76 protein-coding genes (1 of these 76 only partly in view) are annotated in these 102,027 nt (G+C 56.2%); 39 read left to right on the forward strand and 37 right to left on the reverse strand.

Features of this window, described 5'->3' with window-relative positions; translation table 11 throughout:
* Both Poly51_RS27275 and Poly51_RS27280 read right to left on the reverse strand, forming a co-directional pair.
* Positions 1 to 738 carry the 5' portion of a tetratricopeptide repeat protein gene (locus tag Poly51_RS27275; protein ID WP_146462096.1) on the reverse strand. Its footprint begins 2,673 nt before the window's first position, so 738 of the gene's 3,411 nt are visible here — the first part of the coding sequence; its start codon is at positions 736 to 738; the stop codon falls past the left edge of the window.
* Positions 739 to 961: 223 nt separating this feature from the next.
* Positions 962 to 2,632, reverse strand: a complete 1,671-nt coding sequence (locus Poly51_RS27280) for an alpha/beta hydrolase (RefSeq protein WP_186775852.1) — start codon at positions 2,630 to 2,632, stop codon at positions 962 to 964.
* A 137-nt stretch (positions 2,633 to 2,769) separates the two neighbouring features.
* On the opposite strand from Poly51_RS27280, the gene Poly51_RS27285 reads away from it, so the two are divergent.
* Positions 2,770 to 3,474 carry a class I SAM-dependent methyltransferase gene (locus Poly51_RS27285; protein ID WP_146462100.1) on the forward strand — a complete coding sequence of 235 codons (705 nt, stop codon included), beginning with the start codon at positions 2,770 to 2,772 and terminating at the stop codon, positions 3,472 to 3,474.
* Positions 3,475 to 3,723: 249 nt separating this feature from the next.
* A complete protein-coding gene (locus Poly51_RS27290) occupies positions 3,724 to 4,248 on the forward strand; it encodes a hypothetical protein (protein WP_146462102.1) in 525 nt (174 codons plus the stop codon).
* Here the strand turns inward: Poly51_RS27290 and cmk are convergent.
* The 4 genes from cmk to Poly51_RS27310 are packed head-to-tail and all read right to left on the reverse strand — an operon-like array spanning position 4,220 to position 9,708.
* Complete coding sequence (gene cmk / locus Poly51_RS27295) at positions 4,220 to 4,906, reverse strand: (d)CMP kinase (protein ID WP_146462104.1); 687 nt, start codon at positions 4,904 to 4,906, stop codon at positions 4,220 to 4,222. The two genes, Poly51_RS27290 and cmk, sit on opposite strands and share 29 nt — an antisense overlap.
* The gene (locus tag Poly51_RS27300) at positions 4,903 to 7,449 is read right to left on the reverse strand and encodes a transglutaminase TgpA family protein (RefSeq protein WP_146462106.1); all 2,547 of its coding nucleotides are present in this window, start codon (positions 7,447 to 7,449) and stop codon (positions 4,903 to 4,905) included. The genes cmk and Poly51_RS27300 overlap by 4 nt, the downstream gene beginning before the upstream one ends.
* Positions 7,446 to 8,753, reverse strand: a complete 1,308-nt coding sequence (locus Poly51_RS27305) for a DUF58 domain-containing protein (RefSeq protein WP_146462108.1) — start codon at positions 8,751 to 8,753, stop codon at positions 7,446 to 7,448. The genes Poly51_RS27300 and Poly51_RS27305 overlap by 4 nt, the downstream gene beginning before the upstream one ends.
* A gap of 58 nt (positions 8,754 to 8,811) precedes the next feature.
* Entirely contained in the window at positions 8,812 to 9,708 is an 897-nt protein-coding gene (locus Poly51_RS27310; RefSeq protein WP_146462217.1) for an AAA family ATPase, read from the reverse strand.
* Between the two features lie 301 nt (positions 9,709 to 10,009).
* Here Poly51_RS27310 and Poly51_RS27315 point away from each other — a divergent pair, with 301 nt between their 5' ends.
* Both Poly51_RS27315 and Poly51_RS27320 read left to right on the forward strand, forming a co-directional pair.
* Positions 10,010 to 10,852: a DUF547 domain-containing protein gene (locus tag Poly51_RS27315; protein WP_146462110.1), complete on the forward strand. Its 843-nt coding sequence runs from the start codon at positions 10,010 to 10,012 to the stop codon at positions 10,850 to 10,852.
* Between the two features lie 297 nt (positions 10,853 to 11,149).
* On the forward strand, positions 11,150 to 12,322 hold the full coding sequence (locus Poly51_RS27320) for an agmatine deiminase family protein (RefSeq protein ID WP_246114812.1): 1,173 nt from the start codon (positions 11,150 to 11,152) through the stop codon (positions 12,320 to 12,322).
* A gap of 33 nt (positions 12,323 to 12,355) precedes the next feature.
* Here Poly51_RS27320 and Poly51_RS27325 read toward each other — a convergent pair whose 3' ends face one another.
* From Poly51_RS27325 to Poly51_RS27345, 5 genes are all read right to left on the reverse strand, one after another.
* Positions 12,356 to 12,832 carry a hypothetical protein gene (locus Poly51_RS27325; RefSeq protein ID WP_146462112.1) on the reverse strand — a complete coding sequence of 159 codons (477 nt, stop codon included), beginning with the start codon at positions 12,830 to 12,832 and terminating at the stop codon, positions 12,356 to 12,358.
* A gap of 82 nt (positions 12,833 to 12,914) precedes the next feature.
* A complete protein-coding gene (locus Poly51_RS27330; protein ID WP_146462114.1) occupies positions 12,915 to 13,652 on the reverse strand; it encodes a MotA/TolQ/ExbB proton channel family protein in 738 nt (245 codons plus the stop codon).
* Positions 13,652 to 15,517, reverse strand: a complete 1,866-nt coding sequence (locus Poly51_RS27335; RefSeq protein ID WP_246114813.1) for a hypothetical protein — start codon at positions 15,515 to 15,517, stop codon at positions 13,652 to 13,654. Before Poly51_RS27335 ends, Poly51_RS27330 begins: the two co-directional genes overlap by 1 nt.
* Positions 15,514 to 17,622: a hypothetical protein gene (locus tag Poly51_RS27340; protein WP_146462220.1), complete on the reverse strand. Its 2,109-nt coding sequence runs from the start codon at positions 17,620 to 17,622 to the stop codon at positions 15,514 to 15,516. The genes Poly51_RS27335 and Poly51_RS27340 overlap by 4 nt, the downstream gene beginning before the upstream one ends.
* A gap of 6 nt (positions 17,623 to 17,628) precedes the next feature.
* Positions 17,629 to 19,938, reverse strand: a complete 2,310-nt coding sequence (locus Poly51_RS27345; protein ID WP_222435934.1) for a serine/threonine-protein kinase — start codon at positions 19,936 to 19,938, stop codon at positions 17,629 to 17,631.
* 447 nt (positions 19,939 to 20,385) lie between these two features.
* Here Poly51_RS27345 and Poly51_RS27350 point away from each other — a divergent pair, with 447 nt between their 5' ends.
* The 9 genes from Poly51_RS27350 to Poly51_RS27390 all read left to right on the forward strand — a co-directional run bounded on the left by Poly51_RS27350 (position 20,386) and on the right by Poly51_RS27390 (position 33,931).
* Positions 20,386 to 21,330 carry a sugar phosphate isomerase/epimerase family protein gene (locus Poly51_RS27350; protein ID WP_146462118.1) on the forward strand — a complete coding sequence of 315 codons (945 nt, stop codon included), beginning with the start codon at positions 20,386 to 20,388 and terminating at the stop codon, positions 21,328 to 21,330.
* On the forward strand, positions 21,323 to 23,155 hold the full coding sequence (locus tag Poly51_RS27355; protein ID WP_146462121.1) for an alkaline phosphatase D family protein: 1,833 nt from the start codon (positions 21,323 to 21,325) through the stop codon (positions 23,153 to 23,155). Before Poly51_RS27350 ends, Poly51_RS27355 begins: the two co-directional genes overlap by 8 nt.
* Before the next feature lie 40 nt (positions 23,156 to 23,195).
* Entirely contained in the window at positions 23,196 to 23,774 is a 579-nt protein-coding gene (locus Poly51_RS27360) for a DJ-1/PfpI family protein (RefSeq protein ID WP_146462123.1), read from the forward strand.
* On the forward strand, positions 23,720 to 26,248 hold the full coding sequence (locus Poly51_RS27365; RefSeq protein ID WP_146462125.1) for a c-type cytochrome: 2,529 nt from the start codon (positions 23,720 to 23,722) through the stop codon (positions 26,246 to 26,248). Before Poly51_RS27360 ends, Poly51_RS27365 begins: the two co-directional genes overlap by 55 nt.
* A gap of 8 nt (positions 26,249 to 26,256) precedes the next feature.
* A complete protein-coding gene (locus Poly51_RS27370; protein ID WP_246114814.1) occupies positions 26,257 to 27,828 on the forward strand; it encodes a DUF7133 domain-containing protein in 1,572 nt (523 codons plus the stop codon).
* A gap of 291 nt (positions 27,829 to 28,119) precedes the next feature.
* Complete coding sequence (locus Poly51_RS27375; protein WP_146462221.1) at positions 28,120 to 30,177, forward strand: M3 family metallopeptidase; 2,058 nt, start codon at positions 28,120 to 28,122, stop codon at positions 30,175 to 30,177.
* Between the two features lie 82 nt (positions 30,178 to 30,259).
* On the forward strand, positions 30,260 to 31,159 hold the full coding sequence (locus tag Poly51_RS27380; RefSeq protein WP_146462129.1) for an alpha/beta hydrolase: 900 nt from the start codon (positions 30,260 to 30,262) through the stop codon (positions 31,157 to 31,159).
* Between the two features lie 128 nt (positions 31,160 to 31,287).
* A complete protein-coding gene (locus tag Poly51_RS27385) occupies positions 31,288 to 32,532 on the forward strand; it encodes an NAD(P)/FAD-dependent oxidoreductase (RefSeq protein WP_146462132.1) in 1,245 nt (414 codons plus the stop codon).
* 139 nt (positions 32,533 to 32,671) lie between these two features.
* Positions 32,672 to 33,931 carry a VWA domain-containing protein gene (locus Poly51_RS27390; RefSeq protein ID WP_146462134.1) on the forward strand — a complete coding sequence of 420 codons (1,260 nt, stop codon included), beginning with the start codon at positions 32,672 to 32,674 and terminating at the stop codon, positions 33,929 to 33,931.
* Positions 33,932 to 33,940: 9 nt separating this feature from the next.
* On the opposite strand, the gene Poly51_RS27395 is transcribed toward Poly51_RS27390, so the two are convergent.
* The gene (locus tag Poly51_RS27395) at positions 33,941 to 34,735 is read right to left on the reverse strand and encodes an alpha/beta hydrolase (protein ID WP_146462136.1); all 795 of its coding nucleotides are present in this window, start codon (positions 34,733 to 34,735) and stop codon (positions 33,941 to 33,943) included.
* Positions 34,736 to 35,005: 270 nt separating this feature from the next.
* Between Poly51_RS27395 and Poly51_RS27400 the strand changes: the two genes are divergently transcribed.
* From Poly51_RS27400 to Poly51_RS27410, 3 genes are all read left to right on the forward strand, one after another.
* Entirely contained in the window at positions 35,006 to 35,503 is a 498-nt protein-coding gene (locus tag Poly51_RS27400; RefSeq protein ID WP_146462138.1) for an FxsA family protein, read from the forward strand.
* 233 nt (positions 35,504 to 35,736) lie between these two features.
* Positions 35,737 to 37,182, forward strand: coding sequence for a putative bifunctional diguanylate cyclase/phosphodiesterase (locus Poly51_RS27405; protein WP_146462140.1), 1,446 nt, complete (start codon positions 35,737 to 35,739; stop codon positions 37,180 to 37,182).
* 3 nt (positions 37,183 to 37,185) lie between these two features.
* Positions 37,186 to 37,602, forward strand: coding sequence for a BLUF domain-containing protein (locus tag Poly51_RS27410; protein ID WP_146462142.1), 417 nt, complete (start codon positions 37,186 to 37,188; stop codon positions 37,600 to 37,602).
* A gap of 65 nt (positions 37,603 to 37,667) precedes the next feature.
* On the opposite strand, the gene Poly51_RS27415 is transcribed toward Poly51_RS27410, so the two are convergent.
* From Poly51_RS27415 to efp, 4 genes are all read right to left on the reverse strand, one after another.
* Positions 37,668 to 38,693 carry a zinc-binding alcohol dehydrogenase family protein gene (locus Poly51_RS27415; RefSeq protein ID WP_146462143.1) on the reverse strand — a complete coding sequence of 342 codons (1,026 nt, stop codon included), beginning with the start codon at positions 38,691 to 38,693 and terminating at the stop codon, positions 37,668 to 37,670.
* Between the two features lie 48 nt (positions 38,694 to 38,741).
* Positions 38,742 to 39,575: an amidohydrolase family protein gene (locus tag Poly51_RS27420; RefSeq protein ID WP_146462145.1), complete on the reverse strand. Its 834-nt coding sequence runs from the start codon at positions 39,573 to 39,575 to the stop codon at positions 38,742 to 38,744.
* 138 nt (positions 39,576 to 39,713) lie between these two features.
* A complete protein-coding gene (gene mgtE / locus Poly51_RS27425) occupies positions 39,714 to 41,063 on the reverse strand; it encodes a magnesium transporter (protein ID WP_146462146.1) in 1,350 nt (449 codons plus the stop codon).
* A gap of 132 nt (positions 41,064 to 41,195) precedes the next feature.
* On the reverse strand, positions 41,196 to 41,765 hold the full coding sequence (gene efp / locus Poly51_RS27430; protein WP_146462148.1) for an elongation factor P: 570 nt from the start codon (positions 41,763 to 41,765) through the stop codon (positions 41,196 to 41,198).
* Positions 41,766 to 41,864: 99 nt separating this feature from the next.
* Here efp and epmB point away from each other — a divergent pair, with 99 nt between their 5' ends.
* The 8 genes from epmB to Poly51_RS27470 all read left to right on the forward strand — a co-directional run bounded on the left by epmB (position 41,865) and on the right by Poly51_RS27470 (position 57,804).
* A complete protein-coding gene (gene epmB / locus Poly51_RS27435; protein WP_146462222.1) occupies positions 41,865 to 42,857 on the forward strand; it encodes an EF-P beta-lysylation protein EpmB in 993 nt (330 codons plus the stop codon).
* A 67-nt stretch (positions 42,858 to 42,924) separates the two neighbouring features.
* Complete coding sequence (locus Poly51_RS27440) at positions 42,925 to 44,562, forward strand: ABC transporter permease (protein WP_146462150.1); 1,638 nt, start codon at positions 42,925 to 42,927, stop codon at positions 44,560 to 44,562.
* 157 nt (positions 44,563 to 44,719) lie between these two features.
* Positions 44,720 to 45,403, forward strand: a complete 684-nt coding sequence (locus Poly51_RS27445) for a hypothetical protein (protein WP_146462152.1) — start codon at positions 44,720 to 44,722, stop codon at positions 45,401 to 45,403.
* A 100-nt stretch (positions 45,404 to 45,503) separates the two neighbouring features.
* Positions 45,504 to 46,421 (forward strand): DUF58 domain-containing protein, encoded by a 918-nt coding sequence (locus tag Poly51_RS27450; RefSeq protein WP_146462154.1) that lies wholly within the window; start codon positions 45,504 to 45,506, stop codon positions 46,419 to 46,421.
* On the forward strand, positions 46,418 to 48,718 hold the full coding sequence (locus tag Poly51_RS27455; protein ID WP_146462156.1) for a BatA domain-containing protein: 2,301 nt from the start codon (positions 46,418 to 46,420) through the stop codon (positions 48,716 to 48,718). Before Poly51_RS27450 ends, Poly51_RS27455 begins: the two co-directional genes overlap by 4 nt.
* On the forward strand, positions 48,715 to 51,045 hold the full coding sequence (locus Poly51_RS27460) for a VWA domain-containing protein (RefSeq protein ID WP_146462157.1): 2,331 nt from the start codon (positions 48,715 to 48,717) through the stop codon (positions 51,043 to 51,045). The genes Poly51_RS27455 and Poly51_RS27460 overlap by 4 nt, the downstream gene beginning before the upstream one ends.
* 5 nt (positions 51,046 to 51,050) lie before the next feature.
* Positions 51,051 to 56,684, forward strand: coding sequence for a hypothetical protein (locus Poly51_RS27465; RefSeq protein WP_146462158.1), 5,634 nt, complete (start codon positions 51,051 to 51,053; stop codon positions 56,682 to 56,684).
* 4 nt (positions 56,685 to 56,688) lie between these two features.
* Entirely contained in the window at positions 56,689 to 57,804 is a 1,116-nt protein-coding gene (locus Poly51_RS27470) for a hypothetical protein (RefSeq protein WP_246114816.1), read from the forward strand.
* 51 nt (positions 57,805 to 57,855) lie between these two features.
* Here the strand turns inward: Poly51_RS27470 and Poly51_RS27475 are convergent, their stop codons facing one another.
* The 5 genes from Poly51_RS27475 to Poly51_RS27495 all read right to left on the reverse strand — a co-directional run bounded on the left by Poly51_RS27475 (position 57,856) and on the right by Poly51_RS27495 (position 63,243).
* Positions 57,856 to 59,133, reverse strand: a complete 1,278-nt coding sequence (locus Poly51_RS27475; protein WP_146462159.1) for an NAD(P)/FAD-dependent oxidoreductase — start codon at positions 59,131 to 59,133, stop codon at positions 57,856 to 57,858.
* A 2-nt stretch (positions 59,134 to 59,135) separates the two neighbouring features.
* Positions 59,136 to 60,110: a proline racemase family protein gene (locus Poly51_RS27480; protein WP_146462160.1), complete on the reverse strand. Its 975-nt coding sequence runs from the start codon at positions 60,108 to 60,110 to the stop codon at positions 59,136 to 59,138.
* Positions 60,103 to 61,086: a dihydrodipicolinate synthase family protein gene (locus tag Poly51_RS27485; RefSeq protein ID WP_146462161.1), complete on the reverse strand. Its 984-nt coding sequence runs from the start codon at positions 61,084 to 61,086 to the stop codon at positions 60,103 to 60,105. Before Poly51_RS27485 ends, Poly51_RS27480 begins: the two co-directional genes overlap by 8 nt.
* A gap of 116 nt (positions 61,087 to 61,202) precedes the next feature.
* On the reverse strand, positions 61,203 to 62,522 hold the full coding sequence (locus Poly51_RS27490) for an esterase-like activity of phytase family protein (RefSeq protein ID WP_146462162.1): 1,320 nt from the start codon (positions 62,520 to 62,522) through the stop codon (positions 61,203 to 61,205).
* Positions 62,523 to 62,685: 163 nt separating this feature from the next.
* Positions 62,686 to 63,243, reverse strand: coding sequence for a phosphatidylglycerophosphatase and protein-tyrosine phosphatase 1 family protein (locus Poly51_RS27495; protein ID WP_146462163.1), 558 nt, complete (start codon positions 63,241 to 63,243; stop codon positions 62,686 to 62,688).
* Positions 63,244 to 63,405: 162 nt separating this feature from the next.
* Between Poly51_RS27495 and Poly51_RS27500 the strand changes: the two genes are divergently transcribed.
* Together Poly51_RS27500 and Poly51_RS27505 are read left to right on the forward strand one after the other, a co-directional pair.
* Positions 63,406 to 65,928 (forward strand): peptidase MA family metallohydrolase, encoded by a 2,523-nt coding sequence (locus Poly51_RS27500; RefSeq protein WP_246114817.1) that lies wholly within the window; start codon positions 63,406 to 63,408, stop codon positions 65,926 to 65,928.
* Complete coding sequence (locus Poly51_RS27505; RefSeq protein ID WP_146462164.1) at positions 65,925 to 66,779, forward strand: DUF4159 domain-containing protein; 855 nt, start codon at positions 65,925 to 65,927, stop codon at positions 66,777 to 66,779. The genes Poly51_RS27500 and Poly51_RS27505 overlap by 4 nt, the downstream gene beginning before the upstream one ends.
* A 91-nt stretch (positions 66,780 to 66,870) precedes the next feature.
* On the opposite strand, the gene Poly51_RS31490 is transcribed toward Poly51_RS27505, so the two are convergent.
* The 9 genes from Poly51_RS31490 to Poly51_RS27555 all read right to left on the reverse strand — a co-directional run bounded on the left by Poly51_RS31490 (position 66,871) and on the right by Poly51_RS27555 (position 76,372).
* Complete coding sequence (locus Poly51_RS31490; protein WP_246114818.1) at positions 66,871 to 67,734, reverse strand: hypothetical protein; 864 nt, start codon at positions 67,732 to 67,734, stop codon at positions 66,871 to 66,873.
* Positions 67,735 to 67,977: 243 nt separating this feature from the next.
* On the reverse strand, positions 67,978 to 68,901 hold the full coding sequence (locus tag Poly51_RS27520; protein ID WP_146462165.1) for a hypothetical protein: 924 nt from the start codon (positions 68,899 to 68,901) through the stop codon (positions 67,978 to 67,980).
* 510 nt (positions 68,902 to 69,411) lie between these two features.
* Positions 69,412 to 71,373, reverse strand: a complete 1,962-nt coding sequence (locus Poly51_RS27525) for an esterase/lipase family protein (RefSeq protein WP_186775858.1) — start codon at positions 71,371 to 71,373, stop codon at positions 69,412 to 69,414.
* A 372-nt stretch (positions 71,374 to 71,745) separates the two neighbouring features.
* Positions 71,746 to 72,369, reverse strand: coding sequence for a TadE/TadG family type IV pilus assembly protein (locus tag Poly51_RS27530; RefSeq protein WP_146462166.1), 624 nt, complete (start codon positions 72,367 to 72,369; stop codon positions 71,746 to 71,748).
* 39 nt (positions 72,370 to 72,408) lie between these two features.
* Positions 72,409 to 73,557: a vWA domain-containing protein gene (locus tag Poly51_RS27535; RefSeq protein ID WP_146462167.1), complete on the reverse strand. Its 1,149-nt coding sequence runs from the start codon at positions 73,555 to 73,557 to the stop codon at positions 72,409 to 72,411.
* 67 nt (positions 73,558 to 73,624) lie between these two features.
* On the reverse strand, positions 73,625 to 74,050 hold the full coding sequence (locus Poly51_RS27540; protein ID WP_146462168.1) for a TadE family protein: 426 nt from the start codon (positions 74,048 to 74,050) through the stop codon (positions 73,625 to 73,627).
* A gap of 139 nt (positions 74,051 to 74,189) precedes the next feature.
* Positions 74,190 to 74,996: an alpha/beta hydrolase family protein gene (locus Poly51_RS27545; RefSeq protein WP_146462169.1), complete on the reverse strand. Its 807-nt coding sequence runs from the start codon at positions 74,994 to 74,996 to the stop codon at positions 74,190 to 74,192.
* Between the two features lie 8 nt (positions 74,997 to 75,004).
* On the reverse strand, positions 75,005 to 76,009 hold the full coding sequence (gene floA, locus Poly51_RS27550) for a flotillin-like protein FloA (protein WP_146462170.1): 1,005 nt from the start codon (positions 76,007 to 76,009) through the stop codon (positions 75,005 to 75,007).
* Positions 76,010 to 76,102: 93 nt separating this feature from the next.
* Positions 76,103 to 76,372 carry a hypothetical protein gene (locus Poly51_RS27555; protein ID WP_246114819.1) on the reverse strand — a complete coding sequence of 90 codons (270 nt, stop codon included), beginning with the start codon at positions 76,370 to 76,372 and terminating at the stop codon, positions 76,103 to 76,105.
* A gap of 243 nt (positions 76,373 to 76,615) precedes the next feature.
* Here Poly51_RS27555 and aroH point away from each other — a divergent pair, with 243 nt between their 5' ends.
* The 6 genes from aroH to Poly51_RS27585 all read left to right on the forward strand — a co-directional run bounded on the left by aroH (position 76,616) and on the right by Poly51_RS27585 (position 83,270).
* Positions 76,616 to 77,038, forward strand: a complete 423-nt coding sequence (gene aroH / locus Poly51_RS27560; RefSeq protein WP_146462172.1) for a chorismate mutase — start codon at positions 76,616 to 76,618, stop codon at positions 77,036 to 77,038.
* A 5-nt stretch (positions 77,039 to 77,043) separates the two neighbouring features.
* A complete protein-coding gene (locus Poly51_RS27565; protein WP_146462173.1) occupies positions 77,044 to 77,958 on the forward strand; it encodes a hypothetical protein in 915 nt (304 codons plus the stop codon).
* A gap of 147 nt (positions 77,959 to 78,105) precedes the next feature.
* Positions 78,106 to 79,884, forward strand: coding sequence for an aspartate--tRNA ligase (gene aspS / locus Poly51_RS27570; RefSeq protein WP_146462174.1), 1,779 nt, complete (start codon positions 78,106 to 78,108; stop codon positions 79,882 to 79,884).
* A gap of 44 nt (positions 79,885 to 79,928) precedes the next feature.
* Positions 79,929 to 80,990: a phosphoribosylformylglycinamidine cyclo-ligase gene (purM, locus tag Poly51_RS27575; protein WP_146462175.1), complete on the forward strand. Its 1,062-nt coding sequence runs from the start codon at positions 79,929 to 79,931 to the stop codon at positions 80,988 to 80,990.
* A 98-nt stretch (positions 80,991 to 81,088) separates the two neighbouring features.
* A complete protein-coding gene (gene deoC / locus Poly51_RS27580; RefSeq protein ID WP_146462176.1) occupies positions 81,089 to 81,817 on the forward strand; it encodes a deoxyribose-phosphate aldolase in 729 nt (242 codons plus the stop codon).
* A gap of 208 nt (positions 81,818 to 82,025) precedes the next feature.
* On the forward strand, positions 82,026 to 83,270 hold the full coding sequence (locus Poly51_RS27585) for a carboxypeptidase-like regulatory domain-containing protein (protein WP_146462177.1): 1,245 nt from the start codon (positions 82,026 to 82,028) through the stop codon (positions 83,268 to 83,270).
* A gap of 24 nt (positions 83,271 to 83,294) precedes the next feature.
* Here the strand turns inward: Poly51_RS27585 and hisS are convergent, their stop codons facing one another.
* Positions 83,295 to 84,629, reverse strand: a complete 1,335-nt coding sequence (hisS, locus tag Poly51_RS27590) for a histidine--tRNA ligase (RefSeq protein WP_146462225.1) — start codon at positions 84,627 to 84,629, stop codon at positions 83,295 to 83,297.
* 90 nt (positions 84,630 to 84,719) lie between these two features.
* Positions 84,720 to 85,184, reverse strand: a complete 465-nt coding sequence (locus Poly51_RS27595) for a YkgJ family cysteine cluster protein (protein WP_146462178.1) — start codon at positions 85,182 to 85,184, stop codon at positions 84,720 to 84,722.
* A gap of 165 nt (positions 85,185 to 85,349) precedes the next feature.
* On the opposite strand from Poly51_RS27595, the gene Poly51_RS27600 reads away from it, so the two are divergent.
* The 3 genes from Poly51_RS27600 (at position 85,350) to Poly51_RS27610 (ending at position 91,480) form a co-directional block, all read left to right on the forward strand.
* Positions 85,350 to 86,222: a formyltransferase family protein gene (locus tag Poly51_RS27600; RefSeq protein ID WP_146462179.1), complete on the forward strand. Its 873-nt coding sequence runs from the start codon at positions 85,350 to 85,352 to the stop codon at positions 86,220 to 86,222.
* Positions 86,223 to 86,468: 246 nt separating this feature from the next.
* Positions 86,469 to 89,237 (forward strand): hypothetical protein, encoded by a 2,769-nt coding sequence (locus tag Poly51_RS27605; RefSeq protein ID WP_146462180.1) that lies wholly within the window; start codon positions 86,469 to 86,471, stop codon positions 89,235 to 89,237.
* A complete protein-coding gene (locus tag Poly51_RS27610; RefSeq protein ID WP_146462181.1) occupies positions 89,234 to 91,480 on the forward strand; it encodes a hypothetical protein in 2,247 nt (748 codons plus the stop codon). Before Poly51_RS27605 ends, Poly51_RS27610 begins: the two co-directional genes overlap by 4 nt.
* 67 nt (positions 91,481 to 91,547) lie before the next feature.
* Here Poly51_RS27610 and tsaB read toward each other — a convergent pair whose 3' ends face one another.
* Positions 91,548 to 92,327, reverse strand: coding sequence for a tRNA (adenosine(37)-N6)-threonylcarbamoyltransferase complex dimerization subunit type 1 TsaB (gene tsaB, locus Poly51_RS27615; protein ID WP_146462182.1), 780 nt, complete (start codon positions 92,325 to 92,327; stop codon positions 91,548 to 91,550).
* Between the two features lie 73 nt (positions 92,328 to 92,400).
* Between tsaB and Poly51_RS27620 the strand changes: the two genes are divergently transcribed.
* Both Poly51_RS27620 and Poly51_RS27625 read left to right on the forward strand, forming a co-directional pair.
* Positions 92,401 to 93,159 carry a metallophosphoesterase family protein gene (locus Poly51_RS27620; protein ID WP_146462183.1) on the forward strand — a complete coding sequence of 253 codons (759 nt, stop codon included), beginning with the start codon at positions 92,401 to 92,403 and terminating at the stop codon, positions 93,157 to 93,159.
* A 50-nt stretch (positions 93,160 to 93,209) separates the two neighbouring features.
* Positions 93,210 to 93,968: a metallophosphoesterase family protein gene (locus Poly51_RS27625; protein ID WP_146462184.1), complete on the forward strand. Its 759-nt coding sequence runs from the start codon at positions 93,210 to 93,212 to the stop codon at positions 93,966 to 93,968.
* 21 nt (positions 93,969 to 93,989) lie between these two features.
* Here Poly51_RS27625 and Poly51_RS27630 read toward each other — a convergent pair whose 3' ends face one another.
* The 3 genes from Poly51_RS27630 to rtcR all read right to left on the reverse strand — a co-directional run bounded on the left by Poly51_RS27630 (position 93,990) and on the right by rtcR (position 98,068).
* Entirely contained in the window at positions 93,990 to 94,904 is a 915-nt protein-coding gene (locus tag Poly51_RS27630) for a leucine-rich repeat domain-containing protein (RefSeq protein ID WP_246114820.1), read from the reverse strand.
* Between the two features lie 174 nt (positions 94,905 to 95,078).
* Complete coding sequence (locus Poly51_RS27635) at positions 95,079 to 95,987, reverse strand: sigma-70 family RNA polymerase sigma factor (protein WP_146462186.1); 909 nt, start codon at positions 95,985 to 95,987, stop codon at positions 95,079 to 95,081.
* A 449-nt stretch (positions 95,988 to 96,436) separates the two neighbouring features.
* On the reverse strand, positions 96,437 to 98,068 hold the full coding sequence (rtcR, locus tag Poly51_RS27640) for an RNA repair transcriptional activator RtcR (protein ID WP_146462187.1): 1,632 nt from the start codon (positions 98,066 to 98,068) through the stop codon (positions 96,437 to 96,439).
* 221 nt (positions 98,069 to 98,289) lie between these two features.
* On the opposite strand from rtcR, the gene Poly51_RS27645 reads away from it, so the two are divergent.
* Together Poly51_RS27645 and rtcA are read left to right on the forward strand one after the other, a co-directional pair.
* The gene (locus tag Poly51_RS27645; protein WP_146462188.1) at positions 98,290 to 99,801 is read left to right on the forward strand and encodes an RtcB family protein; all 1,512 of its coding nucleotides are present in this window, start codon (positions 98,290 to 98,292) and stop codon (positions 99,799 to 99,801) included.
* A complete protein-coding gene (rtcA, locus tag Poly51_RS27650; protein WP_146462189.1) occupies positions 99,801 to 100,838 on the forward strand; it encodes an RNA 3'-terminal phosphate cyclase in 1,038 nt (345 codons plus the stop codon). Before Poly51_RS27645 ends, rtcA begins: the two co-directional genes overlap by 1 nt.
* Before the next feature lie 41 nt (positions 100,839 to 100,879).
* On the opposite strand, the gene Poly51_RS27655 is transcribed toward rtcA, so the two are convergent.
* Positions 100,880 to 101,596 carry an FHA domain-containing protein gene (locus tag Poly51_RS27655; RefSeq protein ID WP_146462190.1) on the reverse strand — a complete coding sequence of 239 codons (717 nt, stop codon included), beginning with the start codon at positions 101,594 to 101,596 and terminating at the stop codon, positions 100,880 to 100,882.
* Positions 101,597 to 102,027: the final 431 nt, after the last annotated feature.

Genomic DNA, 102,027 nt, shown 5'->3' on the forward strand with positions numbered 1-102,027 from the left:
CTTTGCGAAGGCTTGTTCTTCGGCACCGTCATCAAACAAGCGGTTCGCTCCTTCGATGCGGTCCATGATCTCGTTAAATCCGCTGGATAGTTTCTCGGATCCGGAAATAAACGATGCGTATTCGTCCGACGTTCTCCGGCCGTCATCAAGCGATTGCCAGTCATAAACTTGCCACCGTCCATCGACGTTGACAAGAAACCACTGTTGAGACTCCGGCAGATTGTTTGCCGAATAGAACATCAGGTCGACTGATACCAATCGAGGTTCCGTGTCAGATGAAGCGACCGATAAGCCCGTTGCGGGACGTATTGCCAGGATTCGGTAGTGGTTGTCGAAGCCGTTGGGGATGGGCCGGTAGTCTTCGAAACCGTTTTGAATCGAGACGCGATCCAGCCAATTGAGGCTACCCGAACCGTCGGGGCTTGCTTCGACTGCATCAAGAAACATTTCCTCGTGCATCGGAATGTGTTCACCGTTGCGATCCGCCTGAACGCATTGCTCGACAAAATCAACGACACTCTGATCGAAACGGGCTCCGGTACTCTCGTCGTCACTGTCCCACCGCGCGAGCGTCCATCGGTTCAGGGATTCGTTGAACGCATCGGCGTCGGCTTGAAATGAATCCTGGCGAGAATCCGGTCGCGCCGGAACTGGCAAAGGTCCACGTGGAACGTCCAACGAAAAATAGAATGCCGTCAACATGCCGCCGCACAGCACGATTCCAAAAAGGAACAGCATGCCGAGTATCAAAGCGGTGCGGTACGGTGATCCACCGGTCGGGGCCGGTCGTGGCGACGGAACTTGGGTCGGGGCAGCGTGTTCAGAAAATGGATCGTGGTTCAATGGTCGATGCCGTGCGATGGGTCGATGGGGATTCCGGCCCCGATTGTACCGTGACCGACGTCACATCCCAGATCACGGCTGTTTTCGCTTCCGATGACCTAATTTGGCATATCTATCTCTAGCGCCGCACTTCCATGGGCATCTGAGCTTGAACATCGGTGCCCAGTTGCCAATAGATTAAGTTTCCAGTGCGGCGGGTGATCAGCGACGCGCGTTGTGGCGCCGATTTCCGTTCTCGGACAACACCATACAGTTCCCTCAACATCGCTTCGTTGTCGCCATAGTAGCTGTGCCCAAGGATGCTCAAATCGATCCCGCTGACATCAACGGTTTCAATACCGGGGACGACAACGATGTCGACGCCGCTGTCGCCCGCCCGCGGGTAACCATGGACCTGTTTCGACGCGACCAACGCTTGATCGTCGGATGACGCGTAAAGCGTGACGTGATTTGCGATGGCGGCTAGCGGTGATGCAAAATCGCGGACGAACCGATCGGCGTCAACATCCGGCGCAGCCATCACCAATCGGTCGAACGGACGTGCGGCACTGGGATCGGCTTGCGATTGGATCTGGCTCATCGCAGCGACCATGGCACGATTGCCCATACTGTGTGCGATCACGTTGATGGACGAAGCACCACTGTCGCGAGCCAATTCCAACAAGAACTCTCGTAAGTGAGTGATCGTCCATTCCGAGTTATTTTCATCGATCGTGTAACCAAGAAGCGACCCTTGGCTCGGCCACGTATAGCAGATCGGCACTCCTTCGAATGGCAAATCGACGGACACTTGAGCGGTACGCTGAATCGCTGACTCGAAGTCAACGTTGTATCCGTGAATGAACACCAAGGCGTCTTGTTGGGGTGATCCAGCGATCCGATGGGCCAATCGACTCGAGAAGTCGCTTTGCGTTAGCTCAACCGCGGACGTCATGACGATGTGTTTGTCTTGGTTCTCGCGAAATTCGAATCGAAACAGATTCGGCCGCTCGACAACACCCTTTGCGTGTGACCGAGGCACCGTGACTTCGCAGATCCCGCGAGAAAGGATGCCACGGTCGCTGGTGTACGTGACGCCGTGCTTTTCGATGTTCGCTTGTCCCGACATCAAGATGGCCGCCGCACCACAACCCGTCGCAAGTCCGGTAAAGATGGCAAAGACCGTTTGTTTCGAATTGCCACGCAACCAACATGCAAGCGCTCCCATCAAGATTAAGACGGAAGCGAAGCTGAAGACGACAAACATTTGTTTCTGGCCGGTGACTTCATAAGCCGACAGAGGCATCGCACCGCGCGCACGATCGGTGGCGTAGAACACTTCGACCGTCGTGTAGGACGCATCGCGACTGTCATCAATGGCCGGGGGCATATCGGGAATCTGCTGGGACTCCCGCTGCATCGGAAGTGTTTCGGTCACGGGCCCGTTGTTGGTTTTCTGCATCGCGGTTGTGCGCGCAGGCGACAACATCGTGGTTGGCGGAGCTGTGATGGCGTCTTCGTGAAAGACTTCGAACGAAGGATCGGTTGACCGTTGCGAGGGCGGTTGTTGGCTGACAGAACTGTCCAACCGCGGCGTGGATGCGTCGTGGTGGAAATTCTCGTTCGGTGCGGCGACTGCGTCACCGGGTGCAATTTGGGTACTCGCTTCCTGATGCTGTGCACGGCCGCATCCGACCTGGAGAACCACGGACACACCCAAAAGCAAGAGAACGTACGTGCGTCCACGGTCGGGCGCAGTCCGCCCATGCTGGTCGATCTCTCGGTCTTGCGTGGTACGTTGAGTCGACATGGGTACACTTTGGCGGATGGGGTACATTCAAATTACCGATGAAGCGACGTTCGGTAACTGATTGTCCGTATCAGAACTTTCGACCAAAATCGATGTTGATTCTTATTTCCTTGATGCAGCTGGTGAAAAACGAAACGATGAAACGAATCTCTTTTTGCTTAGTTTTGATGTTTTTGGCTACGTTCGAATGCTCTGCGCAGACCGAGCCCGGTGGCAGCCTTAAGGCGGGAATCAACGCTCCTTTCCTGGACCCCGATTTGAATGTCAGCGAGTGGGTAGAGAAATTCGAAGTGGAAAGTCGCGAAATCTTTTCTTGCCGAGAAGAAATCGTTCGGAAAATGAACTTGGTTACGGGCGAGCGGATTGCCGACGTGGGAACAGGAACCGGGATATTCGTTGAACCGTTTTCGGATGCTGTGGGACCGCGCGGCTGGGTCTTTGCTCTGGATATTGTGACGAAATTTGTTGAGCGAGTGGAGCGGATTGCCGAACTGAAGTCGCTCGGAAACGTGACGGCAATGCTGTCGGGACAGGATGATGTTCGGTTGCCGCCGGATTCGATCGACGTTGCATTCGTGTGCGACGTTTACCACCACTTTGAATTCCCCGTCGAGTCGCTGCGTTCCATCAAGCGGGCACTGCGTCCGGGCGGCCGACTCTATGTCATCGATTTCGAGCGAATTGAGGGCGTTTCACGTCCCTGGACGATGGGGCACGTCCGTGCCGGAAAGCCCGAATTCAAATCAGAGATTGAAGCGGCGGGGTTCCAGTTTGTCGAAGAAATCGCTGTGGAAGGCTTCAAAGAAAACTACTTTTTGTCCTTTGTGCGGCCTAAATCGTAGCTGTTTCGTTTGAAACGATGACGCTCTGACCCTACGAGCGGGCGAAGTCGAACAATCGTTGCAGAGTGACGAAAAACCTTTGCGAAAACGGGGAAACCTTTCTGATCGAGTAAAGTTTCCGACCTAGAGGGCGATCGTCGGGTATCTTTCAGTTGCAGGTCACATCTCGGGGGATAGGTGGCCAGCACTGCGACTCTTTTCTTTGCATCTACGCCCATCCGCCTCTATCGTTAGCGGAGTCTCTAAACGATGAATCACGCCCCCGAAGCGACGAAGGAAACCGATACCGGTTTCTTCCGTTGCCCCGTCTCGTCCGAACAAGGTCAAGCGATTGTTCGCGTTGGCCGACGCAATTTTCCGGCGCAAGTCCAAGAGACTTCGATCGACGGCTTCACCATTTTGGTTTCCGCCAAGCACGCATCTAAGCTGAAAGTCGGTCGACCCTGGGTGCTTCAACACGACGGTACTCGCGTCGAAGTCCATCCCCAGTGGATGTTCAATTCGCCCGATGGAACCGTACAACTTGGGCTGCGACGGCTTCGCGATCTGACTCGACCGACTCCGACGAAAAAGTCGCTGCTTTCATCCATTGGCGGACGCCGGTACGAAGACCCGACCTATTCCGCAGTTGCGTTTGGCGGTTTCGTCTTGTTCCTGTTTTCGCTCATGTCGCTGCCCGGACTTGGTGATCGATTGGGAACGTCGGATCGTATTCAAGGAACGTTCAAATGGATCGTCAGCGAAGTTAGCGTAACGTTGAATCAGTTCTTCTGATCTGGGCGGTTTCCGTCGTCGCGCGGATGATCTCAATCGCGCGACGCAAAACTTCGTCGGGCGACATTCCGTCGCTGTGCAGCAAAATCGCGTCGTCGGCAGCTCGCAGGGCGCCGACTGGGCGATTTTCGTCTTCAAAGTCACGTCGCTTCTGTGCTGCGACGACATCTTCGATCGCCATGTGACGCCCTGCCTCGGCAAGTTGTTGATGACGGCGAATAGCTCGCTCCGTCGGCGAAGCGGTTAGAAAAATCTTGCATTCGGCGTCTGGGAAGACTTCCGATCCTTGGTCACGTCCCTCGGTCACGATATCACGGCCTTCCGCGATTTTCCGTTGCTGCATCGACAACAGCGATCGGATTTCGGCGATGTCGGCGATGCGCCCAATCGCGGCCGTCACTGTCGGAGTTCGAATGTCATCGGTCACATCGACGTCGTCGAGATAAACGCGACATTCTTCCCACCGCAATCTCGCTAGCCGAGCATATTGAATCAAGCCGTCGATATCGTCGAACTCGATCTGGCGACGAATTGCACCCAGGGTGATTGCGCGGTACATCGCGCCGGTGTCTAGGAATTCGAACCCGAGTTCGTCCGCAACTTGCCGGGCAATGCTGCTTTTGCCAGCACCAGCGGGGCCGTCGATCGTTACTATCACGCTTTCCGCTCCGCGGCGTTCTGGCCGATGATCATGAGGTCTACACTTTGCGTCAGTTGATGAAGAGCGTCTTGGACGTCTTGTCCCGCGTCACTTTGATCATGCCCCGATTTGGTTGCGATTTCAAGGTCTGGGATCTGGCCAAACCGGTGCCGATAGAAAGCCTCGGTCAGCACGGCCAGGGGACCACCAATCGATGGCACCTGCGGATGCTGGAGCCGTGTCGTCGCGTCGCTGGCTAATTCGGATGGCGTTTGGGATGCCACGCGACGAATTCCCGTTCGCGATAATTGCGAGAGTGTTTGGCTGTAAAACGCTATTTTCGGTTCGGCGACGTCATCTGAAGTCTGTTCTGAGCGTTCACCGCGTAGCCAGACGGGCGTAGGCATTCGGAACAGGACAACAGCCAGCAGCGTCAGCCCAACGCCCAACACCGCCGCAGGCCAAGAAAAGAGGCTTCGTCCGGCCAAAGAGCCGCCGCCGAGTTCACCGGCCCGGACACGACGAACGATGTTGCCTAGCTTCTCGACAAATTTAACGTACGAACGGTGCATCGGATTGATACCGCTGTTTCCTAGGAACGCCTTTTCTTGCCGTGTGCCGTCCATATCGACGACGTAGTCGTCCCACATGTTTTGCGCCAGATCGAAAACCTCGCCGACTCCGCCGGCCCGCTCGTCCATCCGCCCCGTACCCGGCGTTGGATCGAGCCGCAACCAATACGCGCCGGCCTCGGGTTGTCCGTAGACGTTTCGATTGCGATCGAGTTGGTCACGATTGATCAGCGCCTCGACCCAAGCGTGTGCATGCAATTGACGGGCGACGTAATTGTTACCGATTTCGTTGTACTCGTCGGTGTGGTAACCGACAACGATTCGCGAGGGGATGCCTTGACTGCGCAACATCATGACCAGCGCCGACGCGAAGAACTGGCAATGGCCTTTTTTGTCGATCAACACGAACTGCTCGGTCGGGTCCATACCCGGATAACGATCCGCATCTAGTTTTAGCGTGTAACCAAACTCGCCCGATGACGCCAAATGCGATTCCATTGCCTTTGCAATTTGATAGTCGTTTTTGCGTCGCCCAGAAACAGAGTCGGCAAGCATTTCGGCTAACCTTGCGGTCTCCGCCATGGCGTCGCGGTCAAACTTTAACAGTGCCTTGACGTAGTTTTCGTGACGGCGTTCTTCATCCGTGCGCAGACGCAACGCATCGCCATAGGACGCAATTACTTCGCTGGACAATCGCTGTTTCGATCGATTTTCGGATCGATCGAACGCGTCGGGATTAACACGCACACTTGAAACCTGGGCAACCAAATCAGACTGGGTGCCACGACGAAACGCGTGCGTACCCCATTCATAAGAAATTCGGGGATGGTTCCAGCTAGTCTTCGCCAAGCGGCCGATGGTCCATCGATCAGAACAATGTTCAATTTCGGGCTCGGACCGCACACGGTGATAGGGTGGAATCGCGAACAGTGCATCGCTGCGAGATGCCTCGCTGACGATTTTGGCTTCCACCACATCGTAGAAGTTATCATCGGTGCTGCGACGAGGCACGAATTCCAGCGGCAGATCTTTTTGGTGGTTCACCGTCGCTTCATTGAGGTTGTGCCAGACCGCAGTATCCTTTTGAGGAGCGTATCGCTCGAGCACGCGTCCCCTTAAATAGAGTCCGTCGTCAACGATGTAGGGCCCGCCGGTAGCACGATTCGTCAGCCAAACACGCAACGCTATTTGACTGCTTTGCATCATTTCGCCGATCTGTTCCAGCCGCAATTCATCGCTGAAGCCCACCAGAGCTTGGCCCGGATTGTTTCCTCGCGCGGCTTCGGTCGTTCGCGGCAGCGCGTAGAAGAAGATCGTACCGACCAGCAACACCGCCGGAGCCACCGTCATGATCGTAAACCGAGGCAAGCGAAGCGATGTCTTTGCCAACGCGCCCGACGATTGAGATGCAACAATCGAAATCACAGACGTCGAATCATCGCGACTTCGCGGGCGGTGACCGTCATCATCTTCGATGCCGATCCCCGACAGCACACCTTCCGAAGCGGAAAGCGCCGCCAACGAAGTTAGCGCCCAGGCACCGATGATGCTAATGGGAACAAGGATCAATCCAAAGTTGATCGCGTTGTTGAAAACGGCCGCGACAATCAACTGCAGCAGACAAAAGACGCCTAACTGCTCAAGGATACGCCTCGTCTTGCGCTGCATCATCAATATGCCCTGCACAAAGACCAGCAACTGAGCAACCGCTACCATTTGGTGGTTCCCCGGTGCGTCAAGGTCAACGAAGTCGCTAACGCAATACAGCGCAGCCAAACCCATCGCCGCGTAGGCAGCGATCGGCGGCAACGCAAACAGTCCCAACCAATCAACGAAAACGTAACCGAAGGCGGCAAAGAAGATGGCCAAATACGAAATCGATTCCACCGACGTGCCCGAAGTCAAAACGAGTCCGCCCAAGCATGACAATAAAGCAAAATAGAGTTTGAGCCGAGATCCGATTCGTTGTGCGTCTGCGTTCGGGATCATGACGACGCCTCCATTTCCAAAGTCGCAGTTTCGCGAACTTGATTTGCTTCGACCGCTGCTTGATCGGCTGGATGGTTCGCATCGACGCTTGACGATTCTTTGCGGATGGCCCAACGCTGTATTTCTCGGTCGCGCGTGTTGATCCAGCGGAACGCATTACGCCGAGTCCAGGGTGCGATCGTTTCGTTCAACAATGGGTCGGCGATTCTCGCATCCGCTAGCGACCGCGAGCTGATCACGACCAAGTCTTGCGCGGCACCCGCAATTCGCAAGGCACGATTCGCGGCTTCTCGTAGGTCGGGTTGTCGCGTCGCTTGGACATCGGCCAACAGTTCCAACATCTTACGTTTCCCCACAACGGACCCGGCGCCGATGATTGCTTCGGATGTTTTCGATGCGATCGCAAGGACGACACGGTTGGACGGTGTACCGACCAAATGAATCATAAGCGTTGCCGCAAAGCTGATCGCGAACTCGAAAGCGTCGGTTTCGGAATCAGGTGACGCGAGCGGAAGCCGTTCGTCAGTGCTTGATCGGAAGGCGTCCAGCATGATGCAAGTGTCGAAGCGGCGTTGTTGTTCAAACTGACGCACGGCGGGTTCGTTCATCCGCGCCGTCGTCCGCCAATGGATCCACTTGGGACTATCGCCCGTTTGCCATTCTCGCAGACCAAAAAAATCACCCTCGCTGGGGCCGCTCCGACGACCGGTCGTCGACATGCCGCCCGATTTGCTGATCAGCAGCCGCCGCCAATCCGTTCGCAAGGTGAGTATCTCTGGGAAGACATGGAACTCTTCACGATCGTCAACAATTTGCTGCGAACAAAACAGCGAAAAAGGAAAAGTGGTCATCAGCGTGATAGGACCAACGCGATATCGACCCCGGCGTGAAATCAGCAAGTCACAGTGCGGCCCCACGGTCTGTTTGGCCGAGATAACGGGGGCGGCACAAATCGCTACGGCAACCGACGAATGATCGACCGATTCCACTCGATCTTCCACCCGCATCATCCAAACCGGCATCAAACGACTGTGATTGCGAAGCATGTAACGGACGCGAAACGGTTTGCCAACAAACGCTTCTTCCGGTGATCGCCTGGTAACCGAGACGGCCTCGACGGATCGCTTGGACCATCGCCACTGCATGATCAGGGTGCCGACCAACAGCCCCGCTAAGACCAACAAGAGATTGAATCCCCGCAGTGCGCCGCCGAGCATCGCGAAGGAACCGACGAACAGGAAATGGAATCCCAAACGAGTCAGTCTGTGTTTACGGCGGGGCTCGATGCTGCGATGCGTTTTCACGTGATGCGATTCCTAGTGACGGACATTCCGCTGCGTCAGATCCTCGATTGCCGCCGTCTCACATCGGAACGGGCACTTGCTGAAGCAGGTCGGCAAGTTGGGTTTCCACTGCCTGGCGGCTAGCGCCCTGAAAAACGCCTTCGGGAAGAACGCGGTGAGACAGCGACGGAACGGCTAATGCTTTGACATCATCGGGCGTAACGTAGTCTCGTTGTTCGGTGACGGCACGCGCCTGACATCCGCGGTAAAAGCTGAGTGCACCACGCGTCGACACGCCAACTTGGAATCCGTCGTGATCGCGCGTCGCTTCGACGATGTCCAACAAGTAATCGACTAACGACTCGTCGAACCGTACATTGCGGACTTCGTTCTGAGCACGCGCGATCCCATCGACTCCCACCACAGAGTCGAGTGTATCAACGGGCTCGCCCATGCGGTGCGTCAACATCACTTGCTGCTCGACCGATCGCGCCGGATACCCGATCGATGTTCGCAACAGGAACCGGTCGAGTTGACTCTCGGGCAACGAATAGGTTCCTTCGAACTCGAAGGGGTTTTGCGTTGCAACAACGATGAACGGCTTTGGCAGCGGGTGAGTTTTCCCGTCGATGGAAACTTGTCCCTCGCTCATCGCTTCCAACAGCGCAGATTGGGTGCGAGGGGGAGCACGATTGATCTCATCGGCCAAAATCACGTTCGCAAAGATCGGTCCCGGGCTGAACTCGAACTCGCGTGTATCGGATCGATAGATCATGCTGCCAGTGATATCGCTGGGCAGAAGATCCGGCGTGAATTGAAGCCGCGAAAAACTGCCTTGGATACTATGGGCCAGCGCCTTCGCGGCCAGGGTCTTGCCCACGCCGGGGACGTCTTCTAGCAAAACGTGTTCGCCCGCCAGCATCGCGATGACCAACATTTGAACGACGTCGGGTTTCCCCAGCACGACGCGTTCGATGTTTTGACGTAGCAAACCAGAAATCTCGAACGCTTCCTGCAACATTGGCGGTAGGCTCTGAGTCGGGGGTGATTAGGTTTTCGAAGGCTTCTGAAAGTCGGTGTCGAATCTTTCCCGCAAAAATGAAGCATCAAAACAAGGCTTCATCTTATCGGGCATTGGCCCGTCATTCTATCGGGCACACAATTCGCAATTGGAACGCGACTTCGACGAAAGTGGATCGGCGGATCTGGCGCCGGAACGGGCATTTTCAGCCCTCGCCCGACAACGACTTGAATTTAGGCTCTCGCGAACAATGGAAATGCTAAACCGAAACAGACCATTGACCACCGTCATGTTGCCGCTGCTGGCCGCTGTTGCGTTTTCGATCGGGACCGACGCATCCGCGCGGGCAGGGGCAAAAGTATATGTGGGCCAAAAGGTCGATTCCTCGATCTCGATGGATGCCGTGGATCATTCCGCTTGGACGAGTTTGTTAAAGAAATTCGTGAATCCACTCGGGCGGGTGGACTACCGTGGTTGGAAATCCAGTGCCGGCGACATCCGCTCACTTGACGCTTATCTGGCAACATTGTCGACAGCATCATTGACGCAGAAGTCATCCAAGAACGCGACGTTGGCTTTCTGGATCAACGCTTACAACGCGGTCACCGTTCGTGGGATCCTTCGCGAGTACCCGACGACGAGTATCCGAAATCACACGGCGAAGTTGTTTGGCTACAACATTTGGAAAGATCTGTTGTTGCACGTCGGCGGATCGACAGTCTCCCTAGACGCGATCGAACACCAGAAACTTCGGCCAATGGGCGACCCCCGGATCCACTTCGCAATCGTTTGTGCATCGATCGGTTGCCCGCGACTGTTGGACGAAGCTTACGAGGCGGATCGCCTTGATGGTCAACTTGATGAGGCGGCGCGTGGATTTTTTTCGCTTTCCATGAATTTGCGCTATGACGATCGGTCAAACGCGTTCGAGCTGTCGTCGATCATGGATTGGTTCGGGCAAGACTTTGGCGACGGAGACTCGGCGGTCCTCAAACGTATCGCTCCGTGGATTCCGAGCGGGCCGGCGAAAGATTCAGCGACGCGAGGGACGTCGTCAATTCGATACATGAACTACGATTGGTCGCTCAACGAACAGTAGCCATTGAGCCAAAAGAATCTGGATCGGCAACGTTTCCCCCATCAACTCCACGTTCCAACGATTGGGGTTGTGCCGGTTGGGCCGTATTTGCGGTGATTTGTGACGGCGAACGTCACGAGTTTGCGGAAACCGTTGGATGTCGAAAAGTACGCGATTGCGAAGTCACTTTCGGCTTCGTTGATTTACAATTGCGTCAACGCGATCATTTTCGCGAAATCGATTGGAACCCGTTACCGGCCAAGGTGATTCTTGACGCGTCGTCCGTTCATGCGATCCGAGATTGCATTTTGTATTTCGATGTTTTTCGCCGTGTTCGGGTGCGTTGGTGCTTTGGCGGACGATTCGATCACCATGGTGTTGGATTCGTTTGGTGGGGCGCGAGCAACACGAGCGCATGCGTCGCCCTATCCCCGGCTTGCTGCGGAATTTGAGCCAACGCGCGCGTTGCTGTTAGGGGTCGCCGATTGGCAACCGCACCATCGTGAAATCCTGATTGAGATCGCGGACAAGACGGCGGGTCACGTCAACGTGATGGTGCTTTGCAATGACACCTGGCAAATCAAAGGCACGACCGAATGGTTGCTGGAGAGCGACGCCAAGGACAAGTCGCATGTATATTTCTGTGAAGTCCCTTTAAACACCGTTTGGCTTCGCGACTTCGGTCCGATCTTTTCGCAAACGGCGGACGGAGCGTCCGTGCTGGATTTCTACTACGAAGGTACTCGACCCAAAGACGATTCGCTGCCAAGCATCTGGTCCAAACGCAGTGGAGCCGAGTACGTCGAAGTGCCATGGACGGTCCAAGGCGGAAACTTGATCAGCAACGGTCAGGGTCTAGCGTTGGCGACGAATCGCATTTTCGAAGACAACCACATCACGTTTCCACGTCCGTTGCCCGGTGCGAATCCTGAAATCGAGCGCCGAAAGATGGTGGTGGATCAGTTCGTCAAGTTCTGCAACCTGTCGCAATTCGTTGTGCTAGAACCGTTGACGTCGGAGTCCACCAAACACGTTGATATGTTCACGACGTTTTTGACTGCTGAAGACGTGCTGGTAGCGAGTCTTGACCCAAGCCGCGATCCGGTCAACGCTGCGATCTTGAATCGAAACGCCCAGCGGCTCGCCGAAGTGAACGTTGGTGGTCGTCCCTTGCGCGTCCATCGCGTGCAAATTCCCGTTCGCGAGAACATGTCCTGGTCCGCGTACACGAATGTGATCATTGCCGGCGATCTAGTGCTGATGCCGATCTTCGCGACTGATCCGCCGGACATGGTGGCCGCGGCCATGGCGGCTTACCGCCTCCTGATGCCCGGGTACACCGTGGATACGGTGGACATGACCAGCATGAAACAGCTGCAAGGTGAACTACATTGTTTGTCGTTGCATGTCCCCTCATTCGCACCGATGCCAGATCGGATCTACCCGTTCGTGAATTCGGTGAAAGCCTATTTTCCGGATCAATCGAATTAGGCTGCGGATGTCGCGATACGCATCGGATCTGCGTTAGAGATTCGTCACGTTCACGGTATCAATTTTCGCTGGCACGCCGCGAACCTTTGTGTACCCGGATATAGCCACGATCACTGCAGCCAAAATGACCAGAACGGTCAGCCACTTCTTACGTGCATTGCGGATTCCGGCCAGCTTTTCACTGCGTCCGACCAACGCAGCAGCAAGGAAGAAAACAAACAAGGCCAGCACCATCTTGATTCCGATCAACATGTGGTAGGTGCCGTCGCCCTTGTGCAACGGAATCGCGCGAACAAAGTTGTACAGGCCGCTGACCAAAAACAGAGTCACGCCGATATGAACAAACTTTTTCCAACGGCCAGCAATCGCTGCAGCCAGTTTTTTGTGCGGTTCCTCGCCCAATTCACTCGCAGATGGCAACAGCACCATTAGCGTAAATAAGCTGCCACCGACCAATGCGATCGCGGTCGATACGTGAACGATGCGGGACAGAACGTCGATCCAAAACATGAGTTTTCCTAGTTCGTTTGAAAACGGACGACGCGTCTCGTATCGATGCGCGATCCGATGAACGGTCGCCGTTTTCGTGAAGTTACGCCGTTGGGGGCGGTTGTTTGGGCGGACGGCTCGGGGCCGTCGGTTGAGCAGATGGTGGTTTCGCGGGAGCAGGATTGCCAGTCGCCGGATTGGTCGCGGGACGAGTTCGCGAGGCGGGGCGTCGCTTGATCGGTGACAATGCGAGTTGACTTTGATAGGCGACGTCGGCAATCAGCGAATCCACACGGTTACGACACACTGCGTAAACGGCAAGCGACGGAATCGCAACGACCAGACCGCCAACCGTCGTCACCAGCGCTTGATAGATGCCCTCTGCCAAGTCGCCGGCGCCGGCGCCACCGCGAGTCGTTGCGACTTGTTGGAAAGCAAAGATCATGCCCGTCACAGTGCCGAGCAGGCCGACCATCGGTGCGATATTGCCGATCACCGACAAGTACTCGATGCGCCGCATCAACCGCGATGCCTGACTGGCCAATGAATCTTCCACCGCTTTTTCGACCTCGTTCCAACCGAATTCGTATTCCGATAAGCCTGATAGCAACACAACGCTCAAGACGCTCGGGGCACGACGACAAGCCGCATCGGCTTCTGCGATGCGTCCGGTCAACAAAGATTGCCGAACCGCGTCGCTAACACCTTCGGGCAGCACCTCGCTGCGTCGTAACGTCATCACTTGGTCAAACACCAAGTAGGCCGCTGCGACCGAAAGTGCAAACAAGACCAGCAGAATGATGACACCGACAACGCCACCGCTGAGCAGAATTTCAACCATTAGGTCATCTCCGTTTCTGCGGCCCCAGCCGAAAGCAAAAACTCGGCGTCCGAAAGCAACGGTTCGTCCCAACGCAAACGCAGAACGCCATCGTTTTGCAATTGTTCGATCGTCGAGTGGTGGCTTTCACGGATGCGAGCCTCCGCCGCGCGGACACGACCCCGGCTCTGCGAAACAGAAATCACGATCATTGCAAACAACGCCGTCGGCAGGACGGACAAAATCAAGCTGGTCAACATCATGGCCAAGTCAGGCCGCGGGAACGCATCGATGTCACCGCCAAGATCACGCAGTGTGACCAGGCTGGCGTCGAAATAGCTGCGGTAAAGCGCGACGACCGGTCCAGCCATCAAGAACCAAAAAATTGCAGTTCCGATCAATCCGCATAACATCGCCATGGTTGATGTGATGGAGACGCGATCGACTTCGGAATCAAAGATTTGTTGCGATCGTTCTTGTAACGTATCAATGCCCGATAGATACGCGACCTGGCCCCGCGATTCTGTATCGGTTAGCGAAGGTGTCGAGTGGCGTTTTCCGTCACGAAGTGCGGCAACTTCGTCACGAAATCGGACGGCCAGCGGCCCCAGTCGATCGGCGACGGCTGCATCGCTTCGCCTGCGAAGACCGTCGCGCAGGTCTGACTGGGCGTCACGATCAGACGTCAAATTCTTTGTCGTTGTCCACATGGCGCTTATTAGCGAGGGCAGCGACCCGGACAACGACATCAGCACGCGATCCCAAGCGCCGTGCGTCAGATTTAGAATCGCAAGTTGAGTCCGATAGGGAAACCAGAACGCTGCGGTCTCGTTCAACAGCGACAGCCGCAGTCGCGACCGCACGGCCGCCTGCAGCGAACTGCCGCTGCCGACCAACGACTCGGCGACCTGCAACGGCAATTTGCGAGCTTCTTCGTTGAGCCGTCGGACTGCCGCGGTCAGATCTGGCAGGCGATCCCTCAGTATCGAATGCAATGCTGCTCGGAACCGCGAGTCCAACGCTGACAAACGGGTGCTGCGACGTCGATCGCCTTCCCACACTTCGCCGATTTCTGAATTCAATCGTTCCGCAATCGTTTCGGCAGCCGCGGCGCCGACATCGTTCTCGCTGCGATCGCCGACGTCAAAGTCTTCCACGATCACGGGTGCGACCACGCGGCTGGTCGGTGCTGCTTTTCGCATTCGTGCGATGAACGCGTCGATGTCGGTATCAAGTGAATCGTCGCGGCGGACGGCGTTGACCACTGGGATCACGATCGTTCCCTCACTCGCCTCGGTCAGCAGCGCCACCGTTTCGCTGCGCAGTTGATCGCGGCGAACCACTAACAACAAAACGGACGCCATCGACAGCGCGCGTTTGGCGACGGCCGCGATCGCCGGCCGTGCATCCGTCGCCCCCGGTGCATCGACCAACAGATAAGGCGTTCCAATGGTTTGCATGTTCGCCGCGGGACAGTGAATGAACTGTTCGCTACGCGAATCCAAGTCGGCCGGCGGCGAAGGGCCGATCCAAACCAGTTTCTCGGTGGCTTCATCCAAGTTGTTGCCACTTCGCACCAAGCCGGCCGCAGACGAGCTGCGAATCAATTGGCGAATCAACCATGACTTGCCCTGCCCGGTGGCGCCGACGATCGCAATGACGGTATTGCCCTGGCTACGGTCCTCCAGAATCATCCGGCGAGCTTGGCTATGTTGCTCGCACAGCTCCAGCACTTCTCGGCCCGTGGGGCTGTCACCCAGAACATGGGTCGTCGCCCTTCGAACACGACGCAGGAAATCTTCGCCGGGGCGGCCAAGATGATCTTCCAAAATGGCGTCTGAAGAACCGCCACCGACGGATCGAGATTCTAAGGATGGGCTATTCACTTGGCCGATGTCCCGCCTCGAGGTAATACTTTTTTTAATTCTTGTCGAAATTCGTCACGAACGTGGTACATCGGCAAAGCGGGACCGATGGCTTCACGAACAATGATTTTCGAAGCGACCAACTTTTCGTTTGCGCCGCCAACGCGAATCGACGGTAACTTTTTCAGTCGCGCAACGCCAAAGGTATCGCAAAGAACTGCGTGGAAGTCCGATAGCTGTTGCCGAGCCGCTTGCCGACCGACGCTTCGCGTACTTTGTGCACCTGCCCACATCGTTGCATAAGCCCCCAAGCCCAATGCCGCGAACAACTCGGGAATCGATGCCGATGCGATGACGGTGCTGCCGAAGTCAAGGGGAATCATCAACACGCCCGCAAACGCGGCAAGTGTCGCTGCCAAAGGCGTCAACCCGGCGGCCAGCTTCTTGTGCGTCGGAACTTCGCTCCACATTTGCGAGACGGCTTCATCCAAACGACGAGGATCGAGCGACGTGAAGTCGTCTCGTTCGAAACGCAAGATTGCCGCTTCCGCAGCTTCTTCCCAGTGCTTTCGGTCCGACTTGTCCGTCATCGCCGGCCAATGCTTCAGTGAAGTTTCGCCGCCAAATCGATCGATCGCTTGCAGCAATCGTTCGGGCGTCATCAAGCCGCCGTATTCGCCGCGACGAAACTTGTCTTTGATTTCGCCCGCCGCGCGTTCGGCAACGGCCGACGGTGTCAATTGACGAATGAAGTCACCGGCACCGCCGAATACACTTCGCATTTTTGCGTTCAAGCGAACGCCCCATCGCGCGTACCACGGTGCGGTGATGGCAAACGATTCCGAAAGCTGACGAATGATGCGTTCGCTTTGGTGCAGTCGTAATTCGGTCACTTCGCCACCAAGGGTTCGGTGTGCGAAGAATTCGAGCGACGCTTTCAGCAAACAGTCTTGCGCCTTCGCCGTGACCACAATCGAGTCGTCGGCATCGCGATCGATCATCGCAAAACCGTCTTCCCAAACGGCGGTCCTCAGTCCATTTTGCAGTGCCAAGCGAAATTTTTCGAAAAGGACGCCACGATCCAGCCGCATCGGCAAGGCCGACAGCAAACGTTCGCCATCGATCGACGCGGGCGGATTATCGTCGGCGTCTTCACGAACTGAGAAAAAGACGGGGCTTAGGTCGGCATCGGGTTCGAACGCCGCAGCAACCGTAGGGTCAGTCGCGGGAATGTAGGGACGGCTCGCCGGAATTTCAAAATCGTACGCCGCGTAGATCGTTTCGATCCCGTGGGCGCGGGCGAGTGGTTTGAATGTGTCGTAAACCAGGTCGGGTGTTTGTTTCGGCCGAACTTTATTCACTGCCAATAACCGTGGCACGCCGGGCATCAAGTCGGCAGCGATTCGAAGCAAGTCACCCAATGTCGCATCACGGGATGATTCGGCACTGGTGACGACCAGAAAAGCCGAGCATAACGTTGCGGCCCTTCCGAGGAGTTCCCGACGTTGGGTCGGCGATCCGAGTTGCAGGTCGGCATCGGAAACGATATCAGGGCAATCCAACAGTCCGATTCCCGTTGCGTCGAGCGCCGGATCCGTTGCAACCAGGGGCACATTCAACGCCAAACCGTCTCCGTCGCGATTGTTGTACTGGCCGTGAGCGGTGGCGACGTCTTCGCTTAACATTTCTGGCGGGTTGCCGACCGCATCGCCGATCCGCCCCATCAGCAAACCCCACAACTCGGCGTCATCTCGCCAAGCTGACGGTAACCACAACACGAACCGGTGCGTGCCTTCGCGGTTGCTGCTGCCGCGAAGCGTTCGGGCTCGACCGGGTTCGCTTAAGAACGTCGCCACCAACGAAGTCTTGCCGCTGTTGAGCATGCCCGCGACCGCGACGGTTGGCCACTGAGCCAATTTGGCGGCCGTTTGCAATTTGCGGCCCGCTGACAACACGTTGGCAAGTGTATCGCTGTCCAAACGGCGCAGTGCCGACAAGTAGCTGTCGCGACCTTCGCCCGGGTAAGCCCTTTCGACGGCCGCGCGCCGATCATCATCTTCCAGCAGCGCAAGCACACTGGTCCAATCGATCGGTTCGTCGTCCTGGCCTCGAAAAGTTCCAAACATATTCATCTAGTGCGCCGTAACGCTTGCGTCTCCCTCGCTTGGCGAAGTGGCCCCGTCGTCGGTGGTGGCATCACCCCGGTTCGCCCTATCGTCGATGAACGCGCCATTAAGAACAAGGGACCACCAATTCTTGGCATCGACATCGTCCCACTTCCCCGCGTCACAGCATTGATGCAAGCTCGTCGCTAAGTCTTCGATCGAACTTGGCCGAAACTTGGGATCTTTGCTCAAGCAACTCATCAAAACGTTTTGCAGATCGTCTGGCAACGGGACTCCGATGCGATCACTGGGCCGGATCGGATCTTCTCGCAATTGTTTCAAACAGATGTCAACCGATGCATCGCCTTCGAACATCGGTTTTCCGACCAGCAGCGTGTAGCCGACGCCACCGACGGCATAGATGTCACTGCGATGGTTCGATGTGGTCGCGTCACGGACCGTTTCGGGCGCCATGTACATGGGCGTTCCGGTGATCCCATCAGCCGTTGTCAGCGAAAGATCGCCTCGGTTGGGATCGACGTCTTTGACCAATCCAAAGTCCAGCACTTTCAAGGTGTCCTGGCTGCCGATCTCGGTCGAGATCATCAGATTCGCAGGTTTGATGTCGCGATGGATGATGCCTTGCGCGTGCGCTTCCGAAAGTGAGCCGCAAATTTGCAGCAGCAAGTGGATCACGCGTGCCGGCGGTTGATGGCCAAACCGATTGACCAAACTCTGCAGCGTGATCCCCTCCACGTACTCCATCACATAAAAGTAGTCGCCCCGATCGGTTTGGCCGAAATCAAAGAGGCTGATCGTGTTGGGGTGTCGAAGTCCTGCCGTCATCTGTGCTTCGCGTTCGAATCGCGAGACCGCGACGCTGCTCTGCGATTCTTTGTCAAGAACTTTGATCGCGACGATACGCTTAAGGAGATCGTGTTCGGCCCGAAAAACGGCGCCCATGCCACCACGCCCCAGCGATTCGCCCAATCGATAGTGACCAATGCGTCGCTGCGCGTCATCGCCGGCGGCAATTCGACGGTACGCTCGACGCAGCACGATCGCTAACGTGACCAAGATCGCGCCCATCAACGTCGCCAACGCCAGCATCCCGATCACCAGGCGGCCCAACATTCTTATTGGCACATAGGCTTCGGCTGCATCCATCTCCGATGCAATCCCCATTTCGTATTGGGGTAACCAAGTCCAAGCACCGACCACATCAACGCCTCGATAATCTGGGTAGCCGGTAACGTTATCACCGGTTCCTCCACGTGTCGCTTGATCCGCCATCAAAGTCAACGCAGCATGCGGAATCGGTTTGGTCGATTGATCCGCAGCTGCTGGGGAGCCCGTCGCATCGCGAACCGTTTCAACGCCCGGGACGCACACGGCGATTCGATTCGCACTGGTCACATTGGGTTCCGACGCCAACCGGCCCGCGGCTCGCAATTGATGCTCGAACCGACTGCGTGTCAGCATGGTTGCATTCCGATCGAACAAATAGGTCTCGCCGCTCGTTCCCAGTCGCGCGACCGCGAGAAGCTTGCTGACAGCGCCCGCCGGGTCGACCAAAACAGCCATCGTTCCGACCATCTTGCCGTCTGATTCCACTTTGCCGAGTGCCGCCATCATGGGCCAATCGGGAACCGACATCGGACCATCGCCGCGAATCCCAACCGAACACTGGAAAGGTAAACAGATCGTCGATCCGCCGGAAATGACTCTTTGCTTCGCTGATTCCGGAATGGGCAGTCGTCGTCCCACCAATGCCGTCGCTGAAGCCGCGATCACCTGGTCGTCGCGATCCAGCAAAGCCCAACCAACGGTATTGGACGAGTCGATCGAACGGTCGATTGAATCCAGAGCGCTGGTCGGCGGCAGATCCGCGATCGTCCATTCGAATCGGCCCGAGGATGCAGAAATCAGTTCCGTCGCCGTTTCCGCGATCGCCGGATCATTGGCGATCCGATCAACCTCGCGACGGCGTTCGGCAAAGTAACCATTCAGTGCAGCCACATTGGCGGACAGATTCGACCGCAGCGAATCGCGAACCAATTGCCGAGTGGATTCGCGCAGCACGTATCCGACGAGTATCGCCGCGGCAACCAATCCGATCGCCATCAACATCACCACCCACGGCGCGATGCGGCGAATCAATCGTGCGGTCGGATGATCCGTCACCGTCAGGCTGCGAAGCATATCCGCCAGCGACGCCGGTCCCGTTGAAGACGCGGTTCCAGACGATGGAGTCACCATCGGCGCATGGTTTGCCGTCGGCGGCCCCGTCAAAAGGTTCACCAACGCCGTTTCGATTTTCTTGACCAGAAAGCGCATCAACCTACTATCGTCCAATCGCGTGCCGGCGGTAAGTCCTCGCAAGGTCCAGAAATCGTCAAACTTCCGACCGAAAAGGGGCCAATCGGAAGCAGCCAGAACCGAAAGGGAAAGTCCGTCCATCGCACGAAATTGTCGAGAGTTCCTGTTAGTATTCGAAGGGCTGAATCCGGTCTGTGCCGCGATTCGAGGGCAGCCCAAAATCCGTCTGGACCGGTAACTGACGGGCTTGGGCCAATTCGCCTTCCGCCATGCTCCCATCGTGACGGGTGCTCGCGCCGAAGTGTTATGCCCAAGCGACAATCGTGGCCGCGGCGGCGAAGTGTATCGATGAAGTCGTCACGCCGCCGTTGGAAATACGGTTCGGTCTCGATCACCAACGTTACGCTTTGGTAAACTTTGACTTCACTGACCGCGAATCACCACTGCGTTTTGGCTGCCGATTTCATGAATCGACTTTTTTCCTCGAGTGCCCAAGCCATCCGTCGACGCGAGTTCAACGCGATGGCTGCGGCTTCCTTGGCTGGATCCGTCTGTAAGGCGGACGGCATCGCGTCAAAAAACGACTTCCGCTTGAACTACTCGCTTGCCAGTTGCCTGTACGGCTATACGGACTTGTCCGTGATACTGCCGGAAGTCGCCAAAACGGGAGCGACCAGCATCGATATTTGGCCGATGGTTCACGGCAATCAGCGAGAGCAGATCGACAGAATGGGTGAAGATACGTTTGCCGGGCTGTTGCGAAAACACAACGTCACGTTGGGCTGTTTGACACAATACAGACTCGGGCCGTTTGGCTTGGGCAAAGAACTTTCCTTCGCCAAACGACTCGGATGCCCACTGGTCGTGACCGGAGGAAAGGGTCCCAAAGACTTGAGCGGCAACGAGCTGAAAAAGGCAGTTGCGAAGTTCGCCCAGCAGATGAAACCACACCTCGATCAAGCCGCCGAGTGCGACGTCACGATTGCGATCGAAAACCATGGAAACAACTTGATCGATAGCCCCGATTCGTTGAAATGGCTGGTCGAACTTTGCGACCATCCAAAATTGGGCATCGCGTTGGCTCCGTACCATCTTACTCAAGAACCAACAGCGATCGCCGAACTGATTCGCGACCTCGGTCCGCGTTTGAGCGTCTTCTATGCATGGCAACACGGAATGGGATCGACCGAAAAACTTCCGAAAGAACAAGAACTGTTGCAAATGCCCGGACGAGGCGATTTTGATTTCACGCCCTTGGTGGATGCGCTTCGCACGATCCACTTCACCGGTCCCACCGAGATCTTCATGCACCCCGTTCCGCGCGGCGTCGCGATTTTGGAAACACCCGAAGCCGTGACAGCCGAAGTCAACCGAGCCCGTGCGTATTTGGAAGGTTGCTTGAATGCGTAGAGTCATCCCGAAGGCAATGTTCGCTTTCGCACTCGCTTCCCTCCACGTATCCGTCGACGCCCAAACGTCACGTTGGCCGGACCCGATTGCGAGCGACGTGTTGCCCTATGGGGCTAGCGGCCTAAGCCACGGTCCACTGCTGGGCAATCCGACTTCTCAATCGGTTCGAATTTGGGTCCGCACCCACGAACCCGGATCCTTTCGGGTGCGATACGGAAAATCGCTGCCGCCGGACGATCGCTGGAAAACGGTCCAAGGCCGAACCCGCGACGATCACGACCGAACCGGTGTCGTGCAAATCGAATCGTTAGATGCGAATACAGCTTACTTTTACTTGGTGGAAGTCAATGGGAAGGTCGCGGATCTGCGGAGCGATTTCGCTGATCCTTGGCCTTCGTTTCGGACGCTGCCCGACGCGTCGACCTGTGCCGATCCGGCAAACAACCCCCACGGGTTATTCAACTTGACGTACGCGATCGGTCACTGCGCGTCTCAAGCTCCAAACAACAGCGGCGGCCAATACGAAAACACACCGGCTTACGATTCCATACGCCATCGTCACGCCGACGAGGTGTCGTTCGGAATCGTCAATGGTGATGTCATCTATGAAGAGATGCGCGACGGAACGATTGGCGGTGTACGAGACAACTACAAATTGTATTTTAGCCGCGGTCGTTCTTTTGCGAATCTGTTCCGACGTCTGCCGGCAATGTTCACGTTCGACGATCACGACGTCGGTTGGGACATCCATGGCTGCGGACAAGTCGGTCTAGGCGAAGGGCGACATTTGATTCGCGACATTGGCCTCAAGGCTTACGAAGACTACTTGGGCTGGGCGAATCCCAACGGACGACAGCGAGGAAACATCCGACTGGGACGCGGCGAAGTCAAACGTGGCGACAACGTTCTGCACGATGCCGACGCGAACTTCACGAGTCTGTCGCCGGCGCAGGTCAGCACAATTCACTTGGGCAACTATACCCGCGGCGAAAAGATCGTGCCGCGTCGTGACGACGCACCAAAGAATGCGGGCGTCTACGGATTGAAGCGAATCATTGACGCGACGCATTTGGAATTCACGCCGCCGGCGAAAGCCAGCGAACAACTCGATTACAGTATCGGTACGCACCACTATTACGATTGGCGGGTTGGCAACAGTCACTTTTTCGCGTTGGATACGCGCGGCGAGCGATCGGATCGAAACGCCAAGGATCGTAGTGATCCGAATCTATTCATCTTGGGCGATACCCAGAAAAAGTGGTTGCTCGATGGTATTGATAACACCGACGCGGACTTCGTGTTCCTGATTTCTCCCGACCCGTGGACGATCTATCACACTGCGGCGCACGTCGGTGGCGACGATACAGACGACAAAGGTGACGGGTTTCCGTCGTTCTTGCATCAGCGCCAAGAACTGTTGGACCGACTCGATGCAGTCGAACAAACTGTGATCATCTTCACCGGCGATGTCCACGCGTCGGCGTCGGTCAAGATTTCTGACAACGTTTGGGAAATGATGTGCGGCCCGCTCGGGTCCACGGGGCATCCGATCGGTACGCTTGGCAATCCGCCCAACGGAGGAAATTGGCGCAGTATGGATCGCGAAGTCGAAATCCGATGGCTCTCAGAATTCCCCAACAATATGCCCTACCAAGAAATTCGCAACACTTATTATGGCATCGTGCAGATCAACAACATATTGCAAACCGGATCGCCCGGCGGTGGATATCAGTTCGTCGCCTACGACCGCCCTCACGTCATCATTCGATGGCATGACGGATACACCGGTCGGCTCGTTTACAGTGAAACTATCCACGCCCGCTAACCCATGCGGCCAATCCCCTTTCTGATCAAGGAATCGACTGTTGGAAAAAGTACTGATTGTCATCGGCGACGCAACCGAACTGCTCGACACAATGTATCCCTATTATCGATTGCAAGAAGCCGGGTTCCAACCCGTCGTGATTGCCCCCGAAAAGCGACGGTACCAACTGGTTTTGCACGAAATCAAACCGGGCTGGACGATCACCAAGGAATGGGAGGGCTACACGCTTGACTGCGATGTGCCGTTTTCCGAAGTGAACGAATTGGACTACGCCGGTATCTTCTTTTCCGGCGGACGGGCACCGGAATACATCCGCTATGACGAAAATTTAGTTCGGATCACGAAACACTTTTTTGAAACGGGAAAACCGATCGCGAGCGTGTGTCACGGCGTGGAGATTCCAGCCTACGCGGGATGCGTCGACGGACGTCGCATGGCAACGGTTGCCAAGTGTCAGTTCGATCTGGAAGTCTGTGGCGGCATCTATGTTGACGAAGCTTGTGTGATCGATGGCAACTTGGTCAGCGGTCGGACGTATCGCGACAACGGCTACTACATTGGTCCATGGATCGACTTGCTGCTGAAGGCCGGGGCGGACAAGCAAGCGATCAACGCATGAGTCGGATGGCTGATCTCCGGTTTCGGGTTGGGTTCGCGATCGCCTTCGCAGTCGCTTTTGCGACGTCGGATAGTATGTGCATTTCCGACGAAGTTGCTTTCGTCCCGGCGCTTGAGCGATTTGCGCGTCACAACCAAGTCGACTCTTTCGACGTCGGACGTTTGCTGATCACCGAACTCGGTTGTACCCACTGCCACCTCAGCGATGCAGAGATGCTGGCCCCCAAAGCCGCGCCTTCGTTGTCGGGCGTCGGGCTTCGGCTGAACGCGTCTTGGGTTCGCGATTACGTCGCCCGTCCTCATGACGTGCATCCCGGCACGACGATGCCCGACATGCTTGGCGAATTGAATGCGCAGCAGCGTGAGAACATCGCCAACGACATCGCCGCGTTTTTGGCGACACAGCGGCAAGACTTTCCAGAAATCAAAGCATCGGGCACGACGCCGGTGGTGTTCGAGTTTTGGAAGCGAGGTCGGATCCCCGAGGGGCAATCGCTTTATCACACGGTCGGCTGCATTGCCTGTCACGAGCCAGACGCAAACTTCAGGGTCTCCGGATCGCCTCGTTCCTCGATCGATGAGATCATCGACCAGCTAGACGATGACGAACTAGAAGATCTGGGCTTGGCCGACGCCGCACGGCCTTACCCATCGGTGCCGCATTCGAACTTGGCCGCCAAATACACCTTGCAAGGGCTGACGTTTTTTCTGTTGGAACCCGATCGCTATCACCCGGGCAGTCGCATGCCCAATTTGAAATTGACGCCCGAGGAAGCAGCGGATTTGGCCAGCTATCTGATCGACAGCCACAAGGATCGTGAGAAGGGTGATGCTGAGAGTCGAAACAACTCTGTTTCCGCCGATGTCGCATCTGGGCGCCAGGCGATGCAGCAGTTTCGCTGCCTCGCGTGTCATCGCGTCGGCGGTCTAAGATTGGAGCATGCTGCATCGGAACTGCCGCGACTCGACCAACTGCGTCACGACGAACCTGCGGGCTGTTTGCACGTTGGGAATGCTGAGGGCGTTTCCTATTCGCTCGACGATTTTCAATGTGACGCGATCGTCTCGGCGATTGCTTCAACCGACACGAATCTAGACATGACGAGGGCCGACCATTTGCAGCATCGTTTGATGCAACTGAACTGTTTCGCATGTCACGTTCGCGACGAGCTCGGCGGCATTGGTCGTGGTCGCAAAGACTTTTTCCATTCAGTTGGCGATATCGACTTGGGCGACGAGGGAAGACTACCGCCGCCATTAACGGGCGCGGGTCGGAAAATCAAACCGGGCTGGTTGACCAAAGTTCTGACCGGAAACAAGGCCGACATCCGACCTCACATGAGGATCCGAATGCCAAGGTTTCATTCGGATCTGGTCAGCGATCTGACGCAGTGGCTGGTCGAGGTCGATGGCCCTCGAGAGTTGCCGCTCACGGTTGCGGATGATTCCAAACCCGCAAAACGTGAAGTCATCGAAGCGGGCCGAGAACTGATGGACATCGGTTGCATCCAATGCCACTCGTTCGACGGCTTTGCCATGCCTGGCGTGGTTGGCGTTGATTTGGTGGGTATCGCGGACCGCGTGAACCGAGATTGGTTTATGGCGTTCTTACGCGATCCGGCATCGTTAAAACAGCGAACGCGGATGCCCAACTTTTTTGCCGCCGGTAAAACTCAAAACTCTGAATTACTGGGTGGCAACCCCGATCGTCAGATCGCTGCGATGTGGGCGTACTTGCAAGACGTCCCCAAGCATTCGTTGCCACAAAAGTTGCAAGAATCTCGATCGCAATCGTATGAGTTGGTCCCCGACGATCGGCCGATCCTGCTGCGCACGTTCATGGACACCGCCGGCACTCATGCGATCGCGGTGGGAAATCCCCAAGGCATCCACTATGCCTTTGACGCCGAACAAGTACGTTTGTCGACGGCTTGGAGAGGCAAGTTTCTGGATGCTCAAGGCACATGGTTCGTTCGCTTCGCACCACCAGCGGTTCCGCTGGGATCGCAATTGATCGACTTCCCTATCGGCAATGTCTTCGCCGCCATGGATGACGGTGTCGAAATTGGACACGATGTCTTCGCCGTATCAGCCCAACAACCTCGTTTCGACGGCTATCGGTTGGATGCCGACGGAATTCCGACGTTCTTGTACCGCGTCGGCGAAATTTCGGTCGAAGACCGAACCGTGGCTGCAAAGGACGACGCATCTTTGCAACGCACTTGGCGACTGTCGGTGCCCAAGCATACGTCTCGTCGCATCGCCTTTTCGCCGCTAGCTGGCGTGAACGTCGAAGACATCGGCGACGATCGGTTTGTCAACGAAGCTGGCCTGCAAGCGAAGATTCACGGCCTGTCCGCCGTCGACGCGACAATCACTTCAGGCCCGATTCCGGCGGCCGATGATCACCAGCGGGTTCACTTCCTGATTCAAGTCACGTCGCCCATGACGTTGCGGGTGGACTATTCATGGTGAAGACATTCATGCTGAAACGAACGCAACTTTTCGTGATGACGTCAGTGCTGGCTACGATGATGGTGTCGGTCGTCGCGGCCGAGGAAGAACCGGATTACTACCGAATCGTTTCGGTAGCCACCAGCCAAACGAACTCGGATTCACGAGCCGCGAACTGGCGTCCTGGTGACGACGGTCCTGCTTTAGAAATCAGTGGGATCGCGCCGTACGATGACGATCGTATCGCGGTGGCGATTCGCAAGGGCGAGGTCTGGATTCTGAGTGGCATTTATGACGATCCGCCCGCGCAAATGAAGTATCACCGCTTCGCTTCGGCGCTGCATGAACCGCTGGGCTTGCTTCGTCGCGATGGCGATCTATTGACGGTCCAGCGAAGCGAACTGACGCGACTGCGTGATACGAACGCAGACGACGTTGCCGACGAATACTTGACGGTCACCAAAGGCTGGGGCGTGACGGGACACTATCACGAATACGCTTACGGACCAAAGGTCGATGGCGATGGCAATCTCTGGTTGACTCTGAATATTGGGATGGGTTTGAAAGGCAACTTGCTCAATCGAACGCGCAAATCGACGCTGGGCTATCAACAGGGTTTGTGGCGTGGTTGGGGGATGAAAGTTGGCAAGGCCGACGAACTGATTCCCGTTTGCGCCGGCATGCGATCGCCCAGCGGCTTGGGGGCCAACGCAGACGGCGACATGTTCTACACCGATCAACAAGGCAACTGGGTCGCAACCGGATCGCTGCATCACATGCGCGAGGGAGCATTTTTCCATCATCCCGAATCCCTCGCATCGATGGATGCAGTCGGTTCGACCATTCACGATGTCACGGAAATTCCTGATGCGATGCCGTTGCCCGAAGCGCTCGCACGGTTTCCCCAAATGAAGCCGCCCGCCGTGTGGTTTCCCTACAAAAAAATGGGCCAGTCGACGACCGACATCATGCTGGACGCCAGCGACGGCAAGTTTGGTCCATTCGCCGGACAATTGTTCATTGGCGAATTCACGCAAGCCGGTATCAACCGCGTGTTTTTGGAAAAGGTGGATGGCGAGTACCAGGGCGCATGTTTTCCGTTCCGATCCGGATTGGCAAGCGCGGTGTTGCGATTGATGCAAGGCAAAGATGGCAGCGTTTTTGCGGGACTGACCAATCGCGGCTGGAGCAGTCTGGGGACCGCGTCATATGGCCTGCAACGATTGATATGGACGGGCAAGATGCCGTTCGAGATTCAAACGATGCGAGTTCGGCCGAACGGATTCGATCTCACATTCACACGCCAGGTCGATACCCTGTCGGCATCCGATCCGACGTCGTACCAATTTCAACGATACACGTATAACTATCATTCAACGTACGGAAGCGACGAAATACAACGGCGTGATTTGACCGTTCGATCGGCGACGGTCCAAGCCGACGGTGTCACTGTTCGATTGGTCGTCGACGGGCTGACGCCACACTTCGTCCACGAACTCAATGCTTCCGGGGTTCGCGATCAAGCGGGGAAATCGCTGCTTCATTCGCATGCCTACTATACGCTCAACCGACTTCCGACCCTGCAAACGGGAAAGAAGTAGTCCGTGCAGTGTCTGGCGAAATATCCATCCAGTGCGGCCATCGATGCACGGCCAGCCGATCGATTCGCCTAAGACCGGGATCGCCTGCGACATGTTTGATCGCTGCAATTGCTGTAAACTTCGGGCTCGTGTGAACGACCGTTACCATTTCACCAGGAAGCCGACACCGTGATTCCACGCTCATATTCCTTATCGAACACGTTTGCTCTGCTGACGACGTTTGTGTTTGCTCCGATTGCTGTTGCGTCTTTTGTCCTTGCCCAAGAAGATAAACCGAAAGAGTTACCGACCATGGATGTTGAATCGCCGCTTTTGAAACCTTGGACGGGTCCCTACGGCGGCGTCCCTCCGTGGACGTTGGTTCGGACGGAAGAATTCGTCCCCGCATTTGACGTCGCAATCACCCGTGCCCAGCAAGAAATCGACGCGATTGCGGCGAATCCCGCGTCTGCCACGTTCGACAATACGATCCTGGCGATGCAGAACGCGGGCGACGATCTGCGACGCTTAGAAGCGATCTTCGGCGTCCACGCTTCCAACTTGAATGTGGGACCGATTCCTGATATCGAGAAAACCGTTGTTCCGAAACTGTCCCAGCACGGCGACAGCATCTATCAAAACAAGCCGCTGTTCGATCGTATCAGTAAGATCTACGACAGCCCCAGTATGAAAGACGGCACGTTCACGGTCGCCCAAACTCGCATCGTCGACGATTTGTACAAGACATTCATTCGCCAAGGCGCGCGACTGGATGAAACCCAGAAAGCGAAACTGTCGCAAATCAACACGCGTTTGGCGCGACTGTTCACGGACTTTAGCCAAAACGTGCTCGAGGACGAAAAGGGCTATGTGACCTGGATCGATGACGAAGCACGTTTGGCCGGATTGCCGCAAAGCGTCGTCGATGCGATGGCGTCAGCCGCAAAGGAACGTGCCAACTCAGGTGGCAAATGGGCAGTAACGAATACGCGTTCGTCGATGGACCCGGTGTTGACGTATGCCGACGATCGGGCGCTTCGCGAAGTCGTGTGGCGGAACTATTACAACCGTGGCGACAATGGTGACAAGCATGACAACAACGCGATCATTTCAGAAATCTTGAAGCTACGAGCCGCGCGGGCCAAGTTGCTTGGCTATCCGACGCACGCCCACTGGCGGATGGAACCCACCATGGCAAAGGAACCTCAAGCCGCGATGGATCTGATGATGAAAGTGTGGCCCAAAGCCGTCGCTCGCGTCATAGAAGAGGTCGCCGATATGCAAGCGATCGCCGATGCCGAGAACGCAGATCTGAAGATTGAGCCTTGGGACTATCGATACTATGCCGAGAAAGTCCGTAAGGAAAAGTACGACCTGGATTTGAACGAAGTTACGCCGTACATGCAGTTGGACAAACTGCGCGAAGCAATGATGTGGGCGGCGGGACGACTGTATGGGCTGACGTTCAAACAGATCAGCGGCATCCCGATTTTCCATCCCGACGTGACGGTTTGGGAAGTCAGCAAGGCCGACGGATCTTTCGCCGGCTTGTGGTACTTGGACCCGTTCGCCCGTGAAGGGAAACGCAGCGGCGCGTGGATGACCGATTACCGGGAACAGCAAAACGTAACGTCAGAGATTCGACCGATCGTTTCCAACAATTCAAACTTCGTCAAATCCGGCGACGGAGCCACGTTGATCTCATGGGATGACGCGGTGACTTTGTTCCACGAATTCGGCCACGCGCTGCACAGTTTGCTGTCGAACGTGAAGTATCGTTCGCAAGCGGGAACGAATGTTGCCCGCGACTACGTCGAGTTTCCTTCGCAGGTCAATGAACACTGGCTCGATACGCCCGAGGTGTTGAATCAATTTGCCGTTCATCATGAAACGGGCGAAGCATTGCCACAGTCGTTGCTGGACAAGATCAAGAAAGCGTCGACGTTCAACAAGGGTTTCGATACCGTCGAGTACCTGGCCAGTGCGTTGATCGACATGAAGTTGCACCTGGCCGGCGATGCCGATATCGATCCCGATACTTTCGAGCGAGAAACATTGGCTGCGATCGGAATGCCTGCGGAAATTCCGATGCGTCACCGGACTCCGCAATTTGCGCACATCTTCAGCAGCGATGCGTACTCGGCTGGCTATTACAGCTACCTCTGGTCCGATGCGTTGACGGCCGATGCGGCTGAGCGGTTCGTCGAAGCGGGAAGCTTTTACGATCCAACGGTTGCCAAGAGTTTGTATGAAAACGTGATGAGCGTCGGTGACACGATCGATCCGGCCGAAGGTTTTCGTCGCTTCCGCGGACGTGACGTCGATACCGGCGCGTTGCTGCGGAAACGAGGCTTCCCCGTCGACGAATAAACCGCGAAGTGCGGGCATTCGCAAGAATGCGATAGCGACGACTTGGGTTCCACTTCAAAACGTTCTTCTGGGAGATGCTTCGATGTTTCGTATCGGTTTGTCGATAGCGATGGTATTCGTTGGTTTGGCGTGCATGAATTTGCGATGCATGGCGGATCATCCCGATGCCTCGATTGCTTCAACGGAAAATCCCGTCGAAGTGGAACACGACATTGTCTACGGGACCGGTGGTGGAATCGATTTGCAATTGGACCTTGCAAGGCCGATCGATCGATCGGTGCCGTCGCCGTGCATCGTCGTCATTCACGGCGGCGCATGGCGAATGGGTGACAAATCCAACCACCGTCCCGACATCACCGCCTTGGCCGAACAGGGATACGTTGCGGCCACCATCCAATATCGGTTCTGTCCCGAACATCAGTTTCCGGCACAGGTCGAAGATGTGAAATGTGCCGTTCGGTACTTGAGGGCTCACGCGGAAGAGTACGGCATCGACCCGACGCGGTTGGGCGCGGTCGGCTATTCCGCAGGTGCCCACTTGTCGATGATGCTGGGCACACTCGATCGCCAGTGGGAAGGCGATGGCGGATGGCCGGACCAATCCAGCGAAGTCCAGGCAGTGGTGTCGTACTTCGGTCCGACGTTCTTCGAAGAACAAGGGCTCAATGCACAAACCAAGCCGCTGATATCAGATTTTTTGGGTGGATCGGCGGCCGAGAAACCGGAAACCTATCTGCAGGCGTCGCCCTTGACCCATGTCAGCCCCGGCGACGCACCCATGCTGCTTTTCCAGGGGACCGATGACGCATTGGTGCCCTACCAGCAAGCTATTCTGATGGTGGAAGCGATGACAAAGGCCGATATCGCCGGACGGGTTGAGTTTCTGATCGATGCAAAGCACGGCTGGGGCGGCGAAACTCGCGATCGGACGAACCGTGAAACACACGACTTCTTTGACCAACATCTCCGAACGGGTGGCTAGCGCGCCGCGAGTATCGGGATCTCGGAATTCGGGGTTTACGACGAAGTAGAATACCAAGGTGGAAGTTGAAGTGATCCAGTCGAAGTCTGGATAGAGGTGACTGGGACGACAAAGAAGGACAATCGTAGATGAAAACGAAGTACGACGTTGTGGTGATTGGTGGCGGACCTGCGGGCGGGTCGGCTGCATCGACGGTGGCCGCGGGGGGATTGGATACCCTTTTGGTCGAGCGCGATTCCATGCCTCGGTTTCATGTCGGTGAGTCGTTGATGCCGGAAACGTATTGGCCCCTGCAGCGTTTAGGTTTGACCGACCGTATCAAGGCGGCCGGTTGGCAGGTCAAGAAGAGCGTTCAGTTCGTCACGCACAACGGTCGTGAATCCGAGCCATTCTTTTTCCGCCAACACGACGACCGAGATTGCAGCAACACGTGGCAGGTTGAACGCAGTGAGTTCGATAAGATGCTGTTCGATCGCGCCGCTGAACTGGGCGCCGATTGCGTCGACCAAACTCGATTGGTTGATGTCAAATTTGACGAAAACGGGAAGGCTACGGGAGTCGTTCTGAAAGACCGAAACGGCAATCTGCACGACGTTGAATGCCGTGTCGTGATTGACGGCACCGGACAACAATCTTTCATTGCAAACAAACGGGGATTGAAAACGATCAACCCGGATCTGAAAAAGGCTGCGATTTGGACCTACTATCGTGACGCCATTCGTGGCGAAGGCGATAACGAAGGCGCGACAATCATCATGCAGACCGAAACGCGCGACGCATGGTTTTGGTTCATCCCGCTCTCACGCGGGATCACTAGCATCGGTTGCGTTGCCGACAACGACTATCTGTTGAAGGGACGCGGCAAACCAGAACAGGTCTACCAGGAAGAACTCGCAAGATGCCCCGGACTGCGACCGCGATTGGAAAACGCGACCCAACTTGGTGACGTCCGCACCGCGAAGGAGTTTTCGTACATGACGTCGCAAAGCGCCGGCGACGGTTGGGTGCTCGTTGGTGATGCATTTGGCTTCATCGATCCCGTGTACTCATCGGGCGTGTACTTCGCCTTGGAGATGGGAATCCGAGCAGGCGATGCCATCATAGAAGGTTTCAAGAAGAATGATCTTAGCGGCGAACAACTTGGGCAATGGACAGAGTCGTTCCGTGAGGGCTCGAAATGGGTGCGGAAACTGGTTCATGCGTTCTATACGAAAGAATTCAGCATCGGCCGCTTCATGAAGGAGCATCCTGAACACCGCGGAAATGTGACGGACTTGTTGATCGGCCGCGTGTTCCACGAAAATGCGGGGAACATGTTCGACGATCTAGACGCATCCATCGCTCGTGCGAAAACGGAAGCGATGGCCGTTTAATCGCTGGAATGCTTGAGTTTGCTCTGGTCTGATTTGCTTTGCTTTGGGCCTTGAGTGCGAAAAAGCATTTTGACGAACTTCGGATGTCCGGTAAGATTCAGACCGTCCGAACGAAGCCGTTTTGCTTGCGGAAACCCTGATGCGTCCGTTCCATTTTCGAATCAATCACAGCTTTGCTGTTTCGCTGACTTGCTGGTTTGCGTTCGCTGGGGCAGTTGTGGCTGATGATACGGATCGCCAAACAAGGGTCTTGGTCCGTCAATTAACCGGGCGCAGCGAGAGTGTCCGTCAAAACGCAATCTCTCGTTTGGTGGCCCAACCGAAATTGGCGTATGAGTTTTTGCCCGCGCTGACCAGCGCCGCAATAGAGCAAACGGGCCAGACCCAACCGGGGCAGCTGGTTCGTCCCAGCACGGTTCGCCTTCTCTACTTGATCGGATCCATCGATCATACCGATGCGGAAAGCGTTTTGGTCGATCTGCTTGACGATGATCACACCGGGATCGTCATGATCGCGGCGGATTCGCTAGGCAAGAACAAACACTATGGCTCGATTGAGTTTCTGAAACGGCAAGTCGATCGACCCGAGTTTGATTCGCATTACGGATTTCGATTCAACCTGGTCCGTGCATTGGCTCAGATGGAGCATCCCGATGCCGTCGAGTTTTTGGGTGACTTGGAATCGAAGCTCGACGGACAGCTTCATTTCGAAGTTGCAAAGTTGCTCACCGAAGTCAACGAGTCGCATTTTCTTGGCGACCAGGCTAGGTTTGAGCGGTGGCAGGCATCGAAACCACCGAAGATCGTTTTTCAAAAGGCAAGCTTTGATTCTCAATCCGGAAACGGTCGCATCCGTATGGGTGCATCGCAAAAATACTATGACATCGACATTCATGCGAAGCGGTTGATGTTTGTCATCGACCGATCGGGAAGCATGAAGGATTACGACGGCGGGATGACGCGACTGGAACGCGCCAAGTTCGAGCTGATCAAAGCGATCAAGGAATTGCCTGCGGATTCAGAATTTGGGATCACGTTCTTTGAAACGTCGGTCCGCCAGTGGCGAGAAAAATTGTTGATCGCGAGCGAAGAGAACAAGCGAGACGCAATTGTGTTCGTCGAGCGACTTGGATACGGCGACCGGACCAATACTTACCAAGCGCTGCGCGAGACACTCGATTTCGATGAGCAACTTGAAGTCGTGTTTTTGATTTCTGATGGTAAACCGACTTTTGGGGAACTGACCAATCCATCACTGATCGTCGCTGACATCATGCACCGAAATCGGTTTCGCAACGTCAACTTCAATACGATTGGGATCGCTGTGACCGGGCCAGCGGAATCGTTCTTGAAAACACTGGCCGAGCAATCGGCGGGCGAGTATCGGTCGGCGAACTGAGTGGTGAGTTCAATTTTTGGCTGATACCGAATCGAGCCACCGAGTCAACTCTTCGATCGCAGTGTCCCGTTCGACGTCGTGAAAAATCGCGTGCCGTGTGTGCGGCAGCCGAATCATGGTCGCGGGCTTGCCAATGCGAATCGCCAGATGGTCGCATGCGTCGCGGTCAATCATGGAATCTTCCTTCCCGTACATCACCAAGGTCGGAATTCGAATATCACGCGCGTGATCAATGGCCCATCGCCCCTGCGACACCAACTGGGTGGCGAGGTACATCGATATTTTGCCGTGCGTTTTTGGATCCCGTCGAATCTGGTCCGCTTCATCGGCGTCCTGTGTCAGTAAGTCCGGATCGACTTTGCGATCGAATCGAAACCATGGGAACAGACGCCCAGTAAGCCAAGCCGCGAAGATGATCGGACGGGGCATCAATTGCGGCGGCATCAGCATCGGTGCGCATAGCGCCAGTCCAGCCAGCGGCGGTGAATCCGTGTCAATTGTCAGCATTCGCAGTGCATAGTTGGCTGCAAAGTTGCCGCCCATGCTGTGGCCAAGCAACACCTGTGGTAAGCCGGGACAATATTCCGCGACGGTCCGACGCACTTCGCAAATGTCTTCCAAAACGGAATCGAACGATTGAATCGTTCCTGGCTTCCCAGGCGAATCCCCGTGCCCCGGCAAGTCAAACGCGAACAGGGACCAACCAGCCTCGTTGACGGTTCTGGCCAGATGCTCGAATCGCCCCAAATGGTCACCCAAGCCATGGACGACCAAAATCACGCCTCGCGGCGCCAATTTCGACATCCACAAGCGACCGCACAATCGACCTTCACGCCCTGTTTTCAATGAACTGGCCCGTCAATGAAAAGCGGTGTCGCAGCTTGCATCGGCTGTAACCCATTGAAAAAACGTCGTGATACTTGGTGCCTCATCGCGCGAACCGGCAAATTAGAGGGGAATGACGCGTTTTACCATCCTCGAGCGGCCATTTTGTGATCGCAAATCGGGTTTCGGCATGGAAGGTGCGTTAGAGTCACTTTGTTGTCCTTGTCTGCCACGCTGACGGAGCCACTCATGCTCATCCGACTTTTTGCCGCTTTTGTGATCGTTCCGCTGGTCGAATTGTACCTGTTGTTACAGTTGGCTGAAGCGACGTCATTGGCAACGACGCTAATGATTGTTGTGGTCACCGGCATCATGGGTTCGATGCTCGCTCGGCGCGAAGGTACCGTGGCTTGGCATCGTTTTAAATTGGCGATGGCCGAAGGACGCATGCCCAGCCGCGAGATCCAAGACGGGCTGATGATCGTGTTCGCAGCAGCCTTGTTGTTGACGCCAGGAATTCTGACGGACGCATTGGGGTTCACGCTACTTTTGCCAGCCGGCCGAAGCGTGTTTCGTCGCCTGTTTTTGGCGAAGTATGCCGGTTCGTTCCAGGTTCACGTCAACGGTCAGCCCGTTTCCGGTTCGCCCGACGAAGCCGATGGTCCGGTGGCCCCAGGGCCAGAACCGTTGCATCGGCCATCGCGTGGTTACACGATCGACGCGACGGCCGTGAAGCATCGTACGTAGTCCACCAAGACAGATTTCCTGACACGAATCAGAAATCGATCGAGGGTCCGATTCTTGGCCACCCTCCCGCCTTGGTGTTGACTGGCAACCGGGTTTCCCAACGCTTCCGGTTTTAGGGATTGTACGGCCGGGTTTGTCGACATCGATCGCGGGCGGCGGAAATCGCGTGCTAGCCACAAAAATTTCCGGCCCTGCTTCGCATCGGGGCGTAGAGATGTTTACGTTGTAAACCCATGCCAATGTTCTCGGATATCGATTCAATGTCGAGTGTCGATTCCTTTGAACCGCAGATCGAAGCGGTTGAAATCGATGCGCTGCAGCGACTTGATCGCGTCGTGGATCAACTTCGAATCGAGCAACAGAGGCTGGAAACAATCACTCGCGAGGACGCGTTAACGGGGCTGCTCAACCGAACCGCGATGATAAACGACTTGAACGCTGAAATCGCATCGCTTGCCGAGGGAGCCGAGATCGCGCTGCTGTACTTTGATCTGGACAACTTTAAACCGGTCAACGACACGCTGGGCCATCCGGCGGGGGATCGAGTCTTGCAGACTGCGGCGCGACGTTTGATTGAATCGATTCGCGACGGTGACCGCGTCGCCCGAATGGGCGGTGATGAGTTCGCGATTTTGCAAATCAACTGTCCTCAGCCGTCGAGTTCGCGTGCGCTTGCCAAGCGAGTGATTCAGCGGTTGAACGAAGCAATCGTCTTCGACGAACAGCACGTGCATATCGGCGTCAGCGTCGGTGTCGCGATAGGGCCGTTTGACGGCGATACGTCGAACGAATTGCTCAAGAACGCCGATCTTGCGATGTACCGTGCCAAGCAGGATGGTCGTGGCGTGCTGCGATATTTTGAAACTGAGATGGACGCGCGGATGCAAGCTCGCCGTAAGCTCGAAAACGAACTTCGGCTTGCGATCAAGAATCAAGAATTTGAACTCCATTTTCAACCGGTACTCGATCTGACGTCTGAAAAGATTGTGCTGTGTGAAGCCCTCGTTCGTTGGAACCATCCCCAGCTCGGCCGCGTCGCGCCGGACCAATTCATTCCATTGTCTGAAAAAACCGGATTGATCGGGCCGCTCGGCGCTTGGGTTCTTCGGCGGGCTTGCCAGGAAGCAGTTACCTGGGGCGACGACATCTGCGTTTCCGTAAACGTCTCGCCCATCCAATTGCGTGACCGAACGTTGGTGCAGACGGTTGATAACATCCTGGACGAAACCGGGTTGAAGGCCAACCGACTTGAGCTTGAGATTACCGAGCGGTCGCTGATGTCCAACACGGATCTGACGGTCGGATTGCTGCACCAATTGCGCAAGCTAGGTGTCCGAATATCGATGGACGACTTTGGGACGGGGTATTCATCGATCAGCTACTTGCGGAAGTTTCCGTTCGACAAAATCAAGATTGACCGCTCCTTCGTTACGGGCAGCGACACCTCGGACGACTCGGCGGCATTGGTGAAGATGATTGCTTCGCTGGGTGCAAGTCTGGGGGTCAAAACGACTGCCGAAGGCGTCGAGACGTGTGCGGAAATGAAATCAGTCCGCGATGCGGGCTGCACCGAAATCCAACGCTACCTGCTCAGCCGTCCGATCTCTTCAGACTCCATTCGGGAATTGCTACACGACCGGCAAACGAATGGCAACGCCGTGACCTGCGAGGCCAACTAGCGGATGTTCAAGCGAATTCTCTACACCAGCCGCGCGGCCGAAGGCATCACGATGCGAGATGTCTACGATATCCTTCGTGTCGCACACAACCGCAACAGTGAAAGCGGCTTAACCGGCGGGCTGTTGTTGATCGACGGATACTTTCTGCAAGTGCTCGAAGGCGCGCCGTACTCGGTTGATGAACGCTACAAACGCATCGTCGCCGATCAGCGGCATCATGATGTGGTGCTACGGCTGGCCGAGTCAAATTCGGAATTGCTGTTCCCGTCCGAGTGGATGGCGCTGCAGGATGGCCACGATGTCGATCCCGATCTACTGGCCGAGCATGCCTACCAAATCGGCATGCCAGAGAAAACATTCAGCGGGCAACAAGTGCTCGCTTTCCTGACTGATTGCTTCGCCCGATCGACGGTCGAGTGAGCAAAACGTGAAATCTGCTCGAACGCAATTTCCATCATTGCCAATTCACGTTCGCGCCAAGGCAACTACGCGACTTCGATGATGGCTTTGATCACCCCGGTTTCTGGTTTGGTGAATGACTCGAAATCGTCAAGGACGCCGTCGAAACTGGTGCGGTGCGTGATCCAGGGGTCGGTGTTGATGGTTCCGTCTTCGATCAAGCTGATGATTCGGGTGAAGTCGCCTGGCATAGCGTTACGGGATGCCTTGATCGTCGCTTCGGGGCGGTGCATGACGGGATGGCGGAACGTGAGTTCCTCGGTCGTGATCCCGACGTAAACCAACGAACCGGTTGGCGCCAAGTACTGGAACGCACCCGACATCGAATGCTTGTTGCCCGTGGCGTCCGTGATGACTTGGTACATGTCACCGCCGGTCAATTGTTTCATGCGATCGATTTCGCTGCCGTCGCCTTTGAACAGTACCGTGTTTTTGATGCCGTAATTCTTTTCGACGAATTCCAAACGCGCTGGATTCATGTCCATGACACTGACTTCCGCATCCGTCAGCCGGGCAAACTCAAGCGTCGACAGTCCGATCGGTCCCATGCCGATGATCAGCGTGTGATCGCCGCCGGTGGGAGCGCCGCGATCGTTGGCGTGGCAGCCAATCGCCAAAGTTTCGACGAGTGCCAATTGATCAAACGTCAACTTCGATGACGGGTGCAGTTTGTCGGCGCGGACCAAGAACGATTCGCACAGACCGCCGTCGCACATCACTCCGATGACTTTCAAGTTCTGGCAACAATTGATCGCGCCGCGACGGCAGGGGTAGCATTCGCCGCAGTTCATATAGGGTTCGATACTGCAGGCGTCGCCGGCTTTCACATTCTTGACGCCGTCGCCAACCGACACCACCTCCACACCCAATTCGTGACCGGGGATTCGGGGAAAGTCGAAGAACGGGAATTTTCCCAAATAGCAACTGACATCGGTTCCGCAAACACCCATGCGGTGTGTCTTGACCAACGCCATTCCGGGACCCGGTGCTGACGGGGGATCGATGTCGATGGCTTTAAGCGTTTTGACTTCTGAAATTTGAATGGCGCGCATGGAAATTCCGAACGAAGGAAGAAGCAGTTTGAAATGAGGTGTAAGGCATCACGCCAGGCGATAAGCCCGAATGGCATTTCCGGCAAAGAACGCTTGTTGTTCGCTGGGGGATAGTTCGCTGGCGAGTTCTCGAACGACGTCGATCCATTGGTGATAACCAGTCTTGAGGAGGCAGACGGGCCAATCGCTGCCGAACATCAATCGAGCGGGCGTGAAGGCTTCGAGCGCGACGTCCCAGTGGCGACGGATGGTTTCAATGTTCCAAGTCGCGTCGCAGACTTCCGTTGCCACGCCCGAGAACTTGCACATCACGTTCTCGCGACGAGCCAACTCGCGTACATTGTTTTCCCAATTCTGGTCGAAAGCGCCTGATTGAATCGTCGGCTTGGCGATGTGATCGAGAACCATGTTCAGCGTCGGATGTCGATCGACAAATTCGATACTTGCGGGCAATTGTTTGGCGAAGATCAGAATGTCGTAAATCAAATCACGAGTCGCCAGTTGGTTGACACCGCGGTTGAAATCGGCACCCAAAATGAAGCGGTCGTCGGCCTCGTCTTGAACGACATGGCGAACTCCCTTCAGCCGTGGGTTATCCGCGAATTCGTCCAAAACGTCGGCGACGTTCTGATCCGCCAACGGGACCCAGCCGACGACGCCACGGATCAGCGGTTCGGTTGTAGCTAGTTCGAGAAGCTCTTTCGTTTCAGCAACCGTTTGTCTCGCTTGCACCGTCACGAAACCGTCGACATGGTTGGCCGCGGCCAATTCACGCAGTTCTTTCGCTAAAAAGTCTTTGCGAATCACCGACATGGATTCGTCGATCCAGCCGTACTCGGCAGTTGAGTATTTCCATAGGTGGTGGTGTGAATCGATCAGCATGGTGGGCTAAGAATCAATGAGAGGGGTGGCGGGCGGTCCAACAGGCGAATCCATAGGTTATCCGCGAGTCGGGCGTGTCACAATCAAACGAAGCCTAGGCACGGACCTTGGCATCCGGGCATCGGATCCGATGCGTCATCATCGGATGATCAAACGGGCAATGTTGATGTAGATCACGATACCCAAAATGTCGACGATTCCCGCGACAAACGGGTTGCTCATCATTGCGGGGTCAAGCCCGAGTCGTTTGAACAGAATCGGCAGGGTCGCACCGCACAGGCACCCGCAAACAATGACCGATAAAAGAGTGAACGGGATGACAAGTGCGTCATTGGTGGACGGAGCGATGAATAGGGCGACGCTAAACCCGATCAACGACAAAAAACTGCCCAATCCCAGCGACACAATGACTTCACGGCGCAGCACTAGCGGCCAATCTTTGAACCGAACTTCTCCGCTGGTCATAGCCGTGATGACCAGGGTTGCCGACTGGCTGCCCGAGTTACCGCCCGCACTGATGATCAATGGAATAAACCATACCAGCCACGCGAACCGTTCCAAGTCGGTTTCATAGTGACGCAGCGCGAACGCCGTCAGCAGGGCCGCGAAGAAAAGGATCGTTAGCCACAGCCCTCTTTTCCAGCAAAGCGTCCACAAGCCGACTCGCAAGAAGTTATCTTCCAGCGGTTCGACGGCCGCGATCCGCTGGGCGTCTTCGGCAAGTTCTTCGCGGACAACATCGATCACGTCATCGTGCGTGATGATGCCCAAAAGTTGCCGGCCGCTATCGACGACTGGTATCGCCAACAAATTAAATCGCTCGACCTTCTCGGCAACCGATTCTTGATCCTCCGAAACCAAAACCGCGACGACATCCGATTCCATGATGTCGCCGAGCGTCAGGCTGGGGTGCTTGAGCGACGATACCAGTTGACGTGTTGAAACGATCCCGCGAAGCAGATTATTTTCATCGACGACGTACAGGTAGTAGATCGTTTCGAGTTCGCTGGATTGGCGCCCGAGCTCATCAAGGGCGTCCTTGACCGTCATGTGCTCTTCCAGCATCGCAACTTCGCTGGTCATCAGCGCGCCCGCGGTTCCGTCGCTGTACGATTGCAGGCGTTGGATGTCCCGGCGATCGGCGATCGGCAGCAGCGGCAGAATCTGCTGCGCCCGCTCGGCGGATAATTCCTGGATCAGGTCGACTCGGTCGTCGGCCGGCATTTCCTCGACCAACGCCGCGACTTCGCTCGCGTCGTGGGTTTCCACCATCGCGAGTTGCCGCTCGTGATCGAAATAGCTGAAGATCTCGGCGCGACGATTTGCCGGCGCGTACTGAAGCACTTCCCAGACTTCGTCATTGAAGAGCCCTTCCATAAACTCGGCGGTCCGCCCCGCGTTTAGCGTTTGGCAGAACTCTTCCAATTCAACGCGATTCGCAGCTGCCAACATCTCTCGAAGTTCGGGTAGGAAGAGAGTGTTGAACATCGGCGAAATTTCAGTACTGCGATTTCGTGCTTAGGAATGAACGGAAAATAAGCGTCCGACCCTTTTTGTGCGAAGCACCCGAAGGGCCGGTTCCCGGCAAAAGGGGTCGGACACTTTTTTCTCGCATGGCCCTTAGTTGCTGACGCGTTCGACGTACTCGCCGGTGCGAGTGTCAACCTTGATGACGTTTCCTTCCTTGATGAATCCAGGTACCTGGAATTCGGCGCCGGTTTCGACTTTCGCCGGTTTGGTCACGTTGGTTGCCGTATCGCCCTTGGTGCCGGGCTGAGTCTCGGTGACTTTCAGTTCGATTTGGTTGGGTGGCTCGACCACGATCGCTTGACCATTGTAAAGCGTCATCGAACAGACCATGCCGTCAAGCAGATACTTCCAAATGTCGCCGGCAACGTCAGACGTAACTTCGTACTGTTCGAAACTCTCTTGGTTCATGAACACATAGTCTTCACCCTGACGATACAGAAACGAAACCGACGTCGTTTCAACGTCGGCCGATTCCAACGAGTCGCCGCCCTTGTAGGTTCGGTCCAGCGAGTTGCCGCGAACCAAGTTCTTCAAGCGGCATTTGTACATCGCGTTCCCCTTGCCCGGTTTGACGAAGGTCATTTCCGTCATCAAGTACGGTTCGCCGTCAATTTGGACCTTCAGGCCCTTTCGAAAGTCACTTGTGTTATAAGTAGCCATGATATTTTGCTGGCTCCGACGGGCGGAGTCGAAGAGAGGAAAAGGGGTGGGGATAACCAATTGGTCGAAATTCTAGCGGCAACATCGGATCTTGTCCCGATGGGTTCGACGGCAAGCTCACCAGTGAGTTGGCAGACGGCGATGAAACGCGCCATTCGATCCTCGGTGACGTTGCGTCAGATGCTAGGCCTGGACGCCGAAACTGCGCCAGGGGCAGAGCGAGATTTCCCAACTTTCGTTCCGCTTGAGTATTTCAGCCGCATTCGGCCCCGTGATCCCGACGATCCGCTGCTGAAACAGGTGTTGCCCATCGCGGCGGAAGACAAAGTTCAAACGGACGGTTTTTCGTCCGATCCGGTCGGCGACATGGGTTCGCTGGTCGCCGGCGGTTTGCTGCACAAGTACCACGGCCGCGCCCTGGTGGTAACAACGGGTGCCTGTGGCGTGCATTGTCGCTACTGCTTTCGTCGCCAATTTCCGTACCACGACGTGGGTTCGCAAAGCGACGACTACCGCCCGGCGATCGACTATCTGCGGTCGGCCACGGAACTGGACGAAGTCATCCTCAGCGGCGGCGATCCATTGACCTTGGTCGACCAAAAAATTGACCGGTTGATGTCGGAACTCGAAGCGATCCCACATCTTCGGCGAGTGAGATTCCACACCCGGATGCCGATCGTCATTCCCCAGCGGATCACCGACCAACTGATCGACCGGCTTCGCCAAAGCCGGCTGACGACGTGGTTCGTGGTCCACGCCAACCATGCGGCGGAATTGGACGATGCGGTACTGAGCCGACTTGCCATGCTGATCGATGCCGGAATCCCTGTACTCAACCAAGCCGTCTTGCTGCGCGGCGTCAACGATGATGCTGAAATACTGGCGTCGCTTTGCACGCGTTTGGTCAATCACCGTGTCATGCCGTACTACCTGCATCAACTCGATCGAGTTACCGGGGCGGCTCACTTCGAAGTCGACGAAGCGGTCGGTCGCGCTTTGATTGCGGAGTTACAGAAACGGTTGCCGGGTTACGCGGTGCCGACTTACGTCGTTGAACAGGCGGGCGAAGCGTCGAAGACTCGGATACGCTAGTGGACCATGGCGCGCCGAAGCAAAGGCGCCGCGACTTTCAGTACGACATGATTCGTTCGGAACCCTGATGTACGTTTTCGAAAATCCCGTTCTTCAGCGAGAGTTGTTGGTCAATCTGCGGACCAATCGCGCGTTCCTGCTGTTGGCGTTCTATCAGTTGTTGCTGGCTGGCGTTGTTTTGTTGGCATGGCCCACCGACGAACGTCTGGATCTGACGACGAATCCGCCGAGCGCAAAGAAGCTGGTCAATATTTTCTTCCTCGGCCAGTACGTGATCGCATCTTTGATGGCGCCCAGTTTTGCGGCGGGCACGATCACGGGCGAAAAAGAACGCCGCACCTACGAGATGCTGCTGGCCAGTCCGCTCAGACCCGGGGCGATCGTTTTCGGAAAAATGGTCGCATCTTTGACCCACCTGGGAATGCTGATTCTCGCATCGCTTCCGATCATCGTTTTGTGTTTGCCGCTCGGCGGCGTCAGCCTTTATGAGGTCTTGGCGGCGTACCTGGGGCTGATCGTTTCGGTAATCCTGTTCGGCGCGATTGGCGTCTTTTGCAGCAGCTATTTTTCGCGAACCAGCAGTTCGTTGGTGGTCAGCTATCTGTTGATTCTGCCGTTGGTGATGGGCGCGGTCCTGTTTTGGTGGTCGTTGGAGGGTGACGGTGAACTGCGATTGAAGTTGGCCGTGTTGGTGATCCCGGCGTTCGTGTTGTCAGCGGTGATCTTGATGTGTTCGGCCGCGGCCGGCCGCATGCTGTATCCGCCGGATGTGGGTAGCGAAGGCAAAGACGTGATCGACTTAGAAAAAGAGTCGGAAGAAGCAGTCGGTTTGGTCATCCAGCCGGACCAATTCCCCGATCGCCTGTTCGCTCCGCCGAAGAAACAGGAGTTGATGGCGGACGGCACCAATCCGGTCTACGACAAGGAAATGCACAGCGAGATTTTCAGCCAGGGCACGTTGATGCTGCGGTTGGTGATCCAGATCAGCATGCTGTTGGCGATTCCGTTGATGGGCGTGTTTCTGTTTTGGATGATGGACAAGTGTGCGTGGTTCAGCGTTTATGTGATCGTCTTCAACATGTTGGTCGGTCCCGTCTTTCTGGCCGGCAGCATGACCAGCGAGCGTGAACGGGAAACGCTAGATCTGTTGTTAACGACGACGCTAACACCATGGCAAATTTTGTGGGGCAAGTTCGTCGTCGGTTTCCGGATCTCGGCCGTGTTGACGGGTTTCCTGTTGTGGCCGCTACTCTTAGGAACGGCAATGAACACCAGTTTCTGGACCAATTGGTTGGCGGTGGTCATGATGTTCGCGATCGTCTTGGTCGTGTGCTTGGTGAATGCCGTCGTTGCGTTGACTTCTTCGCTATTCAACAAGAAAACGTCGATCGCATTGCTAAGCACCTATATTGTGCTGCTCTTGCTTTACGTCGCGCCGCCGACGGCCATATCCTTGATGCAGATCCTTGACTTCGCGCCCGGGTCCATCGCATCGGCCGAATGGGCAGGTGTGACGAGTCCATTTTCGGCACTATTTTCGATCCCCTTGGATGCAAACTTGAAACGCAATCCCGATGAAGACTTTGCGAATATCGGGAACTGGAGCATCGTGGCAGGTTATTTCGTTTTCAGCGCCGCGTTGATCGCGGTCACATCGGCCGCGATGATCGCCCGACTCAGGGCTCGGCGCGGATTGTCCGAGTGATAGAACGAACGGGAAGCATTTGCAAAAGTACGTTCGGTTTTCCAGCCTGACATGCGGCGATTGTTTCCGATCGGTCACCCTTGGTCAGATACAATGCCATTTCGAGTCCGCCAAACGGTCCGCTCGTTCTCCGTTCAAAACGCAAGAAGCTTGTGCCATGTCGATTCGTCGTATTCAGTGTCCCGGTTGCGATGCAACGTTGAACGTTGCTGCGACCATGACGAACGTCAAGTGTCCGACCTGTGCGACGGTCTGGAATGTCGGCAACCCAAGTGCTGCTCAGATCAGCGTCACCGCGAAGCAAATGCGCCAGGCCGCTGAACCCGAACCGGTCAAGGACAAGGCCAGCACTCAGAACATGGCAATCGTGGCCGGACTTGTCGGTGGTGCGATGGTGCTGCTGGCGTTCATCGGCTTAACAGTCATGATGTTGGGGCAGAGCCCTCCCCCGTCCGCGGCATCGACCGAACCCGAGGAAACGATCAAGCCTCGGCAACCCCAGCCCTACCGCGTGGTGAAGTTGCCCGAAGAACAACGGATGCGCATCTATGCCGACTATCGAACGGTCGCTCGGACGACGGTTGAAACGCCGCTGATCCTTCCACAAGGAACCAGGGCACGTAAGAGCTTGGAAGTCATGTTGGAGAAAACGTACGACCGTGAATTGGTGGCCTTTGCGGCGCTCCACGACATCGAAGTCGACGACGTGCAGGAGATCATCAAGGAAGGCGATGCCAAAGTTTGGGACGATCGACCGCGCAGTAACGCCGTTCGTGACGGCAAAAGGGTCTATAGCAAGGAAATGAGCGAAGGTTGGGAGAAAAACCCCAACGTAAAGTAGGCACCGACGAGGGCGGAACTCGCTAGACCACTTCGGCTCAGATACAATGGTGCTGACGCCGCCCGCCTTCTGCCCCCCCTCGCTCGGACCCCCGCCTGCCATGCGAATTCTTGACCTTGTCACGCCGAAAGAACTTTCGCGCGTTGCCAGGCTACAGTTGCTCGCCCGACAGGTCGTCGAAGGATTCTGTTCCGGTCGTCACCGCTCGCCCCACAAGGGGTTCAGCGTCGAGTTCAAAGAGCATCGTCCGTACGTCCGCGGCGACGAGTTGCGAAACATTGACTGGAAAGTTTTTGGCAAGAGCGACCGGCTCTACATCCGGGAGTACGAAGAAGAGACGAACCTTCGTTGCACGCTGTTGGTCGATCGCAGCGGATCGATGCGATACGGCGGCCAGCGGGCCGGCGGGAACAGCCCCGAAGTCAAAACAAAGTACGATTACGCCCAACAGTTGGCGGCAGCGCTTTCCTACTTGATGTTGGCTCAACAGGACGCGGTCGGACTGATCACATTTGATGATGAACCCCGCGACCAGATCCCGACGCGCAGCCGACCATCGCACCTGAAGGCCGTAATGAAGGCGCTCGCAGCGGATGCGACGCGTCGCGAAACCGACTTGGGTGGCGTCTTTCAAAGAATCGCGTCCAAGCTGGGCCGACGGGGTTTGGTGATTGTCATCTCGGACGGAATGGGCGACGTGGCAAGTATTGCTCGATCGTTGACACAGTTTCGATCAAAGAACCACGAGGTGCTTTTTTTCCAGGTGCTCGACCCCGACGAAATGGATTTTCCTTTTTCGGGTCGGATTCAATTTCGCGATCTTGAAAATGAATCGAACCAGCACGTTGTCGATTCGCAATCGATTCGAGAAGCGTATCTGCAACGGTTAGCCGAACATCAAGCCGAATTGCAGAACGCGTGCCGACGCAATCGAGTCGACTTTTTTCCGATCACAACCGATCGACCGTTCGACGATGCGTTGCACGAATACTTTGCGATGCGGAGACGGATTCGGTGACGCTGCTAAACGGGCTACTCGCACTGGGCGCTCTCGCGTTCACGATCCCGCTTGCGATTCACTTGCTGTTTCGCAGCCGGTTTCGTACGGTCGATTGGGGCGCGATGCACCTACTGGGAAATGTGGTGCGAGTGAATCGTCGGCGGATGGAGCTGATGAATCTGTTGCTGCTGTTGCTGCGCTGCGCGATCCCCATCTTGCTTGCGTTTTGTTTAGCGAGGCCCGTGCTTACCGGATTCCAGTCGCTTCCGGGTGACGCGCCCCGCAGCGTCGTGATTGCGATCGATGACAGTCGCAGCATGTCCGCGCGGATGCCCGACGGACGGCGACGGATCACTCACGTCAGCGAACAACTCGAATCCATTTTCGAAACGCTATCCCGACGCGACGAAGTGATGTTGCTTCGATCCAGTACCGTCGACGCCGTCGTTGGTTCAATGGGCGCGTCCGACGCGATGTCGGCCTGTCGAAACCTATCCGCCGTGGGCGGACCCATTGATTTGGGACGACTTATACGACGGGCCGTCGAAGTAGCCGGCGAAGCAAATCATATCGAGCGCCAAATCATTGTGGTTTCGGACTTCCAAAGCCATATGATCGACGATACCGCGATCGAATCACTGAAACGCCTCGCACGTTCGTTGGACGAAGCGGAATATCGACCGACGATTTGCTTCATGAACGTCGGCGCGGATTCCAGCGAGCTTTCCAACGTGGTTGTTGAATCCATTGAGTCCGAATCGCCGGCCATCATTGCGGGTCGCTCGGCGAAGTTTGTGGCAAGAATACGCAACGGCAGCGACACGCCCATCAATGATCTACGATTTGCGTGGACGGTAGCGGGCAACGCCTTGCCGTCGCATACGACCAGCATCGCCGCTCGCTCGTCGGCATCGGTCCGCTTGACTCACAAGTTCGACGAAGTGGGTGTTCAAGCCATTGCTGTTTCTGTTGAGCATTCCGACGCATTGCCGGAGGACAATCAACGCCTGATCGGCGTCGATGTGATTCGCCAAGTCGATGTGATTTTGGTGGACGGACAGCCCAGCAAAAAGCCGCTCGGCGGCGAAGCCGATTTCCTTGCTGTCGCGCTGAGTCCCTTCGCCTTCGGTGGACAGGACCAACCCGATGCCGTGCGAACAATCGTCACGAGCGAAAACAAAATGGTGCAAGAACTCGACCGTCAATCGCCCGCAATTGTCGTGCTTGCCAATGTGGGTCGCCTGAACGATGCCTCACGCGGGCGTCTGGCTCGGTTTGTCAACGAGGGTGGCGCGTTGGTCGTTTTTGACGGTGATCAAGTCGATCCAGAAATCTACAATCAGACGTGGTCCGATGCTGATCACTCGATCTCGATGCCGGCACGCATGGGCGAGGTTATTGGCCAACCCTATCGTGATGATGCCGAGGCAGTGAGATTTCCGATTGGACAATTGAACACCCAATACGCCGCATGGTCGTTGATTGGTCCCAGTACAGGTGACGATCCGGCGTCCAGTGCGGTATGCGACGTGGATGTTACGTCGCATCGTGTGTTGACCATCGACGATGTGGCCCCGGATGCGGATACGTCGCCAACCGTGACGCTGTTGGCGTTCGAGTCAGGTAAGCCATTGGTGGTCCGACGCGCGGAAGGCAGAGGCCAAATCATGCAGTTCGCCATTGGTTGCGACGCCGATTGGTCGAACTTACCGATGCGGTTGGTTTTCTTGCCGATGATGCAGCAGATGGTTCTTGATCTAGCGGGCACACAGAAACAAACCACCGTCGACGTCGGATCCACCATCATGGTCGCCACCGACGAACTGGAGTCGTTGTTCACCACCGACATCAAACGCGATTCTCGAAAGCCACCAACCTATTCAGTTCGGCAGCCGATCGGCGAAGAGTTGACATTGGAACCGTCGGGACAAACGCCATCGGTGTTGTCACTTGCCAACGCGGCTTCAGCCGGTGTTTATCAGTTTCGAGAAACCCAATGGACCGCGGATGGCAAACCCTTCTCGACACAAACGATCCGCGTTGCTGAAGTGCCCTCGATCGAGTCTCAATTGCGTGAAGCGGATGCGAGTCGAATGTCGCGGGCCGCGGAATTGATCGAAGCGACGATTCACGTCGACGCACGCTCGATCGCCTCCGACGACCAAACACGACGATTCGGTAGGGAGATTTGGCGTTGGCTGCTGGTCGGACTCCTGATTGCTTTGATCGGCGAATTGTTTCTGCAGCAGCGTTCTCGGTCGTCTAAGAAACAGCCCATCGCCAAGGCGACTGGCGTGATGGGTGGTGCCTCATGATTTGGGGAAGCCTTCGATTCGCCGGTGACTTATCCCCCTGGATCGTTTTCACGGTCGCGGTTGCCGCTGCCGTGCTGGTGGCGTTGTTGTACCTACGAGAGACGCGGCACATCGATTCGCCGCTGAACTTTGTCCTGCCCGCGCTTCGCGCGGCGACCGTGGCGATGATCATCTTGATATTGGCGGGCCCGGTTTGGCACCGCCGAATCACCGTCGGTACGCTCGGACGAATCGTATTCGCCGTCGATGCCACGCAAAGCATGTCGGTCACCGATACGCAATCCGACGATGCGCAAACCAGTCGCGTCGCTCGGGCGATGCGAATGTTGGCTGGCGACAGTGAGAACGAAGGATGGATCGAGTCGCTTCGTGCAACGCACGACATTGACGTTGTTGCTTTCAGTGCGGGCGAGCCCGTTACCGTATGGACAAGTGGTGATGCCGGCGATCAAGAAACGGATCGCACCGATTCACTTTTGATCCAACCGGATGGCAAGCGAACGGAACTCGCATCGGCCGTTACCGCACTCGCATTCCAAAGCGAAGATGACGCGGACGCGACGCCCGTCCAATCGGCACTGGTTGTCATATCGGATGGACGCGACAACGTCGGAGGCAGCGCGATCGATATGGCTGGCACCCTTCGTGCATCGGGTGCAATGGTTCATACGATCGGCATGGGGAGCGAAGACGAACCGGCCGACGTGTCCATTGCGGAAGTCAGTCGGCCCGACTCGGTTGCGGCCGACGCCGTGCTGGGTGGATCGATCGCGATCAATCAGTTCGGATTCGATGGCCGCGACCTAAACGTGCGAATCGAATCGGCCGAGACTGGCAAAACGGTGTGGCAAACGTCCGTTGCCGCGACCGGTACGTTCCAATCGGTCCCGTTCGAATTGGACGTCGAAACGGTGATCGACCAAACGGCTGCAACCGATCCTCGTGGCGTTCGCCGCAGCACGATCGTGATGGACCTTCGAGCGGTCGTCGAACCGATCGATGGAGAATCGATTTCAACCAACAACACGATGGCTTTTCGTGTCGCCGCTTCGACACGCGATCGACGTCTGTTGATCATGGACGGTTCGAGTCGGTGGGAGACGCGATACGTCCGCAATCTATTCGAGCGCGATCCCGCATGGACGGTCGATACGATTCTGTTTGGGCCTGGGACCGATACGTTGCGGCTAGAACGAGGGGATGATGACGGTGAATTCCCCCGGTCGCGTGAATCGCTTGCAAAGTATGACGTGATCATCCTCGGGGAAGTCCCGCCCGATCAGTTCGAAATCACCGACGCGAATTTGATTCGCGAATTTGTAACGCGCGGCGGCGGGCTGGTCGTGGTCGACGGTCGCTATGATCGGATTAAAAAGATCGCCCAAAGTTCGCTTAGAGACTTAATACCCGTCGAGTTTGGAAACGATCGGCTGTTGGCGGCCAGTTCGATGATTCCGACGCGATTGGGGATGGAGAACCCGATGCTGAATTTGGGTGGCGAAAAAACGGATCTCCAAAATTTCTGGTCGCAATTACCAGCACCTCAGTCTTTCGTTCGTGTCGACCGACAGGAGGGCGCCGAAGCCTGGGTGGACGCCGTCGACGCCGATGGCGAACGGTCGCCTTGGTTGGTCACCCGATTGTTTGGTTCGGGGCGTGTTTTCTATTTGTCGTCAGATCAAACTTGGCGTTGGCGATATAAAGTTGCTGACCGATTTCACGCTCGGTTTTGGAATCAATTGCTGGCAGCCTCGATGCAACCACCCTATTCGGCAAACGACGAATACGTCGCAATCGGTACCGACAAGATCGAATACCGCGACGGCGAAGCCGCCATCATTCGCGTTCGACTACAGGATACCGGTGGCAAGCCCGTTGGCGACGCAACGGTCGATGCCTTGGTGGTTTCGGAGAATCAGATCATTGCGTCGGTGCCGATGTCGGTCGATGACCCGGCAAGAGGAACATATACTGGGCTCTCGCCAAAATTGAATTCGGGAGCCTATGAAGTCCGAGTGCGGGCCAGTGGTTTCGATTCGACGGCGTTGCAAGCTTCGACGCCCATTTGGGTTGGTGATCGTCACTCCGTCGAAATGAACCGCGTCAGCCTCGATCGCGGGGCAATGGAGCAGTTGGCCGCGGCCGGTGGCGGCGTCTACGTTCATGAGTCCTCGGCCTCGAAGATCCTGGATTCGCTGCGTCCGCTTTCGTCGGGCACGATCGTCGAGTCGGACGTCGTTGTTTGGCAGTCGTTCTATTGGTTTTGGGCCGTGATCATTTTGTTGGCGGCCGAGTGGGTGTTGCGAAAACGAGCAGGATTGGTGTAGCGATCATGTCGACAGCAAGAACTTTCGCGGACGATCTGGGACTGAACCCTGAAACGGTTTCGGCGCTACAACAATTCATGCAGCGGCGACGATTGCTTTTGTTGCTACGTGCCGTTGCGGCGGCGGTGGTCGTCGGACTGATTTGCATGTTTGTGATCGCAATCATCGATTTCGTTTGGCTGGCGCCGGATGCAATTCGGTGGGGGCTTAGCATCCTCGCGTATGTCTGTTCGTTCGCTGCTGCGTGGTGGTTTGGATTTCGTCATTTCCGCCAATCGGATCCACGGATGGTCGCTCGTCAGTTGGAATCGGCCGACCCTCGCTTTCGCGAAGACCTGTTGTCGGCGGTCGAATTGGCGGATCCTCAGTCCGCCAACGGTTCCCTCTCGTTTCGCCGTCGTCTTCAACAGAGCATCGGGCGACGGACTGCGATGATCAATGTTTCGACATTGCTTCCCTATGCGATGATCAAGCGTTGGTTGATTGCGATGGCGGTTTTTGTCGCCATATGTGCGATCTTGATGCTGATTCCCCGTGCCCAATTCGCTCGCCGGTTCGCGCGTGCGATGCTGCCCGGTCTTGCCATCGAGCGTGCTTCGTTGACGATCCTGTCCATCGAAGCTCCCGATCCTCCGACCAGGTTTGTCGCCGAAGGTGACGCCGTTGCGGTGATTGTTTCTATGGATGGGATCGCTGCGGACGAAGTGACACTGCAATGGCGGATGGCCGACGGGACCGGTGGCGAGTCGGCGATGACGCCACGCGTTGCGCGATCGCAAGATGATTCGCAGGAACCGCCGTCGATCCGAGTCAGTAACCTGTTCGCAGCGAACGTCTTGGTCGGAAACGATCCCGTCGACTATCGCGTCATCGCCGGCGACGCGATCACATTGTGGCATACGCTTACGCCGCTTCCCCGACCACGAGTGGTATCGTTCGAAAAACAGCTTCAGTTTCCCAGCTACGCGAAACTCGAGGATCGTGTCGAGTCCGCCGAGCACGGTGACCTGGAGGCGTTGGTCGGAACGCGAGCGAACGTGACGATCCGGTTCGATGAACCGGTCGCTGATGCGACGGTTCGATTTGGACTGCGCGGACCCGTTTACCAGCTTGAACCTGTTGACGGATCCAGCGAAGTGTTTCAGACCATGATTCCCATCAAAACGCCGAACCAGTACCAGGTCGATGCGACCAGTCAACGGTCGGGTCTGAACAATCCGTTCAGCCCCCAGAACACCGTCACGCCAATTCCGGATTTGCCGCCGACCGCTCGATGGTCCTCCAACCAACCAACGACAATGTTGGTATCGCCGTTGGAAGTGGTGGCGTGTGCCGGAATCATGACCGACGACCTGCCAATGGATCGTGTTTTTCAAGAATTCCAGGTCAACAATCGACCCATCCAACAGCGCGATATACCGATGGTTGAATCATCGAAGGAAATTCGTGCGACGTGGGATTGGGATTTGTTGAAGGATCGAGCGGCGTCGGCAGAAACCTCCGTTAGCGAACCGACCAAGTTAGCCGGTGGTGATATTGTTCGCACACGGTTGGTCGCGATCGATCGACTTGGCCAACGCGGCGAATCGCCGTTTATCGAATTGCTGGTAGCCGATGATGGTTTTGATTCTGATCGTCATCGCCATCTTGGCGAGATGAACAAGATGGCGACGTTGGTTTTGGAATGGACGACACGTGCACAGTCCATCCTGGACGCCGTTCGCGAACCACTCGAGAAGTCAGATGCCAATGAGGTTAAGGCTCAAACGGAGGCTGCCGAGGAACTGACGGCCCTGACCGACGGTTTGATGAAGTTGATCCGGTACCAGAGCAGTGTTTCACGCAGCCTGGCAGAATCCCGGACCATCGAATTGATCGGACGTTCGGTATTGAATGCCGATCTCGGTTTGCGGCGTTTGAGTCAGTCCGCCGAAGCCGCCTTACAAGAGAGTCCGCCAGCGTGGGACGGAATCCGTGATCGTGAAATGCGACAACTTGCGTCGCGATCTCGAAGTTTGGGGCAACAAGCATCGCGAATCGATCAACTGATGCGAGCCGAATTCGGTCAGCAGTATTCGTTGGCAGTTGCAGCCGATGTCGTATCGGTTCAACGCAGCCTGCGACCGCTCGTTGGCGATGGGAAAGAGCATGCAGCCATTCCAATCGATCGGTTTGGACGATACTTGACGGTCGTTTCTGGACGAATGGAAGCGATCGACGAGTTTATCCTTTTGCACCAAGAAAATTTGCCCGAGTCAACGTTTCGACATTTTCAACAGCAATGGACCCAATGGTCCGATTCTTGGACGTCTCGCATCGACGATGCGATCGCCGGCGAATTGCCTGAAGAGCAACTACGAAATCTTGTTCGCCAGCTCGCAACGGAAACGGTGGGCAAATCAACGCACGCAATGAACGAAGGACGTTTGTCATCGACGATGCAAGCGATGACGCGTGACTTGCAAAAAGAGCTAGGTCCGCTCGGGGCAGCGTTCGAGGCGATGGAACGTGACGGACGAGACTCCGTCGTGTCCAAAGAACAGCAGCAAAAGTCGAAGGAATCTACGAAAGTCGCTGAGTGGATTCGCGATGGGAATTGGCACGAACATGAATTTGCGGCCGCACGTGAACTGACGCTGCAACGTATCGATGGCGAGGAAGGTTTGCATCGAACGATCGTGTCGGTCGATCTGCAATACGCAGCCGATCTGAATATGATCGGCCGAGCACTCGACAACGTGTCTGAAGATGGGTTTCTGCCTTATCGCGATCAACCGGCGTCCGACGTGATGAAGGAACTTGCGAAAGCGATCAAGTTGGTCGAAGGTGGGCATGAAGTCGCGATGAGCCTGCGGGAAATTCGGGCCCTATGGGAGGCTGAACGCCGCCTGGATCCGACGGTGATCGCAAAGCTAGATCACCCGATGTGGTTGGAACGCTTCGGCGCCTCGCTGGAGTGGCCGGTCCGGATGCTGCAGCAAGCCGGGGTGGATTGGAAGCTATTGGAACCGATCGATCGGACGCGTTACGACGCGGACTTCAACAAGGCTCGTGAACGCATCAGCAAACGCCGTTGGAGCGACGAAGAGTTTCTGAGCGGCGAATCGGCACTGAAATCGATCGAACAAAATTTGGCGACTGGCCTAAGCTCGATCGAACCGCAGATTCAGGAAGCGAGAGAAACGATCATGCGCTATGTGTTGTCGCTTCCCGAGCAGGCGGCAAAGGCGGCACAGGAAATCGAAGCCGCAAAGGAGCAAGTAGAACAACGCAGTGACGACGAATCCCCCACGGCCGAAACGCTTGCCAAGTCCCAAGATGAAGCCCAGGACGAAGTGCGAGAAACGTTGGAAGCGCTGGTGGATTTTGCAAATACAAGCGAATTGAATTCCGACGAAAAACGCGAGTTGGCTCGCGACGCAGATGCCGCCGCGGCTCAGATCCAAGATGCGATGAAGAAGGCAGAGGAGTCGATCGAATCGGCGACCGAGACGACGGACGAAGCGACGCGAAAAGAATCACTTGAACAGAACGAAGCGGCACTGGAAAAACTTTCCGAAGCGCTGAAGCAGACGGCTGAGCATTTCGAGAAGGCTGCGGCGGGTGAGGATGTCTCGGAGTCGCGTGAAGCCATCCGCAAAGCCGAACAGGAATTACAAATCGACGACGAGATGCAAAAGCGTTTTGATCAGGCGAAAGCTCTGTCGAACGCCGCGGAGAGTTCGCCCAAGGAGTTGATGGAAAAGCTTGAACGCGAGCTTCAGCGAAACGAACCGATGCAGGAAGCATTGTCGGACATCGCCCAGCAAGCCGCAGAAGAAGCAAAGCAATCGCTGTTACAGTCGGCACGCGACGAAGCGACCATCGATCAAGCGTTGCAGCGTAGCGATTCTGATTTTCAAGAATCCAAGGCCCGAGCGGCTCGCCAGCTCGCTGACTTGGCCCGGCGTGCGGCAACCGTTGATCAAACGTTACTGAACGTCGGCGAGAGGGCAGCGTCGTCGTCCGAATCTCCAGCGGCTTTAGAGGACGTAAAAAAGGCTCGACAACAGTTGCAAGCAGCGGTCAACCAGTCCAATCAGATGGGCGGCGAACAGGCGCCCTTGTCCAATATCCGCGACACCGCCAAGCAAATGTCGGATGCGATCGAGCAAGCGAAGACGACGCTCGAAAAGGTGGGTGCGGAGTCTGCCGAAGCTTCCGAAAAGGAAATTTTCGGCGACGATGTCAAACGTCGCGAAAACGAAGCGAGAACGCTGGAACGCGCCGAAAGCGATGTGCGCAATCAACGAACGCGGGCCGCACAGCAGCAGCGTCAACAGTGGTCCAGCGTCGAACGCGCTGCCGGACAACGACTGCAACAGGCCCAACGCGAACAACGCGATGCCAAACGGTTACGCGACCAAATCGAGTCCCAGAAGAAGAAAGACAAGAATGGTCGCAAAGATCTTCAACAGCGTCTCGATCAAATCGATGAAAAGCTTGAGCAAGCGAAACGCGCCGAAACTGCTGCCCGCGAGTCGGTTGATTTTGCGAAGGACCAGGCCAAAAAGGCTCAAGACCGTGAAAAGGAACTCGGTCGCCAGCGGCTAGAGCAACTCGACCAACCGAATCCGGCTGCCCAGATGAGTGAACGAATGGCGGAAACGGCCGAGCAAGAGTTGTCGGAAATAGGCGAACTGCTGCGCGATGTTTCGCAACAAACGGATATCGCAGAACAGCTGCGAGCGAATTCGGAAACGGCAAAGTCGTTAGCCCAACAGCAACAGAACGTTGTCGATGATGTCGCCGAGGTGGCAGAGCAACTGAAACGCGCCGCCCGTCACGAAGAGCGATTGGAAGACATGTCGCAAGCCAAGGCACTGCAGGAAGCAGCCGAATCGATCGAGCAGAACGCGGCGACGGAAGCTGCGAAGGCAACCCGTGCTTTGGAACAGGCTGCAAGTGAGGCAGAGCAATCCGCCAAAGCAAGTCAGAATTTGGAATCGGCGAAGGAAGCCATCGAGAAAGCCGCTGAAGCCTTGGGCCGTGGCTTGGCAAATGATCCGAAGGAAGCGGACGCACCGGCCGATGCAGCATCCGATGCATCGGAAACCGAACAGTCGCGGGCCGAGCAGCTAGCCCAAACACTGGACGAACTGGATCAAGCGATGTCGGATGGCAACCAGCCTGGTGAGTCGCAACAAAGCCAACAAGCCGGATCACCGAAACCTCCAAACGACTCAGCCGAAAACCCGCAGGGTTCCGATGCCCCACCGGGCGGAAAGCCGACGACGGCTGGTGAAGCATCGCCGACACTGGCGAGTCTGATCGAATCGCAAGCCCAGGCAGCCGCGCGACAACGGCAACAGCAGCTTGACCCGTCGTCGATGGGCGAGTCGCCGCCGTCGGAACCATCAACCGATCCGAACACAGATCCTTTCGGGGAACCCGGAGGCGGCGAAATGCCAGACGGTTCCGAAGTCGATACATCCGAGATCGATCGCATCGGCGCGGAATGGGGCGCGCTGCGTGAACGGCGAACGGACGACTCAACCGAGGGCCCCGCCGCCCGTGTTCCCGTTCAGTATCGACGTGAAATCGAGGCCTATTTTCGAGCGATCGCCCGCCAAGCGGCCCAGAAAGACGCAGCCAAGTGATCCAATGAAAATGAACGCCAACAAAGTGAACCGTCGCCAATGCCTTGGAGGTATGGCCGCGTTATTTTCATCAGCATCGCTGCCTGTCAAAATTGCAAGCGGTCAAGACGTTTCGTCAACGCTGTATTTAAAGGACGACATCGACCGCGCCGTCGAATCCGGCGCAGAATACTTGATTCGAACCCAGCGACCCGACGGCGCGATTGCCGACCGAGGCCATGAGGTCGCGATGTCTGCGTTGTCCGTGATGGCGATGGCGGCGATTGGCACACAGCCTTCGGTCGATACCGCGCGTGGACGGGCGATGCAGAGCGCCATCGATTTCGTTACTGATCCGTCGCATCAGTCGATGGAAGGCTACTTCGGCGGACGTGATGGATCACGAATGTATGGTCACGGGATCGTGACGTTGATGTTGACGGAAATGCTTGGAATGGGGGCGACGTTGGACCAGAACGTTCGAATCCATGATTCGTTGGTGGATGCGATCAAAGTCATCTTGGCGGCTCAGAAGGTTTCGAAGCCCGAAAAATTGCGTGGTGGTTGGCGATACACGCCTGATAGTCGCGATTCGGATCTTTCGGTTTCGATCTGGCAATTGATGTCGCTCAGATCGGCAAAGAACGATGGTTTGGACGTGCCCGGCGCAGCGATCGATCAAGCACTGGATTATCTACGTTTTTCCTACGCTTCGCCAATCGATCGACAAGGCAAACCTCGCGACCCCGTCAGCGGATTCACCTACACACCGGGCACCTACCACCCGTCTTTCACGATGACAGCGGCGGGATTGTTGGCGATGCAAGTTTGTGGCCAGTACGATTCACCGCTGGTCAAAGGTGCTTCGGAATGGTTGCTACAGAATCCGCCAAAGCCGAACGAACGGTTTTTCTACTACGGCGTCTACTACTACGCGCAAGGCATGCACCAAGCGGGTGGAAAGTACGCCGAGAAAGCAGACAAGTTGGTGCCGGAACTGTTGCTCGATTCGCAGCGCGGTGACGGGTCATGGATCGCGAAGAGCGGCGAAGAACGAAACATCGGATCCGTGTACGCGACGGCACTGACGATGTTAAGTTTGAGTGTCCGCTATCACTATTTGCCGATCTACCAACGCTGAAAGTGGTTCGCCTTGAAACCATCGCTCCGATGCCTTGAAGTTGCGATTCGATCAGGACCTTCGTCCGTAGCGATCTGGCGAAAGCAATTCTAATCCTTCAATCGACGCAGGTTTTCCGTCGACCATTTCGGCGACCAACTCGCCCGATACCATGGCCAAGCTGATCCCCATCATTGCATGGCCCGTCGATACGATGACGTTTTGCAAACGTCGTGGTCGACCGAGATAGGGCATTCCATCGGGTGAACAAGGCCGCAACCCGACCCAAGGCTTGCAGTCGCGGAAGTCACTTACCGCAAACTTCGGAAAGTAGTCAGGAATCGATTTCAGGATGCCGCGGACCCGCGACGTCGAAATAGATTCATCCAGTCCCGCGATTTCCATCGTGCCGCCGAATCGAACGGCTTCACCCATCGGGGTCACCGCGACACGCGCCTCGGTCAGAATAGAACAAATCGACGGACGCTCGACGGGGTTTTGCAACGTGACGCTGTAGCCCTTCCCAGCTTGCATCGGCAACTCGATGCCCAGACGTATTCCCATTGCAGACGACCAAACACCGCCGCACAGGATGATTTCGTCCGCGTCGAATTCACCTAAGTTTGTGAGTACGCGTTCGATCTGATTCGACACAGGCGACGCAGAGTAAGCAAAGTCAGTGACTTCGCAATCCCAACGGAAGTCGACGTTTTGTGCCGCCAGACGATTCTCCATCGCTGACATCAAACGATTCGGCGATAGATGGCAGTCTTTGGGGTAATAAACCGCACCCGATATATCCATCGTGATCGACGGATCAAGTTCGGCAGCTTCTGGCGCGGATAGCACTTTGACCGGAACACCCAAACGTTCGGCAAACTTAGCGGTTTCACATTCTTCGTGAAAAGACTTGTTTTTTTTGCACAGCATCATCAGTCCCGTCGGACTGAAGTCGAATCCGTCGGGCAACTCGGATTGTAAGGCTTCGTACCCCGCTCGGCTCGCCAAATGAAGATCGCGCAAAAGCGGCGCCGAGCGATCCACGTGCTGTTGGGTGCAAGCGGTTTTGAACTTCCACAACCACGACGCCAACTCCATCGACAAACGCGGACGAATGTAAAATGGCGACTCGGGACTGGCCATCCATTTCAATCCCATTCGAATCATGCCGGGTGCGGCAAGCGGGATCATGTGGCTAGGCACGATCATGCCCGCGTTGCCGAACGAGCAGCCGCCACGGTGCGACGGACCGCGGTCAATCACGGTCACTTGATGACCGGACGCGTGGCAGTGCCACGCAGTTGAAAGCCCTATGACGCCGCCGCCGATGATGACAATCCGCTTAGACAACTCTAGGACTCCCGCGAAGCGGCATCGGGATCAATTCCCCACGCAAACGGATCTGCGGGATCGATGTGCAGACGCGATTGCGACGTGACGAAAGCACGTCCGGTGATGACCGGACGAATCCGCTGTTCATCAGTTGCCGTGTATTGAAAACGCCCCTCGAATGTGGTGCCAAGGATTCCAGCCTGAACCCAGTTCTGGTCGGGCGCAAGCGTGCCATCCGCAGCCAAGCACGCCAATTTCGCACTCGTGCCTGTTCCGCATGGCGATCGATCGTATGCCAACCCTGGACACAGCACGAAGTTCTGCGAGTCTGCACCGGTGCAAGGCGTCGTCGCAAACAACTCGACGTGATCGACTTCCGGGTAGCCCGATTCATTGATCGATTTCCGAATCAAGGTCGCTGATCGTTGCAACCAATCAACTTCGTGCAGCGATATTTCGAACTTGGGATAAGTCACCAAGAAAAACCAATTGCCACCCCACGCCACATCGCCGATGACTTCACCGATCGTGGGAACATCGATCGTGACGTCCTTGGCCAACCGATAGCTTTCGATGTTTTCAAACGAAACGGATCCATCGACGTTGTTGGTCGTCGTGACGATGCCGACCGGCGTTTCGACACGACATTTTTCACCGATACTCTGGCCCCTATGTTTTAGTGTCGTGATCACACCAATCATCCCGTGGCCGCACATTCCCAGATAGCCGACATTGTTGAAAAAGATGACACCGATATCTGCCGATCCATCAAGGGGCTTGCACATGAGGGCACCGACCATGACATCGTTGCCGCGTGGTTCACGGACGATCGCACGCCGATAGTGATCAAATTGTTCCCGGAAAACGACCAACTGGTCGGCAACGCTACCCACGCCCAGATCGGGAATCCCCGAAACCACAACACGCGTCGGTTCACCCTCGGTGTGGGAATCGATCACTTCGATGGAACTTGCCGGTTCATCACGTTCAAGCATGCTGGCCCGCCGGTGATTGGCACGTGATTCGGTCGGCTTCTTTGCGTCCGGTCCAATCTTGCCACCATGCCATGAACAACTTGAATTGCGATTCAACAAATCCGCGTTGGCTCGCACTCAAAGCGTCATCGCTATTGAAGTGTTTCGCGTAACGCGCGTCACCCTGCAATTCCAAAAGATACTTGTAGTACAAGACCAAGTCGGGACCTTCATCGAAGGTCGATAGCACGGTCAGCGCTTCGTCCAATTCTTTCGCCAGTCGCCTTGCTGTAGCGTCGCCGTTCGCAGCAGCGCGACAGAGTGAAACCAGGATAAGCACTTGCTCGGGAAGGCAGTTGCCAATACCAGTAATTGCACCGGAAGCACCACAGTGTACGAATCCGTGAAAGACCTGAGTGTCGACGCCGGCCATCAGAACGACGTTGTCATCGGCGCTCGTGATCTGTTCGCTGGCATAGCTGAGTGCGGCTGCACCGCCAAATTCCTTGAATCCAACCAGGCTTGGAAACTGGTTGCGCAAACTGAAAAACAGATCGGCCTTGGTTTCGAATCCATAGTAGGGGCTGTTGTAGATCACCGCGGGCAGATCCGGCGCGGCGGCCAAGATGCGGGAAAAATGGTTTCGCTGGGCGGCAGGCGAAGTACCACGCGACAGGACGCGCGGGATCACCATCAAACCGTCCGCGCCGATCGATTGAGCGTGGGCGGCATGATCCGCCGCCAGGGTTGTATTCTGGGCACCGGTTCCCACGATGACGCGTAAGTCCGCATCGACCAATGCGGCGACACCCTGTTGGCGTTGTCCATCCGTCAGCAGCGGCCAATCACCCATGGATCCGCAATAGACAACCGCATGCATGCCTGCGGCGACCAACTGAGTTGCCTTCTCAACCAAGGCGTGAAAATCGGGTTGACCGTCATCGCCGCAAGGCGTCATCAGGGCTGGGATACAGCCCTTGAAAATCGAAGCGTCCATCTCGTAGCTCGTTCGTTGAATCGACAATACGTGAAAGTTGCCGACGCAAATGTCTAACCCGAGACTCTGTTGCAGCGCCGACCGTATCGCGATCTTGACTGCAACCGACGTTCATTTCAATCCGCCGATGGTTGAGTCAGATGTTCGGTGCTTGAAATGACGCTACTGTCGATGCCGAACGCGTAGATCCACGACGAATTCGATGCGACGAAATCGTTGTCACAGCAGACCCAAAGGGTTCGACGTCCGTCGGGCAGCGGCTTGCCCCAACACATGCCTTCGGGTTTCTCCGGCGCCGATTCGCCTCGGATCCCGAAACGTTCGTCAAGCAAATCCACCAGCAAGTGCTTTTCGACGGCGCGGATCGATGCTGGTAAGTTCGCATCTTTTAAGAAAGGGTGGCTCTTCACGTCCGTTGCGTTGGAAAGATCGGCAATGTAGATGCGTTTGTTCTTTGCATCGGCCCCCGGCACGCTGTCGCGTTCGAGAACCAAGAATCGCGTTTCATCGATGGCCAAAATCTCGCTCAGTCCGGTGGTTTCATCATCCAACTGGTAGATCACTTCCGATTCCACATCGCCGGCGTCATCAAGCACAAGCCAGCGGCAATTTCGGCCCAACACGCGGCCGTTTTCGATGCGTCCGTCTTGCACAAGCGGGCTTTGAACCGTGGCTACGATTCGACTTCCCATTGGGGTGATTGCGATACCTTCGAGACCGCGGTTGGGGACGCTACCCATCGAACCGTAGACGCCACCATCCGAATGCAGACCGAAATGGTTTGGCACAACCATCTTGCCGATTAGCGAACCTGTGGGCGAAAACTTGAGGATTCGCGGACCATATTCGTCCGAAACCAGCAAGTTCCCGTCCGCCATGCAACGAATGCCTTCGGGATCGAGAGCGGTAAAATGATCGAGGTCACCGCCGTGCGTATGAGTTGCCGCAAAGTCGATCCCGTGCGATTCAAGCGAACCCAAAAAGTTCTTTCCGTCTGCAGAGCGCAGCAGACGCGTTTCGATCAACTTCATCTGTATCGTTGCCGTTGCCGGGTGAAGGGTCAGATCGGTTTCATGGAAACGGCACGGAAAATTGACCAGTCCGTCGCCTGCGCCCCGGTCCGCCAACAAGATGAAACGGTCAGACCGACGGTCGTATTCGATACCCGACAAGCCGCCAAACTGGTTCAGCGGGCTACCATCCTCTAGTTTTCCCTCGATCGGGCACTCGTCGGTCGCGTTTCCGGCGATTTCGATGACGCCAAGAAGTTCAACGGGTGACAAAGCCGCTTCATTTGGCTTTCGAAGCGACGAAAGCCGCGGTTCGGCGGCATCTGAGCTCATCGCTGCTACGAAGAAAGAAAAGCCGAACATCGCAATCGGCGCCGTGACCGAACGAACTACATCCATCGCAATCGCTGACCGCCACTTCATCATGAATCAATCCTAGGCTCGAACGGCCTGAAACGAGGTCCAATCGGGAACTCGAGAAATCGAGTAACCGCACGCGAGCAGATTATGGAAAGTTGTCTCCTTTTTTCTGCGATCAAACGGCGAGGAAACTGTGAAGGTTTGATGAAGAATGGTGGCGTCCGAAACGCTACGAATTTTCGTTTGCAGAGTTAGCCTTTGCGAGCGACATCGCGAATTGCTTCACCACCGGTCGCTGGGTCAAACGCGGGTTGATGTGGGGCCGCGCCGCGAGCAGTGTTTTCTGGGCATCGTCCGCCGACACACCTCGGTATTTCATCAGCCAGCAGATCGCCACGGTCGCGCTGCGAGCGCGGCCAGCCTTGCAGTGGATGTAAACGGTTTTGCCCGCTTGGGCATGCTGTTGAACAAATTCGACCGCCCGTTCAACATCCTCCAACCGTGGATGCGTGAAGTCGGTGGTGGGAATGTGCAATTGCTGGATGTTAAGCCGCTGGTATTCGGCCTGAGGCCCATCGTATTCTTCACAAGTGTTCACGACGGCTCGGACACCGGCGTCATACATCGCCTGGACGTCGCGGGAAAATGGGTATGCACCCACGATCACGTTCGTATCGATTGCGTCCCACCAATTTCGTCGATTCAAGTACCGAGCCAAGGTATAGTTCCAGCACAACGTCGGGTAAAAAACCGAGCGGGCATAGAGTCGACGCAGCTTAGCATTCATAGACGTGGCAGCGATGAGTGTTCCGAACGGGGGGCCATGAGGGGCCAAACTTGGTGCAACAGAATTCCTAGGCCGTCAGATTAACCGATTCGTCGGTGAACGCACCCGGTGCCGCGAACAGCTAAACTGGGGCAATATGGTTCTCGTTCATTTGGATGTCGAATGTTAAGACTCTTGGCCGTTTCGATCCTGGCTTTTATCACGTCGGTTGGGTCGACGGCGACTGCGGCTGACTTGACCGTCGCAAACGACCTCTTTTTAGCCGGGAAGTACGACGAGGCGAAAAAGATCGCTGCTGAGCAGGTGGACGGTGGAATTTGGAATGAGCGTTGGCCACGATTGCTGATCGAATGCCAGTTGGTGATGGGTGAGTATGTGTCCGCCGTTGATACCTACGAAACGGCGATGAAACGCTATCCGACCAGCCTGACGCTGCGGATGTTGGGATTGGATGCCTATCGGTTTGCCGGAGAGTCCGACGAGGTAATTGAGGCGAAGGCACAGATTCTTCGACTGTTGGAGAGTTCACCGTCGCGATACGCCAGCCGCGACAACTTGGTTGCGGCGGGTCGCTTTTTTGCCATGCGGGGCGAAGACGCGCGAAAGATATTGGAGCATTTCTACGATCGTGTCCGTGATGCCGACCCCGAGTTCTTGGAAGCCTATGTCGCAACGGCGGAATTGGCGATTGAGAAAGGAGACTTTAAAGTCGCCGCCGACACGTTGTTGCGTGCCGAACTGATCGCGCCGGAAGATCCACGAATCGCATTTTTGTCGTCGCAAGCATGGCGGAACTCCGATTCCGAAAAATCGTCCGCCTATTTGGAAGAGTCGCTTTCGCAAAACCCGCGGTACATCCCCGGCCTGATCGAGCGGGCGGAGTTGGCGATCGATGCCGAACAATATGAAGTGGCTCATGGCGCGATCTCGTCGGTTTTGCTTGTCAACGTTCACGAACCCGCGGCGTGGAGTCTGCTTGCCGTGTTGGCTCACATGGAAGGCCAATACGAAATTGAATCACTGATGCGGGCCGCGGCGCTCAGTACATGGAAAGACAATCCCGCGGTGGATCATATGATCGGAAGGATGCTATCGAAAAAGTATCGCTTCGCCGAAGGAGCCGCCTACCAGCGACGTGCTATCGAGTTTGCATCCGACTTTCGGCCCGCCGTATTCCAGCTTGCTCAGGATCTGCTGCGACTCGGTCATGAGGACACGGGGTGGATCTTGGCCGACGAAGTCGCGAAGGAAGACCCCTACAACGTCGTCGCCCACAACTTGTCGACGCTGAATGAACAAGTTCGCGGTTACACGCAAATCGTTTCGAATGGGATCGAGATTCGTATGGAGCCGAGGGAGGCTGCGATCTACGGCGATTCCGTGATGAACTTGCTTCGTGAAGCCAAGCTAGTTCTTTGCGAAAAGTACAACGTTCAGTTAGAAGACAATATCGTCGTCGAGATTTTTCCCGACCAAAAAGACTTTGCCATTCGCACGTTCGGATTGCCGGGCGGTGCAGGGTACTTGGGCGTTTGTTTCGGGCGAGTGATCACCGCTAACAGCCCCGCGTCGCAGGGCGCATCGCCGTCGAATTGGCAAAGCGTGCTCTGGCACGAATTTTGTCACGTGGTGACGCTCGAAAAGACACGCAATCGAATGCCGCGTTGGTTGAGCGAGGGCATTTCCGTTTACGAAGAACGGATGCGAGACCCGTCGTGGGGCGAGTCGATTTCGCCGACCTATCGGACAATGATGCTGGGTGATGAATTGACGCCGGTTTCCCAATTGAGCAGCGCGTTTCTGAATCCGCCGACGCCCATGCATCTGCAATTCGCATATTACGAATCGTCATTGGTGATCGAGTTTCTGATTGCAACACATGGTCTGGAGGCACTGCGGAGAACCCTCGACGACCTTTCGTCGGGACTACCGATCAACGACGCATTGACGCGAAACGTTGGCTCGATTGAGAAGCTGGACGCAACGTTTGCCGAATATGCAAAGCAGGTCGCCCTCGATTTTGGCGGTGACGCGGACTGGAGTCGCGAGGATCAACCCGAGAAATCCGATGCTGCGGCAATGGCGAAATGGATCGAATCGAATCCGCAGAACTACTGGGCATTGATCGCCAAATCCCAGCAGCAGATCGCTGCGGAACAGTTTGAGGATGCAAAGTCGACGCTGGAAACGATACGCGACCTGGGTGCAGTAACGGGTGGCCAAGGTGGGCCCCTCGAATTGTTGGCTTCTGTCTATCGCAAGACCGGCGAGGTCGAATCCGAGAAAGCGACGCTGAAACAGATCACCGCCAAGTCCAGCGATTCGCTGGATGCCATCGAGCGATTGATCACGATCGCGCGGGAAGAGTCGGACTGGTCGACGGTGTTGGCATATGGCGATCGCTTTCTGGCCGTCCAACCATTGATCGAGACCGGACATCTGGCGATCGTCGACGCCGCCGAACAGATTGAGGAACCGCAACGAGTTGTCGAAGCCTTGTCGGCACTCGAAAATCTTGATCCGGTGGATCCAGCGGCGTTGGATTATCGCAAGGCGAAAGCGTTGTACAAACTTCATCGCAATTTGGAAGCGAAGCAAAGCGTGTTGAAGGCGCTCGATGAAGCACCTCGGTATCGGGACGCCCATCGGCTGTTACTGGAAATCGAAGCGGGAAAACCGAAATGAAATTGAACCGTTCATCCGTTGCTATCGCACTCTCGTTCGCCGTGATCGGTATCGGAAGCGTTGTGCTTGCCCAACGGGGCCGATGGAGACGCGATGATAGTATCGAAACCGATCGTCGCGGTGTGCCGACTTGGGAAGTCGATTCCAAGTTTCCAGCGGACATGTTCACGTTCGCGCGGGTCCGTTACGAATCCTATGGCGGTTACGGACGCGGCGGTGGCGGATGGCGAACCGACTATCCCGACAGCGACTTAAACTTTTCGCTGCGGTTGCAACAATTGACTTCTATGAAGGTCAATCCCGACCCAGTCGTGGTCGAGTTGACGGACGAGAAGTTGTTTGACTATCCGTTCTTGTACCTGATCGAACCCGGTGCGTTGGTGTTCGACCAGGCAGAGGTCGAAGCGCTGCGACGGTATTGCTATAACGGCGGATTCTTGATGGTCGACGATTTCTGGGGCGACGCGCAATACGAAAACCTAGCGCGCGAACTGAAGCGAGTATTCCCTGATCGCGATCCAGCGGAAGTGCCGTTGTCGCACGAGATCTTTCATTGCGTCTACGACATGAAAGAAAAGCCGCAGGTTCCCGCCATCGGCCAAGCTTACCGGATGGCAAACGGACAGATCGGAACTTGGGAGCAGTCGTGGGACGGCAGTGACACGCGCACGCCTCACTACCGGGCTATCACCGACGACGAAGATCGCATCATGGTTTTCATCTGCCACAACACGGATCTGGGCGACGGATGGGAACGCGAAGGCGAAGACCAATGGTACTTCGACGAGTTCTCGGTCAAGAAGGCCTATCCGATGGGCATCAACATTGTGACGTACGCGATGACCCATTAAAAAAAGCCAGCCTGGATAGGCTGGCTTTCGTGATTTTCCAATCTGTCGGGTAACTGGGTTTTGAAAACAGTTACCCAGACACGCGTCCAGATTAGCTCTCGTCGGTTGAAACCGGAACGTAATCCGATTCGGTGTATTCCGATTCCGTTGAGCGTTCTCTTGCGATTCGCGCGACTTCGGCGACGACGGCTTGTGCTGTTCGCAATTCGATAGGCGAGAACCAGCGGACGTTGCCGGTGTACTTGCTTTCAATGCGGTTCTTCGCGGCCAATTCGCCCCAGGTCATGTTGTCCATCATGTGCCAAGCAGCAGCTTGTGCAGTGTTTTGCGTCAGTTGCCCACGTCCGAGCGATTCACAAAGGACTCGAACGTTGGGGTCGCTGGTGAATTCTTCGATGGGAACCATCTTGTAGGCCATCCGTGGATTCGGGTCTTGCTTGCCATGTTCCAGGCAAACGGTTTGCACAGCAACTTTCATCATGCGTTCGGGCGCGACTCGCATGAATCCGCCACCACCACCGCCCATGCCGCCGCCACCCATGCCACCGCCGCCCATGCCACCGCCGCCGCCGCCCATGCCGCCACCGCCAGCTTGTCCACCGCCACCGCCGCCACCCATGCCGCCGCCGCCCATGCCGCCACCACCCATGCCGCCGCCGCCCATGCCCATGCCTTGGGCAAGGATTGGGACGCTAGCGAAAGCTTCGGGTAATTTCAGATCGAGCGGTTTGTCGGTCAGGTTACGAATCAGCACATTCGCCTTGGTCGCGTCTTGCGGGATGATTTTCACATCGACTTGCCCGGCTTCCATCGCGGCAAACAATTCAGCGGTAACTGCAGCGGGATCGTCTTTGACCTTGTCGGCACTGGCCGTCACGGAAGTGAAAAGCGAGACCGCAAGGGCGGCCAACGCGAGGGCCGACGCTTGACGAACCGGATGGGAGAGAGTGGTCACGAACACGTTCCTTTGAGTTAATTTTGTCTGGTCAGCCACGATCGAAAATGCATCGAAAATGCGGAGGGTGGGTGACGCAATCAGACCGCCATCATAATCGCGCCGCTTGGCTGTACCAAGCAGAATCAGCGATCCACGACGATTCCATTTACCTAATTTCCTGTCCAACTTGCCAAATCGATACCCACGGACCAATCCGAATGCTAGGTCAAACAGGATAATCCATAGGAAAACGAACGATCCTCAGAGATCTAATCCCCAAACGGCCCCTTCGTCCGTCGATTCGAAGCAAATTTTTCCGAGTTGCTGGGACAGCGTCTTCTTCTCACTATCGACGGTCGTTTGGACGGTTCGGATGTTTCGCGATTCCAAAGACTGCAGAGCCGCCGCGATCAAATAGCTTTCCGCCGATGATAATTCCCCGCGATTATGGGCATCGCCGAGGTCCAAAATGGCTGTTGATGGACTCAACACTTCGGCTTCGGGGTCGCTAAACCAGAAATCGACGACCGCCAACACGGTGGAAGATCGGTCGATCAGCTGGTACCGTTCGATGTCAATGTGCGACAGTCCCGATGACCGGCGCCGATCGGGGGGGAGCAACCGGCAGGACTCGATTTTTGCGGAACGGCGAAGTTGCAAAGCCTCGCGGCTGACCGGCGGGCGATAAAACATCGTCCCCACTTCCATCCGATGTACCGCGAAACGTTCGACGAAGCCCGCTTCCCGGAGTGTCGCGACGAAGCGTTCATCCTTTACCGACACGCCGATCCCGTGCCCAAGCGGCTCCAGCCCGGCGTATCCAAACCAGTCATCGCGGACGATCCCGGCGCCGATTTTGGTGAACCCATGGGCGCGGATCCGAATCAACATTTCGGTCAGGAGGTCGCGGGCAATATCGATACCCAAGTTGGGAAGCGAGCAGACGGCCATGATCGTGGCAGCACCGTCGTCGGCCGAAGCGGCAAAGTGACTCCAGCCCACGACCTCGCCGCCCTGTTCAGCGACCAGCAAACCGCCGGGATCAAAAAAAGTGCGAGCCACGGTGGCTTGTTCCAAGCGGGGCAGGTTCACTTGGGGCGGGGTGCCAATCGCCGACCAATGAGCCATCCAAACGTTTGTCAGCGAGGGAAGGTCGCCGTTTCGGAACGAACGGATGATCGGCACGCTCGAGCTCCCCGGATTTGGAAAGAAGAACAACGTTGAATAAAAGAGAACTTATTGTTCGTAAATTTTTGTGTCCATCCAACCTATCAAAATGGCGTCAATGATGGGCGAGGCACCGTGCGATTGGCACGGGCTTGGCCCAGATGGGTGTCGCCAGCGGCGAAAAAACTCCGAGCAAAAAAAAAACGGTGAGGCAGCCTCGAAAGGTTGTCTCACCGTTTAATTCAAAAAAACCACGAGAGGAACTCGTAACTCTGTTGCCGCAATCCCACTCGACGTCAACTTTGCCACGAACCGCTCAACTTTTCGGGGCTTCATCGCAACGAACCCCCTAGCATCGGATCATCCACACTGATGATCCTCGCCGGTACGGGTATGGATCGACCGATTTTGCCGCTGGCTCGGATCGTAAGCGTCGAAACGCCAAACCCCATGGTGCCGCGTGACTCGTGGCGCGGTTAAGTAGACTTTGCGGGCGTGTCAACTTTGGTTGAAGAAGCCGCCGCGTTGCTATCGTTCCATCACCAGCGGAAGCGATGGCGCGTTGGCATCGACGACTTCGACCGATTCGAGCTGGGCGACTCGGTCTTTCCCATCGATCTCTTGCAGATGTTCCAACAGAATCCGGCGGACTTCGAAGACGGCTTTGGGCGTCATATGGACAGACGTATGGGGTGCGTCCACGATCAGTTCGCTTTCGGTGTCTTCCATGTGGGCGCTCGCATACTCAACGACTCCGTCGCCCTTTTCGGTTCGGCCGGTGATCAGCGTCGGATTTTCGAGGACGCCGATGATGTTGTGATACTTCACGCCCGGCGCGTGCTTGGCTCGCATCATGACGGGAAAGATAGGCGATTCGGGAGCCAGCGAGTCGATCGCGTTGGCGACCGTTAACAGTTCGGTGTCTTTGAACACACTCGGATTCAGCTCGGCCAGGCGGCTGCCGGTTCGGATCGCCATTTTGGGCAGCTTGATGAATTTTCGAGCCAGCCAGCGAGTGTAGTCGTTAGCGAACTCGCTTCCCCGGTGCGGAGTCCCGATCGTGATCACGCGCTTGACGGAGGTATTGGGGCGGAAGAACAATGTGCTGACCAATTTGAAACGATCGTCGTCATCGCCCTTCAATTTGGCAATCGCTTCGTCTGCGCTACGTACCGGTTCGTTACTGACGATTTTCCAGAACTCGTCGCCGCTATCGATCGTCTGCATGCGGCTGACCAGTCCTCCCATGCTGTGTCCGACCAACACCATTTCATCGAGCGGTTGATCACGGCGGTTTTCATCGAAGACCTTGCGCATCGCGGTCAAGTCGGTGCGCAATTGGGTGGCGGACAACCAAAACGGCTGGCCGGACGGATAGAGGTAAAACCAAAACTGGTAACGTTCGCGAATCTCGGGAAAACTGCGCAGATCGTTGAACATATCCATCCACGTCATCGGACTGGACCACAACCCGTGAACCATCAGCACCGGAATCCGCTCGGGGTCGTAGGGTTCCAGCATGTATAGGCCGCGGCGGTTGGCCGACTCGTTGGGATTGAGTAGGCCTTCGGTGGCTTCATTCCGTTTGCGGAAGTCGGGGCTGTCCAAGAAGTAGGCCAACGGTGTCGTCAAGTCAGTTTCCAACGGCACCCACTGCTCGGCCAATTGGATTTGGTTGGCACGCAATGGATCAAAGAACTCGAGCACACAGACCCGCGATTCCCCCGCTCGTCCGCCGCCCCGAGGTTTGACGCATCGCATCAACGCGCTGACCGAATAACTCAATCCCTTGGGATAGTATTTTTCTCGGGGGTCGTTGTCTTCCGGCGGACGGCGTACCGCGATCAATGGAACGCCGAGCCCGTAAGTGGTGTGTTGGTTACGGAGAGTCTGGATGTCGTAGTCGCTGACGAATTCGTAGTGATCGAATTCATCCGTTTTCCATTGACCACGCATTTCGGTGCGAACGACAAACTCGCGATCTTCGGTCTTGATCGTGTAGGTTTGCCCGGGCTGGATTTGGTTTTCACTGCACAACAATCGCAGCGTGTCTTCGAGCGACTCGTTGTACAGGTCACATGCGCCACGGAACTGGGGGTCGTAGAAGTTGCGTGTGTTGCCTAGGTCATCGCTGAACAAATAGTCATAGCTATTGGTCAACGCAATGCCGTACTGGTTCAACGCATCGCTGACGCGGCCGGCCTTCTCTGCTTTTTTGCCTTCGACATACGCCAGTTCGCTCAGGGCGTAGATCAGTTCAGCTTCCGGATTCTCAGTCACCCGTTTGCGAATGTGTGCGAAGCAAACACTGCTGTTGCGCAGATACTGGTCTTCCAAGTCGAATCGGCGAAGCGTGTGCCAAGTTCGTTCGCTGACCTCGGGACCTTTCCGGCCGACCAGGTGCAAGGTTTGTGTCAGCGGATTGTCGCGAATCTTTCGACTGGCCAAGTAACTTGGCGTCGCACATCCGCTGTGAAACAGCATCACCATCGCGAACGCAAAACCGAAACACGAACGAATGCTCCGACCTCGAAATCGTTCGGCAAAGGGCGATTCGGCAAGTGCGCAGGCGACCGAATCGACCTTTCGTCGACCGTTTTCGGTAAATCGCTGAGGACCAAAAGAGGACTGCATCATGCGTCAACGACCGTTCCCCGAGACTGTTATCGATCCGATCGAAGAACAAGCGAGGGTCCGGCGGTTCGAGCTTCCTTGCCGAGCATCCGTAGCACGAGATCGACGACAACCTGTCGATCTTCTTGAACGTTAGAAAGCAATCGACGTTGATGTCAACGCAGTTTCCAAGGACGGCCGTGAAACCGAGCCGATTTCGCCGTCTGGGCTATCCCGTAGCCGGCCAAATTACAGCATCGGTGGGGGGGGCGGAGGCGGCGGTGGCGGCGGTGGCGGCGGTGGCGGGTCGTCATCGTCATCGTCGTCGTCGTCATCGTCATCGTCATCGTCGTCGTCGTCATCGTCATCGTCATCGTCGTCGTCGTCGTCGTCTTCCGGTTCCGGTTCCGGTTCCGGCTCGGGTTCCGGTGGAGGTGTTGGGATGGTGGTGGCCATTTGCATGGGCGATCGTTCTGTCATCAACCGTGAACGGCCGGTCAAATTTCCGGATACATAGCTGGGAATCACAAACGAATTGGTCGAAAACGGTGCCGTCACGACCACTTCGACCAGCGACGTGGAGTCGTCGATCGTGTCGGGTGAGACCGACACGACCGCGTCATTGATCCCGATGATCGCCAAGTGATCTTTGGCAACTTGCACGACATCGCCCGTGTTGGCGCCCGGAACGATGGCGGCGCGAGCGGCCAGGTAAGCGGCGTGATCGACGGTGTGTCGCAGCATGCTGACGCGAGTCAATTCGATGCCGCCGAAAATCAATGCCACCAAAACGGTCAGGGCCACCGCAAATTCGACGGCGGTTGCGGCTCTTCGTTGCGATCTTGCGTGAGTGGACGATTTGAAGTCGTACATGAAATTCCAACAATGGTTTTCAAGGGAGCTGATTCAAAGCTATTGAGTCAGGAGTGTGGGGAGTCGACGCGCGATGTCTTGAAACGCGATTTTCAGTTGAGCAGCCGTGACGGCATGGAAGTGCTCGCCGCCGCCGATTTCCGCCACTTCTTGCATCGCAGCCTGGGCGGCTTCGTCGCTGAACGTGACGGTAAAGACGGTCACACCCTTGGTAGCTGCTTCCTTTGCGGCCCATTTCGGTGCGGTTCCGTAGTTCTGGACGCCATCTGTCAACACGATCATGACCTTCGACGCGTGCGGTCGTGCAAACGCCGCATCGGTAACCGCCCACAAGCCTTCGTAGATCCCCCAGCCGATCGCGGTCCCGCCAGCCACGAAGTTGACGGACACCTCGTCAAGTTTTTCGATGACTTTCGTGTAGTCGGTGGTCAAACGCTGTGGAGTCGACTTGTTCGTGTTGTAAATCGAAAGCGCCAACTGCTCTTCCTGTGGCGAATCATTCAATTCGTCGTTGAATGCCTTCACCGCAGCAATCAAGTCCAACCACCGTGCATTCGGAGGCACGGGATCGCCAAAGTCCCATCCGGGAGGCGCCGAGGAGGGTGCCGGCGGATAAGCGGCGACTTCCGACGAACTGTAAGCCATGGATCCACTTCGATCGACAACCAACACGCAGTCGATCACGCCCTGAGTGCTTGTCGCACTTCGTAGCGGACGAACATCGAAAAGACCCGCAAAGAACGGAAATACGGGTGGGACACCGGCGCCGCTTCCGCCGGCGAACGATGTGGTGGACAAGCGAATCGAATTGGTGACGCCACTGGTCGTGGGTGTGAACGTGTAAGGATCATTGGCGTACGTCCGCAGACTGGTTCCGAATTCTAAATCGGATGCGGCAATCGGAACGACGAAACTGCCGATCGGGTTTCTCGTCGCGGCCTCTTGCGCCGCCAAGAGCGTTTCCGCTTCGTCCCCGGTGAGCGCATATGTTCGTCCTGCAGCGCGAGCAGCCGAGTCGACAGCAATCTGGACTTCGGTATTGACCGATTCCATGTGCGCGACGTTGATCGCGAAAGCAGACAAAATGAACAGCACGGGAAGTAGAACGCAGATCAGAACCATGGTGGCTCCGGTGCGTTGCCTTGTAACTTGTGCGCTGGCGAAGGACGGATTCTGAAGATGGATCATGATGATTGTCCAGCAATACGAGTCAAAGCGATAACTGAACCGACGAGAAGCGAAACTAGCATTGCATTCACTCGGCACGAAGCGAGACGGATTTTTGCAGCGTCTTGTCGATATAGAGCCAGCCACCTGCCATCGTGTTGTCTGCGAACGCGGCTGTGACCGTGACGGTGAACCAATCGCCTTGTTTAAGCGTGGCTGGGTCGGCCGGATCCATTTCGACGGTGTACGACTGGACGCTGTGATCATCGAGCAACGTTTCGCACTGGAATGCAACGTTGGTGGCCATTGCGCCGGGAACGATTCCGACGCGAGCGCCCTCGAAGGCCGTCGTCTTTAACGACTGTTGGACGAATAGCAGCGTGCAGGCTTCGATCGTCGCCAACGTCAAAATGACGAGTACGGGAAGACAAACAGCAAGCTCGACAACAGCAACGCCGAATCGCGGGCCAGATTTCGGGCCTGATCTTGGTTTCTGAATACGAATAACGGACATGTCACATCGCGGGGCAATAGATTCAACAGACAAAGGTCTATTGGGAACCTATGTCACACAGGCGACTTGAACGCGTTACAAAGCGAAAAGATGTGGTGATCCATCCCCTCAAGCTGCATTCACAGTAGAGATAACGCGATTACGCGGGTTGGGCGTATCGAATCAAGAATGCGGCCGTCGACTCAATGACAAAATCGATGTCGCGCGGTTCATTGACCAACAGATGATCACTTCCGTCGAGCGAGATTAGGCTGATTGGCGTGGGCTCGGCTGCGTGCGGCGACGATTGAATCAGCCCAAGAATCCGAATCGCGTGGTCGAATCCGACCGTGCGATCGAGGGGAGAATGGAACAGTAATGTCGGGCACTGGATCCGCGAAATCAAAGCCGGAAGATCGTGGCTGCGAAAATCGTCAAGCATTTCGCGACGAATGGTCCAGGCCCGACCGCCGATCGAGACGGTTCCAACGCCATCGGACTCGATTGCCGGGTCCATATGCGAAAGCAATTTGGCTAGGTGAACGGTTTCGCTGGGCGCGGCAAGTGCAACGACGGTTCGCGGTTTCGTCTCCGTCGGCATTCCCGCCGTGGCGAGCGATGCGGCGCCGCCGAACGAATGGCCGATCAAGGCATCGACGCGTCCAAACTCGCCCGTCGTGAACTCCATCGCCGAACGCAGGTCGCCAAGGTTGGTGGTGAAGTTGGTGTGCGAAAAATCTCCTTCGCTGCCGCCCAAACCCGTCATGTCGTATCGCAGGCACGCGATGCCACGCGCGGCCAAACCACGAGACGTACGAACGATCGCTTTGAGATCCTTGTTGCAGGTGAAGCAATGGCTAAACACGGCAACGACCAAAGGATCGGCGTCGGTGGGTCGATCAACGATTCCGGCAAGCGATTCGCCACTGCCACCGACGAATTTGACACGATACGAAGTCGTTTGCACGGCGGTGGCTAACCCTGACCGCCCGTAACCGACCCGATACGACCGGCTCGAAACGCATCCGCCATCGCCATCGGAACTTCGGCTTCCGCCAAAACCAACGCAGATCGGTTTTCGGTAACCTTCGCCTTCATCTGCTGCTCTTGTGCGATTGCTTCAGCGCGTCGGCTCTCGGCTTCGGCGCGGGCAACACGCATATCGGCTTCGGCTTGATCGCTTTGCAGTCGAGCACCGATGTTTTCGCCGACGTCGATATCAGCGATGTCGATGGAAACGATTTGAAACGCAGTTTGAGCATCCAGGCCGCGAGACAAGACGACTTTCGAGATCATGTCGGGGTTTTCGAGCACATCGAAGTGCGAACTCGCCGATCCGATCGAGCTGATGATTGCTTCGCCGACCCGCGCTACAATCGTGTCCTCGGTCGCGCCGCCGATCAATTGGCTGATGTTGGTTCGTACAGTGACGCGAGTGCGGACGCGAAGCTCGATGCCATTTCGAGAAATCGCCGATAGTGTCGTCTTTCCACTTCGCGACGAATCGGGACAGTCGATCACCTTGGGGTAAACACTGGTTTGGACCGCATCAAGAACGTCACGTCCGGCCAAGTCGATTGCCGAGGCTTGGTCAAAATCGAGCGGAATTTCGGCCCGGTGTGCTGCGATGATGGCGTGAATCACATTCATGACGTTTCCGCCGGCCAAATAGTGGGCCTCGAGTCGCCGCGTGCTGATTCCCGAATTGCGATCGATGCTCAAACCGGCCTGGGCGGACATCACTTTGGCTTGAACGACGATGTTCGGATTCACTTTCGTGAAGTGCATCCGAATCAGGCTAACCAGGCTGATGTCGGCGACCGACATGTACGCCTGGAACCAGAGTTTGAAGTAGCGAAAGAAAAAGAACGCCAGCACCAAGCTCATCAGCGCCGCAAAGCCGCAAACGGCAAGAATGACGTAGCCGGTGATGGATTGTTGGGCCAAGGGTGCCGCAAGGGATTCGAATCGAATCAGCATCGGGGTAACGTCTCCGCGAGGAACCGAAAAAACATGGTTGCAGATCAGCCCAGATCATAGCGTATCGGAGTCAATCGCAGGGCCGGGAACCGATCAAACGTATTTCTTCAGCGCTTCGAGCACTAACTCGGGACTGTCTTTTTCCTGCAGGTTGGCAATCTGATCAGCGGTCAAACCGACTTTTTCCAGGTGGCTTGCCAGTCGTTTCCAGACGGTCGCACGTTTTTTGCCCTCGCTGAGGTACAATTCCGTGACCGCTTCCTGGGCCTTTTGAAGGCCGATGGAGTCGCGATTTTGGTAGTAGTTTTTGATGATTTTTTCTTGATGGCGGGTGCGCGGTTCAGCCATGGAATTGCTCAGCAAAGGGTGTTGGAGAAATCGGTCGGTGCCGGTCGGTCGGCCCCTTAAGGATCGGACGAAACGATCCTATTCTATGGGTGGTCCATCTTTGAAGGCGTCGACGCTTTCGATGAGGTTGCCCCAGTCGCTGTTTTGCCCCAGTTTTTTGCTCGGCACCCGTCTTGCACCAGTCTGGGGTTCAAAAACAAAGAAAAACGACCGACCGATACTTCTATTCTCTCGTTCTCTCACGAATAGTTTTTTGCAATGACCGTTTGCCGAGGCGTCCGCGGGGCGACCACCGTTGAAACCGACGATCGCGACTTAATCCTGACGGCGACCCGACAAATGTTGGGGCTGATTATCCGTCGCAACGGCATCGAGTTGACGGACATCGCCAGCGCCCAGTTCACGGTCACGAACGATTTGAGCGCGGAGTTTCCGGCGCTGGCCGCACGGCAATTGGGGTGGTTGGAAGTTCCGCTATTGTGCGGTTACGAGATTTCCGTACCGGGTTCGCTGCCCCGGTGCATCCGCATCCTGTTGCACTGGAACACGGACAAACCGCAATCGGAAATCCAACACGTCTATTTGCATGATGCGGTGAAATTGCGGCCTGATCTGTCGACCTTGCCCGCCGTCGATTTCGAAGAACTGGAACGTTGGATCACTGAACGGATGGAGGAGTAGAAGTTTTGCCTGCGCCATCGACATCATCACGCCGACGTTCGCGACGCGCGGGCGTCCGCTGGGCGGTCCATCCTGAATGGAGTGCTACTTGGGCTGCGTACGTTGTCGCCACCGGCGCCCCGTGCATTGATCCGAAAACCGAGTCGCTGTTGATCGGTCCGATCGCGGACATCAACGACCGGCTGCTGTCCGCGTCGATCGATGTTGGCAGTTTCTGGAAGCATTACGCCGCGTCACGTTTGAACGATGGCGAATTAGAGGAGGCGACCGCACTGGCACTTTTGGCAGCCGGTTGCGGCGAAATGCAGCTGGAACAAACAGTCAAGATCATCAAGAATCGATTGATCGACGCCCGATCAGCGTTCCAAGGTCGGTACCCGAAATTGGCCGAACAGTTGGAACTTCGAGGTCGTCCGCTTAGGGAGCGTTGGGACACCTACGGTGAAGGCCTGCTGCGAGAAGTCGAACGACAGATTTGGAACAACAGCCCGCCCAGCGATTGGTGGCCGACGCGAACATCGGGATGGCTGGTTCAGCCGCTCGTCGGTGGCAGCGGCGACTCTGACGAAGCGAACGAACGGTTCTGGATTGAAGCGATGTTGACCGACGCGGACCCGCTGGTGCCCGAGGTCGTTCGCGTGGCGTGGTTGGTGACGCGGATAGCGATTGGCAATCACAATCGGCAACGTTCCGGAGAAACGTCATTGATGGTTCCATGGCAGCTTGCGTCGGTCCCGTTGGTATTATCGGCGGCTGCCGAAGTCGAACTGGTCCGTGGCGACACGCTTCCGATCGCTCGAGCGATGGAATTGTGGAAGTTCGGTGATCCAGCGGTTGCCGAGCGATTGACGCTCTGGTGGAACGAATTCGTCAGCACGAAGACGCCATTGCCCGTTGCGCTGAAAAAGCTTGCCGTCTAGCCATTTGCTCGGCGTGAAGCCTCGATCGGGGACATCGTCGATGTTTGGCAAACAAGTCCCCTCCATGTCGATGCCTTCTTGCCGCTAGAATCTCGGTCGGTTTGGAAAACCCCCTTCGTCAAAACTCACTAACCCCTCATTGATCCCGTGCTACGCTCCCACACCTGCGGCCAACTCCGTAAAGAACACATCGGAACCGAAGTCACCCTCTGCGGATGGGTGGAAAGCAAGCGAGATCACGGTGGTGCGGTCTTCATTGACCTTCGTGACCGGTACGGTCTGACGCAGGTCGTGATCGGCCCGCCCGAAGCAAACGCGGCACTGATCACCGAAGCGGGCCGAGTTTCTGCGGAATCGGTGATCCTGATCCGCGGCAAAGTCGCCAATCGACTGGAAGGCAAGACGAACGCCAAGCTGGCGACCGGCGATATCGAAGTCCGCAGCGAGCACTTCGAGGTCCTCAACCCGTGCGCGACGCCGCCCTTCACGCCCGGTCAAAGCGACCTGCCCGGCGAAGACCTGCGATTGAAGTACCGGTTTCTGGATCTTCGCCGACCGGCAATGCTGCGAGCCATGGTACTTCGCAGCAAAATCGTCAAAACGATGCGTGACTATTTCGCCGAGCACGACTTCATCGACGTCGAAACCCCGATCCTTGGACGTAGCACTCCCGAGGGAGCACGCGATTATCTGGTCCCCAGCCGCGTGCATGCGGGCAAGTTCTATGCGTTGCCGCAGTCGCCGCAACTTTACAAACAGATTTTGATGGTCGCCGGTTTCGACCGCTACGTCCAAGTCGCCAAGTGTTTCCGCGATGAAGACTTGCGGGCTGATCGCCAACCCGAGTTCACGCAGCTTGACTTGGAAATGTCGTTCGTCGATCACGAAGACATCATCGGTTTGATCGACGGTTTGGTCGCACGTTCGGCGAAAGAGGTGTTGGGCAAGGAAGTCAAATTGCCGTTGCCCCGTTTGACGTGGGACGAAGCGATGCGGCGTTTCGGCCACGACGCGCCGGACTTGCGATTCGGAATGGAGATCGTCGATTGCACATCGGTTGCGGCGAAGACCGAATTCCGCGTTTTCCGCGGAACCGCCGACGCTGGCAACTTCGTTCGTGGCATCAACGTCAAGGACGCCGCCACCAAATACTCACGCCGACAAATCGATGAGCTGACGGAATACGTCAAACATGATTTTGGTGCCAAAGGCTTGGCGTGGTTCCGTGTCGAAGACGACGGAACCCTTTGGAGCCCGATCAGCAAGAATCTCGAACCCGAGCATCTGGCCGAATTCAAAACGCTGATGGCTGGCGAACCGGGCGACATGCTGATGTTCTTGGCGGACTCTTGGGAAGTCACTTGCAAAGGTTTGGCCGGACTGCGCAAACGATTGGCGAACGAATTGGGGCTGATCGATCCCGAAGTGCTCAATTGCAGTTGGGTGACGGAGTTCCCGATGTTCGAAAAGGACGAAGAAACGGGGCGTTGGAACGCCATGCACCACCCGTTCACCGCACCGCTGAAAAGCGATCTGGCGATGCTGACCGAGTCGCCCGAAAAGTGTCGCGCCCAAGCATACGACTTGGTCATCAACGGCAGCGAAGCTGGTGGCGGTACGATCCGGATTCACGACGCAGCAACTCAGTCGAAGGTCTTCGACCTGCTAGGCATCGATGAAGCGACGGCCGAAGACCGTTTCGGATTCCTGCTCAACGCGTTGAAGTTCGGTGCGCCGCCGCACGGCGGAATCGCGTTGGGCATCGACCGCTGGGTGATGTTGTTCGCAGGCTTGGACAACATTCGCGAAGTCATCGCGTTCCCGAAGACCCAAAAGGCCGCCGACATGATGACCGAGGCTCCGGGCCGAGTGGACACGGATCAATTGACCGAGCTGCACCTGCGGTCGGCCAAGGTCGTTAAGTAGGCATTCGCCGCGTTCTTTTTTCTCTTTCCTGAATTCATCGCATCATGGCAGCCACTTATAAAGACGCGGGCGTCGACCTGGATGTCTACGCCGAATCCATGAGCCGGTTGCCTCGGTTGATGCATCGGACATTCAGTCCGCGTGTCATCGCCAGCGACGGCGGTTTTGCCGGACTGTTTCAGCTCGATTTTGCGGGCAAGCTCTTTGCACGCAACTATCAAGAACCGGTTTTGGTCAGTGGTACCGATGGCGTCGGAACGAAATTAAAAATCGCGCAGATCACCGGGCGGCATGATTCGGTCGGCATCGACTTGGTCGCCATGTGCGTCAACGACTTGCTTTGCACCGGCGCCGAACCGCTGTTCTTCCTCGACTACGTCGCAATGGGAAGAGACGATCCGGCGCGACTGGAAAAAATCGTCCAGGGAATCAGCGACGGTTGCGTTGCTGGTGACATGGCGCTGTTGGGCGGCGAAACGGCGATCATGCCCGACATGTACGCTACCGAAGATTACGATTTGGCCGGTTTCGCGGTGGGAGTCGTCGAGCGGAAACGCTTGATCGACGGCAAGCAAATCGGCGAGGGCGACGTTGTGCTAGGTCTGGCTTCCAGCGGCTTGCACAGCAACGGCTTTTCGTTGGTGCGAAAGGTCATTGCCGATGCAGGACTGGGCTGGGACGATGCCCCCGAAGCGTTGGGCGGCGGCACTTTGGCGGACGTGTGTTTGACGCCAACAAAAATTTACACGTCGGCAATCCGAGCGGTCCAGTCGCATTACCGTGTCAAACAAGTCTTGCACGGACTGGCCCACATCACGGGCGGCGGGTTCGAAGAGAACCTTGATCGCATTTTGCCAAAAGGTGTCGACGCGATCATCGACGCCGATGCTTGGACGCCACAGCCGATTTTCAAGTGGCTCCAAGAAACCGGCGAAATCGAAACATCAGAAATGCGGCGCGTGTTCAACATGGGCATTGGGATGGCGGCCGTGGTCAGCGAATTTTACGCGGCCAACATTGCCGCCCAGATTCAATCGCTCGGAATCGATTGCCAACCGATCGGCAAAATCGTTTCCGGAAACGGCACCGTCCGGTACGCCACTTAGTCTTCAAAGGTTGCCACCGCGACGCCGTTCGCGGGATTCTGAACTCTTGTGTTGTACTCGCGAGCGGCGTCGCTTGGGTGCCAAGGATTGCTCGTCACATGACCAACTATCAATACCACGATGCGTCCAAGATGATCGACCACGCGCTGCTGAGTCCAACGTTGGACAAATCGGCGCTGGAAGCAGGATGCAAGATGGCGGCCGCCTACGATGTGGCCAGCATTTGCATCATGCCGTACTACTTGGCACGATGCGTTGAAATTTTAACGCCGACGACCGTGCTGCCCAGCACGGTGATCGGCTTTCCCCTGGGCGGACAAACCACATCAAGCAAAGTCGCCGAAGCCAAGACCGCCGTCGCCGACGGAGGCGTCGAGTTAGACATGGTCGTCAACATCTCGGCGGTGTTGAGCGGAAATTGGACGCTGGTCGCTGACGAAATCAAGGCGATCGTCGACGTCGCTCATGCATCAGATCGCAAGGTGAAAGTCATCTTCGAAAACTGTTATCTCCAAGAGGATCATAAGATTCGATTGTGCGAAATTTCTTGTGACGCGGGCGCCGACTGGATCAAAACTTCAACCGGCTTTGGCACCGGCGGCGCGACGATGGATGACCTGCGATTGATGGTGGCTCACGCCAAGATCCCGACCCAAGTAAAAGCGGCCGGTGGCGTTCGCGACTTAGCCACGCTTTTGGAAGTTCGCTCTCTGGGCGTGACTCGCGTCGGAGCCAGTGCGACGGCGGCCATCCTGGATCCGGCTCGGAAGGAACTCGGACTGCCGCCGGTCGATCTGGGCGACGGCTCAGCGCTGCCCGGGTATTGATTCTCGCCTCGCTGACATCGGATTCGCTCGCCATCCGTGGGGCATCGCCTAGAAAATCTGGAATTGCGATTGTGTGAACCGGCGATTGGCTTGACTGGACTTAGGGGGTGTCTAGCCTAGAGATTCCCCGAGCGGGTTTACGTAGTCGGAATACCGCTCGCACCAGTGACCCGTCCGACGACCGGCCTCCAGTCGCGTGAGCATTCAGATGAAAATCAGGTTCCAACCCATCCTCTTCACCGCGCTGTGTTGCGCCGTTGTTGTCGGTAACGCAAAAGCGGATCAAGCGAATCAGGAAGCCGAGCAAACGCAGGTTGCCGTTGCTCAAGTTGACGCCGAGCCACTTCCGGCCGACAACGTCGCCTACTTTTCGGATTCGCGTCAAGTCAAAGTCAAGCTCGACTTGCTCTCAGCCCTGCAAGACGAAGCTACCGAGCTCGCCAACGCTCAGGTAACGGTCGTTCGTCCCAGCGGCAAGACGTCTCGGCTCAAACCCGACAACCGGGGTGTCGTGACGATCGACAATGTCGAATCGGGGCTGAATGTTCTGACCGTGTCCAGCGACCGCGTCCACGGCACCACGGTTCTGAATTTCAAGAAACAGCCCGCCGCCGCTGACCAAGATGATTTGTCGCTCGCGCCCGACGCGGAGCCGACTCAAATGACGCTGCTGAAGATCAAGGCTGAAACGCTGCGTTCGGCACTCGATCGCATCGCAGACATCAAGGGCATGTCGAAATCTTCGATCAACTTGGACGACGTTGGCGACCGTTTTAACTACCGCGTGAAGCTCGGTGCCGATGGCCTGCTTCTCGGTCGACTCGTTCTGGTGGATCGCAACGATCAGACCTCCATTAACGATGTCAACATTACGATCTACTTCAACGGTAACCAGGTCGGAAGTACGACCAGCGATAGCGATGGAAACTTTGAGCTGACCGGCGTGCGACCTGGCGTTCACGGACTGGTCGCTTCCGGGAAAGCGGGATATGCGGCGTTTGCGTTTCGGGCCAGCGCAATGTCTGGCGTCGTTGACACGTCGACAGCGCCCAGCACATTGGTTTCCACCGCCGTTCAATCCACAGACGTCTTGCCCGTCGTGTTGGTACCGCCGACGATGATCACGAACGTGGTCGAATCGATCACCAAATACTACCCTCGCCTGAACGAACCATCGGTCGCCGAGCAAGCGGATCCACTGGTCAACAGCGATACGATCGGGGACCCGATCGGCCCAATCGGATCGGGCGCCGGATCGGCACCCTACGGTGGCGCGCCGATGGGCGGCGGGGGATTCTCGGGTGGCGGAAGTGGTTCCGCTGGGCTCGGTGGCGGCAGCGGCATTGCAGGGCTCGCTGGCACAGCAGCGGTGATCTCCGCGATTGATAACAACGACGACAACGCTGTCGTCACACCATCAACGCCGGTATCGCCATCGGTTCCGGCCAACTAGTCAGATCTCCCACCGACATCACCGCTAGCGAGAGTCACACTGCTGTTTCAAAACCGCGACCAAAGCGGCGGGGTCGTCGTGCGTGTAGGCGACATCGGTCGTTGACTTCGTTGCCAACGTTTTGACTTGGCAGCGTGATTCCGCCCATTCGTTTCCGCCGGCGACGATGGCGGCGGTGAAGCCTCGACCGTCCGCGTACTTCAATTGAGCACCCAGCTTTTTTGAGTCCGGATAAACCTCGACTCCGACTCCGTTTGCCCTCAGATTCGCCGCCATCTTTAAGTAATCGTCGCGGCGATCCTCGTCAAAGTAGACGATCAAAACCGGTGCCGGCGTCGATGCGACCGGCAACAGGTTCAGTTGCTCCATCGCTGCCAACAGACGATCCAAACCCAGCGAAGCACCGATGCCGGGCAAATGCTGTTTGGTGTACATGCCGGCCAAGTTGTCATAGCGACCGCCGCTACAGATGCTGCCGATTTCAGGCAAATCGTCGAGCGTCGTTTCGAAAATCGCGCCAGTGTAGTAATCGAGTCCGCGGGCGATCGAGACGTCGATTTTCAGCCGACGCGTGGGAACGCCCGATGCAACCGCACCGCGATAAATCTCGGTCAACCGCACGATTCCCTCAGCGGCCGTTTCGCTGCCTGCGGTGATCTCGGGCAAGCGGGCCAAAACCGCTTCGGCATCACCGTCACACGCAGCGAGTGCCAATACGGCGTCCGCTTGTTCGGATGAAATTTCGGCGACTCGGCACATTTCTTCGTGAGTCTTCTCGCGGCCGATTTTCGCCAACTTGTCGAGGCTTCGCAGTACCGGAACTGTCTTGTCCGCCAACCCATGCAACTCGAGCAGACCCGACAGGATGACGCGATTGTTGATGCTGATCGTGAACCGGTCGAACCCGATCGCTTCGAGCAAATGGTTGATAACGGCAACGGCTTCTATGTCGGCCAAAACCGAAGTCGTACCGATCGTGTCGAAGTCGCATTGAACGAATTCCCGATAGCGACCGGCTTGGGTATTCTCGCCGCGCCACACCGGGGCAATGTGATATCGCTTGAACGGAGTTCCCAAGACACCAATGTGCTGGGCCGCAAAACGGGCAAGCGGGACCGTCAGGTCAAACCGCATCCCGACATCCCGTCCACCGTTGTCTTGGAAGCGATAAATTTGGCGGTCGGTTTCGTCGCTGCCCTTACCCGAAAGGATCTCCAGATATTCCAACACCGGCGTATCGATCGGGGCGAAACCGAACGATCGAAACACTTCACGAGCCGTCTGCATCATCTGCTCGCGAGGCATCATGACGGCGGGCAAATAGTCGCGGAAGCCCTTCAGTGTGCGAGGTTGAATCAACGACATGCCGGCAAATGACTTTCAAAAAACGTTTGGTCGGTAAAGATTGCCAGTCAGAACGCTGGCTTAACAGCCTGTTGAAAAAGGCTGTTAGGCAATCGGCAAACCGGATGGTTTCCGGCTTCGCAACGAGTGTTCCGGTTTTCGATCGGGTTCCGGGAACTGGGGGCCGAACAGGGCGTCGGCGTACTCGTCGATTTGCTCGGGACTCTCAAAGTACTTTTCGTAACACCAATCGTCTTCGAACTCGCATTCCGCCGTCGTGTAATCACGGCAAATTTGAGGTCGAGTTTCGTAGATGCCACACATATAGTCGTCGCGAAGGTGCTTGCAGGTCGTGTGGACCAACAAATACCACGTCGTGTCTTCCACAAACAAAGTCGCCCGATCGTGCAACAGGTACCATCGCATGAAATCGTAGTCGCGGCGGACTTCCGGTTCGTCGATGCCCAACGCAAAGTAGTGACAGCACTTGGCGGTGCAATGTTCACAAAGATTTGCAGCTTCGGGATAATCGCTGCGGCGACGCTTGGCGGGTAGAGAGACGACGGACATGTTGGCATCCAAGGCGGTGGTCGACGGCCCAGATCGCGGGCCAAGGTTGCCGAAACGGTAACAAAGCCTGCCCGGGGTCGGCAAGTCGGGCGAGTCATAGAATACTGTGTCGACAGGGCTGGTCGAGTGACGGAGCCCATTTTGTCTCATCGGGAGTCGCGAATCGTGGAAGTCGTCATCACCGCCCTGGGGCCCGACAACGTCGGCCTCGCCGACCCCATCATTCACCACGTCACCGGTCGCGGCGCACGGATCGCTGAGATCCAGATGTATGACCACGACGAAGCCCACCTGTTCGCAATGATCTGTCGCATCGATATTCCCACCGCAGAATACGAACCGTTGGTGGATGCGATGCGTCAAATCGGCGATCACACTCGATTGGCGATCCGCGTGTGGAGTAGCCAGCGTCGACCCGGCCGAAAGCCGCGACTGGCGATCTGTGGCACATTCGTCGAACACACGCCTCGTGCGATGCTAGAAGCCATCGCCGACGGCACCATCGACGGCGAAGCCGCCGTGTTGATTTCGAACCGAAAGAAGCTGGCTGGCTTGGCGGCTGAGTTTGACGTTCCGTATCGGATGATTGGAAATGAACAGGGCGCCGCCGACGACGCGAAAATGGTTCAGGCGTTAGACGATTTCGACGTCGACTATGTCGTACTGGCTCGCTACATGCGCGTCTTGCCTCCATCGACGTGTTGGCAGTTCGCCGGTGGACGCATCGTCAACTTGCACCATGGATTGCTGCCCGGGTTTCCCGGCTTCCGTCCCTATCATGATGCCTACGCCGCCCGCATGTTAACGTTCGGCGCGACGTGCCACTTCATCATTCCCGAACTGGATGCCGGCAACCAAACCATCAACCAACGCACGTTTTCGGTGTCACCGGGTACGCCCATCGACGACATCATCGCACGCGGCGAACGAGAAAACGAACCGGAGTGCTTGGTCGAAGGTGTTCGTCGCGTGATCGACCGCGAAGTCGACTTACACTTTCATCGCGTTGTGGCCCGAACCACGAAACGGAGCGATTGAGTCCCAGGGCTGATCGGTTTTAAATTTTGGGCAACGATCGTCGTGGATCACTCCGCCGTTCCAATGCCTGGAACACGTTGGATTGCGGAGCAAGCCAAGACGATTCGAACTACCCAGTTTCAAAAACTGATTTGCCCTGACTGAGCCCCGTGCTTAGTTGAATCCGAGCTTGCGATCGGTCAAAGTGGGGGTCACGACGGGATCAACAGTTTGCTTTCGCTTGCCAGCGTTCGTTCGGAGACGCCCATGAAACCTTCTGAGAATGCAGCCAAAGTCACCGAAGCGGCGCCATCTTTGCAGCGTCAGACTTGGCAAGTTGGTTTGTTGGTCGTCGCGATCACGGTGCTGTCGAATCTTCCGTACAAGTACGCGAACTCGGCAAACAGCGGCTATGCGGCGATCGAGTCGGTTGTCGACTTTCCGATTCAAATGCCCCCAGTACCAAGGATGGCCGGTTGGCCATTCCGATATCTGATTCAGTACCCATCCGACGATGCGTACGCGAACCGTTCACCCGTTTCCCGATTTGCCGTCGTCCCCCTGGCAATGAATCTTGGGTTGGCGTTGTTGGTCGCTATCACATTGGCGGTGTATTCCCGTCGTCGGTCGAACCGGGGCCAGACCGGAGTTCGCACGTTGTCCATCGGCGACCTGCTGGTCTTGACGACGTTTTTGGCCATCGGCTTTGCGTGGTGGCAACACCTGGGCAGTCTCGCCAAACGCGATGCCGACCTGCAACAACGGATCCGCTCTGCTGGTGGCGGTGTTGCCGTCTCGGCATGGGTTCCTCAATTTCTTGCCGAACGGATCCCGTCATCGCTGCGAGATCGCCTCGTTCGAATTCACAGCGTCAGAATCGAGCATCCCAAGATCGACTTACTTCAGTCGATTTTCGAACTCAATGAATTGCAAGTGGTCCGTGTCGGAGGCAACGAGTTCGACGAGTCGCAACTGCATTCCCTTGGCAGCAACCCTCATATCTTCGACCTACGCGTCGCCGGTCGTCCGCTCGACGCCGGCACGATCGAGATGATTCAAAGCCTGCCGAATTTGCGGACACTGAACTTGATGCGGACGAGTGTCGATGCTCAGGACATCCAGGGACTGACCGGCATCGAACGATTGAATCTGATCCATAGCGATGTTCGGCCCTCCGAAATCGAAAGACCCGAGTGGTCTCGATCGCTGGTCGAACTGCGAATCGGACATCCCGGCCCGGGCGGCGAGCCGGAATCGCTGCTGCTATCGGATTGGCCGCGATTGAAGACGCTGGCCGTTGAGGAGTTCGATACGCTCGCCAATTCGGATGCGATGACTGTTCGTTTGCAACGGATGCCGATGCTAGAAGAAGTCCGCTTGGACACGTTCCAAAAATTTGCGTTGGAACTCGGCGATCTCCCCAAACTGACAAAGCTTTCCGACAGTCAGATTCAATGGGAAGCCCGCGTCCCTCGCGGTGGCAAATCGCCGGGACAGATTTGGTGCAGTACGATCGAGATCCGTAACGCGCCGGAATTTGAAGAATTGTATTTTTTCATGCCGGATATGGAACGGTTGATCCTACGGGAGACCCCCAAATTTAAAGGCGCATTCGTTGGCGCTTATTACAAGACTTATAGAAACCAACCCTACGAAACAAACATCAAACCCGCGGCCATCCAGGCAGTCTTGGAAGGATTGGGGGCAAGCGACGGTCCCGAGCTTATCGACTTGGACGCTGTGCCGCTGGCAAACGCCGACCTGTCGCCGCTGGCAAAGAACGCCCGCATCCGTGATCTTCGTTTGTCCCAAACCGGAACCACACTGAAGCAGTGGAAATCTCTTGAAGACCTAACCGAATTGGTTCGCCTGGACCTGCACGAATCGCAAAGCGACGAAAAAGCCCTCGGCTGGATTCTCGATACGTTTCCGAAACTCCAGCATCTAAGTATTTCGCCAAAAAATGATGACAACTTTTTCATGCGATCGAACGAGACGACACTTGAAATCGTTGACCATGCCAGCATTCGCGAACTGGATCTAAAACCGTTTTCGACCGAGATTTTTGGCGATGTTCGTATATTCAATTCGCCGTCATTGTCGATCGCACTTTCGCTCGGCTATGTCCGAAAACTGGAAATTATCGGTGCGAATTCGATCGCGGGATTGTCATTGCAAAGCCCGTTTCCCGAGAACGCGACGATCGAGCGACTGGATTCGGCAAATTTTTTCGCCGTCGGCGGACCGGGCGTGACGGACAAAACCACAGAGGCGATTGAGGGTTGCAAGACGATGGACACGCTGACGCTGGCCTACCCGAACCTTTCGACCGAGGCGATCGAACGACTACCAATCGGTCCGACAACATCGTCGCTGAGCTTGCCCGGCACGTTGGTCACGGACGAAATCGCATTGAAGTGGCCGAAACTTCCCTTCGTAAAACACTTGGATTTTCGAGACACAGCCATCACCGAAAAGACAATCAATCATTTGTGCAGCGGTGGCATACCGTATCGAATGGTCCTCGATCGCACAAAAGTGGATGTGAGCGACATCTCAAAATCAATGGACTTTTCTCAATTGAAGGCACTCTCGCTGGCGAACGTCAACATCGGCGGCGAAACGATGAAGCGGATCCTCAAAGACGCTTCCCTAGAGTACTTGAACCTTTCCGGCAACACGCTCGACGACGATCTGTTGTCGGCTCTGATCGCCAGCGCCGGGAGACTTGAAATTTTGGTGATGCGTGACTGCACCGTCGATGAAAAGAAGTTCACCGAACTGGCCAATCAAACTCGCATCGTATTCGACATCGATGGCACTGATTTTCCAACCGCGTTGATGACGCGACTTTTGTCGTCCCAGCGAATCGTCGAAGTCGAGCAGTGGCAGATGCAAAAGGCAATCACTCAACAGCAACAGTCCGGTCAATCCATGCAATGGTTTCGATTCGGTGCTGCACCAACGGATGCGTTGATCGACATCGACCGATTCGCCGACCTATACAACCAAGTCTCTGCACCGGAGCCCCTATGATCACTCCGAAAATGTTGACACGGATGCTGCTAGCTGCAACCGGATTCATCGCAGTGACCGGTTGCGGCGATCCGATTTACGACTCCAATCCGTGGCGTCCATCGTCCACGGCCTTGGCAACAAATACTTCCGAAGTCGACGCGAGCTCGGAAAAGTACCAGTGGCCATTGGTGGGCACTGGGTACGTGATCGCGAAGCCCGTTCCAATGGCTTACGTGACGGCCTTCGACGAAAAACTGCAGGTGCCGGATCGGACAACCGCCGAAACCGTCCCTTGGTCCAGCGAAGGACTTTCCGATCAAGCCAAGCGTTATCTGGAGGATGCCTTTGCGACCCACTCTTCCGAATTCACACCCACTGTGACGTTGGATCCGAAAAGCTTTGTGGGGCCACAAGCGTTCGATGTTTCCGTCGACGGGACACGAATGATCGTGATCGACGATCAAGGTCTGGCGATGTATCGGACCGACGACGGAAAGTTGCTGGGGCACCGTGACTTGCCGCCAGCGTTCCAAAGCGGCGCCAACGCCGCCAAAGCAATCCGGTTCTGTGGTACCAGCAAGGACATGCTAGTAGCGTCGGATGCGTTGATCGTTCGGATCAGCAGCAAAGACGGCTCGGAAATCGGCCGCTGCGACGGAATTGGCGAGCCCATTATTCATTGGCAGGTCACCGACGATGACGAATCCATGATGATGCTGGGCGAGTCCGGGAAAATGCACGGCGGTGATCCGCAATTGACGTCGGTCGAAGCCTACCACGTCGGTCAACGCATCACGTTGCGGGCAGCCTCGCTCAGCCCCGACGGCAAACGCATCGCGACCGTCGTCGATTCGAAACCGCGCATCTATTTGTTGAAGAACCATCGCATCGTCGATCAAATCGATCCGCCCAAAAACGTGCAACTGGATCCGAACATCTCGATCGCCTGTGGGCACAACAGCGACGCTTGGTCCGATGGCGACGGAATCGCGTATCATGTGACCGACCGTGACGAACCGGACAATCTTTATGCTTATCGAATGAATTGGAAACCGATTCAAATTTCGATGATGAAACAAGCTGACGACTATTTCAGCCCGCTGATTTGCGTGGCACATCGAATTGTTGACGGTCGCAAGCAAGTCATTCTGTTCAGCCACTATGCATATGGTCGCGGCCACTCCCTGCCCATCGTGTTGCCCGAAGTGCCGATCCGGTTTTCCCACAGCCGCGCCGGCGACGTCGTTGCCGTCTGTGACGGTCGAGGCATCTCGGTTGGTCCACGACATCCGTTTGCCCCCACCTCGCCAATTTTCACGAAACAATTGGTGGTCAAATCGATGAACGATGCCGATTTCGATTCAATCGATCGGATGATGGCGATCATCAAAACTCAGTCGCGATTTTGCTTTCGTCGCACGCCGGAAGAACTCCGCAGTGCCCTGATCGATGCCATCGCGAATCGCTGGAACGCGTCCGAGGGAAGCGACGAAGAGGCCGCGAAAGAAGAATTGGTCCGATTCCAAAAGTGGCTCGACGACGGCAGCGAGACGGCGATCGCCGCGAATGGACTTCGCTTGTATCGCCTGGCTTGGCAAGAACGACAGAAGACCGAATCTGGCCGCGGCGGCCAGTCGAACTGGGACAGTTACAAGCAGAAGTGTGTCGAGGCGCGTGACGCGCTGAAAAAAATCTGCGACGGCCCGTCCCCACCCCTTCAAGCGCTCGATACGCTGATTCAGACCACCCTGGAAACCAATGGCAAACTCGAGGACGTGGATGTCTATTGCGAAAAGGCATGCCGACTCTATCCGGGCGAGGCGACGCCTCATCGTGCGCTCAGCTTCAAGCTCTTACCGCAATGGTTCGGTGAACCGGGTACGGCACTTAGTTTGGCGCCCGCGGTTGCAAATCTTCATGAACGGCCCGTGTCGGATCTGCTGTACACGAAACTGACGGCGTATTTGGTTTTCAACATACAGAGCGGCGATCCTGCGTCATGGCGTTCTTATGATCCCATCCGCATCTCGCGTGGAATCGACGAATGGATCCGCTGTAACGAACTCGCCAGTGACGATCTTTGGAATCTTTGGCTGTACCTAGTCTTCAATCACAGTGATCCTGAGACGGCAAACCGACTGCTGAACTACTTGTTAGAAACCGATTCAGCTCCACCGAGCCAGTACACGGGCGCTCGGTTTGCGCAGCATCTAAGCACGATTGATGCCGCCGTAACAGCAGCCCACCAGACGGCGAAGTGACCGAAATCAGCCTGTGTTCGCTTTGCTTGGCGTCCGTTCGCTTGACTGCTATTTGGATGATTGCTGTTTAGGTTCCCGGGGCCTCGGCGGCTTTTTCTTCGGCCGAACTGGCCTTCAAGTAGCGTGGCACCAAGATCATTGGGTCGGTGAAATCCCCCCTGGCTGCGGCCAGATTCCCCAGGATTCCGACACCGATCGCGTCGCATGTCCCTTCGAGTCGGCGATCTTCGGCATCGCCGAATGGCTTGGCGTCACCCGCAAGCGCCAACGGCGTATTATCCGAACCGACCGCAGTGGGCAGGTCGGATCGGAACTCCGACAAGCTGCGGACGCCAACACAGTCTGGGATCGCCGACCAATCGTTCAGATCGCTAGTCGCAGATGGCAGCAGCATTCTCCTCGTGAATCGGCCCTCGAAAACCTGGCCGCGAAACGCATCGAGGGCGACCAAAACTTCTCCCAACTCCGGGTCCGCGTGAAATCGGGCAGCGGCGATCGCGGCGAGTGAATCAACGGAAACCAGCGGAATCCCCAGCGCGTAGCACAGCGATTTTGCCGTCGTTACGCCGATTCTTAAGCCCGTAAACGAGCCCGGGCCAGATGCGACGGAAACAAAATCGATGCTCTGACCCGACGATTTTACGCCCTCTAAGATCGAACCGATCACGGTCGTGAGGGTTGCGGCAGATCGCTGGCTTGGATCAAGGGAGACGGAATCAAGGACACGATCCTTCAAAAAAAGCGCCACCGACCCCGCTCTTGATGTCGTCTCGATCGCCAGTTGCAGGCTATGCTGTGCACCGCGGGATGAAGCGCGAGGATCGCCACTGGTGGGATTGTCGTTCAATTTTTATTCCCTCTACAATTCGGGTTGGACCGTTTGTCCAACGTCAACTCCATTGCTGCCCAGGAAATCACCGGTGAAGCGAGCGCTCATTAGCGACATCCACGGAAACCTCGAGGCTCTCGAGGCGGTCCTGGCCGATATTGAGACGATGTCGGTCGACGAGATTTACTGTCTCGGTGATATCATCGGCTACGGCCCCAATCCTTGCGAGTGCCTTGATCTGGTCATTCGACACTGCAAGGCGACAATCTTGGGAAATCACGACCAGGCCGCGCTTTTCGACCCGGACGGATTCAATCCGATGGCGTTGCAGGCGATCTACTGGACACGCGACCAATTGGACAACGGCCCCGGTTCGCCGGCCCAGGTCAACAAGCGATGGGACTTTCTTGGCGAACTGCCGCGCCAGATCGACGAAGGTGACTACAAATTTGTCCACGGTTCGCCACGCGACCCCACTAACGAGTACGTGTTCCCCGAGTACGTGTTCGATACGCGGAAAATGGAAATCCTATTCGGCAAAGTCACCCAGTTTTGTTTCATGGGGCATACGCACTTGCCCGGCGTGTTCACGACTGAGTGTGAATTCATTTCGCCCGACGAATGCGACCACGTCTATAAATTGGGCCGCGACAAACTGCTGATCAACGTCGGCAGCGTGGGACAACCTCGCGACGACAACAATCGATCGTGCTATGTCATCGTCGACACCGATGAAATGTCGTTGACCTACCGCCGGGTTGACTATGATCGAGACAAAACCGCTAACAAGATCTACAACGTGCCTGACCTGTCCGATGCGTTGGGCGATCGGCTAAAACACGGTCGCTGATTTCGATCGGTCGTCGTTCCTTCACTCCCGCTTTCCGCATCGCAAAAACTGTGACACGCACCGCGATTCTCAGCGACATCCACGGCAACTTGGCCGCACTCGAAGCCGTCCTCGAAGACGTTCGTGGCGAGAACGTGGACCGAATCGTTTGCCTGGGTGATGTGATCGGATACGGACCATCACCCTGCCAATGCCTGGACAAGGTGATGGAGTTTGATTTTTGTGTCTTAGGGAATCACGACAGCAGTGCGCTGTTCGATCCCGAAGGCTTTAACATGGCGGCCGAGCAGGCGATCTTTTGGACTCGGTCCCAAATCGAATGCGGCCCCGATGGCCCCGAAGCCAGCAAGCGACGGATGAAATACCTGTGTTCGCTGCCGCGACTGGTCGAAGAAGATCGCGCGATGTTCGTTCACGGTTCGCCGCGCAGCCCAACCAACGAATACGTTTTTCCAGAAGACACTCAAAATGTCAAGAAAATGGAGAAACTCTTCTCGCTGGTAACGCACGTTTGCTTTCAAGGCCACACGCATGTGCCCGGCGTCTTCACCAACGATTTGCGATTTGTCCGCCCAATCGACACAGGCTCGGGCTACGTTGTCTCGGATCCACAGCAGCGTTTTCTCATCAATGTCGGCAGCGTCGGACAACCGCGCGACGGTGATTCGCGAAGTTGCTACGCCATCTACGACGAAGAACGTGTCGAATTTCGCCGCGTGGTCTATGACGTCGAACGGACCGTCCAAGCGATCGAGGCCGAGCCCGACTTGGATGACCTATTGGGATATCGGTTGCGCGAAGGCAGATAGCACGCAGCGACGATCAAGTGGCTATCGATCGAAGACGTCAACGCCGAAAGATTCGAGCTCGGTGACATGCTTCGCTTTCGCTTTCTCGTCGATTGGGTTTTCTCCCAAATAGACTTCTAGGTAGGGCGAGAATCGTCGGTCGCGCTCAAAGTCTTTCTTGCACATGTCGACCAACGGCCCAAGATCTTTGACGCGGTTACGCGACATCATCAACATGTCCAGCTCGTTCAAAGTGGACAACGGTTGCAGCGACTCGACTTCGTTCCCCGAAATATCCAACGACGTCAGCCAACCGAATTTAGCAAGGGGCGACAGGTCGTTGATTCGATTGTTGGATACATCCAAGGACCACACTTTGGTCAGGCTAGAAAGCGGATCCAGTTTCGACACTTGGTTGTCGGCAACATAAAGCGTGCGAAGATTCGACATCGCCTCGAGCGCGGTTAGATCATCGACTTGGTTGCCGGAAAGATCCAGCAACTGCATCGACACCAACTTTTCGAGCGGCTTGAGGGCTTTGATTTTGTTGCCCGCCAGCGTGACGGACTGCAAACGCAACAGCCCAGCGATGGGCGTCAGGTCGCTGATTTGATTGTCTTCCAGATCCAACATCATCAGCGACTTGCAGTGCTCCAGGCCGCTGAGGTTTTTGATCTGCTTGCCCTTGCCAATCACGCGTGAAATGTTGGCGACGTCGGACGCCGCGATGGGTGCCTGACTGTTTCGCTTCGCGAATACCTCGGCGCGGACGGCTTCCTCAAGATTCTTGTCCGCGAAGATGGAAACCTCCGGCGGCGACTCGGGCTTTGCTTCGCTTTTGGCTTCGGGCGTTCCTTCCGCAGGCTTTACGACGGCAGGCTTGTCCTTTGCCGCTTTCTTGCCCTTCTTTTTCGGCGGATCATCGGCGAGCGAGGAATGGACGAGGACCAATGTCAACAAAAGAAACGTTGCAGAGGAGTTTGCAGAAAATCGCATGGCGGGTCGGCACGCATAAATGGAGGGAAGCTGGCTTGAACAACTTCCCACCATTGTAAATCACTGAGCGATCGGATGTCCCGGGGGTGGTACATCCTCTAGGTCGAGTGCTTTGCTCGCAGATAGATGTCCCGACTAGCGGTCGCGAGGGTCGGTCAAACCGTCTGCCAAGCGACGCAGGGCTTCGGTTTCGATCTGGCGAACGCGTTCTCGCGTCAGCCCCAGTTCGGCTCCGATTTCTTTCAACGTCTTGGGCTCGTCGCCGTCCAACCCGAATCGCAATTTCAAAACAACGGCTTCGCGCTCTTCCAGGTCGTCCAACAGTTCCATCGCGTGACGCAAGATGTCGTGATCGAGCATCTCTTCGTCGGGCGATTTCAGTCGTTCGTCCATCACCATTTCGCCCAACGACCATCCCGAATCGGTTTGATCGCTTTGCGGAGTGCTGTTGCTGATCCGGATCGCCTTGCGAATGATCGGCAACTTCTTTTTGGGCAAACCCAATACGCGTGCAACTTCTTCGTTGGTCGGCGTGCGACCGAGCTCTTCGTTCAATCGTGCGGTGGCTCGACGCCACTTGCTCAGCAGTTCGACCATGTACGCAGGGATGCGAATCGTCTTTGCACTGTTGATCAGTGCCCGTTTGATCGATTGCTTGATCCAATAGCTGGCGTAGGTGCTGAACCGTGTGCCCACCGCTGGGTCGAAGCCTTCGACGGCACGCAGCAGGCCAAGGTTGCCTTCTTCGATCAAGTCTTGCAAGCCGAGGCCTTTGCCGGTGTAGCCGCGAGCGATGTTCACCACCAATCGCAAGTTTGCACGGACCATCCGGTCACGCGCCATCACGTCGCCCTGTGCAATGCGGCCGGCAAGTTCCTGCTCGTCATCCGCCGTCAACAACGCGGTTTCGTTGATCTCGCGAAGATAAGTCTCAAGAGGCGACTGGGCCGTTCGTGACGTCGACGGGGTTTTGCGACGCGTGTTGGAAACGGCTTCCTTCAGCTCCGCGTCTTCTGAATTGACGGCTGTATCGAATTGACTCATGGATTAACGCCACGCAAGAATCGCTGGGATCGACTCGGCGTTGGTTGATGCCCAAACGGTGCCACGCAATGGCAACCAGGTGGAGGATGGTCGCCAAGCACTGTCGGTTCAATCGAACAAGAGCTGATCCCAAACCAGGGAGATGGATTGGGTGAACAAACATTTCATCGGCCCGTTGACGTTCGTTCCTGCAAGAACCATTTCCACTGACTAGATGTGACGTCCATTCCGATCGGCCCGGTTGGTTCGATAAACTCGGTTTGTCGCATCGTGTACCCGTTACTGCGACGGGTACACGATCACCGCTCAGAAATCGCTTGACATCACCGAATCACGCAAACGTTCCACAACGGAACAGCCTTACAAGCGAAGAGTGTCGCCGAAAGCTATTGAACTCTCTTGAACTCTCCGCAAGCTCCGCGGTGGATTCGAAAACGATCGGCAGTGCATTAGCCACCAAGATCATCAACAGCTTGAATGTCGGCCCACGTCAGCCCGAAACGCGCTAAGTACTTTCGCAATCGATCCGCATCGTTAGGCCGGACCTTTGCTTGCCGCGATATCTGAAACAATTCACGCCCCGCAGCCGACAAAGACTTTGATTGGCGACATACGCGAATGACGTCGGCGAGCTGACTTTGATCAAAGCGATCGATCTCGGCCACCCGCTCGCTGCCAAGGATCGACGACAAGTCGCTGGTGGGTGAATCGGCAAGCTGTGTCCTTTGCCAACTGGCCCGCAGTCGATCGATTTCCTCGGCCACCAACGGCGCAGTGATGCGACCGCCAACTGCTAGGGTCGCCATGCGAGTCACCGCAGCGTTCAGGTCGCGAAAGTTTGACTGCCATGGCGTCGACGGATCGTTGGCAAAATCGACAAATGCGGAACGAGCCTCTTTGCCGATCGTCACCTTCTGGCCACTGGCACTGGCGAACTGCTGCAGTTCGAAATCAAGGTTGGGATCGATGTCCGCGCGTCGCTCGGACAATCCGGGCAATCGAAACGACCAAAGATTGATTCGGGCCAGCAAGTCTTCACGAAACCGACCCGACGCAACGTCCGCGATCAAGTCTCGGTTTGTCCCCGCGATCAGTTGAAAGTCGCTACGCACCAAGCGATCCGATCCGACCGGCGTGAACTGTTTATCTTCGATCGCACGCAGCATCATGGCCTGTTCGTCCAAACACAATTCGCCGATCTCATCCAGAAACAACATTCCGCCGTCCGCCGATTTCAGCAGCCCCACACGATCGGAACTTGCCCCGGTAAAAGCACCTTTCACGTGGCCGAACAGCGTCGACATCGCTTGATCGCCGCGGATACATGCGCAGTTGACTTCAACCAACGGTCCCTCAATCTGGCGTCGACTCTTCTTAAGTTCGTAGATTCGTTTGGCAAGCTGTGTCTTCCCCGCACCGGTGGGTCCCGTCATCAGAATCGGTGCATTCGTTGCCAACGTGACCTGCTCGATACGATCGATCAATTGATTGAACGACTTGTCTTTCGTTTCGATGCCCCGCTTGAGAATCGATCGCGCCTCGTCGTGCTCCTGCCCGAATCGCTCGGCCAATTGATCATAGCGGGAAAGGTCCAAATCGATGATTTGATAAGTCCCCTGGACCGACGCTGCTTCTTTGCGTCGATTGCCGGGCGGCGGTGACGTTTGAATCAAACGGGCTGGCAAGTGCCGTGATTCGGTCAGCAGAAAGAGACAGATCTGGGCGACGTGTGTGCCGGTGGTGATGTGCACCAGATACTCTTCGCGATCGGTATCGAATGAGTAGTCGCGGCTGAATTGATGCAACGACGCATAAACCTCTTCCAAGTCCCAAGCATCTTCCAACGAAATCATGTGAGACCGAACCGATGTCTCCGGCGAGACCGTTTCTATGTCGGCGACAACCTGGCCGGCCAGGGTGTTGAATCGATTTTCCGCGATCAGCTCAAATCGGTCCACGACCAAATCGGGTTGTTGGCAGACCGCAACGGACGGCCGCCAGCCCGCCCAACGGTCGTGGCCGCGCCGCGGTTGGTCGAGATGGACGCCAAGCAGCCCCAGGACAACAGTTTTCTTTTTCATATACGACAGTATACAACACGAGATTCTGCGATGCTTTTTCAGCGATACAGATAACAGGGGACGGAAGATGCAATTTCCATAACACGTTTATGGCACGGCACTTACAAAACGGAATCGAGGTTTGGCACGGTTCTCGCTGTATGGAAGTCCAGACTTATCACTTTGAATGACGCCTGCCACTGGCAGCCGCATTCGACAGCCCCCTTTTCCCGAAGGCCACCATGACGACCGAAACCAAACGCTTCACCTACACGGGCCCCGCAATGGTTTCCACGGGTGAAGCGACCGCAATCCTGCCGACCGAAACGACTCCCCCGATTCGCATTTTCGGAACCGAGTCGATTCGAGAAACGTTTGACGTCCTGTGCATGCAACAAGCGATCAACTCGCGGACGGCACCAGGCGTGACCGACTTGGTTTTGAACCCGGACGCCCACTGTGGATACGGAGCGCCGGTCGGATGCGTGATGGTTTCGCCGACGCACATCTATCCCGGCCCCGTTGGCGTGGACATCAAGTGCTCGATGAGCCTATTGCAACTCGACTTGCCCGCCGAAGCGATCGAGGACCGCAAGACTCGCCGCGCATTGATCTCGGCGATTTGCCAACGCACGCCCACCGGCGCCGGCCGCGGACAACGAAGCGTGCCCCAATCGCGGCACGTCAATCGAACGCTCGGTCAACAGTTGGTTGTCGAAGGCGCAAGCCGCGACGTTTGCAAAGCACTGGGGATCCCAACGGACTGGGCCTTCCGATGCGAAGATTCGTTCCACGTCGGACACGACGATTCGCCGAAATCGCTTGAGTCCCGACTCGACGAGCTGCTGGGCCGCCGCGACATGACCAACTTCAGCGAAAAGATGCAACAACTCGGTTCCTACGGTGGCGGAAATCATTTTGGTGAATGCGAAGTCGTTGCAGTCGGCCAGAGCGATCGTGCTCGCGATACTGCCAAGGCGTTCGGATTGATTGACGGCAACGTCGCGTTCTTGTCGCATTGTGGATCGCGAGGATTCGGTCACAACTTGGCAACCGGCCAGTTCAACAGCCTGCAAACAAAGTTCGTTCGCTGGGGCATTCCGTTGCCCGCGGGTGATCGCCAACTCGTCTACGCTCCCTTGGGAACGGACGAAGCGAACGACTACTTGGACGACATGGCGTTGGGGGCAAACTTCGCGACCGTGAACCACTTGCTGATCAACTCCCTCGTACTTGAAGCATTCCGGGAAGTGATTCCCGGCGCCCAAGGAAATCTCGTGTACTTCATCAGCCACAACATTGCTCGAAAAGAAATCGTGGACAACCGGTCCGCGTGGGTTCATCGCAAGGGTGCGACTCGCGCGATGCCGGCCGGTCACCATTCGTTGGCCGAGACTCCGTTTGCAAAAACGGGCCACCCCATTCTCTTACCTGGAAACCCTCGCGACGGATCTGCGGTGATGGTGGCCGATGACGGTGCGGCAGCGTCGTGCTTCAGCGTCAATCACGGCGCCGGTCGAGTCCTTGGTCGCCGGCATGCGAAGCGGGTCCTGGACCAAACGACGGTGGATGCAGAGCTAGACGCCGGCGATATTCTGAGCAACTGTCGCAAGTATCCGATCGACGAAGCACCGGCTGCCTACAAGGACTTCAACGAAGTCCTGCGGTCGGTCAAGACGGCGGGACTGGCAAGCGAAGTTGCACGATTGAAAGCACGCTTTGTGATCAAGGACGCCAGCAAGGCGGATGATTGATGATTGAAATCAACGGCACCCGAGGCGAGGGCGGCGGACAAATCGTTCGCTCGTCCCTCGCCCTGGCCGCGGTCACCGGGCAACCGGTGCGTATCGATAACATTCGCGGTGGACGCACCAAACCAGGCCTGCTGCGCCAGCACCTGACCGGCGTCCGCGCGATCACGCAAGTATGCAGCGCCGCCACTCAAGGCGATGAACTCGGCTCAGCCACGTTGACATTCGAGCCATCCCGCGCCGTTGGTGGAAACTATACGTTCGAGGTGGGATCGGCCGGGAGCGCAATCTTGGTTGCGCAAACGATCCTGCCAGCACTGTTATCTGCCGAGGAAGCGTCGGTCGTGACGATCGGCGGTGGCACGCACGCATCCTGGGCGCCACCGTTTGATTTTTTCGACCGATGCTTTTTGCCGCTTCTTCGCCGCATGGGTGGAAACGTCGAAGCCACGATTCACGCCCACGGTTTCTATCCGGCTGGTGGTGGCGAGATCGAACTGCGGGTCGAACCAATCGAGCAATGGCAGAGCTTGTCGCTACTAGAACGTACCGGAACGCTACGACCTCGGGTGCAATCGCTTGTTTCCAAAATCCCGATCTCGGTTGCCAATCGCGAGTGCAATGTGATTCGCCGTAAAGCGAATTGGGACGCCAAGGTTTGCGAAGCGATCGAAGTGCCTCGATCGGGCGGTCCCGGCAATGTCGTGATGATCGAACTGGGCTTCGACAACGTTACCGAACTGTTCATCGGCATCGGCAAGGTGGGTGTGCGAGCAGAACAAGTTGCGAGGTCAACGTTGCGAGAGGCACGGTCGTACCTAGCCGGAAACTTTCCCGTCGGCCAGTACCTTGCCGACCAGTTGCTGTTGCCGATGGGCATCGCCGCAAGCTGTGGTCAATCGAGCGAGATGAGAACCGGACCGCTGTCATTGCACAGCCAAACGCACATCGAAGTTTTGCAACAAATGCTCGATATTGAAATTGCGGCAACGACGAATGCCGACCAATCGGTTCGCGTTAGCATTTCGCCAAAGCATTGATGCGACACCACCGGGACAGGACTCGGGAATGCAACCCTGCCTTAACGGCGATTAAAAATTTTTCTTAGCGCGTTTTCCGCGGCGGACTGTGAATTGACAGGTTCCTTCGGGCGCAGATGACTCGGCAATTTCTGAGGTTCTTTTGAACCCACACCCTCGGTGCCGTGCCCATCTCCAGCCACGCCGTCGATTCCCTCTGAAACGGTTTCCGAAGCACTGGGTATTTGGATCGTGGTTTCAAACTGAGGAACCGCTTCGGCATCGACAGTTTGGTCGACATGCGAACTGGGCGGAGAACTTCCCGAAAGAACGTTGTGACCCGCCGCAGCCATAATTTGTTCTCGATCAAGATTGCAACTCGCAGCCAAGTTCTCGAGTTCTTGCACCAGCGATTCCATTGTTACATCGCCAGGAGAACTCGAGTCGGAATCGATATCCGTGCTGATCAGGATTCGGAACCTGTCTCGTCCGATCTGGATCTTATCTCGATTCCGTAGCAAACACAGGTCGTTCTTTGGCAACGGCCGTCCATTTACGATCGTAGGGTTGCGGCTGCCAAAATCCACGATGGCGACAGCCCTGCGTCGCTGAATGATTGCGCAGTGCCGGCGACTTACCAAGCGGCTATTGATGCAAAGGTGCGCATCCGTCCGGCGTCCGATGTGAAAATCGGATCGGTCGATCATAATTTGATTACCGCGTCGATCGCCTGCACGGTAGACCAATACAACATTCATCAATAAGTACAGTGTTTGCATGAAATCGAACGCTAGGACTGACCGGGCCAGAATCGAACTGACATAGCGGGTCGACCTCGATCCCGCCGCACACCACTACGCCGCCGGCCACGCTATGGATGATGGTGCCCAGCAAAAATTCCGATGTCGATAACAAGACGGGACAAAAATTGGACTTTCGCCATCTCTTCATCTTTCGTGCGCTCCAGCTTCTCATTGTTCTGCAAGTCGATCGCATAGGGAGTGACATCACCCACACCCCATAAAGATCAATCGCGAAACTTGGAAAGATGCGATGGGATGATTGCAATGCGTCGCAAGACCGTGGAATGCTCCCCAAAACCTGATCCAGGGGTTATGAAAGTCTAGAGCCAATTCCGGCGAAGGATTTTCCATGAGCAAGAAACGACGACGACATTCACCCGAACAGATCATCAAGAAGCTACGTGATG

The organism is Rubripirellula tenax (genome assembly GCF_007860125.1).
GTDB classification, from domain to species: domain Bacteria; phylum Planctomycetota; class Planctomycetia; order Pirellulales; family Pirellulaceae; genus Rubripirellula; species Rubripirellula tenax.

Excerpts from the sequence above, each read along its gene's own strand:
- Poly51_RS27405 (WP_146462140.1), top strand. The coding sequence starts at position 35,737 with ATGCCAATGTTCTCGGATATCGATTCAATGTCGAGTGTCGATTCCTTT.
- Poly51_RS27325 (WP_146462112.1), bottom strand. The coding sequence starts at position 12,832 with ATGTTTTGGATCGACGTTCTGTCCCGCATCGTTCACGTATCGACCGCG.
- Poly51_RS27415 (WP_146462143.1), bottom strand. The coding sequence starts at position 38,693 with ATGCGCGCCATTCAAATTTCAGAAGTCAAAACGCTTAAAGCCATCGAC.
- deoC (WP_146462176.1), top strand. The coding sequence starts at position 81,089 with ATGACCAACTATCAATACCACGATGCGTCCAAGATGATCGACCACGCG.
- Poly51_RS27380 (WP_146462129.1), top strand. The coding sequence starts at position 30,260 with ATGTTTCGTATCGGTTTGTCGATAGCGATGGTATTCGTTGGTTTGGCG.
- Poly51_RS27495 (WP_146462163.1), bottom strand. The coding sequence starts at position 63,243 with ATGAATGCTAAGCTGCGTCGACTCTATGCCCGCTCGGTTTTTTACCCG.
- Poly51_RS27440 (WP_146462150.1), top strand. The coding sequence starts at position 42,925 with ATGTACGTTTTCGAAAATCCCGTTCTTCAGCGAGAGTTGTTGGTCAAT.
- Poly51_RS27280 (WP_186775852.1), bottom strand. The coding sequence starts at position 2,632 with ATGTCGACTCAACGTACCACGCAAGACCGAGAGATCGACCAGCATGGG.
- Poly51_RS27385 (WP_146462132.1), top strand. The coding sequence starts at position 31,288 with ATGAAAACGAAGTACGACGTTGTGGTGATTGGTGGCGGACCTGCGGGC.
- Poly51_RS27340 (WP_146462220.1), bottom strand. The coding sequence starts at position 17,622 with ATGTTTGGAACTTTTCGAGGCCAGGACGACGAACCGATCGATTGGACC.
- Poly51_RS27320 (WP_246114812.1), top strand. The coding sequence starts at position 11,150 with ATGTTTTTCGCCGTGTTCGGGTGCGTTGGTGCTTTGGCGGACGATTCG.
- Poly51_RS27355 (WP_146462121.1), top strand. The coding sequence starts at position 21,323 with ATGCGTAGAGTCATCCCGAAGGCAATGTTCGCTTTCGCACTCGCTTCC.
- Poly51_RS27505 (WP_146462164.1), top strand. The coding sequence starts at position 65,925 with ATGAAATTGAACCGTTCATCCGTTGCTATCGCACTCTCGTTCGCCGTG.
- Poly51_RS27300 (WP_146462106.1), bottom strand. The coding sequence starts at position 7,449 with ATGATCCCGAACGCAGACGCACAACGAATCGGATCTCGGCTCAAACTC.
- Poly51_RS27370 (WP_246114814.1), top strand. The coding sequence starts at position 26,257 with ATGCTGAAACGAACGCAACTTTTCGTGATGACGTCAGTGCTGGCTACG.
- Poly51_RS27445 (WP_146462152.1), top strand. The coding sequence starts at position 44,720 with ATGTCGATTCGTCGTATTCAGTGTCCCGGTTGCGATGCAACGTTGAAC.
- efp (WP_146462148.1), bottom strand. The coding sequence starts at position 41,765 with ATGGCTACTTATAACACAAGTGACTTTCGAAAGGGCCTGAAGGTCCAA.
- Poly51_RS27645 (WP_146462188.1), top strand. The coding sequence starts at position 98,290 with ATGACGACCGAAACCAAACGCTTCACCTACACGGGCCCCGCAATGGTT.
- Poly51_RS27490 (WP_146462162.1), bottom strand. The coding sequence starts at position 62,522 with ATGATGAAGTGGCGGTCAGCGATTGCGATGGATGTAGTTCGTTCGGTC.
- aroH (WP_146462172.1), top strand. The coding sequence starts at position 76,616 with ATGACCGTTTGCCGAGGCGTCCGCGGGGCGACCACCGTTGAAACCGAC.
- Poly51_RS27365 (WP_146462125.1), top strand. The coding sequence starts at position 23,720 with ATGGATCGACTTGCTGCTGAAGGCCGGGGCGGACAAGCAAGCGATCAA.
- Poly51_RS27315 (WP_146462110.1), top strand. The coding sequence starts at position 10,010 with ATGCTAAACCGAAACAGACCATTGACCACCGTCATGTTGCCGCTGCTG.
- Poly51_RS27480 (WP_146462160.1), bottom strand. The coding sequence starts at position 60,110 with ATGCTTGAACGTGATGAACCGGCAAGTTCCATCGAAGTGATCGATTCC.
- Poly51_RS27540 (WP_146462168.1), bottom strand. The coding sequence starts at position 74,050 with ATGTCCGTTATTCGTATTCAGAAACCAAGATCAGGCCCGAAATCTGGC.
- Poly51_RS27485 (WP_146462161.1), bottom strand. The coding sequence starts at position 61,086 with ATGGACGCTTCGATTTTCAAGGGCTGTATCCCAGCCCTGATGACGCCT.
- Poly51_RS27635 (WP_146462186.1), bottom strand. The coding sequence starts at position 95,987 with ATGAGTCAATTCGATACAGCCGTCAATTCAGAAGACGCGGAGCTGAAG.
- epmB (WP_146462222.1), top strand. The coding sequence starts at position 41,865 with ATGGGTTCGACGGCAAGCTCACCAGTGAGTTGGCAGACGGCGATGAAA.
- Poly51_RS27500 (WP_246114817.1), top strand. The coding sequence starts at position 63,406 with ATGTTAAGACTCTTGGCCGTTTCGATCCTGGCTTTTATCACGTCGGTT.
- Poly51_RS27465 (WP_146462158.1), top strand. The coding sequence starts at position 51,051 with ATGTCGACAGCAAGAACTTTCGCGGACGATCTGGGACTGAACCCTGAA.
- Poly51_RS27285 (WP_146462100.1), top strand. The coding sequence starts at position 2,770 with ATGAAACGAATCTCTTTTTGCTTAGTTTTGATGTTTTTGGCTACGTTC.
- Poly51_RS27410 (WP_146462142.1), top strand. The coding sequence starts at position 37,186 with ATGTTCAAGCGAATTCTCTACACCAGCCGCGCGGCCGAAGGCATCACG.
- mgtE (WP_146462146.1), bottom strand. The coding sequence starts at position 41,063 with ATGTTCAACACTCTCTTCCTACCCGAACTTCGAGAGATGTTGGCAGCT.
- Poly51_RS27610 (WP_146462181.1), top strand. The coding sequence starts at position 89,234 with ATGATCACTCCGAAAATGTTGACACGGATGCTGCTAGCTGCAACCGGA.
- Poly51_RS27420 (WP_146462145.1), bottom strand. The coding sequence starts at position 39,575 with ATGCTGATCGATTCACACCACCACCTATGGAAATACTCAACTGCCGAG.
- rtcR (WP_146462187.1), bottom strand. The coding sequence starts at position 98,068 with ATGAAAAAGAAAACTGTTGTCCTGGGGCTGCTTGGCGTCCATCTCGAC.
- Poly51_RS27595 (WP_146462178.1), bottom strand. The coding sequence starts at position 85,184 with ATGTCCGTCGTCTCTCTACCCGCCAAGCGTCGCCGCAGCGATTATCCC.
- floA (WP_146462170.1), bottom strand. The coding sequence starts at position 76,009 with ATGCTGATTCGATTCGAATCCCTTGCGGCACCCTTGGCCCAACAATCC.
- Poly51_RS27525 (WP_186775858.1), bottom strand. The coding sequence starts at position 71,373 with ATGGTGATGCTGTTTCACAGCGGATGTGCGACGCCAAGTTACTTGGCC.
- Poly51_RS27655 (WP_146462190.1), bottom strand. The coding sequence starts at position 101,596 with ATGCAAACACTGTACTTATTGATGAATGTTGTATTGGTCTACCGTGCA.
- rtcA (WP_146462189.1), top strand. The coding sequence starts at position 99,801 with ATGATTGAAATCAACGGCACCCGAGGCGAGGGCGGCGGACAAATCGTT.
- Poly51_RS27330 (WP_146462114.1), bottom strand. The coding sequence starts at position 13,652 with ATGGTTGAAATTCTGCTCAGCGGTGGCGTTGTCGGTGTCATCATTCTG.
- Poly51_RS27470 (WP_246114816.1), top strand. The coding sequence starts at position 56,689 with ATGAAAATGAACGCCAACAAAGTGAACCGTCGCCAATGCCTTGGAGGT.
- Poly51_RS27345 (WP_222435934.1), bottom strand. The coding sequence starts at position 19,938 with ATGCGCTTTCTGGTCAAGAAAATCGAAACGGCGTTGGTGAACCTTTTG.
- Poly51_RS27535 (WP_146462167.1), bottom strand. The coding sequence starts at position 73,557 with ATGATCCATCTTCAGAATCCGTCCTTCGCCAGCGCACAAGTTACAAGG.
- Poly51_RS27400 (WP_146462138.1), top strand. The coding sequence starts at position 35,006 with ATGCTCATCCGACTTTTTGCCGCTTTTGTGATCGTTCCGCTGGTCGAA.
- Poly51_RS27395 (WP_146462136.1), bottom strand. The coding sequence starts at position 34,735 with ATGTCGAAATTGGCGCCGCGAGGCGTGATTTTGGTCGTCCATGGCTTG.
- Poly51_RS27390 (WP_146462134.1), top strand. The coding sequence starts at position 32,672 with ATGCGTCCGTTCCATTTTCGAATCAATCACAGCTTTGCTGTTTCGCTG.
- purM (WP_146462175.1), top strand. The coding sequence starts at position 79,929 with ATGGCAGCCACTTATAAAGACGCGGGCGTCGACCTGGATGTCTACGCC.
- Poly51_RS27450 (WP_146462154.1), top strand. The coding sequence starts at position 45,504 with ATGCGAATTCTTGACCTTGTCACGCCGAAAGAACTTTCGCGCGTTGCC.
- Poly51_RS27375 (WP_146462221.1), top strand. The coding sequence starts at position 28,120 with ATGGATGTTGAATCGCCGCTTTTGAAACCTTGGACGGGTCCCTACGGC.
- Poly51_RS27530 (WP_146462166.1), bottom strand. The coding sequence starts at position 72,369 with ATGTACGACTTCAAATCGTCCACTCACGCAAGATCGCAACGAAGAGCC.
- Poly51_RS27350 (WP_146462118.1), top strand. The coding sequence starts at position 20,386 with ATGAATCGACTTTTTTCCTCGAGTGCCCAAGCCATCCGTCGACGCGAG.
- Poly51_RS27585 (WP_146462177.1), top strand. The coding sequence starts at position 82,026 with ATGAAAATCAGGTTCCAACCCATCCTCTTCACCGCGCTGTGTTGCGCC.
- Poly51_RS27605 (WP_146462180.1), top strand. The coding sequence starts at position 86,469 with ATGAAACCTTCTGAGAATGCAGCCAAAGTCACCGAAGCGGCGCCATCT.
- Poly51_RS27460 (WP_146462157.1), top strand. The coding sequence starts at position 48,715 with ATGATTTGGGGAAGCCTTCGATTCGCCGGTGACTTATCCCCCTGGATC.
- Poly51_RS27290 (WP_146462102.1), top strand. The coding sequence starts at position 3,724 with ATGAATCACGCCCCCGAAGCGACGAAGGAAACCGATACCGGTTTCTTC.